At 71.6% G+C, this 111,341-nt stretch carries 108 protein-coding genes and 1 tRNA gene (2 of these 109 only partly in view); 53 read left to right on the top strand and 56 right to left on the bottom strand.

What is annotated here, in order from left to right; translation table 11 throughout:
- On the top strand, positions 1–288 hold the 3' portion of the coding sequence (locus ACWGUG_RS11050) for a lipase maturation factor family protein (protein ID WP_452324686.1). It extends 1,197 nt beyond the left edge of the window; only the last 288 of its 1,485 coding nucleotides appear in the window; its start codon lies off the left edge, out of view; the stop codon is at positions 286–288.
- Positions 289–307: 19 nt separating this feature from the next.
- Here ACWGUG_RS11050 and ACWGUG_RS11055 read toward each other — a convergent pair whose 3' ends face one another.
- Positions 308–1,900, bottom strand: coding sequence for an MFS transporter (locus ACWGUG_RS11055; RefSeq protein ID WP_452324687.1), 1,593 nt, complete (start codon positions 1,898–1,900; stop codon positions 308–310).
- Between the two features lie 92 nt (positions 1,901–1,992).
- Here ACWGUG_RS11055 and ACWGUG_RS11060 point away from each other — a divergent pair, with 92 nt between their 5' ends.
- A complete protein-coding gene (locus ACWGUG_RS11060; protein WP_336394741.1) occupies positions 1,993–2,550 on the top strand; it encodes a phosphorylase family protein in 558 nt (185 codons plus the stop codon).
- A 55-nt stretch (positions 2,551–2,605) separates the two neighbouring features.
- Here the strand turns inward: ACWGUG_RS11060 and ACWGUG_RS11065 are convergent, their stop codons facing one another.
- The 3 genes from ACWGUG_RS11065 to ACWGUG_RS11075 form a co-directional block, all read right to left on the bottom strand.
- On the bottom strand, positions 2,606–3,457 hold the full coding sequence (locus tag ACWGUG_RS11065; protein ID WP_452324688.1) for a GDSL-type esterase/lipase family protein: 852 nt from the start codon (positions 3,455–3,457) through the stop codon (positions 2,606–2,608).
- A gap of 179 nt (positions 3,458–3,636) precedes the next feature.
- Positions 3,637–6,663 carry an AAA family ATPase gene (locus ACWGUG_RS11070; protein WP_452324689.1) on the bottom strand — a complete coding sequence of 1,009 codons (3,027 nt, stop codon included), beginning with the start codon at positions 6,661–6,663 and terminating at the stop codon, positions 3,637–3,639.
- Complete coding sequence (locus ACWGUG_RS11075) at positions 6,660–7,808, bottom strand: exonuclease SbcCD subunit D (protein WP_336394738.1); 1,149 nt, start codon at positions 7,806–7,808, stop codon at positions 6,660–6,662. The genes ACWGUG_RS11070 and ACWGUG_RS11075 overlap by 4 nt, the downstream gene beginning before the upstream one ends.
- 109 nt (positions 7,809–7,917) lie before the next feature.
- Here ACWGUG_RS11075 and ACWGUG_RS11080 point away from each other — a divergent pair, with 109 nt between their 5' ends.
- From ACWGUG_RS11080 to ACWGUG_RS11095, 4 genes are all read left to right on the top strand, one after another.
- Positions 7,918–8,391, top strand: a complete 474-nt coding sequence (locus tag ACWGUG_RS11080) for an 8-oxo-dGTP diphosphatase (RefSeq protein ID WP_452324690.1) — start codon at positions 7,918–7,920, stop codon at positions 8,389–8,391.
- 52 nt (positions 8,392–8,443) lie between these two features.
- Positions 8,444–9,004 (top strand): hypothetical protein, encoded by a 561-nt coding sequence (locus ACWGUG_RS11085; RefSeq protein WP_336394736.1) that lies wholly within the window; start codon positions 8,444–8,446, stop codon positions 9,002–9,004.
- A gap of 3 nt (positions 9,005–9,007) precedes the next feature.
- Complete coding sequence (locus ACWGUG_RS11090) at positions 9,008–9,739, top strand: alpha/beta fold hydrolase (protein WP_336394735.1); 732 nt, start codon at positions 9,008–9,010, stop codon at positions 9,737–9,739.
- 111 nt (positions 9,740–9,850) lie between these two features.
- Positions 9,851–10,078 (top strand): hypothetical protein, encoded by a 228-nt coding sequence (locus tag ACWGUG_RS11095; RefSeq protein ID WP_336394734.1) that lies wholly within the window; start codon positions 9,851–9,853, stop codon positions 10,076–10,078.
- A 45-nt stretch (positions 10,079–10,123) separates the two neighbouring features.
- On the opposite strand, the gene ACWGUG_RS11100 is transcribed toward ACWGUG_RS11095, so the two are convergent.
- The 4 genes from ACWGUG_RS11100 to ACWGUG_RS11115 all read right to left on the bottom strand — a co-directional run bounded on the left by ACWGUG_RS11100 (position 10,124) and on the right by ACWGUG_RS11115 (position 11,981).
- Positions 10,124–10,558 (bottom strand): DUF1622 domain-containing protein, encoded by a 435-nt coding sequence (locus ACWGUG_RS11100; RefSeq protein WP_452324778.1) that lies wholly within the window; start codon positions 10,556–10,558, stop codon positions 10,124–10,126.
- A gap of 56 nt (positions 10,559–10,614) precedes the next feature.
- Positions 10,615–11,361 (bottom strand): hypothetical protein, encoded by a 747-nt coding sequence (locus ACWGUG_RS11105; RefSeq protein ID WP_452324691.1) that lies wholly within the window; start codon positions 11,359–11,361, stop codon positions 10,615–10,617.
- A gap of 1 nt (position 11,362) precedes the next feature.
- Complete coding sequence (locus tag ACWGUG_RS11110) at positions 11,363–11,599, bottom strand: hypothetical protein (protein ID WP_452324692.1); 237 nt, start codon at positions 11,597–11,599, stop codon at positions 11,363–11,365.
- A gap of 88 nt (positions 11,600–11,687) precedes the next feature.
- On the bottom strand, positions 11,688–11,981 hold the full coding sequence (locus tag ACWGUG_RS11115) for a GNAT family N-acetyltransferase (protein WP_336394731.1): 294 nt from the start codon (positions 11,979–11,981) through the stop codon (positions 11,688–11,690).
- Between the two features lie 550 nt (positions 11,982–12,531).
- Here ACWGUG_RS11115 and ACWGUG_RS11120 point away from each other — a divergent pair.
- The 3 genes from ACWGUG_RS11120 to ACWGUG_RS11130 all read left to right on the top strand — a co-directional run bounded on the left by ACWGUG_RS11120 (position 12,532) and on the right by ACWGUG_RS11130 (position 14,878).
- On the top strand, positions 12,532–13,269 hold the full coding sequence (locus ACWGUG_RS11120; protein ID WP_336394730.1) for a winged helix-turn-helix domain-containing protein: 738 nt from the start codon (positions 12,532–12,534) through the stop codon (positions 13,267–13,269).
- 47 nt (positions 13,270–13,316) lie between these two features.
- Positions 13,317–14,324 (top strand): DNA-3-methyladenine glycosylase family protein, encoded by a 1,008-nt coding sequence (locus tag ACWGUG_RS11125; protein WP_378883650.1) that lies wholly within the window; start codon positions 13,317–13,319, stop codon positions 14,322–14,324.
- Positions 14,325–14,461: 137 nt separating this feature from the next.
- The gene (locus ACWGUG_RS11130; protein ID WP_336395054.1) at positions 14,462–14,878 is read left to right on the top strand and encodes a VOC family protein; all 417 of its coding nucleotides are present in this window, start codon (positions 14,462–14,464) and stop codon (positions 14,876–14,878) included.
- Positions 14,879–14,896: 18 nt separating this feature from the next.
- On the opposite strand, the gene ACWGUG_RS11135 is transcribed toward ACWGUG_RS11130, so the two are convergent.
- Positions 14,897–15,814 (bottom strand): aldo/keto reductase, encoded by a 918-nt coding sequence (locus tag ACWGUG_RS11135; RefSeq protein WP_452324693.1) that lies wholly within the window; start codon positions 15,812–15,814, stop codon positions 14,897–14,899.
- Between the two features lie 90 nt (positions 15,815–15,904).
- Here ACWGUG_RS11135 and ACWGUG_RS11140 point away from each other — a divergent pair, with 90 nt between their 5' ends.
- The 3 genes from ACWGUG_RS11140 to ACWGUG_RS11150 all read left to right on the top strand — a co-directional run bounded on the left by ACWGUG_RS11140 (position 15,905) and on the right by ACWGUG_RS11150 (position 17,254).
- On the top strand, positions 15,905–16,129 hold the full coding sequence (locus ACWGUG_RS11140; protein ID WP_336394727.1) for a hypothetical protein: 225 nt from the start codon (positions 15,905–15,907) through the stop codon (positions 16,127–16,129).
- 69 nt (positions 16,130–16,198) lie between these two features.
- A complete protein-coding gene (locus tag ACWGUG_RS11145; protein WP_336394726.1) occupies positions 16,199–16,384 on the top strand; it encodes a DUF1918 domain-containing protein in 186 nt (61 codons plus the stop codon).
- A gap of 81 nt (positions 16,385–16,465) precedes the next feature.
- A complete protein-coding gene (locus ACWGUG_RS11150) occupies positions 16,466–17,254 on the top strand; it encodes a siderophore-interacting protein (RefSeq protein ID WP_452324694.1) in 789 nt (262 codons plus the stop codon).
- A gap of 9 nt (positions 17,255–17,263) precedes the next feature.
- Here ACWGUG_RS11150 and ACWGUG_RS11155 read toward each other — a convergent pair whose 3' ends face one another.
- Complete coding sequence (locus tag ACWGUG_RS11155; RefSeq protein WP_452324695.1) at positions 17,264–19,405, bottom strand: alpha/beta fold hydrolase; 2,142 nt, start codon at positions 19,403–19,405, stop codon at positions 17,264–17,266.
- A 33-nt stretch (positions 19,406–19,438) separates the two neighbouring features.
- A complete protein-coding gene (gene sigJ / locus ACWGUG_RS11160) occupies positions 19,439–20,317 on the bottom strand; it encodes an RNA polymerase sigma factor SigJ (RefSeq protein ID WP_452324696.1) in 879 nt (292 codons plus the stop codon).
- A 109-nt stretch (positions 20,318–20,426) separates the two neighbouring features.
- Between sigJ and ACWGUG_RS11165 the strand changes: the two genes are divergently transcribed.
- The gene (locus ACWGUG_RS11165) at positions 20,427–21,185 is read left to right on the top strand and encodes an SDR family oxidoreductase (protein WP_452324697.1); all 759 of its coding nucleotides are present in this window, start codon (positions 20,427–20,429) and stop codon (positions 21,183–21,185) included.
- A 134-nt stretch (positions 21,186–21,319) separates the two neighbouring features.
- Positions 21,320–22,066 (top strand): SDR family oxidoreductase, encoded by a 747-nt coding sequence (locus ACWGUG_RS11170; RefSeq protein ID WP_452324698.1) that lies wholly within the window; start codon positions 21,320–21,322, stop codon positions 22,064–22,066.
- Between the two features lie 14 nt (positions 22,067–22,080).
- Here the strand turns inward: ACWGUG_RS11170 and ACWGUG_RS11175 are convergent, their stop codons facing one another.
- Together ACWGUG_RS11175 and ACWGUG_RS11180 are read right to left on the bottom strand one after the other, a co-directional pair.
- Positions 22,081–22,914, bottom strand: a complete 834-nt coding sequence (locus ACWGUG_RS11175; RefSeq protein WP_452324699.1) for an aldo/keto reductase — start codon at positions 22,912–22,914, stop codon at positions 22,081–22,083.
- Between the two features lie 52 nt (positions 22,915–22,966).
- Complete coding sequence (locus ACWGUG_RS11180; protein ID WP_336394719.1) at positions 22,967–23,158, bottom strand: hypothetical protein; 192 nt, start codon at positions 23,156–23,158, stop codon at positions 22,967–22,969.
- A gap of 205 nt (positions 23,159–23,363) precedes the next feature.
- On the opposite strand from ACWGUG_RS11180, the gene ACWGUG_RS11185 reads away from it, so the two are divergent.
- Positions 23,364–24,401 (top strand): agmatine deiminase family protein, encoded by a 1,038-nt coding sequence (locus ACWGUG_RS11185; RefSeq protein ID WP_452324700.1) that lies wholly within the window; start codon positions 23,364–23,366, stop codon positions 24,399–24,401.
- Between the two features lie 19 nt (positions 24,402–24,420).
- On the top strand, positions 24,421–26,133 hold the full coding sequence (locus tag ACWGUG_RS11190; protein WP_452324701.1) for an amidase: 1,713 nt from the start codon (positions 24,421–24,423) through the stop codon (positions 26,131–26,133).
- Positions 26,134–26,159: 26 nt separating this feature from the next.
- Here the strand turns inward: ACWGUG_RS11190 and ACWGUG_RS11195 are convergent, their stop codons facing one another.
- Entirely contained in the window at positions 26,160–27,659 is a 1,500-nt protein-coding gene (locus ACWGUG_RS11195) for an MFS transporter (protein ID WP_452324702.1), read from the bottom strand.
- Between the two features lie 109 nt (positions 27,660–27,768).
- Between ACWGUG_RS11195 and ACWGUG_RS11200 the strand changes: the two genes are divergently transcribed.
- Together ACWGUG_RS11200 and ACWGUG_RS11205 are read left to right on the top strand one after the other, a co-directional pair.
- Entirely contained in the window at positions 27,769–28,440 is a 672-nt protein-coding gene (locus ACWGUG_RS11200) for a TetR/AcrR family transcriptional regulator (RefSeq protein WP_336394715.1), read from the top strand.
- A gap of 10 nt (positions 28,441–28,450) precedes the next feature.
- The gene (locus ACWGUG_RS11205; RefSeq protein ID WP_336394714.1) at positions 28,451–29,293 is read left to right on the top strand and encodes a lipase family protein; all 843 of its coding nucleotides are present in this window, start codon (positions 28,451–28,453) and stop codon (positions 29,291–29,293) included.
- 33 nt (positions 29,294–29,326) lie between these two features.
- On the opposite strand, the gene ACWGUG_RS11210 is transcribed toward ACWGUG_RS11205, so the two are convergent.
- Positions 29,327–29,908, bottom strand: coding sequence for a TetR/AcrR family transcriptional regulator (locus ACWGUG_RS11210; protein WP_336394713.1), 582 nt, complete (start codon positions 29,906–29,908; stop codon positions 29,327–29,329).
- A gap of 108 nt (positions 29,909–30,016) precedes the next feature.
- Between ACWGUG_RS11210 and ACWGUG_RS11215 the strand changes: the two genes are divergently transcribed.
- The gene (locus tag ACWGUG_RS11215) at positions 30,017–30,772 is read left to right on the top strand and encodes an SDR family NAD(P)-dependent oxidoreductase (protein WP_452324703.1); all 756 of its coding nucleotides are present in this window, start codon (positions 30,017–30,019) and stop codon (positions 30,770–30,772) included.
- A gap of 112 nt (positions 30,773–30,884) precedes the next feature.
- Here the strand turns inward: ACWGUG_RS11215 and ACWGUG_RS11220 are convergent, their stop codons facing one another.
- The gene (locus ACWGUG_RS11220) at positions 30,885–31,268 is read right to left on the bottom strand and encodes an HNH endonuclease (RefSeq protein WP_452324704.1); all 384 of its coding nucleotides are present in this window, start codon (positions 31,266–31,268) and stop codon (positions 30,885–30,887) included.
- 181 nt (positions 31,269–31,449) lie between these two features.
- Here ACWGUG_RS11220 and pgi point away from each other — a divergent pair, with 181 nt between their 5' ends.
- Both pgi and ACWGUG_RS11230 read left to right on the top strand, forming a co-directional pair.
- On the top strand, positions 31,450–33,132 hold the full coding sequence (gene pgi, locus ACWGUG_RS11225) for a glucose-6-phosphate isomerase (protein WP_452324705.1): 1,683 nt from the start codon (positions 31,450–31,452) through the stop codon (positions 33,130–33,132).
- A gap of 252 nt (positions 33,133–33,384) precedes the next feature.
- Entirely contained in the window at positions 33,385–34,299 is a 915-nt protein-coding gene (locus tag ACWGUG_RS11230) for an aggregation-promoting factor C-terminal-like domain-containing protein (protein ID WP_336394709.1), read from the top strand.
- Positions 34,300–34,383: 84 nt separating this feature from the next.
- Here ACWGUG_RS11230 and ACWGUG_RS11235 read toward each other — a convergent pair whose 3' ends face one another.
- Together ACWGUG_RS11235 and ACWGUG_RS11240 are read right to left on the bottom strand one after the other, a co-directional pair.
- A complete protein-coding gene (locus ACWGUG_RS11235; protein WP_452324706.1) occupies positions 34,384–35,091 on the bottom strand; it encodes a DUF899 domain-containing protein in 708 nt (235 codons plus the stop codon).
- Positions 35,092–35,624: 533 nt separating this feature from the next.
- Positions 35,625–37,424: a DUF2207 domain-containing protein gene (locus ACWGUG_RS11240; protein WP_452324707.1), complete on the bottom strand. Its 1,800-nt coding sequence runs from the start codon at positions 37,422–37,424 to the stop codon at positions 35,625–35,627.
- Positions 37,425–37,466: 42 nt separating this feature from the next.
- On the opposite strand from ACWGUG_RS11240, the gene ACWGUG_RS11245 reads away from it, so the two are divergent.
- Positions 37,467–37,907, top strand: coding sequence for a MarR family winged helix-turn-helix transcriptional regulator (locus ACWGUG_RS11245; RefSeq protein WP_336394706.1), 441 nt, complete (start codon positions 37,467–37,469; stop codon positions 37,905–37,907).
- 16 nt (positions 37,908–37,923) lie between these two features.
- Here the strand turns inward: ACWGUG_RS11245 and ACWGUG_RS11250 are convergent, their stop codons facing one another.
- The gene (locus tag ACWGUG_RS11250; RefSeq protein WP_336394705.1) at positions 37,924–38,658 is read right to left on the bottom strand and encodes an ABC transporter permease; all 735 of its coding nucleotides are present in this window, start codon (positions 38,656–38,658) and stop codon (positions 37,924–37,926) included.
- Positions 38,655–39,494, bottom strand: coding sequence for an ABC transporter ATP-binding protein (locus ACWGUG_RS11255; RefSeq protein ID WP_452324779.1), 840 nt, complete (start codon positions 39,492–39,494; stop codon positions 38,655–38,657). Before ACWGUG_RS11255 ends, ACWGUG_RS11250 begins: the two co-directional genes overlap by 4 nt.
- A 107-nt stretch (positions 39,495–39,601) precedes the next feature.
- Between ACWGUG_RS11255 and ACWGUG_RS11260 the strand changes: the two genes are divergently transcribed.
- Both ACWGUG_RS11260 and ACWGUG_RS11265 read left to right on the top strand, forming a co-directional pair.
- Positions 39,602–40,186, top strand: a complete 585-nt coding sequence (locus ACWGUG_RS11260; RefSeq protein ID WP_336394704.1) for a thymidine kinase — start codon at positions 39,602–39,604, stop codon at positions 40,184–40,186.
- A gap of 27 nt (positions 40,187–40,213) precedes the next feature.
- Positions 40,214–41,407 carry a low temperature requirement protein A gene (locus tag ACWGUG_RS11265; protein WP_336394703.1) on the top strand — a complete coding sequence of 398 codons (1,194 nt, stop codon included), beginning with the start codon at positions 40,214–40,216 and terminating at the stop codon, positions 41,405–41,407.
- A 111-nt stretch (positions 41,408–41,518) separates the two neighbouring features.
- On the opposite strand, the gene ACWGUG_RS11270 is transcribed toward ACWGUG_RS11265, so the two are convergent.
- The 3 genes from ACWGUG_RS11270 to ACWGUG_RS11280 form a co-directional block, all read right to left on the bottom strand.
- Entirely contained in the window at positions 41,519–41,977 is a 459-nt protein-coding gene (locus tag ACWGUG_RS11270) for an Hsp20/alpha crystallin family protein (RefSeq protein ID WP_378883698.1), read from the bottom strand.
- 108 nt (positions 41,978–42,085) lie between these two features.
- Positions 42,086–43,687: an L-serine ammonia-lyase, iron-sulfur-dependent, subunit alpha gene (locus tag ACWGUG_RS11275; protein ID WP_452324708.1), complete on the bottom strand. Its 1,602-nt coding sequence runs from the start codon at positions 43,685–43,687 to the stop codon at positions 42,086–42,088.
- Positions 43,688–43,790: 103 nt separating this feature from the next.
- Positions 43,791–44,159 (bottom strand): VOC family protein, encoded by a 369-nt coding sequence (locus ACWGUG_RS11280; protein ID WP_336394700.1) that lies wholly within the window; start codon positions 44,157–44,159, stop codon positions 43,791–43,793.
- Between the two features lie 110 nt (positions 44,160–44,269).
- On the opposite strand from ACWGUG_RS11280, the gene ACWGUG_RS11285 reads away from it, so the two are divergent.
- Positions 44,270–44,437 carry a hypothetical protein gene (locus ACWGUG_RS11285; RefSeq protein ID WP_336394699.1) on the top strand — a complete coding sequence of 56 codons (168 nt, stop codon included), beginning with the start codon at positions 44,270–44,272 and terminating at the stop codon, positions 44,435–44,437.
- A gap of 63 nt (positions 44,438–44,500) precedes the next feature.
- Positions 44,501–44,689: a hypothetical protein gene (locus tag ACWGUG_RS11290; protein ID WP_378883704.1), complete on the top strand. Its 189-nt coding sequence runs from the start codon at positions 44,501–44,503 to the stop codon at positions 44,687–44,689.
- Between the two features lie 28 nt (positions 44,690–44,717).
- Here the strand turns inward: ACWGUG_RS11290 and ACWGUG_RS11295 are convergent, their stop codons facing one another.
- Entirely contained in the window at positions 44,718–44,924 is a 207-nt protein-coding gene (locus ACWGUG_RS11295; protein WP_194396520.1) for a dodecin family protein, read from the bottom strand.
- 198 nt (positions 44,925–45,122) lie between these two features.
- Between ACWGUG_RS11295 and ACWGUG_RS11300 the strand changes: the two genes are divergently transcribed.
- The 5 genes from ACWGUG_RS11300 to ACWGUG_RS11320 all read left to right on the top strand — a co-directional run bounded on the left by ACWGUG_RS11300 (position 45,123) and on the right by ACWGUG_RS11320 (position 49,745).
- Positions 45,123–45,590, top strand: a complete 468-nt coding sequence (locus ACWGUG_RS11300) for a transglycosylase SLT domain-containing protein (protein ID WP_336394697.1) — start codon at positions 45,123–45,125, stop codon at positions 45,588–45,590.
- Positions 45,587–46,564, top strand: a complete 978-nt coding sequence (locus ACWGUG_RS11305) for a cation diffusion facilitator family transporter (protein WP_452324709.1) — start codon at positions 45,587–45,589, stop codon at positions 46,562–46,564. Before ACWGUG_RS11300 ends, ACWGUG_RS11305 begins: the two co-directional genes overlap by 4 nt.
- A 319-nt stretch (positions 46,565–46,883) precedes the next feature.
- A complete protein-coding gene (locus ACWGUG_RS11310) occupies positions 46,884–47,774 on the top strand; it encodes a class I SAM-dependent methyltransferase (protein ID WP_452324710.1) in 891 nt (296 codons plus the stop codon).
- A 35-nt stretch (positions 47,775–47,809) separates the two neighbouring features.
- Positions 47,810–48,673, top strand: a complete 864-nt coding sequence (locus tag ACWGUG_RS11315) for an SMP-30/gluconolactonase/LRE family protein (protein WP_452324711.1) — start codon at positions 47,810–47,812, stop codon at positions 48,671–48,673.
- A gap of 232 nt (positions 48,674–48,905) precedes the next feature.
- Positions 48,906–49,745 (top strand): hypothetical protein, encoded by an 840-nt coding sequence (locus tag ACWGUG_RS11320; protein WP_452324712.1) that lies wholly within the window; start codon positions 48,906–48,908, stop codon positions 49,743–49,745.
- A gap of 131 nt (positions 49,746–49,876) precedes the next feature.
- Here the strand turns inward: ACWGUG_RS11320 and ACWGUG_RS11325 are convergent.
- Positions 49,877–49,949, bottom strand: a tRNA-Arg gene (locus tag ACWGUG_RS11325).
- 121 nt (positions 49,950–50,070) lie between these two features.
- The gene (locus ACWGUG_RS11330; protein WP_336394692.1) at positions 50,071–50,697 is read right to left on the bottom strand and encodes an asparagine synthase; all 627 of its coding nucleotides are present in this window, start codon (positions 50,695–50,697) and stop codon (positions 50,071–50,073) included.
- 200 nt (positions 50,698–50,897) lie between these two features.
- Here ACWGUG_RS11330 and ACWGUG_RS11335 point away from each other — a divergent pair, with 200 nt between their 5' ends.
- A complete protein-coding gene (locus ACWGUG_RS11335; protein ID WP_452324713.1) occupies positions 50,898–51,086 on the top strand; it encodes a hypothetical protein in 189 nt (62 codons plus the stop codon).
- A gap of 66 nt (positions 51,087–51,152) precedes the next feature.
- Here ACWGUG_RS11335 and ACWGUG_RS11340 read toward each other — a convergent pair whose 3' ends face one another.
- The 5 genes from ACWGUG_RS11340 to ACWGUG_RS11360 form a co-directional block, all read right to left on the bottom strand.
- On the bottom strand, positions 51,153–52,097 hold the full coding sequence (locus tag ACWGUG_RS11340; RefSeq protein WP_452324714.1) for an aldose 1-epimerase family protein: 945 nt from the start codon (positions 52,095–52,097) through the stop codon (positions 51,153–51,155).
- A gap of 85 nt (positions 52,098–52,182) precedes the next feature.
- Positions 52,183–53,694: an L-arabinose isomerase gene (gene araA / locus ACWGUG_RS11345; RefSeq protein ID WP_452324715.1), complete on the bottom strand. Its 1,512-nt coding sequence runs from the start codon at positions 53,692–53,694 to the stop codon at positions 52,183–52,185.
- Positions 53,695–53,711: 17 nt separating this feature from the next.
- Positions 53,712–55,325 carry a xylulokinase gene (locus ACWGUG_RS11350; protein WP_452324716.1) on the bottom strand — a complete coding sequence of 538 codons (1,614 nt, stop codon included), beginning with the start codon at positions 55,323–55,325 and terminating at the stop codon, positions 53,712–53,714.
- Entirely contained in the window at positions 55,322–56,104 is a 783-nt protein-coding gene (locus tag ACWGUG_RS11355; protein ID WP_336394687.1) for an L-ribulose-5-phosphate 4-epimerase, read from the bottom strand. Before ACWGUG_RS11355 ends, ACWGUG_RS11350 begins: the two co-directional genes overlap by 4 nt.
- A gap of 94 nt (positions 56,105–56,198) precedes the next feature.
- A complete protein-coding gene (locus tag ACWGUG_RS11360) occupies positions 56,199–57,200 on the bottom strand; it encodes a LacI family DNA-binding transcriptional regulator (RefSeq protein ID WP_452324717.1) in 1,002 nt (333 codons plus the stop codon).
- Between the two features lie 283 nt (positions 57,201–57,483).
- On the opposite strand from ACWGUG_RS11360, the gene ACWGUG_RS11365 reads away from it, so the two are divergent.
- From ACWGUG_RS11365 to ACWGUG_RS11405, 9 genes are all read left to right on the top strand, one after another.
- Complete coding sequence (locus ACWGUG_RS11365) at positions 57,484–58,473, top strand: ABC transporter substrate-binding protein (protein WP_452324718.1); 990 nt, start codon at positions 57,484–57,486, stop codon at positions 58,471–58,473.
- Between the two features lie 110 nt (positions 58,474–58,583).
- Complete coding sequence (locus tag ACWGUG_RS11370; RefSeq protein ID WP_452324719.1) at positions 58,584–60,119, top strand: sugar ABC transporter ATP-binding protein; 1,536 nt, start codon at positions 58,584–58,586, stop codon at positions 60,117–60,119.
- Positions 60,116–61,165, top strand: a complete 1,050-nt coding sequence (locus tag ACWGUG_RS11375) for an ABC transporter permease (RefSeq protein ID WP_336394683.1) — start codon at positions 60,116–60,118, stop codon at positions 61,163–61,165. The genes ACWGUG_RS11370 and ACWGUG_RS11375 overlap by 4 nt, the downstream gene beginning before the upstream one ends.
- The gene (locus tag ACWGUG_RS11380) at positions 61,162–62,181 is read left to right on the top strand and encodes an ABC transporter permease subunit (protein WP_336394682.1); all 1,020 of its coding nucleotides are present in this window, start codon (positions 61,162–61,164) and stop codon (positions 62,179–62,181) included. Before ACWGUG_RS11375 ends, ACWGUG_RS11380 begins: the two co-directional genes overlap by 4 nt.
- Positions 62,182–62,240: 59 nt before the next feature.
- Entirely contained in the window at positions 62,241–63,758 is a 1,518-nt protein-coding gene (locus ACWGUG_RS11385) for a sugar ABC transporter ATP-binding protein (RefSeq protein WP_336394681.1), read from the top strand.
- Positions 63,751–64,785 (top strand): LacI family DNA-binding transcriptional regulator, encoded by a 1,035-nt coding sequence (locus tag ACWGUG_RS11390; RefSeq protein WP_378883744.1) that lies wholly within the window; start codon positions 63,751–63,753, stop codon positions 64,783–64,785. Before ACWGUG_RS11385 ends, ACWGUG_RS11390 begins: the two co-directional genes overlap by 8 nt.
- Before the next feature lie 35 nt (positions 64,786–64,820).
- Positions 64,821–65,762 carry an oxygenase MpaB family protein gene (locus ACWGUG_RS11395; RefSeq protein WP_452324720.1) on the top strand — a complete coding sequence of 314 codons (942 nt, stop codon included), beginning with the start codon at positions 64,821–64,823 and terminating at the stop codon, positions 65,760–65,762.
- 53 nt (positions 65,763–65,815) lie between these two features.
- Entirely contained in the window at positions 65,816–66,667 is an 852-nt protein-coding gene (locus tag ACWGUG_RS11400) for an NAD-dependent epimerase/dehydratase family protein (protein WP_336394678.1), read from the top strand.
- The gene (locus tag ACWGUG_RS11405; protein ID WP_452324721.1) at positions 66,664–67,260 is read left to right on the top strand and encodes a DnaJ family domain-containing protein; all 597 of its coding nucleotides are present in this window, start codon (positions 66,664–66,666) and stop codon (positions 67,258–67,260) included. Before ACWGUG_RS11400 ends, ACWGUG_RS11405 begins: the two co-directional genes overlap by 4 nt.
- A gap of 25 nt (positions 67,261–67,285) precedes the next feature.
- On the opposite strand, the gene ACWGUG_RS11410 is transcribed toward ACWGUG_RS11405, so the two are convergent.
- Positions 67,286–67,576, bottom strand: coding sequence for a DUF4287 domain-containing protein (locus tag ACWGUG_RS11410; protein WP_452324722.1), 291 nt, complete (start codon positions 67,574–67,576; stop codon positions 67,286–67,288).
- A 13-nt stretch (positions 67,577–67,589) separates the two neighbouring features.
- Positions 67,590–67,973 carry a cupin domain-containing protein gene (locus tag ACWGUG_RS11415; RefSeq protein WP_336394675.1) on the bottom strand — a complete coding sequence of 128 codons (384 nt, stop codon included), beginning with the start codon at positions 67,971–67,973 and terminating at the stop codon, positions 67,590–67,592.
- 71 nt (positions 67,974–68,044) lie between these two features.
- On the opposite strand from ACWGUG_RS11415, the gene ACWGUG_RS11420 reads away from it, so the two are divergent.
- Together ACWGUG_RS11420 and ACWGUG_RS11425 are read left to right on the top strand one after the other, a co-directional pair.
- Positions 68,045–69,034, top strand: a complete 990-nt coding sequence (locus tag ACWGUG_RS11420) for an ArsR/SmtB family transcription factor (protein WP_336394674.1) — start codon at positions 68,045–68,047, stop codon at positions 69,032–69,034.
- A 245-nt stretch (positions 69,035–69,279) separates the two neighbouring features.
- A complete protein-coding gene (locus ACWGUG_RS11425; protein ID WP_452324723.1) occupies positions 69,280–70,527 on the top strand; it encodes an MFS transporter in 1,248 nt (415 codons plus the stop codon).
- 4 nt (positions 70,528–70,531) lie between these two features.
- On the opposite strand, the gene ACWGUG_RS11430 is transcribed toward ACWGUG_RS11425, so the two are convergent.
- From ACWGUG_RS11430 to ACWGUG_RS11475, 10 genes are all read right to left on the bottom strand, one after another.
- Positions 70,532–71,560, bottom strand: a complete 1,029-nt coding sequence (locus tag ACWGUG_RS11430; protein ID WP_336394672.1) for a potassium channel family protein — start codon at positions 71,558–71,560, stop codon at positions 70,532–70,534.
- 131 nt (positions 71,561–71,691) lie between these two features.
- Positions 71,692–72,030 (bottom strand): sugar ABC transporter ATPase, encoded by a 339-nt coding sequence (locus ACWGUG_RS11435; protein WP_452324724.1) that lies wholly within the window; start codon positions 72,028–72,030, stop codon positions 71,692–71,694.
- Positions 72,031–72,132: 102 nt separating this feature from the next.
- A complete protein-coding gene (locus ACWGUG_RS11440; RefSeq protein WP_336394670.1) occupies positions 72,133–72,594 on the bottom strand; it encodes a DUF3237 domain-containing protein in 462 nt (153 codons plus the stop codon).
- Positions 72,591–74,024, bottom strand: a complete 1,434-nt coding sequence (locus ACWGUG_RS11445) for an amidase (protein ID WP_452324725.1) — start codon at positions 74,022–74,024, stop codon at positions 72,591–72,593. Before ACWGUG_RS11445 ends, ACWGUG_RS11440 begins: the two co-directional genes overlap by 4 nt.
- A complete protein-coding gene (gene nikE / locus ACWGUG_RS11450; RefSeq protein WP_336394668.1) occupies positions 74,021–75,733 on the bottom strand; it encodes an ABC transporter ATP-binding protein in 1,713 nt (570 codons plus the stop codon). Before nikE ends, ACWGUG_RS11445 begins: the two co-directional genes overlap by 4 nt.
- On the bottom strand, positions 75,730–76,593 hold the full coding sequence (locus tag ACWGUG_RS11455) for an ABC transporter permease (RefSeq protein ID WP_336394667.1): 864 nt from the start codon (positions 76,591–76,593) through the stop codon (positions 75,730–75,732). Before ACWGUG_RS11455 ends, nikE begins: the two co-directional genes overlap by 4 nt.
- Positions 76,590–77,552: an ABC transporter permease gene (locus ACWGUG_RS11460; RefSeq protein ID WP_452324726.1), complete on the bottom strand. Its 963-nt coding sequence runs from the start codon at positions 77,550–77,552 to the stop codon at positions 76,590–76,592. Before ACWGUG_RS11460 ends, ACWGUG_RS11455 begins: the two co-directional genes overlap by 4 nt.
- 31 nt (positions 77,553–77,583) lie before the next feature.
- Positions 77,584–79,236: an ABC transporter substrate-binding protein gene (locus ACWGUG_RS11465; RefSeq protein ID WP_336394665.1), complete on the bottom strand. Its 1,653-nt coding sequence runs from the start codon at positions 79,234–79,236 to the stop codon at positions 77,584–77,586.
- Positions 79,237–79,309: 73 nt separating this feature from the next.
- The gene (locus ACWGUG_RS11470) at positions 79,310–79,765 is read right to left on the bottom strand and encodes a DUF3237 domain-containing protein (protein WP_336394664.1); all 456 of its coding nucleotides are present in this window, start codon (positions 79,763–79,765) and stop codon (positions 79,310–79,312) included.
- Positions 79,762–81,444, bottom strand: coding sequence for a CocE/NonD family hydrolase (locus tag ACWGUG_RS11475; RefSeq protein ID WP_336394663.1), 1,683 nt, complete (start codon positions 81,442–81,444; stop codon positions 79,762–79,764). Before ACWGUG_RS11475 ends, ACWGUG_RS11470 begins: the two co-directional genes overlap by 4 nt.
- A 115-nt stretch (positions 81,445–81,559) precedes the next feature.
- On the opposite strand from ACWGUG_RS11475, the gene ACWGUG_RS11480 reads away from it, so the two are divergent.
- The 4 genes from ACWGUG_RS11480 to ACWGUG_RS11495 all read left to right on the top strand — a co-directional run bounded on the left by ACWGUG_RS11480 (position 81,560) and on the right by ACWGUG_RS11495 (position 86,027).
- Positions 81,560–82,132: a TetR/AcrR family transcriptional regulator gene (locus ACWGUG_RS11480; protein ID WP_336394662.1), complete on the top strand. Its 573-nt coding sequence runs from the start codon at positions 81,560–81,562 to the stop codon at positions 82,130–82,132.
- Positions 82,133–82,206: 74 nt separating this feature from the next.
- Positions 82,207–83,292 carry a DNA polymerase IV gene (locus ACWGUG_RS11485; RefSeq protein WP_452324727.1) on the top strand — a complete coding sequence of 362 codons (1,086 nt, stop codon included), beginning with the start codon at positions 82,207–82,209 and terminating at the stop codon, positions 83,290–83,292.
- 91 nt (positions 83,293–83,383) lie between these two features.
- Positions 83,384–85,060, top strand: a complete 1,677-nt coding sequence (locus tag ACWGUG_RS11490) for a CHAT domain-containing protein (RefSeq protein ID WP_452324728.1) — start codon at positions 83,384–83,386, stop codon at positions 85,058–85,060.
- A gap of 52 nt (positions 85,061–85,112) precedes the next feature.
- Positions 85,113–86,027 carry a helix-turn-helix transcriptional regulator gene (locus ACWGUG_RS11495; RefSeq protein ID WP_452324729.1) on the top strand — a complete coding sequence of 305 codons (915 nt, stop codon included), beginning with the start codon at positions 85,113–85,115 and terminating at the stop codon, positions 86,025–86,027.
- Here ACWGUG_RS11495 and ACWGUG_RS11500 read toward each other — a convergent pair.
- The 4 genes from ACWGUG_RS11500 to ACWGUG_RS11515 all read right to left on the bottom strand — a co-directional run bounded on the left by ACWGUG_RS11500 (position 86,014) and on the right by ACWGUG_RS11515 (position 89,561).
- Positions 86,014–86,388, bottom strand: coding sequence for a DUF2255 family protein (locus ACWGUG_RS11500; protein ID WP_452324730.1), 375 nt, complete (start codon positions 86,386–86,388; stop codon positions 86,014–86,016). The genes ACWGUG_RS11495 and ACWGUG_RS11500 overlap by 14 nt on opposite strands.
- Before the next feature lie 61 nt (positions 86,389–86,449).
- Positions 86,450–87,430, bottom strand: a complete 981-nt coding sequence (locus ACWGUG_RS11505) for an aldo/keto reductase (RefSeq protein WP_452324731.1) — start codon at positions 87,428–87,430, stop codon at positions 86,450–86,452.
- Between the two features lie 114 nt (positions 87,431–87,544).
- A complete protein-coding gene (locus tag ACWGUG_RS11510) occupies positions 87,545–89,182 on the bottom strand; it encodes an FAD-dependent oxidoreductase (protein WP_452324732.1) in 1,638 nt (545 codons plus the stop codon).
- A gap of 34 nt (positions 89,183–89,216) precedes the next feature.
- On the bottom strand, positions 89,217–89,561 hold the full coding sequence (locus tag ACWGUG_RS11515) for a UBP-type zinc finger domain-containing protein (protein ID WP_336394655.1): 345 nt from the start codon (positions 89,559–89,561) through the stop codon (positions 89,217–89,219).
- 125 nt (positions 89,562–89,686) lie between these two features.
- On the opposite strand from ACWGUG_RS11515, the gene ACWGUG_RS11520 reads away from it, so the two are divergent.
- On the top strand, positions 89,687–91,789 hold the full coding sequence (locus ACWGUG_RS11520; protein WP_452324733.1) for a penicillin acylase family protein: 2,103 nt from the start codon (positions 89,687–89,689) through the stop codon (positions 91,787–91,789).
- 25 nt (positions 91,790–91,814) lie between these two features.
- Here ACWGUG_RS11520 and ACWGUG_RS11525 read toward each other — a convergent pair whose 3' ends face one another.
- Entirely contained in the window at positions 91,815–93,035 is a 1,221-nt protein-coding gene (locus ACWGUG_RS11525; protein WP_452324734.1) for an ROK family protein, read from the bottom strand.
- Positions 93,036–93,149: 114 nt separating this feature from the next.
- Between ACWGUG_RS11525 and ACWGUG_RS11530 the strand changes: the two genes are divergently transcribed.
- The 4 genes from ACWGUG_RS11530 (at position 93,150) to ACWGUG_RS11545 (ending at position 98,041) form a co-directional block, all read left to right on the top strand.
- A complete protein-coding gene (locus ACWGUG_RS11530; protein WP_452324735.1) occupies positions 93,150–94,418 on the top strand; it encodes an ABC transporter substrate-binding protein in 1,269 nt (422 codons plus the stop codon).
- A 23-nt stretch (positions 94,419–94,441) separates the two neighbouring features.
- Positions 94,442–95,374 (top strand): carbohydrate ABC transporter permease, encoded by a 933-nt coding sequence (locus tag ACWGUG_RS11535; RefSeq protein WP_194396552.1) that lies wholly within the window; start codon positions 94,442–94,444, stop codon positions 95,372–95,374.
- Between the two features lie 95 nt (positions 95,375–95,469).
- Entirely contained in the window at positions 95,470–96,291 is an 822-nt protein-coding gene (locus tag ACWGUG_RS11540) for a carbohydrate ABC transporter permease (protein ID WP_336395051.1), read from the top strand.
- 58 nt (positions 96,292–96,349) lie between these two features.
- A complete protein-coding gene (locus ACWGUG_RS11545) occupies positions 96,350–98,041 on the top strand; it encodes a glycoside hydrolase family 13 protein (RefSeq protein WP_452324736.1) in 1,692 nt (563 codons plus the stop codon).
- On the opposite strand, the gene ACWGUG_RS11550 is transcribed toward ACWGUG_RS11545, so the two are convergent.
- From ACWGUG_RS11550 to ACWGUG_RS11585, 8 genes are all read right to left on the bottom strand, one after another.
- Complete coding sequence (locus tag ACWGUG_RS11550) at positions 97,984–99,150, bottom strand: O-antigen ligase family protein (RefSeq protein WP_452324737.1); 1,167 nt, start codon at positions 99,148–99,150, stop codon at positions 97,984–97,986. The genes ACWGUG_RS11545 and ACWGUG_RS11550 overlap by 58 nt on opposite strands.
- A complete protein-coding gene (locus ACWGUG_RS11555; RefSeq protein WP_452324738.1) occupies positions 99,147–100,283 on the bottom strand; it encodes a hypothetical protein in 1,137 nt (378 codons plus the stop codon). Before ACWGUG_RS11555 ends, ACWGUG_RS11550 begins: the two co-directional genes overlap by 4 nt.
- Positions 100,284–100,496: 213 nt before the next feature.
- Positions 100,497–101,486 carry an NADP-dependent oxidoreductase gene (locus tag ACWGUG_RS11560; RefSeq protein WP_378883812.1) on the bottom strand — a complete coding sequence of 330 codons (990 nt, stop codon included), beginning with the start codon at positions 101,484–101,486 and terminating at the stop codon, positions 100,497–100,499.
- Positions 101,487–101,583: 97 nt separating this feature from the next.
- Positions 101,584–103,431 (bottom strand): alpha-amylase family protein, encoded by a 1,848-nt coding sequence (locus ACWGUG_RS11565; protein ID WP_452324780.1) that lies wholly within the window; start codon positions 103,429–103,431, stop codon positions 101,584–101,586.
- A gap of 101 nt (positions 103,432–103,532) precedes the next feature.
- A complete protein-coding gene (locus tag ACWGUG_RS11570) occupies positions 103,533–106,256 on the bottom strand; it encodes a TIM barrel protein (protein WP_452324739.1) in 2,724 nt (907 codons plus the stop codon).
- Positions 106,257–106,300: 44 nt separating this feature from the next.
- Positions 106,301–108,064: a thiamine pyrophosphate-binding protein gene (locus ACWGUG_RS11575; protein ID WP_336394646.1), complete on the bottom strand. Its 1,764-nt coding sequence runs from the start codon at positions 108,062–108,064 to the stop codon at positions 106,301–106,303.
- Positions 108,061–108,921, bottom strand: coding sequence for a citryl-CoA lyase (locus tag ACWGUG_RS11580; protein ID WP_452324740.1), 861 nt, complete (start codon positions 108,919–108,921; stop codon positions 108,061–108,063). The genes ACWGUG_RS11575 and ACWGUG_RS11580 overlap by 4 nt, the downstream gene beginning before the upstream one ends.
- Before the next feature lie 61 nt (positions 108,922–108,982).
- Positions 108,983–110,437: an aldehyde dehydrogenase family protein gene (locus ACWGUG_RS11585; protein WP_336394644.1), complete on the bottom strand. Its 1,455-nt coding sequence runs from the start codon at positions 110,435–110,437 to the stop codon at positions 108,983–108,985.
- Positions 110,438–110,743: 306 nt separating this feature from the next.
- On the opposite strand from ACWGUG_RS11585, the gene ACWGUG_RS11590 reads away from it, so the two are divergent.
- Positions 110,744–111,341: the 5' portion of an outer membrane protein assembly factor BamB family protein gene (locus tag ACWGUG_RS11590; RefSeq protein ID WP_452324741.1), read on the top strand. 2,096 nt of this gene lie beyond the right edge of the window; only the first 598 of its 2,694 coding nucleotides appear in the window; it begins with the start codon at positions 110,744–110,746; its stop codon lies beyond the right edge, outside the window.

The following is a 111,341-nucleotide window of genomic DNA, read 5'->3' on the forward strand; positions in this document are numbered from 1 at the left end:
CAGTACGCGCCGTACCACCTGCGCCTGGACTGGCTGATGTGGTTCCTTCCGCTCGGACGGTCGCTTGATGACTGGTTCACGGCGTTCCTGGTGCGATTGCTGGAAGCGGATGCCCCGACCCTGCGCCTTCTCGCGCACGACCCGTTCGCGGGCGAGCGGCCGCGGTGGGTGCGGGCGGTCTCCTACCGCTATCGCTTCACCGGCCGGGAGGAGTTCCGGCGGACGCGAGCACGGTGGACGCGCGACCGTCGGCGGCCCGTCCTCGGGCCGGTCTCGCTGCGACGGTGACGCGGCGGGCGTGCGGTGGTCAGGGCACGGGGTCGCCGCCGCCGCCGCTGCGGTCGGCGGCCCGGCTGCGCCGCGCCGTCAGATCGACGATCGCGACGAGGAACGCGATCCCGAGGAAGACGCCCACCGACAGCATCCCGAATGCGTAGGCGTCGTGGTACACCACGAGCTCGTCGGCGGTGCCCGACTCGCGGTAGATCGCGGAGTAGAACAGCGACAGCCCCACCGCGGTGCCCACCGCGGCGCCGATGCGCTGCCCCAGCTGGCCGACCGAGCCTGCGAGCCCGCCCCGTTTGACCGGGATGTCCGCGAGGGTGAGCGCCTGGTTCGGCGCGATGACCAGACCCCCGCCTGCCCCGCCGACGGTCATCATGGCCGCCGCGAGGTAGGGCGTCCACGCCGGATCGCTGTACAGGGCGATGAGCACGAGGCCCCCGGCGCACAGCAGGACGCCGACCAGCCCCCACACCACGACGACGCGACCGTGGGCGCTGACGAGGTTGCCGCCGATCCACGAGGTGGCGGCGCTGGCCAGCGCGAAGCCGATCGACACCATCCCGGCGAACACCGGCTCGAGGCCGAGGCCGATCTGGAGGTAGAGCGTGGTGAGCAGGAACAGCGCGGGCAGCGCGGTGAAGTAGGCGGTCTGCAGAAGCGTGCCGTTGCGGTACGACGCGATGCGGAACAGACCGAGCGGGATGAGGGGGTTCCGACCGCGGGCGGCGTAGCGGCGCTCCCACGCGATGAACGCCGAGGCGAACAGCGCGAAGCCGACGAGCAGCCACCACCGCGCCGGGTCGTCGGTCGGCGCCCCCGTGGTGAACAGGAAGGGCCACATCAGCGACACGATGCTCGCGCCGAACAGCAGCACGCCGATGGGGTCGAGCTGTACGGGGCGCTGCGACGGGGTGCGCGTCTCGGGGAGCAGCCACAGGGCGAGACCGATCGCGGCCAGGCACAGCGGCACGTTCATCCAGAAGATCAGCCGCCAGCCGTCGGTCGGGCCGCCCAGCGCGATGAGCAGACCGCCCAGCGTCGGGCCGAACGCCGTCGCCAGCCCGATCGTGGCCCCGAAGAGGCCGAACGCGCGGGCGCGCTCCTTGCCCTGGAAGAGCTCCTGCGCCATGCCGAGCACCTGCGGCATCTGGATGCCGGCGGCCACGCCCTGCAGCAGCCGCGCGACGAGCAGCACCTCGGCCGTCGGCGCGAGCGCGCACAGCACGCTCGACGCGGTGTACAGCGAGAGGCCGACGACGAAGAGGGTGCGCCGCGAGCGCTGGTCGCCGAGGCGCCCCATCGGGACGAGCACCAGTCCGAACGTCAGCACGAAGCCCGACACGATGAGCTGCAGCTCGGTCGATCCGGCGTCGAGCACCTCCCCGATGGAGGGCAGCGCGACGTTGACCTTCGTCATGTCGAGGATCGTGATCGCCGCGACCGACACGCAGACCCAGAACGCCCGCCACCGTGCCCCGGCGGAGAGCGGGATCACCGCGGTGTGGGCCGGCGCGGGCCGGGCCGGCGCAGGACGGCCGGCACCGGGCGAGTCCGTGCTCGCCGTCTCCGAGACTGTGCTCGAGGACTTCAGCGGTCGCGACTCTTGCCCAGGCATCGTGCCCAGGCTAACCCCCTCCCGCCCCGGCTCGGGTCGATCGGGTCGGTCCCCGCGGGCGTGCAGGACGGGAAGCGGGAGATGATGGAGGGGTGAGACTCCTCGTCGCCGCCCTTTCCTCCGAACTCGTCGCGTTCCCCGACGACCTCCCCGGATTCCACCGGCTCGTCACCGGTCCCGGCAAGCTCCAGGCGACCTACGCCCTGACGCGCGCGCTCGATGCGACGGCCTATGACGAGGTCGTGGTGGTCGGCACCGCGGGCGCCATCGACGCGCGGCTCGAGGCATCCGTCTACGAGATCGCCGCGGCGCTGCAGCACGACGTCACCGACATCGACGGGATCGTCGGCCAGCACGTGTCGCTGCCTTCGCTGGTGGAGCTGGGCGCCGAGGGCGTCACCATCGCGACCGGCGATCACTTCGTGGACGACGCTGAGGCCGTCGAGGTGATCCGCCCGCTGGGCGCGGGCCTGGTGGACATGGAGACGTACGCGTACATCTGGGTGGCGCAGCGGTTCGAGGTGCCGATCCGCGTGCTGAAGGCGGTGTCCGACCGCGCCCAGGACGGCGCCATCACCGACTGGCACGCCGCGGTCGCCGCGTGCAGTCACCAGCTCCGTGAGCGCATCCGCGCCGACTACGGCGTCTGAGCCGCCCTGCACGCGGCATCAGACGCCGAGTCGGAGCCGTCGATCAACGACGGACTCAGGGGACCATCCACTGCGTCTTCGGCCAGGTGATCGCAGCGAGATTCGCCTGGCCCGACAGGGACGGGTGGAAGTAGTCGCGCGTGGAGAGGTCGGACCGGGCGAACGCGTAGTCCGCCACGGCGAATCCGTCGAACCGGCACTTCGCCGTCGCCGCGCACGCGTCCGAGAGCGCCTGGTTGTATTCGTTCACCCGCTGCTGCACCGCCGCTCGGCGCTGCACGTCGGCGGCCGCGGTGCTGGACGGGTTGGCCAGCATCGATCGGCACGTCTGCAGCAGGCCCCACGCGAGCCGTGCCGAGAGGCTCGATCTGTTGAGCTCGTACAGCCGCTGCAGGCTGGGAATGCTCGCGACGAAGATCTCCGGCGACCCAGGGCTCGCCGCCAAGGTGGTCAGCGCCGCGGTGACGTTCGCCGCGAAGGCGGCCGTGGGCGTCATCGCGCCGACCGTCCGGGTGCACGCGTCGTTCGCGCCGACGTCGATGGTCACGTACTGCACCGTCTGGGTGGCGGCCGCGTGGGCCTGGGCCGGGAGCGACGCGGAGGCGGCCCCGGAGGTCGAGAGGTTGTACGCGGCGAGCCCGGTCGCGCCGAGCGCGCGAAGCCGGAGGAAGTGGGAGTTCACCGTTGTGCTGGAGCCGGTCGACCAGCTGTTCGCGGGGCACGACGTGAGGCTCGAGCACGTCATCGCGGCCTGCGAGATCGAGTCGCCCAGCGCCGCCATGCGGACGATCGGGGCGGTGGCGGGCGCGGCGCCGGCGGCGGGGGCCGAGACGAGCGTGCCGGCGAGCAGGAGCGCGGATGCCGCGAACGCGGCGACGGCGCGGCGCGCCCGGGTGCTGGAACGCATGATTCCTCCGTACGTCGACGTGACGGATGGGTGCGGCACGGCGCCGCGGCGGGATGCCGGCGGGTCGAACCGGATCGCGGATTCCCCCAGGAATCCGACGGCGTCGGGTCACTGCCGCGAACGATACTCCTCGGCCCGGGTCTGCGACAGGGCGAAGCGGACGCCCCCTGCCCGAGCCGTCAGGCGGACGCGACCGCGTCCTGCGTGATGACGCTCGGCCCTTCCGGCGTCGCCTCGACCGCGAGCTGTGCGGGCAACTGCTCCTTCATCGCGGCGACGTGGCTGATGACGCCGACCGTGCGACCGCCCTGGCGCAGCTCATCGAGGGTGCGCATGGCGAGATCCAGGGTCTCCTCGTCGAGCGACCCGAACCCCTCGTCGACGAAGAGCGTGTCGAGACGGATGCCGCCGGCACGCGCCGTCACCACCTCGGCGAGCCCCAGCGCGAGAGCGAGGGAGGCCAGGAACGTCTCGCCGCCGGAGAGGGACTGGGCGGGACGCGCCTGCCCCGTGTAGGCGTCCATGACCTCCAGGCCGAGGCCCGACGCCGCACCTCTGGCCGCGCGGGCGTCGGTGTGCTGCAGGCGGTAGCGCCCGGAGGACATGTCGGCGAGGCGCACGTTGGCGGCGGTGACGATCTCTTCCAGCTCGGCGGCGAGGACGAACGTCTCGAGGTCCATCTTCATCGTGTTGGGTGCCCGACCGGCGACCGTGTCGGCCAGCCGCGTGACGGCCTCCGCATCGGCGGCCTTCGCGGCGATCCCCGCGTACGAGTCGTCGATCTGCAGCGCGAGGTCCCGCAGCGCCTCGACGAGCGCATGAGCATCGCGTTCGGCACGCAGCGCCGCCGTGCGCGCCGCGTCCGCGGCGTCCAGCGCGGCCTTCGAGCCGACGGTGTCGGCAGGCCCCTCGGGGGCGCCCGCGAGCTCCAGCTCGAGGTCGAGCAGCCGGGCGCGGGTCGCCGCGAGCTGCGCGTCGTGCGTCGCGATGCGCTCCGCCAGCGCTTCGGCCTCGCGCGGCTCCAGCAGTGCCCGCCTCGCCTCCTCGGCGTCGGCGAACGCGGAGGCGCCGATCCTGTCGTCGGCATCGGCGAGGCTCTCCGCCGCCGACGCGGCCGCGCGGGCGGCCTCGGCACGCGCGTCGTGCGCGCGCCGGGCGGCATCCCGGACTCTCTTCGCCTCGGCGACGCGGTCGGCCACGCTGACGTGGTCGCCGCGGGCGTCGTCGACGGCCCGCCGGGTGGCCTCGACCGTCGCGGCGAGCGCGGCCGCGCGCGTCCGGGCGGCCGCGAGCAGGTCGGCCAGCGCGGCACGGGATGCCTCGGCCTCGGCGTCCAGTGCCGCCAGCTGGGCGTGCTGCGTCATCACCTCGTCGCGGCGCTGCACCGCGCGCTCGGCCGCGGCCAGCTCATCGGCCGCCTTGTGGAGCGCATCGCGCAGCATCTGGACGCCCTCGCCGCCGGCGCGGGCCGCAGCGTCGCCGTGGCGCTCGCGCGCGGTGCGCGCGGCCTCCGACGCGGACCGCTCGCGTGCGAGCGCCGCGTCGCGCTCACGCTCGGCCTCGGCGACCATCTCGTCGGTGACGGGCTCGTCGGCGGGACCGGCCGGTGCCGGGTGGGAGGTCGCCCCGCACACGGCGCACGGCTCCCCGTCGACGAGGACCGCCGCGAGCTCGCCGGCGTAGCCGTCCAGGCGGCTCTGCAGCAGCGCGGCGACGCGCGCGGCAGCCGCCGCGGCCGCGGCGGCCTGGTCGCGGTGCGCCGCCTCGCTGTCGCGCCGGACGACGGCGAGGCGCTCGGCCTCCTCCGCGGCGGCCAGGCGCTGCACCAGCTCGTCGTGGCGGGTGCGGGCGGGATCACGGCGAGCGGCGCGCTCGCGCAGCGGCTCGAGCTCGCTCTCGAGCCGCGCGAGTTCCGCCGGCACCTGGGCCCGCTGCGCGTCGAGCGCGGCGACGTCGCCCTCGAGCCGCGACGTCTCGGCCTCGGCGGCCGCCAGCTGCGCCTGCTCGTCGGCGAGCGCGGTCTCGTGCGCCAGCGCCGCCGTCCATACGGCGAGCTCGCCGGTGACGCGCTCGACGACGGCCTCGAGGTCGGCCGCGGCGTCCTCGCCGACGCGCTCGGCGATGCGCAGCCACGCCGTGTCGGCCTCGGCCGCCGCCGCCGCGGTCGCCGCGGCGGTGCGCTCGGCCCGCTCTGCGGCCTCGAGCGGCGCGCGGAGCGACTCGGCCGACCGGGCACGATCGAGCCGGTCGCGGTCGGACGCGATCCGGCTGCCGTCGGCCTCCAGCGTCGCCAGCCGCTCGCGTGCACGCGCCAGCTCGGCCTGCGCCTTCGACAGCGCGACGAGCTCCGCGTGCGCGGCCTCGGCCGCCGAGCGCGCGGCGTCGGCGGCCGTCCGCTCGTGGGTGAGCGTGTCGAGGCGGTACGCCGCACGCTGCCGGCCGAGCTCGACGGCGTCGCGGCGGGCGCCGAGGTCCGGCGTCGCGGCGACGTCAGGGCCGGCATCGGCGCCCTCGGTGTGCTCGGGGTCGTCGGCCTGCGCCGCGATGAGCCGCTCGGCCTGGGCGAGCAGCGTCCGCGCCCGCTCGGCGAGCGCATCGACCTCGCGCTGCGCGGCCTTGCTGCGTTCCCCGAGCTCGCGGGCGTACTCCTCGTAGCGGCGCGAGCCGAAGAGCGCGCGCAGCAGCGACTGCCGCTCCGCGCCGGACGCGAGGAGGAAGCGCGAGAACCGGTTCTGGGCGAGCAGGATGACCTGCTGGAACTGCTGAGCGCTGAGCCCGAGCACCTCGTCCAGCAGCAGGCCGACGTCGCGCGGCCTGGCCGCCCGGCCGATCCAGGTGCCGTCCACGAGCTCCTCGAGCTCTGCCCGGGTCGGCTCCGCCGTGAGGCCGCCGCCCCGGCGCGACGGCCGCTGGTACTCGGGGGCGCGGGTGACGCGCCACCGCCGCTCTCCGACGGTGAACTCGAGCCGCACCTCGGTGGGGTCGTCGGGCTCGCAGTGGTCGCTGCGCAGCCGCTTGTCGCCGGACTCGTAGCGCGGCACGCTCCCGTACAGGGCGAAGCAGACGCCGTCGAGGATGCTCGACTTGCCGGCCCCCGTGCGCCCCGCGATGAGGAAGATGCCGTCACGATCGAACGCGTCGAAGTCGACGCTCTGACGCTCGCGGAACGGCCCGAACCCGGTGAGCTCGAGGCGATGCAGCCTCATGCGCCGGCCTCCACCCGCGTGCGCTCCTCGAGGAGGTCCCTCACGAGGTCGGCCTCGCGCGCGGACGCCCCCTCGCCCTCGCGCACGTGCGCGAGGAACGCGTCGACGAGTTCGGCGTCGTTGCGTGCGGCGCGCACCCGCTGCGCATACGTGCGGACCTCGCCGGGCCGGGGCGCCGCGGGGGCGTGCCGGACCTCGGCGCAGAAGGGGAAGCGCGCGAGCAGGCGGCGCATGGGGTCGCGCTGCGGGAGGGCGTCGGTGTACTCGGCACGGACCCAGTGGCCGGCGTGCGCTGCGAACCGCTCGTCGGCGAGGAGCTCGTCGAGTGTGGCGCTGACGGTCGCGAGGGCCCGCGGCACCGGGAGGGGGAGCCACTGGACGTCGGCGAGTCCGTCGGCGTCGAGCTCGACGAGCCAGCACCCGCGGGGCTTGTCGCCCTCGTCGAAGCTGTAGTGCAGCGGCGCGCCGGCGTAGCGCACGCCGCGCGCGAGCTGCTGGCGACCGTGGATGTGACCGAGCGCCATGTAGTCGACACCGTCGAAGGCCGACAGCGGGACCACGTCGAGACCGCCCTGCTGGATGTCGCGCTCCAGGTGGGGCGTCGGCGCGACCCCCGCCGCGAAGCAGTGTGCGACGGCGACCGACCGGCCGCCCCGGCCGCGGGCATCGGCGCGCACCAGGTCCATCGCGCGGGTGACCACGTCGGCCTGGGTGCGCACCCCCGGCCATACGGTGCGCAGGAGCACGGGCTCGAGGTAGGGGATGCCGTAGATGTGGACGGGGCCGTGCTCGTCGCTCACCGTCACCGGCGTGCCGACGGCGGCCGGATCGGTGACGACGTGGATGCCGTCGCGCAGCAGCGCCGACTGGAACCCCAGCCGAGCGGCGGAGTCGTGGTTGCCGCTGGTGACGACGACCGTCGCTCCCGCGTCCGCGATCGCGCGCAGCGTGTCGGTCAGAAGGGTGTAGGCCGGGGCGGCGGGTGCGGCCGAGTCGAACACGTCCCCCGCGACGATCACGGCGTCGACGGCATGCTCGCGCACCTGCCCGACCAGCGCTTCGAGCACGCCGCGCAGCGCGTCGAGCGTCGAGTGGCCGTGGAACGACCGCCCGATGTGCCAGTCCGAGGTGTGCAGGATGCGCATGCCCACACGGTACGTTCGCCTGCCGACATCGCCGGTGAGGCAGGCCGGGCATCCGGGGATCGCGCGGGCCTGCACGGTCCGCGGCGGGCGCCGGGCGTACCCTCGACGCATGTCCTTGCCCGAGGTCTGCGTCGTCTATCTGCTGCGGCGCGGGCCTGGGGGCACGGAGGTGCTGCTCGGCGACAAGCGGACCGGTCTCGGCCAGGGGAAGGTCGTCGGGATCGGCGGCAAGCTCGACCACGGAGAATCGGCCGAGGAGGCCGCGGTCCGCGAGGTCGAGGAGGAGATCGGCGTGCGGATCGAGGCATCCGCTCTGCATCTCGCGGGCACGATCGACTACCACTTCCCCACGCTGCCCGCCTGGTCGCAGCGGTCCACGGTCTTCGTGTGCCGCAGGTTCCAGGGCGTGCCCGTCGAGACGGCGGAGATCACGCCTCGCTGGTACGCGCTGGACGCGGTGCCGTACCCGCGGATGTGGGACGACGCCTCGCGATGGCTGCCCGGCGTGCTGCGCGGCGGCACCGTCGACGCCCGCTTCACGTTCGGGTCCGATCTGTCCACCGTCGTGCTCACCGCGGTGTGAACACGCGAGCGGCGCACTCCCGCTCCGGGGTCGCGACGTCTTATCGTTGAGCATGGCGCTGACCGCAGACACCGCTCCACGATCGACCGTCGTGGCACTCGTCGGCGCGGACAGCGACGAGCTGCTGACCGGCTTGGCCGACGTGCCGGCCCTGGTCGCGCTGTCGCTGCGCGAGGCCGAGCCGGCCGTCGCGGCGCACCTCGTCGCGTCGGTGTCGATGCCCTACGTCGTGCACGACGCGGATCCCCTCGAGCACGTGGCATCGGCGTGGGTCGAGCTCTACGAGGAGCGCTCGACGCTCGGGTCGCTCGAGACGGAGGTGGGGGCGCTGCTCGACCTCTTCGCCTCCGGCGAGGCGGTCATGCCGGACTACTACGTGGTCGCCGGCCCCGAGGCGATCGAGGGGACGTGGCGGCACTGGTGGCTGGGCGCGCTCGCGCATCGTGCCCCGTCGCGGGTGCTGCCGGTCGAGGCATCGGGGGCGGCCCTGCGGGCGCGGCTGCGCAGCCTGCCCGCGTCACGGCCGTGGCCCGATCCGTCGGCATGGCTCCCCCGCGTCCAGTTCGACATCCCCGATCGGGTGGGACTGCGGGACCAGAGCGGCGCCGCCTGATCGATGGCGACAGTGGAGGAGTTCGCCTACGCCGGCGCGTCGATCGTCGCCGAGCGGCGTGGCAGCGGCACGCCGCTGTACGTCCTGGTGCACGGGATCGGAATGGGGCGCAGCGTCTTCGACGATCTGGCACACCACCTCCGGGACGGCGAGGTGATCATGCTCGACCTGCCGGGGTACGGGGAGGCTCCCGAGCCCCGCCGCGTGCTCACCATCGAGCGCACCGCCGACCTGGTCGCGGCGTATCTGCGCGCGCGGGTGGGCCGGCCCGCGGTCGTCATCGGCCACTCGATGGGAGCCCAGATCGCGCTCGAGGTCGCAGTCCGGCACCCCCGCGTGGCCGAGCGCATCGTCCTGGTGGGACCGACCGTCGACCCCGCGGCCCGCAGCGCCCCGCGCCAGCTCTGGCGCCTGCTGCGCGACATCGCGATCGAGAGCCCGCGGGTGATCGCGCGTGGCGCGCGCGAGTACGTGCGCGCCGGACCGCACCTGCGCGCGAAGTTCCGCGCCATGCTCGTGCATCGCCCGGAGGACGTCCTCGCCCGCGCCGGCGTGCCGGCGCTGGTGCTGCGCGGCGAGCACGACCTCGTCGCTCCGCCGCAGTGGTGCCGGAGGATCGCCGACACCCTCCCCGACGGCCGGCTGCGCGAGGTGCCCGGGCACGGTCACGAGACGATGATCCGGGATGCCTCCTCCGCCGCCCGCCTCATCCGCGAGTTCGCCCGGGAGGGGTGATCCGCAGTGGCGGGACTGCCTGGTGGCGGTGGATTCCTGCCATGTGCGGCCGACCCGGCAATGTCCGACCCCCGGCGTAGGTTCACTCTGTCGGAACCAACGGAGGAAACCATGTTCGCTGTCTATGCCGCCGAGCACCAATACCGTCACGACACCTGGGCGCGGGAACGCGACCGCGCGCTGCTCGCCTCGATCCGTGAGCGGACCTCCGCGCGGGCGCCGCACCCCGCGACGCGGGCCGTCGTGCCCGCGCCGGCCCGCGCGCAGCGCGCGCCGTGGGCACGCCCGATCGGCCTGCACAACGGCGCCGAGTGCACCCCTGCGTGCGCACCCGCCTGATCATCCGCGGCCGGCCGCGCGTGTCAGCCGTGTGAGCGGCCGCGCTCAGCGCGGGCCTGGCTCGGGCGCGGCGGTGCCGGCGGCCTGGCTCGCAGCGCGGTCCCGCGCGACGGCGTCGCCGACGACCTGACCGCCGCTGCGGAGGATCGCGCGACGCCAGGGCAGGGTGCCCTCGATCTCGATCTGGATGGAGATCGACAGGATCGTCCGGATGAGGACGATGAGACCCAGGATCGCCGCCTCCTCGAGCGAGGGCTTGGACGTGATCGTGCGGATGAGATCCGCGGCGACCAGCACCTCGAGCCCGAGGAGGATGGCGCCGCCCAGGGTCGTCCGCAGCACGGTGAACGCGGTGCGCCCGCCCTCGTGCCGGCCGAGGGACCTCATGCTCAGCACGAGCGCGATGACGAAGCCGACGATCATCGCGCCGGCCCCGATCGCCTCGAAGCCGACGGCGACGACGGTGAACACGTCCTCCATGGGCACGCGCTCAGCCTAGGGCCGAGCGGTCCGTCGCCGCCGCCGGATCGCGGAACTCAGCGCGAGTCTTCGCGCCCCGATTGGGCGGGGGTGTCCGCATCGCCGGTGGACACCTGCCGCGCCAGCTCCTCGACGTCGTGCTCGGGCAGGTCGATGCCGGACTGCGTGAGCCGCTGCCGCAGCACCTCCGCGATGCGCTCGAGCGGCTCGGCACCGACGTCGGAGCGCGTCTGCGCGACGATCCCGGAGACCTTGTCGACGTCGGAGGCGTTGTTCTGCGCCATCGCGGGCAGCCGCTGCTCCTGCTCCGCACCGAGCGCTCCCGGCGTGCGCTGGGCCTCGCTGACCGTGAGCGTGTCACGGCCGCCGTCGTGGCCGTGATGATCCCCGCCGTCGATGACGCCGATGCCGACCGCCTCATGACTCGGCTCGCCGCTCAGCGCGCCATCCGACGGCACGGTCGCGGCTGCGCCCTGCGCCGGCTCGGCGGGCGCCGCGGTGGCCGCTGCCTGCTCGGCCGACCCCGCGTCGGCTGCATCCGCACGGCCGGTGTCGCCGCTCTGATCCGGCGCACTCGTCGGGGGCGGGGGCGCCGCGGCGCCCGCGCCGCCCTGCTCGGGCGCCTCGGTCCAGGTGCCGGCGGGCTTGGAGTCGGGGGCGGGCTCGCCCAGGGCGGGCGGCGCCTCCGGCTGCTCGTCACGCGTCGGCTCGTGGGGCGCCGGGGTCCCTTCCGCCCCCGCGGCGTCGCCGCGATCGGGCTGGTTCACACCGGGCTGCTCGTACTCATTGCCTGTCGTGCTCATCTCAGGGCTCCTCTCCACGCTGTGCATCGGATGCGAGATCGGGGTCGGCGCCCTGGCGGGCCGCCTCGCCCTCGACGGGATCGTCCGGCGCGAGGGCGGCGTCCGTCAGCAGGTCGCCCTCAGAAACTGCGGCGCTGCGCTCCCGCGACTCGACGTCGTCCACCTGATCCCAGCCGCCTTGCCGGTCCGCGTCGATGACGCCTTCGGGAAGGTCCTGATCCGACCGATCGCGCTCCATGTCGCGCTCCTCTCGTCCTTCCCCAGCATCCCCCGCCCGCCTCGGGGCGTCATGGGGTTGACAAGATGGGCGGGCGTCGGGACGCGCGTCAGGAGCGGGACTGCAGCATCCCGCGGTGCGCCGGGTTCTCCTCGAACCAGTCGGCGACGTACCAGCAGACGGGCACGATCTTCCGGTCGCCCGTCTGCTCGAGCTCCTGCACGGCCCGGCCGACGAGCTCGCCGGCATAGCCGTGGCCCCGGAACGTCGGCACGGTGTAGGCGCGTGTCATGGCCACCGTGCGTCCGTCGTCGCGGTAGTCCAGCACGCTGACCAGATCCTCGCCCCGGTGCAGCGTGTAGCGCGAGGAGTCGGTCTCTTTGGTGAAGCGGAGCTCGGTCACCCGCACAGGCTACGCCCGCGGGCTCGGGCGGGGCGGCTGACCGGGCGATATCGCGGCATTCCTTGAGCAGGCGTCCTGCCGGCCTTCAGGGACGGCGCCGCCCGGGAGCCTGCCCGGCGCTCGCGTCAGACTGAGCAATCTGTCACATTCCTTCATGATCGAGCCTCGACATCCGTGCGATTTGACGTTTTCCGACAAACTCCGTCATAATCGGCCACATGACTGACAACGCGCTGTATCTGTCCGCCCGGGAGGCGAACAGGACTGCCGGCATGATGATGGCCGGCCGCGTTGTCATGTGTTGTCGAATGTGCCACTAGCACGGTGACCCCCGTCGGACTCCTCCTCCGCTTCTGAAAACGGATCGCACGGAGTCCCCCGAAGCACCGGTTTCGTGCGTCGATCACGCGCACCCGGATCCGCTTCGCACATCGCCCAGCGTCGGGCAACAGGCCATCACCCGGCCGACGGCCCTCGCCTCCGACGACATGGGCCGCAGCACACACCAACCCGGCTCCGCCCCCGGGTTCCTCCCGCAAGGACCATCATCATGTCGAACACCGCTCTCCTCGACCGCCCCGCCACCGCTCCCGTCCGCCACCTCCGCGCCGTCGACCGCCCGGTCGGCGTCCAGCCGCCCGCGCCGGAGCCGGCCCAGCCAGCCGCGCGTGCCCTGCCCGCCGGCACCGCGCCCCGCGGCTTCGCCCTCTACGTCGGAATCGACGAAGCGAAGGCCGCTGCGTCGGGAGTGAGCCTCGGCGTGCTCGTCGACGCACTGCGACGCACCCTGGCCGACCTCGCGCCTTCCGCCGAGACGTACGCCACCGTGGCCCTCGCGCCCGTCGGCTCCGGCGGCCGCGACGTGGACGTCGTGCGGCTGGCCCTGCACGAGCCGTCCGCCGTGGCGCGCACGAAGCAGGACGAGCCCGAGGACGAGGAGATCGCCGCCGGCGGCGTCGTCGTCGACATCTCGCGCAAGCGCGTGCTCATCGACGGCGAGTCGGCCGCGTTCACCTTCAAGGAGTTCGAGCTGCTGCAGTACCTCGTGCTCCGCGAGGGCCGCACCATCGAGCGCACCGAGCTCGTCACCTCGCTCTGGCAGGGGACCTCCGACGACGACGCCCCGGGCGAGCGCACGATCGACGTGCACGTGCGCCGCCTCCGCGCGAAGCTCGGGCGCTACGAGGACATCGTGCGCACCGTCCGCGGGGTGGGCTACCGCTTCGACCGTCACGCAGACGTCGTCATCCGCTACGGTCACGGCACGCCTTCGCCCGACCGCTTCTGAATCGCGCTCCGACAGCGTGTCGGAGGCGGGGGCGTAGGGTGGGCGGCATGGCCACGTCGCTCTCGCGCACTCCCCGGACGAGGGATGCCGGGCGCTCCGCGACGCGCGCCGAGCCTCGCGATCCGCGCCCCGATCACGGGCGGCCGCTCGAGACGGAGTACCGCCCCCGTCAGCCTCTCGACTTGCGTCGCACAGTGCTCTTCCAGCGGCGCGGGGCTGCTGACCCGACGATGACGGTCTCCGGCGCCGTCATCTGGCGGGCGAGCCGGACTCCGGCCGGCGTCGCGACCCTCGCGATCCGCGAGACCCACCCCGGCGTCGTCCGAGGAGCGGCGTGGGGCCCCGGCCGGGAGTGGGCGCTTGCTCAGCTGCCGGCGCTGTGCGGCGCCGACGACGACCTCACCGGCTTCGACGCGGCGCGGCATCCGCTGATCGCCGGCGCCCACCACCGCAACCCGGGCCTGCGGCTCTCCCGCACGGGGCTCGTCTTCGACGCGCTGGCCGGCGCGATCTTCGAGCAGAAGGTGACCGGCATGCAGGCGTTCGGCGCGTGGCGCCGCATCGTGACGTGGTGCGGCGAGCGCGCGCCCGGGCCGACGCCTATGCCGATGTTCGCACCCCCCACCATCGACGGCTGGCAGCACGTCCCGTCCTGGGTCTGGCACCGCGCGGGGCTCGAGCCGCCGCAGTCGAAGACCGTGGTGCGCGCCGCCCGCCGCGGCGATGCGCTCGTGCGCGCCGTGCTGAGCGCAGAGGATGGCGAGGCCGTCGACCGTGTGCTCCTCAGCCAGGCCGGGATCGGCCCGTGGACCTCCGCCGAGACGCGCATCCGGGCGCTCGGCGACCCCGATGCCGTGAGCGTCGGCGACTTCCACGTCGCGCACGAGGTCGGCTACGCGCTGACCGGGCACCGCGTCGACGATGACGGGATGCTGCAGCTGCTGGCCGCCTGGCCTGGCCACCGCCAGCGCGTGATCCGCCTCATCGGCGCGAGCGGCGTGCGCGAACCGCGACGCGGTCCGCGGCTGCACCCGGAGGACCACCGCGACCGCTGACCGACGCAGGACGGCGTCGGCCCGGCACGCAGGCGCATCGCCCGGAGACCCTCTTGCCGATGTCGGAGGCCCGGACGACACTGGGACGCGCCACGCGGCCGGGCGCGGCATCCACCATCCGTCTTCAGGAGTTCGACATGCCCAGCCTCAACCCGTATCTCTCGTTCAAGAACCAGGCCCGCGAGGCGATGACGTTCTATCAGAGCGTCTTCGGGGGCGAGCTCGACATCTCGACCTTCGGTCAGTTCGAGGGCATGGTGCAGGACCCGGCAGAGGCCGACCTGGTCATGCATTCCCAGCTCACCACCCCGGACGGCTTCGTGCTCATGGCCGCCGACACCCCGACCGGCATGACGTGGCAGCAGCCGGCCGGCGTGTCGGTGTCGGTGAGCGGCGACGATGAGGCGCCGCTGCAGGGCTTCTGGGACAAGCTGGCCGACGGGGGCACCGTGACGATGCCGTTCGACACGCCGCCGTGGGGCGGGCGGTTCGGCATGCTCACCGACCGCTTCGGGATCGACTGGATGGTGGCGGTCAACGCTCCTCAGCAGTGAGCGCCCGCCGCCGTCGCGTCAGGCGTATTCGCTGTCGTCGACCGGTGACGGAGCCGGCCCGAGCGCGTCCAGCTCGGTCCACACCTCGTCGGGGATCGGCGTGGCGGCGAGCTCGTCGAGCTGCGCGAGCCGGCGAGCCGACGAGATGCCGACGATCGTCGAGTCGACCAGCGGCGAGCGCAGCGAGAAGTGCAGCGCGACCGCGGGAAGAGCCACGCCGTGCGCCGCGCACACCTGCTCGAGGCGGGCCACCCAGTCCTGCAGAGCAGGCGGTGCAGGGCGGTAGCCGTACATCGCCCCCTCCCGGGCGCCGGTCGCGAGGATCCCGGCGCCGAACGGCGCCGCGTTGAACACCGTCATGCCTCGCTCCCGCGCGTCGGCGAACACCGGTGCGGCCGACTGGTCCACGACCGTGAACCGGTTGTGGATCAGCACCGCGTCGAAGACCCCGGTGCCCACGTAGCGGGCCATCATGGGGGCGGGCCCCGCGGCGACGCCGATCGCGTCGACGCGACCGGACTCCCGCAGCTCGATGAGGCCCTCCACGGCCCCGCCGCGTGCCATCGCCTCGTCGAAGGTCACGGTGTACGGGTCGTGCAGGTGCAGGAGCGGCAGGCGGTCCACGCCCAGGCGCGCCGTCGTCTCGTCGAACGACCGCAGCACCCGCTCGCGATCGAAGGCTCCCGTCTCGAGATCGCAGTCGACCTTGGAGATGACCCGGGTGGCGGCATCCGGGCCGGTCCGCGCGATGGCGAGCCCGAGCACCGCCTCGCTCCGGCCTCCGGCGTAGTTGTTGGACGTGTCGACGAAGGCGTGCGTGCCTGCGAAGAGCTGCTCGGCGAACGCGACGGCGGCCTCCTCTTCGGGCGAGCCGGGCGCGGTGTCGCGTCCGAGGCCCGAGGTGCCGAGGGTGAGCGGGCTGACGTTGAGGGTCATGGCATCCGTTCCGTGTGGGGGCGTTCTGTCCAACCTACCGAGGCGCGATCGGCGTGGGCCGCAGGCCCGGCCGCGCTCTAGGCTTTCGGCATGGCGACGACGCGCAAGGGCTGGACCCGCGGACACTCCGGATGGGCGCTCGGCACCGCCCTCATGTTCACCCTCGGGATCATGTTCGGGCTGATCTGGGGGAACGTGCTGCTGGGCGTCCTGCTTGCCGCGGCCGTGTCGATCGGGTGGCTGATGGCCTACGAGTCGTGGCGGGGTCGCAGCGTCGGTCTGGAGGATCGCGACGACGACGGGGCGCGCCTCTGACCGGACGCAGCGTCGGCTCTACCCCTCGCTGCCCGCCCGTCGTATCGTGTGCGCCAGGAGGTGGTCCGCATGCAAGCGAGCGTCGGGGACCGCGTGGTCATCCATGGCCGCGTCGTCGGAGCGGTGGAGCGCGCCGGCGAGGTGATAGAGGTGCGAGGCAGCCAGGAGAACCCGCTGCTGGTGGTTCGCTACGACGACGGGCACGAGGCGATCCTGTCGCCCGGCAGCGACTGCGAAATCCGTCACGTGTCCTGATCGGGCGCGCGAGCACCGCCGGCCGCTGGGGCGCACCCTATCAACACCGAGCCTGAGCACAGTCAGGCTAGCCTCACCTGCATGGACAACCGAACTTCGTTCAGGCTCGAGCCCACCGGACTCGAGCTGCGCTTCCGCCGCGCCACGTTGGCTGCCCGCGAATGGCTCACGCCCTCGTACGTGCGCGTCCGGCTGCAGGGCCCGGAGCTGACGGGCTTCCGGTCGCTCGGCGCCGACGACCACCTCCGCCTCTTCTTCCCCGAGGGCGCCCCGGAGACCGTCGAGGATCTTCGCGCCGCGTCGAACCGGGAGTACACGCCGCTCGCGTGGGGCGAGGACTGGCTCGAGATCGAGTTCGCCATCCACGGCGACCCCGCCGACGGGACCGCGGGGGTCGCCGCGGCGTGGGCGGCGACCGCCCCCGTGGGTGCCGTCGCCGGTGTCGGCGGCCCGCGAGGCTCGAAGGTGCTGACCGGCCGTCCCGACGCGTGGCTCCTCGCCGGCGACGAGACCGCCGTGCCCGCGATGCGCCGCTTCGCTCAGGCGATGGACGCCGACGCCGTCGGCAGCATCCACGTGGAGGTGACGGATGCCGCGCACGCGCTGCCCATCGATGCTCCGGCCGGCGTCCGCGTCGAGCAGGTGCACCGCGGCACCGGTCCCGCCGGCGTCGCTCTCGCCGCCCGGCTCGACGCGCTGACGGCCGAGGACCGGCCGACGGGGTCGGTGTTCGGCTTCGTCGCGGCGGAGCAGTCGATCGTCAAGCCCGGGCGCGCGCTGCTGCTGGACCGGTGGAGCCTCGCGCCGGAGCAGATGATCGTGAAGGGCTACTGGAAGCGCGCCGAGATGGAGTACCACGCCCCGCACTGACCCGGCGGGCTACCCCAGGAGCTCGGGCCGCTGGAACTCCTCGCCCCGCAGCTGCTCGGCGAGGAACGCGAACACCGTCTCGTACCAGATCACGGCGTGCTGCGGCTTCAGGACCCAGTGGTTCTCGTCGGGGAAGTACAGGAAGCGGTGCGGCATGCGGCCGTCCTCGTCCGCGTGGTGCTCGGCCAGGTCGGACCACAGGCGCAGGCTCTCGCCGAGCGGCACGCGGTAGTCCTTGTCTCCGTGGACGACCAGGAGGGGTGTGCGGATGTCGCGCACGAACCGGTGCGGCGAGTTCTGCTCCATCGCCTCGCTCGTGAAGATCCGCTGCCAGTACTCGGAGTTGTCGGTCGTGCCGGCGAACTGGTCGAGCGCCCACAGGCTCGCGTGCGTGACGATCGCCCGGAAGCGGTCGGTGTGGCCGGCCACCCAGTTCGCCATGTAGCCCCCGAAGGAACCGCCCATCGCGGCGGTGCGGGTCTGGTCGATGTCGTCGCGGGACTCCACCGCCGCCGTGATCGACAGCAGGTCGGTGTAGGGCTTGCCGCCCCAGCTGTTCCAGCCGCGCGCGATGAAGTCCAGGCCGTAACCCGTCGACAGCGCCGGATCGGGCAGCAGCACGGCGTAGCCGCGGGCGACGGCGAGCAGCGGCGCCCAGCGCCAGCTCCACGCGTTCCAGCTGTTGAGCGGGCCGCCGTGGATCCACAGCAGCAGTGGCGCCGGGGCATCCGCGGACGCGCCGTCGGGCAGCAGCAGCCAGCCTCGCACGCGCGCGCCGTCCTCGGCCGTGGTCTCGACCTCGGTGATCGACCCGGGTGCGACGGGCGCCGCGGCCGGTGTCGCGAGGGGGGTCACGTCGCCGTCCCGCGCGATGCGCACGGGGTGGGGCGGCACCACCCACGACGAGCGAAGGGCGACGAGGTCGCCGGTGCGGCCGTCGACGGCGACGTTCGAGTACGCGAAGTCGTCGGCGGTGAGCTTCTGGGCCGAGCCGCCGTCGAGAGGGAGACGCCACACCGGTCCGCGGCCGTCGTCATCGGCGGTCGCGATGAGGGCGGCGTCGCCGGCGTCGAAGGCCAGCGACGAAGCCCAGCGATCCCAGTCGGCGACCACGCGACGGGCGCCGGCGCCGTCGATGCCTGCGGTCCAGACCTCGTAGTCGGTGGGGGCGTCGGGCGTCGACTTCACCGTGCGGAGGTACGCGATCCGGCTGCCGTCATGGCTCACCGCGGGCATCTCGTAGTCGACGCCGATCTCGTCGAACAGCGTGCGCCGCTCCCCCGTCGCCGTGTCGATCGCCACGATGACGCGGCGTCCCGCCCGCTGCTCGCGGTGCTCGAGCGAGACGATCAGCGTGGCGCCGTCCGGGGTGAGCGCGGCCTCCGCGTGGTCGGCGGAGCGGCCCGGCCGCGGCGTGAGATCGCGCGGGCGGGGCAGCGTGGCGGGGTAGGGCGTGCCGGCGGAGCTCGCCGGGGCAGCCCTGCCGTCGCCGGCCGCGGCATCCGCCTGCTCCTCCTCCTCGGCGGCGGACTCGGCCACCGCGGCGGCGATCGTGTCTTCGAGGGCGCCCGTGTCGACGGCGAGCAGGTGCGGTTCGGCGGGTCCGAGATCGTGGTCCCAGAAGCGCACCGGGTACGCGTCGTGCAGGATCGCCGAGACCTTCTTCTCCTTGCGCCGGGCGCGCAGCGCCGCCTCGCTCTCGAGCGTGTCCCCGCCCGGCAGGAGCGATGCCGAGAGGACGACCACGTCGGACGCCTCGGCCGTCGCCGCGATGCCGTCGACGCCGCCCGCGAGCCGCGTGACCGGCCGGCCTTCGCCACCCGCGGCCGGAAGCAGCCACAGCTGACCCGACTCGTCGTCGGCGTCGCCTTCGGAGTCGGGCCGCGCCGACACGAAGAGGATGTCGCCGCTCGCGGTGAACGCGGCGCCCGCCTCGCCCTTGGCAGATCTGGTCAGCCTGCGGGGCGTTCCTCCGCCCGTCGCGGGCACCGCCCACAGGGCCCGCTCGTAGCCGGTGCCGTCCTTCTTCAGCGCGGCCACCGTGAGCACGGCGGTCGCGCCGTCGGGCGAGAGAGCGATGCCCTCGACCCTCGGCAGTGCGATGTAGTCGGTCAGCGAAGCGAACGCAGTGGAGCCGGTGGGGGTCGCCATGCCCTCCACGCTAACCGAGGGCCGGCCGCCGCCTCACGACCACTGCGTGAGCTTGTCGGGGTTGCGCATGATGTAGACGTCCGTGATGCGGCCGGCGCGCACCCGGAGCGTGAAGTGTGCGCTCGGCTCGTCGCGGAGCGTCGCCAGGAATCCGAGGCCGTCGGGCGTCTGGACCGCGTGGAGGACGGCGTCCGGCTCGAGACGCGGCAGCCCGAGGAGGAACCGCGCCACGCGATCGGCGCTTGCGACGGGCCGCAGCGCCGCCGAGGCGCGCCCGCCGCCGTCGGAGCGCAGCACCACGCCGGGATCGAGCACCGAGACGAGCGCGTCGAGGTCGCCGGTGGTGGTCGCGGCGGCGAAGGCCCGCGCGACGGCATCGTGCTCCGCGCGCGAGGCGTCTCCGGCGCGCCGCTCCTGCACCCTCCGCCGTGCGTGCAGGGCCAGCCGGCGGACCGCGGCGCTGCTCCTGCCGAGCGTCGCGGCGATCTCGTCGAACGGCACGCCGAAGACGTCGTGCAGCACGAACGCCACCCGCTCGGCGGGCGTGAGGGACTCGAGGACGACCAGCAGCGCCAGTGAGACCGAGTCGTCGAGCGCGACGCGGTCGGCCGGATCGACGGGAACGGATGCCGCGACCGGCGAGTCCTCCGGCACCGGCTCGGGAAGCCACTCCCCCACGTAGCGCTCACGCCGGGCGCGCGCCGACCCCAGCATGTCGAGGCAGACGCGGCCCGCGACGCGCGTCAGCCACGCTCCGGGGTTGCGGATCGCGGCGCGCTCCTCCGCGGGCAGCCGCAGCCAGCGGACGTACGCCTCCTGCACCGCGTCCTCGGCGTCGGCGACCGTGCCCAGCATCCGGTAGCACACGGCGAGCAGGTTCCCCCGCTCGCCGTCGACGTCGATGGGCGGCATCCGTCCTCCTCACGCGGGTCTGCGGCGCGACATGTCACATTCTGTCGTGCTGCGTCGTCGAAGAGGCGAGAGGTTCCCGTCGACCGCGCGGGACGAGAGGAGACATGTCATGAGGATCGCAGTCGCCGGAGGCACCGGGACCGTGGGCGTCCACGTCGTCGACGCGCTGAGGAGCGACGGCCACGAGCCCGTCGTGCTCAGCCGCAGCAGGGGGACGGATCTCACCACCGGCTCGGGGCTCACCGCCGCGCTCGAGGGGGTCGAGGCGATCGTGGACGTCGCGAACGTGTCCGCGCTGTCGGCCGAGGCGGCGACCCGGTTCTTCCACGCCGCCACCGGCAGCCTTCTCGACGCGGCGCAGCGGCTGGGCATCGCACGGCTGGTCGTGCTGTCGATCGTCGGGATCGAGCGCATGCCGCACGACTACTACGCCGGCAAGCTGGCGCAGGAGCGGCTGGTCGAAGCGGGGGACGTGCCCTGGACGATCCTGCGCGCCACGCAGTTCCACGAGTTCGCCGCGCAGCTGTACGACCGCGCGACGCTGGGCCCGCTTCATGTGGCCCCGCGGGCGCGGGTGCAGCCGATCGCCGCCCGGGAGGTGGGAGCCCGCCTGGCGCAGCTCGCGACCGGCCCTGCGCGCGGCCGCGTGGCCGACTTCGCCGGGCCGCGGGAGGAGCGACTCGACCAGATGGTGAAGGCCTATGCCCGCCGGGCCGGACATCGAGGATGGGTCCCCTCGGTCTCCCTCCCCGGGGCGCAGATGAAGGCCATGCGGGCGGGCCTCGGCCTGCCGGGCCCAGGAGCGGACCGCGGCACCCTGAGCTTCGCCGACTGGCTCGAGGACTCGGCCGACCTCGCGCGCCGCTGACACGGCGTCGCGGCGTCACGACGTCGCCGCGGCTGCGGCGCGGCGGGCTCGGGGCGGCGGGCTCGGGGCCTCGCGGCATCGGCCGCCGTCGGTCACGATGGGGAGTCCAGACGACCCGCACCCGAGGGGGATCCGTGAGACTCGCGATTGCCGGCGGCACCGGCATGACCGGCGCGCACATCGCCTCGGTCGCGCGCGAGCGGGGTCACCGGGTCGTCGCGCTGTCACGCAGTGCCGGGATCGAGCTGCTGAGCGGCGCGGGGCTCGGTCCGGCCCTCGAAGGGGTGGACGCGGTGATCGACGTCACGAACGTGGTGACGGCGAGGCCGGACGTCTCGGTGATGTTCTTCGCGGGGGTGACGAAGACCCTGCTCTCGGCGGAGCGCGCGGCCGGCGTGCCGCATCACCTCGCGCTGACGATCGTGGGGGCCGAGGCGGCGCCGGACGGCTACTACGCCGGAAAGCTCGCGCAGGAACGGCTCGTCTCGCGCGGCGCGGTGCCGTGGACGATCCTGCGCACGACGCAGTTCCACGAGTACGCGGCGATGATGTTCCACCGCACGCACGCCGGCGCCCACGTCGCCCCGACCGGACGCGTGCAGCCGATCGCGGTGCGCGAGGTGGCGCGACACCTCGTCGACCTCGCCGAGCACGATCCCGCAGGTCGAGCCACCGACCTCGGCGGTCCTCGCGAGGAGAGCCTGGCCGACATGGTGCACCGGTACGCGCACGCGATCGGCTACCGCGGCCCGCTGCCCGAGCTGCACACCCCCGGCGCCCTGGGGCGCGCGCTCCGCTCCGGTGCGCTGCTCCCCGGCCCCGACGCGCTGCACGGCACACAGACGTACACCGAGTGGCTGGACGCCCTTCCTGACGCCTGAGAGGGTGAGCCGGCTTACATCTCCTCGTGCGTGAGGGGGTCGCCGTCCCACAGCCGACCGCGCTCCAGACCGCTGATCGCGGCGAGCTGGTCGTCGGTGAGGGCGAAGTCGAAGATGTCGGCGTTCTCCCGCTGCCGGTCGGGGTCGACCGACTTCGGGATGGGCGTGCTGCCGATCTGCGTGTGCCACCGCAGGACCACCTGCGTGGGCGTCACGTCGTGCACGGTGGCCAGCTCCTGCACCAGCTGCTCGGTGAGCAGCTCACTGCGACGCGCGAGCGGGCTCCAGCTCTCGGTGCGGATGCCGTGCGTGGCGTGGAAGGCGCGCAGCGCCTCCTGCGGGAAGTACGGATGCAGCTCCACCTGGTTCACGGCGGGGACGACCCCCGTCTCCTCGATGAGCTCGGTGAGCATCTCCTCCGTGAAGTTCGAGACGCCGATCGAGCGCACCAGCCCCTGCGTGCGGGCGTCGATCAGGCCCCGCCACGTGTCGACGTACCGGCCGACGCTCGGGTTCGGCCAGTGGATGAGATGCAGGTCGATGCGGTCCAGCCCCAGGGCGTCCAGCGACCCCTTGATGCTGTCGACGGCCTCCTGCCGCCCGTGGTGCCGGCCGGGGATCTTCGACGCGACGAGGATCTTGTCGCGCGCGACGCCGCTGCGGCGGACCGCCTCGCCGACCTCGCGCTCGTTCTCGTAGTTGACCGCGGTGTCCAGCAGCCGGTAGCCGGCTTCGATCGCGGCGACCATGGCCGTGATCCCCTCCTCGCCCCGCAGGTTGTAGGTGCCGAGGCCGAGTTCGGGGAACCAGGCTCCGTCGTTCAGGATCACGGTGGGGATCGCGCTCATGCTTCCATCCTGGCGTGGATCCCGCACGGCGGGGCGGCCGGGCCGGGTGTCGTCACGGGAGCTGATCCGTGCCGATCTCCCCCTCGCGCGCTGCGCGCTCGTCGGCTTCCGCGCTGTCGACCTGGTCGTCGTCGATGTCGGAGTCCAGCGGGCGATCGTCGTCGTCCGGGCGCAGCAGCGGATCGAGGATGGTGTCGTCGTCGCGGTCGTCGTCCATGGGACCGTCATAGGGCTGGCTGGTCATGGTGCCCTCCTTCCACTGCCCCGACCGTACGACCGGGTCGCCCTGCGGTTGGAGGGGCTTGCGCCGCGGCATCCGCTCGCGGTAGCGGGCCGGGCGACGACCCTCGTGGTGCCGGCGGCTCGCGCATGGATATCTTCTCTAGTGATCACTGGACGCTCACGGATGCCGCGCTGCGGCGATCGCCGACACGAAGGGACCCGCGACGATGGCGTGGAGGATGCCGCACGAGGGCGATCCGCACGAGCGCACCTGGATGGCCTTCCCGAACGAGGGCCCCACCCTGGGCGACGATCCCGCCGAGCAGGAGCGCTTCTACGCGGCATGGAGCGACGTGGCCAACGCCGTCGCCGGCTTCGAGCCGGTCACGATGCTCGCCGATCCCTCCAAGGCCGAGCGCGCGCGGCGCATGCTGGACTCCGCGATCGAGGTCGTCGAGACCCCGGTCGACGAGTTCTGGTTCCGCGACCACGGCCCCACCTTCGTCGTCGACGACGAGCGCCCGGGCGTGCTCGGAGCGGTGGACTGGGTGTTCAACGGGTGGGGAGCCCCGGCGTGGGCGTCGTGGGCGAGGGCCGCCGAGCACGCCCGCTTCACGGCCGAGCTGGTGGGGGCCGACCTCGTCAGTTCGCTGCTGGTGAACGAGGGCGGCGGCATCCACGTCGACGGCGAGGGCACCGTGCTCGTCACCGAGACCGTGCAGCTGGACCCTCGCCGCAACCCCTTCGCCGACAAGGCCCGCGTCGAGGCGGAGCTTCACCGCACCATCGGCGCCACGACGGTGGTGTGGCTCCCCCGCGGCCTCACCCGCGACTATGACGCGTTCGGCACGAACGGGCACGTCGACATCGTGGCCACGATCCCGACGCCCGGCCGCGTGCTCCTGCATGTGCAGCAGAACCCCGAGCACCCGGACTTCGGGGTGTCGCGCGAGCTGCACGCGTTCCTGTCGGAGCAGACGGATGCCGCCGGCCGCACATTCGAGATCATCGACCTGCCCGCCCCCGCGACCCTCCGCGACGACGAGGGCTTCGTCGACTACAGCTACGTCAACCACCTCGTCGTCAACGGGGGTGTGATCGCCTGCGGCTTCGGCGAGGAGCGCGCCGACGCCCAGGCGCGCGAGATCCTCGGGGCGGCGTATCCCGGTCGGCGCGTCGTGACGGTCGACGCCCGCCAGATCTTCGCCGGCGGTGGCGGCATCCACTGCATCACCCAGCAGCAGCCGAAGGTCGTGGCCCCATGAGTCCCAGGTGTGACACCTGATGTACCCCGTGGTCGAGAAGACGATCGCCGAGCTCCGCGAGGCCCTCGAGTCCGGCGCCGTGACGAGCGTGGAGCTCGTCGACGCCTACCTCGCCCGCATCGACGCGTACGACGCCACGGGCACCGAGACCGCCCTCAACGCCGTGGTCGTGCGCAACCCCGACGCGCGGGCCGAGGCGGCGGCATCCGATCTCCGTCGCGCCGAAGGCCGCACGCTGGGTCCGCTCGACGGCATCCCGTACACCGCCAAGGACTCGTTCATGGCGAAGGGTCTCACCGTGGCGGCGGGGTCGCCCGCGTTCCAGGATCTCGTCGCCCAGCGGGACGCCTTCTCGATCGAGCGCCTCCGCGGGGCCGGCTGCATCCTGCTCGGGCTCACCAACATGCCCCCGATGGCGAACGGAGGCATGCAGCGGGGCGTGTACGGGCGCGCCGAGAGCCCCTACAGCGCCGACTACCTCACCTCGGCGTTCGGCTCGGGGTCGTCCAACGGCTCGGGCACCGCGACGGCGGCCTCGTTCGCGGCCTTCGGCCTCGGCGAGGAGACCTGGTCGAGCGGCCGCGCGCCCGCCTCGTACAACGCGCTGTGCGCCTACACGCCATCGCGCGGCGTCATCTCGGTGCGCGGCAACTGGCCGCTCGTGCCCACCATGGACGTCGTCGTCCCGCACACCCGCACGATGCGCGACCTGCTCGAAGTCCTCGACGTCCTGGTCGCCGACGACCCAGAGACCCGGGGCGACTTCTGGCGGGCGCAGCCCTGGATCCAGATCCCGGATGCCTCGGCCGCACGCCCCGCGTCCTACCCCGCGTTGGCGGCGCCCGACGCGGATGCGGCGCGGGCCGCCCTGGCCGGGCGCCGGTTCGGCGTGCCGCGCATGTACATCGGCGCCGACCCCGAGGCGGGGACCGCCGGGGGCATCGGCGGCCCCACCGGAACCCCCATCGAGACGCGCCCGTCGGTGCTGTCGCTGTGGGAGCAGGCGCGCCGCGACCTCGAGGCCGCCGGCGCGGAGGTCGTGGAGGTCGACTTCCCCACGGTCACGAACTACGAGGGCGACCGCCCCGGCGCGCCGACCATCAGAACCCGCGGCCTCGTGCCCGAGGAGTTCCTCCGGCGCGAGATCGTCGACCTCTCGGCCTGGGCGTGGGACGACTTCCTCCGGGCGAACGGCGATCCCTCGCTGGACCGGCTCGATGACGTCGACGGCGCCGCCATCTTCCCCCACCCCGAGGGTGCGCTTCCCGACCGCTACACCGGTTTCGACGACGACATCGCCACGTACCCGGCACAGGTGCGAGAGCACCCGTTCGCGTCGTTCACCGACATCCCAGAGATCGAGCGCGGCATCCGCGGTCTCGAGGAGACCCGCCGCCTCGACCTCGAGGAGTGGATGTCGCAGCAGGGATTGGACGCCGTGCTCTTCCCGGCCGTTGCCGACGTCGGCCGCGCGGACATGGACGTGAACGTGGCATCCGCCGATCTCAGCTGGCGCAACGGGGTGTGGGTCGCCAACGGGAACCTCGCGATCCGCCACCTCGGCATCCCGACGGTGACCGTGCCGATGGGCACGATGGCGGACATCGGCATGCCCATCGGGCTGACGATCGCCGGGCGCGCGTACGACGACGCCGCGTTGCTGGCGTGGGCGTCCGCGTTCGAGGTTCTGCGCGTGCGCCGGACACTGCCGCCGCGCACGCCCGAGCTCTGAGCTGCCTCCGGGGAGCCGTCGCGCGATCAGCGCAGGCCCGAGCGCAGATCCTCTCCGGCCTCGCCGATCGCGTCGAGCGTGCGGTCCGGTCCCCCGGCCCCGTCGTCCTCGTCGCGCGGGCCGAGGGCCGACGTACCGTCGTCAGTGGCCAGCGACGGCGGGGCCGCGGCGTACGCGGCGGACAGGTCGCGGTACGGCTTGGAGAAGAAGGCGAGCAGCACGACCAGGAGCAGCAGCAGGCTCGCGCCGACGAACGCGAGCGCGATGCCGCGGGCCTCGCCGTCGCCGAGGAGCCAGCCGAACCTCTCCTGCCCCTGCGGCGACTCCATGTACGGGATGAGCCAGAACTGCGCGACCGGCCCGATGATGAATGCCGACACGGGCGCCGCGGCGGACTCCACGCTCGCCGCGAACCCGAACACGCGCCCCTGCTTGTCATACGGCACGACGCGCTGCACGATGGTCTGCTCCGAGGCCTCGGCGATCGGCATCAGGCTCATGAAGATGAGGATCCCGAGGGCGTACAGCCACCACCACTCGCGGATCGCGAAGGTCATGCCGAGCAGCGCGATGCCGATGTTCACGAGCAGCAGCGTGCGGACCGGGTTCCTGCCCAGACCGAACTTTGCCACCAGTGCACCGCCGATGATGAAGCCGAAGCTCGTCACGCCCAGCACGATCCCCCACAGCTCGACGGAGAACAGCGTCAGACCGTACGGGTCCATCAGAGCCATGAAGACGCCGCCCACGAGATTGTTGAAGGTGGCGAACAGGATCAGGGCCAGCAGACCCGGGACGGCCATCACCGCCGGGATGACGCCGCGGAAGCCGAAGCTCTTCGGCGCCTCGCCCTCGACGTGCGCCACGCCTCGCTCGGGGATCGGCACGAAGAGCAGGTGAACGAGCGCCACGCCGGTCGCCGCGATCGCGATCGCGATGGTCCACCCCATGCCGAGGAGTCCGATCGACAGGCCGGAGAACACGCTGGTCACCATGAACGCGATGCCCTGCACGGCGCCCACCAGGCCGTTGGCCCGGTCCCGTCGCTCCGCCGGCACGAGCAGCGTCACGGTCGTGGACAGCGCGATGTTGCGGAGGTTCTCCACCACGCCACCGAGGAGGATCACGCCCGAGAACACCCAGAACCACGGCCCCTGCCAGTCCAGCAGCGTGCTCTCGGGGAACGCGAGGAACAGGGCGCCGGCGACCAGGTAGGCGGCCGTCGTGACGACGCTCGACAGGAGCATCACGGCCTTCTTCTTCATGCGGTCGACGATCACGCCGAAGACCACGCCGAACACGGCGACCAGGAGCATGTACGAGCCGCCGATGATCGCGGTCGCCAGCACCGACCGGGTCTGGAGGTACACCCAGAACGTCAGGGCGAACCAGAGATAGCTCGTCGTGACGTTGGCCACCGCGGTGTTGACGAGCACCTGGTAGAACGCGCGCAGCGTGCGCTCACCCGGCGTGTGCTGCGCCATCTCGTCGGAGCGCGCGGCACGCCCCGGGGTCGGCTGGCTCATGGGTCCTCCGGCGTGTTCGCGGTGGGGGGCTGGGGGTGGGCGATACAGTGAATGTGGACACCGTTCACATGGAATGTTCACACCGTACACACCCGAGCGGGGCGGCGCAATGATCACACCGCGCACCTATCATCACGGCGACCTCCGACGTGCGCTCATCGCGGAGGGGCTGCAGCTCGCCCGCACCGGCGGCCCGGGCGCCGTGACGCTCCGGGAGGCGACGCGCGCGGCGGGCGTGTCGCCGAACGCCGCGTACCGGCATTTCCGCGACCGCGACGCCCTCGTGCGAGCCGTCGCCGCCGAAGCGCAGCTCGCCCTCGCCCGCGCCATCGCCGACCGCGTCGCGCTCGCGCCCGCCGACCTCGCGCCGGCCGACCGCGCGATCGAGCGCCTCCGCCGCGTCGGTCTCGCCTACATCGACTTCGCCCGCGCCGAGAACGGGTGGTTCGAGACCGCCTTCTTCACGCAGGACACGCACGCCAACGACGGCATCGTCACGCTGGACGACGAGATCGTGGCGCCGTTCCGGCTCTTGATGCAGACGCTCGACGAGATGGTCGACTCCGGCGCGCTGTCGGCCGATCGCCGCCCCTACGCCGAGTGGGCCTGCTGGTCGTCCGTGCACGGATTCGCCGAGATCGCCGTGCACGGTCCGGTCCGGTGGCAGCCGCCGGGCGTGATCGACGCCCTCGCCGCGAACGTCGTCGAGGCGGCGATCACCGGCGTCCGGGGCGCACCCGCGGGCACGGCACCGGCCCACCCCACCGCTTCACCCTCCTAGACTTTCGCGCATGGCGGCCACTCGCGAGGCGATCCCGACCGCGCGGCACTCGCTGGTGCGCCGAGGGCTGTGGTGGGCGGCGGACTACGCCTACGCGGCGCGACGCCAGCTCGCGGTGCTGTCGCTCCCGTGGGCCATCGGGCGTCCCCGCCCCGCTCCGGCCGCGTGGAGCCGGGACGACCCGGAGCTGCCGGAGGTGTATCTGCTGCCCGGCGTCTACGAACACTGGACGTTCCTGCGCCCCCTCGGCGACGCCCTCGCCCGCGCGGGGCACCGGGTGCGGGTGGTGCACGGCCTCGGCGTCAACCGACGCGGCGTCCCCCACACGGCCGAGATCCTGGGCCGGATCCTGAGCGACACGCCGCCTCCTCCCGCGGGCCGGGTGCTCGTGGCGCACAGCAAGGGCGGGCTCATCGGCAAGCACCTGCTCGTCTCGTCGGGCGCGGCGGCGCGTGCGGCGGTCGAGGCCGCCACCGGCGGCGACCCCGCGGCGGCGGCCGCCGCGACCACCGAGGACGGCCGCCCCCTCGGCGTGCTGGGTCTCGTGGCCGTGGCGACCCCCTTCGGCGGGTCGCGGCTGGCGGGTCTCTTCGTGATCCCGAGCATCCGCGCCTTCCGCCCCGACGACGAGACCATCGTGACCCTCGGGCGCGACGCGTCGGTGAACGGCCGTATCGTCTCGGTCTTCGGGCCCTGGGATCCGCACATCCCCGAGGGCAGCGCGCTGGACGGCGCGACGAACATCGTCGTGCCGACGGCCGGCCACTTCCGTGTCCTCGGCGCCGCCGCGACGACGCGCGCGGTGCTCGACGGCATCGCGCTCCTCAGCCGCGGAGGTGTCTCCGAGGAGTAGATCCGGGGTGCGATCGCCGGTGTCCTCCGCCGTTCACGCGACCGATCGGTGCGGCCACCACGCGGGAAGCAGCGCGGTGTACACGCGCAGGAAGTCCTCGACCCGCGGATCCGGATGCCGCAGCCAGCCGCCGATGACCCCGACCGTGCCGTCGGCGAGGAACCGGGCGGCCGCGTCCGACACCGTCGCGGCGGGCATGTCCTTCACCGGCAGGTCGAGCTCGATGCGACCGCGCGCGAGCAGCGTCTCGGTGGTGCCTCGGAAATGGCGGCTGAGCATGGCGTGCAGGGCTCCGCCGCCGTCGGCCAGCTCGCGGCGGTAGATGTCGGCGTGCCGCAGGATGTGGCGGAGCACACCCTCGGTCACCGTCGCGAGGGCGGTCGCGGCATCCGACCGGTCCTCCATCAGCTCACGCCGGAGAGCGTCGAGCTCGGCCATGAGTGCCTCCTCGACGAGCCTCTCCGGCGAGTCGGCGTGCTCGTAGAACGTCGAGCGGTGCACGCGCGCGGCTGCGGCGATGCGGGTGACCGTCAGCTGCGAGATTGGCTCTCCCGCGGCGAGGTCCAGCGCCGCGGCGAAGAGGCGATCGCGGCTGCGTCGCTTGCGGGGATCCATCAGGCCTCCGGGAATGTTTTCCGACAGGTGTAGGTTAGGGCATGTATAGCCGACACATGTCGGAAAGTCACAGGGCGCCACGCAATGACGCCACCAACGGAGGTAATCATGGCTACGTACGATGTCGCGGAGCGTTCCGCCATCGTCACGGGCGCCGGGTCCGGCATCGGCCGGGCGGTCGCCCTCACCCTCGCGGCGAACGGAGCGGCCGTACTCGTCGCCGACGTGCGACAAGAAGCCGCCGACGCCGTGGTCGCGGAGATCGCCCAGGCCGGCGGCACCGCCGCGGCGTTCGTGGGCGACGTCGCGGACCCGGCCGCCGGACAGGCAGCGGTGGACGCCGCCCAGGCGATGGCCCCGCTGCGGATCGCCGTGAACAACGCGGGAATCGGCGGCGCGGCAGCGCCGATGGGCGAGTACCCGATCGACTCGTGGCAGAAGGTCATCGATATCAACCTGAATGCGGTGTTCTACGGCACGCGGGCGCAGGCCCCCGCCATCGCCGCGAACGGCGGCGGGTCGATCGTGAACATCTCATCGGTGCTCGGCTCGGTGGGCATCCCGATGTCGTCGGCGTACGTCACCGCCAAGCACGGCGTCGTCGGACTCACCAAGAACGCCGCGCTGGAGTACGGCGCCCAGGGCGTGCGCGTCAACGCCGTCGGGCCCGGCTTCATCCACACGCCGCTCGTCGACGCCAACCTCGACGCCGACGCGCAGGCCGCCCTCGCGGCCAAGCACGCGCTCGGTCGCCTCGGGGACCCGCAGGAGGTCGCGCACCTCGTCGCGTTCCTGTCGTCGGATGCCGCGACCTTCGTCAGCGGGAGCTACCACCTCGTCGACGGCGGGTACGCCGCGCAGTAGCGGGCATCCCCGCGGAGCGACCCGCGCGACCCGGACGCGCGGGCCGCTTCGCACACCCCGGCGGGCCGGGGGTCGATGCTCAGGAGCGCTCCGGAGCCTCAGTGCCGGCGCGTCAGCCCCCCGGCGCGTCGGCCGGCGCCTCGACCACCGTCGCCGATGCCCGCCACGCGGCCAGCACCTCGATGTGACGGAGCAGGAAGGCCCGCTCGTCCAGACGCTTGCGACGCAGCCACCCCGTCACCTCGTCGTTGCACTTGCTCGCGTTGCACGAGCGGCACGCCGGCACGACGTTCTCGAACGTGTACCGGCCGCCGCGCGAGATCGGCAGCACGCAGTCCTTCTGGAACGGGCCCACTGCCGTGCCGCAGTAGGCGCACGCGCCCCACGCCTCCAGGAGCGCCCGCCACTCCTGGACGCTCAAGTCGTTGTCGGCCGCGGCGACGCGACGGGCACGTCGGCGCGCCGCTCGAGCCCTCCGGGACTGACTCACCGCCACGCCGCAACGCTACCGAGCCCGGACGGACGATCGCGTCGGCACACCGTCGAGCAGCGGGATGCGGCACGTCCGGGTGGTCCGGAAGCGCACCGACGGACGGGAGGCCGGACTCACAACGCACACGATCCGGCCGTGAGCAACACGAAACCGTGCCGCCGACCGGCGCGAGTACGGTAGTGGCGTGACTGCTCCCGTCGATGCCACCGCCACGTCCGCCTGGGCCGAGCTCAGCTCCCTCCGCGACTCGTTCGCCCCCGACCTGCGCGAGTGGTTCGCGATCGATCCCCGCCGCGCGGAGCGTCTCAGCTTCGAGCTGGCCGACCTCCACGTCGACCTGTCGAAGAACCTCGTCACCGACGGGATCCTCGCCGCCCTCGTGCGCCTGGCGGAGCAGACGGGGGTGGCCGAGCGCTACGCCGCGATGATCGCCGGTGAGCACATCAACACCACCGAGGACCGCGCGGTGCTCCACACGGCGCTGCGGCGCCCCGCGGGCGCGCAGCCGGCCCTCGTCGTGGACGGGCAGGACATCGACGCCGACGTCCAGTCCGTGCTGACGGCGATGACCGCCTTCGCCGACCGGGTGCGCTCCGGCCAGTGGAACGGCGTGACCGGCAAGAAGGTCACGCACATCGTCAACATCGGCATCGGCGGATCGGACCTCGGTCCCGTCATGATCTCGGCCGCGCTCGAGCCGTACGCGACGGCCGGGATCCAGGCCCGCTTCGTGTCGAACATCGACCCCTTCGACCTCGCGAGCAAGACGAAGGACCTCGACCCCGAGACGACGCTCTTCATCGTCGCGTCGAAGACGTTCACCACGCTCGAGACGCTGACGAACGCGCGCCTCGCCCGGGACTGGCTGTGGGCCGGGCTCGAGGGTTCCGGGGCGATCGACGGCACCGAGGAGCAGAAGACGGATGCCGTCGCCCACCACTTCGTCGCGGTCTCGACCGCGCTCGACAAGGTCGCCGCCTTCGGCATCGACCCGGTGAACGCGTTCGGCTTCTGGGACTGGGTGGGCGGCCGCTACTCGGTGGACTCCGCCATCGGGCTGTCGCTCATGATCGAGCTCGGACCCGACGTGTTCCGCGAGCTCCTGGCCGGCTTCCACGCCGTCGACGAGCACGTCCGCACGACCCCCCTCGAGCGCAACGTGCCCGTGCTGATGGGCCTCCTCAACGTCTGGTACTCGAACTTCCTGGGCGCGCAGTCGCACGCGGTCCTTCCCTATGCCCAGCAGCTCAGCCGCTTCGCCGCCTACCTGCAGCAGCTCACGATGGAGTCCAACGGCAAGTCGGTCCGCTGGGACGGCTCCCCCGTCACCACCGACACCGGCGAGGTGTTCTGGGGCGAGCCGGGCACGAACGGGCAGCACGCGTTCTACCAGCTCATCCACCAGGGCACGCGGCTGATCCCCGCCGACTTCATCGCCTTCGCGAACCCCGCGTACCCGCTCGAGGACGGCGGCCGGGACGTGCACGGGCTGTTCCTGTCGAACTTCCTGGCGCAGACGAAGGCGCTCGCGTTCGGCAAGACCGCAGCGGAGGTGGAGGCAGAGGGCACGACAGGCGCGCTCGTGGCGGCCCGCACCTTCGCCGGCAACAAGCCGACCACGTCGATCTTCGCGCCCGCGCTGACCCCCGCCGTGCTCGGTCAGCTCGTCGCGCTGTACGAGCACATCACCTTCACGCAGGGCGTCATCTGGGGCGTCAACTCGTTCGACCAGTGGGGCGTCGAGCTCGGCAAGCAGCTCGCTCTGCAGATCGCGCCCGCGATCGAGGGCGACGAGTCGGCGATCGCGGCTCAGGATGCCTCGACCCGCGCCCTGCTCGCATACTACGCCGCCCACCGAACGGTCTAGCGAAAAGCGTCGGAGGGGCGGATGCCGGGAGGATCGGCATCCGCCCCCTCTTGTCTGATCCCCTGGCGAGAGGTGGATTTCCGGCGTCCGGACCAGCACTTCTGCGGGAAACCGCTCTGAGGTTCCGTTCAGCAAACGGCCGGGAGTCGTCCAGACGGGATGAGGCAGACTCGGGGACTTGTGTGTCCGACCCGAGGGCGCACGGGCGCCGGTACCCGCGGCGCGATACCCGAGAGATTCGTTACGTTCCCCATGCATACAGACCAGTCGCCTGCTCCCTCCCGTCGCTCCCTCCGCCGCCGTCACCGACTCTTCGGCCCGGCCGTCGCCACCGGCACCGCCTTCGGCATCATCCTGACCGCGGGCCTCACGCTCGCCTCCCCCGCCCTCGCGGCCGCCGCCCCGCTGGCCGCCACCGCGATCGCCACCGCCGCCGCGCCGGATGCCGCCGCCGAGACCCTCCGCGACATCCGCGTCGAAGCCCAGGGCACGCTCCTGGCCGCTCGCGTCGCGCAGACCGAGGCCGATGCCCTCACGGCCGACATCGAGGCCTCGGGTCTCGACATCGGCGTCGAGGACACCACGATCGAGACGTCGGCGCTGCACGATGCCGCCGAGCGCCTCTCGAAGCTCGACGTCGTGCCCATGCTGCTCATCCCCGGTCTCGCCGCCGACGCCACGGCCGTCACCGCCGAGGTGCAGGAGCGCGTCGCCGACCTGCGCGGGCACCTCGACGCGGCCAAGGAGAAGAAGGCCGCCGAAGAGGCCGCCGCCGCAGCCGCCGCTGCTGCCGCCGCCGAGGCGCAGCGCCAGGCGGAGGCGGCCGCTGCCGCCGCGGCCGCGCTGGCCGCCGCCAACACCGTCGACGGCGCGAAGGCCACGGCCCGCCAGATGGCGGCGTCGCAGTACGGCTGGGGCGACGGCGAGTTCTCGTGCCTCGACTCGCTGTGGGACAAGGAGTCCGACTGGAACTATCAGGCCTACAACGGCTCGAGCGGCGCGACGGGCATCCCCCAGTCGCTCCCGGGCGACAAGATGGCCAGCTTCGGCTCCGACTGGCAGACCAACGCGACGACGCAGATCGCGTGGGGCCTGGATTACATCAAGCGCGCCTACGGCACACCGTGCGCCGCGTGGGGACACAGCCAGGCCACGGACTGGTACTGACCGGCGCGCGCTGATCGGCGCGCTCGGATGACGGATGCCGCACCCCGGCCGCAGTCGCGGGGTGCGGCATCCTCGTCTTGAGGCTCAGTCGCGACGGGCCGAGCCGGCTCCGTAGAGCTCTGCCACCTGCTGCGAGCTGAGCCAGCCGTCGAACGTGTCCGATCGCGGCCAGCCCTCCGGAGAGTCCTGCCAGGACTCCTGCCGTCCGAACGGGAGGAGATCGATGAGCGGGAAGGTATGGCTCAGCTGCTCGGTGCCGCGGCCGTCGGTGTGCCACGTGCGGTACACCGTGTCGCCGTCGCGGAGGAAGACGTTCACCGCGAACCCGCCGCCGGCCGGCGCATCCATGTCGGCGCCGAACGGGCTGTCCGCCGTCGAGAACCACTCCATCCGGTTCCCCGTCCTCTCCTTGTAGGCCAGCGCCTCGTCGATCGGCCCCGTCGTGACGATCACGAAGCGCGCATCGTACGGCTCGAGGAACTCCAGCCGGGTGAACTGCGAGGTGTACCCGGTGCAGCCGGGGCAGTGCCATTCCTTCCCCTCGAACCACATGTGGTGGTACGTGATCAGCTGCGTCCTGCCGTCGAAGACGTCGACGAGCCGCACCGGCCCGTCCTTCCCGACGAGCAAGTAGTCCGGCAGCTCCACCATCGGCAGGCGCCGCCGCTGCGCGGCGATGGCGTCGAGCTCACGAGTGGCTGCCTTCTCGCGGACACGGAGCTCGGCGAGTTCTCGGCGCCACGACTCGGCGTCGACGACGGGCGGAAGAGCGTGGTCGGTCGTGCTCGGCATCGGAACCTCCCAGTGTGCGGATGCGTATGTTCACACTGTACACATCCCGACGCCGTGGTCAAGGGCCGCGTCGCTCGGCTCGGCGCGGATGCGCGGCCCGCACTCTCAGCGAATTCATCACAAGAAGATAACGGCGAAAGCTTCCCTCTGTTACCTCGTCGTTATAGAGTGCTTGCACGGTAGTTGTTTTGCTGTGGCAGCTGCCGGCATGTGATTGCAGGACACTCTTGGTGCAAGGGACAAGGGCCGGTCGGTAGCCTCTCCGACCGGCCCTCACCCTGTGCGGACACATCCTCCCACCCCTGGCCGCGATCCATCACGAAAACATAACGACGAATGCTTGCCACCGTTACCTGGTCGTTATAGAGTGCTTGCACGGTAACTGTTTTGCTGTGGCAGCTGCCGACATGTGATTGCAGGACACTCTTGGTGCAAGGGACAAGGGCCGGTCGGTAGCCTCTCCGACCGGCCCTTACTCTTGCCGCGACCCGGATCAATGCGACGAAGGAGCGTTGATGCGGGTCACACTCCGCCTACACTCCGCCGCCACCGCCGCCGCCCCCGCCGCCGCCGGCGGACCCGCCGCCGGACGAGCCGCCGGAGGACGACGAAGACGCGGCCGAGGCGGAGAGGGTCGAGATGCCCGCCGAGAACGCCGCGGCGTTGAAGCCCGAGGTGCCCGCGTACCAGGTCGGCGAGTTGCCCTCGCCGTAGAGGACCGCGAGCTCCTTCGACCACTCCTTCTCCTGCCCGAACACGACCGCGTACGGCAGGAGGGTCTCGTAGAGCTTGAGCTTCACACGCGGATCGGAGATGTCGACCGCAACCCGCTCCGCGCCCTGCGGCGACTGCAGCATGCGGATGCGGTCGGCCTCTGCCCATTCGATGAACTGCTTCAGCCCCCCGAGGTGGTCGCGCGCCTCGGCCCCGGCGGCGGTGAGCGGCCTGCGCGCGACCATCGCCCCGACGATGATCGCGACGAACGCGGCGGCGATGATCAGCATGATCGGCCACAACGGATTCACGAAGGCGGCGAGTGCGCCGAGGCCGAACAGGAGCACCAGCACCGCCGAGCCGATCGCGATGACGATCGGCCACACCCGGGCCTTGAGCGGCACCGCACGTCGCAGGCCGCGCGTCCCGAGCTCCGAGGCGGCCGCCTTGAGCACCTTCTGTGCGGTGGTGGAGAACCGCGTGTCGGTGCGGCCGAACTCGAACTCCTCCCCCGGCACGCCACTGGGGAAGAGGCCGGGCAGCAGCATCCGTCCATCCCCGTCCGCGAGCGCGGGGTTCACCAGCACGGCCCTCAGCCGCGTGCCGCCGAACCACTTCGGGGGACCCTCCTCGATGCGGATGCTGCCGACCACCGCCTGCTCGAGCACCTCGGCCGGGATCGCCTTGGTCGTGCGGCCCAGCAGCACGGCGCTCTCGAGCGCGTCGATCCCGCGCGGCGGCGTGTACTCAGCGATGATCACGGGTCGCCCCGGATCGTCGCGCAGGTGACGGACGCGCGCGACCGCCGCGAGCGCGAGCGCGCTCCCGAGGCCCACCAGCGCGACGCCGGCCTGCAGCCAGCCCCACGGCGACGCGAAGTACGAGGAATCGAACTCGATGAACGTGTCGGGTTCGAACCCGATCGCGATCGTCATGGTCTGGTACGGCTGAAGACCCTCGACGGATGCCACGACCGCGCCTGCCTCGTCGCGGATGGGGCACGTCTGGTCGTCGCCCTGCTGCCCGAAGTAGCACGCCTGTGCGCCGGTGCGTGCGGCGGCGAGCTCGTCGGGCATCGTCACGCGCGCCGTCACGCGACCGAACGGCTGCGGCCACGCGGTGCCGTTGACGTCCCAGTAGAACTCGTCCGCGCCGGTGTCGGCGAAGTACCGCGTGACGTTCTCGAGCGTGTAGGTGAAGACGTACGTCTGGACGCCGTGCACGTAGCCGTCGGCTCGGGACGTCATGATGTAGAACCCGTCCTCGGACTCCGCCTCCGCCGCCCGCTCGGCGCCGCTCTCGTCGGTGATCGACACGAGCTGCGGGTTCAGTGGCGCCCCTTGATACGAGTCCGGGATGATGCGGCGCATCCCCCTGTTCTGGTCGATGTCCGGGAACCGGGCGACGAAGGTCTCGACGACGGTGAGCGTGCTGGTGCCGTCGCCTGTGCGGTCGAGCTGGTACTCGACGTCGAGGCTGTCGAACGAGAAGTCGTCGACGCCGGCGTGCACCGGTACCGGCACGGCGAGCGCGAGCAGCAGGCCGGCGAACACGGCGAGCGCGAGGCCGGCGATCCCGAGTCGCCGTGCGCGCGAAGGCACGGCAGCAGAAGTCCCCATGGGGCCAGCCTAGGGTCGACCCGAGGCTCTAATCTGGACGCTATGACCGATCGCCGCCTCGCCATCGACGCCTGGGAGAGTCTCTTCCGCGCGCAGCACGAGGTGTTCGGCGACATCAACGACGACTTCCACGACGACAGCCTGAGCCAGGCCGAGTACGACGTCCTGCTCACGGTCACCCGAGCCGCCGACATGACCGCGCGCCTGCGCGACGTGACGGCGAACATGCTCATCAGCCAGCCCAGCGTCTCGCGACTGGTCGACCGCATGGTGACGCGCGGGCTGCTCACGAAGTGCGCGGATCCCGACGACGGCCGCGGAGCGCTCGTCACCGCGACGGATGCCGGTGCGTCGCTGTTCCGCCGGATCGCGAGCGCGCACGGACGTGCGATCGCCGAGCGGATGTCGCTGCTCTCGGACGACGAGCTCGCTCAGCTGCGCGACCTCACGGCCAAGCTGCGCAAGAAGCAGCCCAGCTGCTGAGCCGCGGGCCGGTCCGTCACGGTGTGCGACGGCGGAGCGTGAGGGACGCCAGGATGAGCGAGCCGACGGCGAACGCGACCACGACGAGCAGTGGCCCGAACACGTCCCATCCCTCGTCTCCGGCCGTCACCGCGTTGATCGTGTCGATCGCATAGCTCAGCGGCAGCACCTTCGAGATCTGGTACAGCGCGTCGGGCATGTCCTCGCGCGGCATGAACAGGCCGCCGAGGATGATCTGCGGGAACACGATCAGCGGCATGAACTGCACCGCCTGGAACTCCGTCCGCGCGAACGCGCTCGCGAACAGTCCGAGCGCGCTGCCCAGGATCGCGTCGACGACGGCCACGAGGCCGAGCTGCCAGAGCGGTCCGTCGACGTCGAGCCCGCACACCCACACCGCGAAGGTGACGGTGACGATCGCCTGCAGGGTCGCCATCAGCCCGAAGGCGAGGCCGTACCCCAGGATGAAGTCGGTCTTGCGGATCGGGGTCGTCATCAGGCGCTCGAGCGTGCCCGACCTGCGCTCGCGGAGGGTCGTGATCGAGGTGATGAGGAACATGACGATGAACGGGAAGAGCGCCAGGATGGGCCCCCCGAACTGGTCGAAGACGCCGTCCAGATCGCTGAACAGCCACGCGAACAGCCCGACCAGCAGGCTCGGGGCGACGAGCATCAGGGCGATCGAGCGCGGGTCGTGGCTCAGCTGCCGCAGCACGCGGCCGGCGGTCGCGACTGTCAGGGTGCCGTTCACGGCGCACCCCCGTCCTTCGCGCGTCGCGCGGGCGCGTCCGCGTTCCGGCGTGCCTCACGGCGGGTCAGGGCGTGGCCTTCGTGGGCGTCGGCCGGGGCGTCCTGCGCCCGCCGCAGCGCGTCCTGCTGGACGAGCGCGAGGAACGCGGCATCCGGATCCGTCTCTCCGGTGTCGGCGAGCAGACCGCCGGGGGTCGTGTCGGCGATGATGCGCCCTGCCCTCATCAGCACCAGCCGGTCGCACCGCAGCGCCTCGTCCATGACGTGACTCGACACGATGAGCGTCGCCCCTGCGTCGGCGAGTGCGCGGAAGACGTCCCAGAGCTCGGCGCGCAGCAGCGGGTCCAGGCCCACCGTCGGCTCGTCCAGCACGAGGACCTCCGGCGCGCCGAGCATCGCCACACCGAGCGAGACCCGCGTCTCCTGGCCGCCGCTGAGGGAGTCGATGGTCTGATCGCGCTGGTCGGCGAGCCCGACCTGCTCGATGACGCGGTCGACGTCCGAGCGGTGGGCGCCGACGAGCCGGGCGAAGTACCGCATGTTCTGCCGGATGGTGAGGTCGCCGTAGACCGAGGCCGCCTGCGTGTCGTACGACACCCGCCGGCGCAGCGCCGCCGATCCGGCCGGCTCCCCCAGCACGGTGACGGTGCCGCCCTCGACCTTCTGCACGCCCACGATCGCGCGCATCAGTGTGGTCTTGCCGCAGCCGGACGGTCCCAGAAGGCCCGTGATCTCTCCGCGCGGAACTTCGAGATGAAGGTCCCTGAAGACCTCGGTGGTGCCGCGCCTCACGTGCAGCCCGCGCACCGTGACGGCATCCGCTGCAGGCATATTCATCACGTGTGAACAGTGACCCCGCGGCGGCACGCCGTCAAGAGGTCCGGAGACGCAGGCCCGGAGTCCGGGCACCGCGTCCGGGCATGGGCAGCCGTAGGGTGGGCGCCATGCACACACGCAACCAGGCCAGGCTGCAGGTGGTGGCCGGTCCGATGTTCGCCGGCAAGTCCGAGGAGCTGCTGCGGCGGGTCCGCCGCGCGCGCATCGCCGGGCTGTCGGTCGAGGTGCTCAGCCATGCGCTCGACGATCGGCGCGGCGAGGGTCAGGTCAGCTCCCATTCGGGACTCAGCGTGGCGTCGAGGCCGGTCGCCGACGTCGCCGGGCTCGTGTCCGCCGTGCGCGGCAGGGACCTGGATCTCGTCGCCGTCGACGAGGCGCAGTTCTTCGGTCCCGAGCTCGTCGGCGCCGTGGACGGGCTGGTCGCCGACGGCGTGGACGTCGTGGTGTCGGGCCTGTGCGTCACGTTCGACGGGGAGCCCTTCGAGCCCCTCCCGTCGCTGATGGCGATCGCCGAGGACGTGATCAAGCTGACCGCGGTGTGCGCCGTGTGCGGGGAGGACGCCGCATTCCATCAGCGGATCTCGGCAGCGGATGCCGGTGACGCCAGGATCCCGACGCGCGCGCAGATCGGCGGCATCGAGTCCTACCAGGCCCGCTGCCGCCGGCATTTCACCGGCCGCGGGAGCCGGTGAACGAGGGCCGCAGTGCCAGGATGAGGCATGACCTTTGGGCTGGCGCGCGATGTGATGCGCCCGACCGACTCGCCGCGCGCCGACCGCGTCACCTATGTCGAGCTCTTCTTCGACCTCGTCTTCGTGTTCGCCCTGACGCAGCTGTCGAGCTATCTCGCCGAGCACCAGAATCCGGCGGGCCTGCTCGAGGGCGTGATCATGGTGTGCGCCCTGTGGTGGGCGTGGGTCTCGACCACGTGGGTCACGAACTGGCTCGACCCCGTCGCGCTGCCCGTGCGTGGCGTGGTGATCGGCCTCGCCTTCGTGGCCCTGGTGATGAGCGTGGCGATCGCGGAGGCGTTCGGCGAGCGGGCGTGGGCATTCGCCCTCGCCTACGTCGTGCTGCAGATCGGCCGCACGGCGTTCATCGTGTGGGCGACGCGTCGCCATGACCGCCAGGTGTCGCACGACTTCACGCTGGTGCTGGTCTGGACGGCTGTGGCCGCGGGCCTGTGGATCGCCGGGGCACTGCTGCCGCTGTGGTGGCAGCTGCCGCTCTGGGCGGCCGCCCTCGCCGTGGAGCTCCTCGGCACCATCCTCGGCTTCCCCGTCCCCGGACGCGGCCGCGTGCTCATCGGCGCCTGGGACCTCTCCGGGCCCCATATCGCCGAGCGCACGGCCCTGTTCGTCCTCATCGCCCTGGGCGAGGGGCTCCTGGTCACCGGGTTCGCCTTCGTGGCGAAGGAGTCATCGGCCGAGTCCATCATCGCCATGGCGGCGGCGTTCGCCGCCGCGGCCGCCATCTGGTGGATCTACTTCGATCACGGCGAGCGCTTGGGCTCGGAGGCGATCGAGGCGGCCGACGAGCCCGGCCGCCTCGCGCGGACGGCGTATACCTGGATCCACCTCGCCATCATCGGCGGGATCGTCGCGCTGAGCGTGGGCGACAAGGAGGCCCTCGCCCATCCGCGGGCAGCCGGCTTCGCGCCCACGGTCGCCGTGCTGCTGGGCCCGCTGCTGTTCCTGATCGGCTGCGTCCTCTTCCGGCGCGTGCTCGAGCAGCGGTGGGCGCGTGCCCAGCTCGCGGGCATCGCGGCGCTGCTGGTCGTCGGCGCGGTGGCGCTGGCCTCGGGCGGGATCGGTGCGCTGTGGCTCACCGTCGCCGCCTCCGTCGTGCTCGCCGGAGTCGCCGCGGGCGAGACGCTCGATCGCGTCCGCCGCGGCCGCCGCAGCGGAGGCTGAGCGGGCCCGGACCGGCTGCTGCGGCCTCGCTCCCGGGCCGTGCGGAAAGACGGGATGCCCCGTCCCCGACGTGGGGACGAGGCATCCGTCGATCGTGTGCGGCTCAGCCGGTCACTGCTCGATGGGCTGCGGCGCGTCCGAGGTGGACTCGTGCGCCTGGATGGTGGGCGACGACCCCTCGGTCGTCACCTCGACCTTGCGCGGCTTCGCCTTCTCGCTGACGGGGATCGTGACGCTCAGCACGCCGTTGTTATAGCTGGCGGAGATGCTGTCGGTGTCGATCCCCTGGCCGAGGTTGAGCTGCCGCAGGAAGCTCGCGGCCTCGCGCTCACGGGTGATCCACTTGACGTCTTCGCCGCTGTGGAGGGTGCGCTCGGCGCGGATGGTCAGCAGCTGGCCGTCCACGTCGATGTCGACGGATCCCGGGTCGATGCCCGGCAGATCGGCGGTCAGGACATAGTGGTCGCCATCGCGGTACAGGTCCATCGGCATGCGGCGCGGGCCGCGTCGCGTGTCGAAGAGACTCGACGCCAGACGATCGAGATCACGGAACGGGTCATACGTAGCCATGGTTGTCTCCTCTCGTTCTTGGAGTTGAGTCGAGTCGACTCAACTAATCACAGATTAGCACTCGAGGGGTGCGAGTGCTAGATCCGCCGTTCGCCGTGAACGAACGCGTCAGCACTCGATGACGTTGACCGCGAGCCCGCCCTCGCTGGTCTCCTTGTACTTGTGCGACATGTCGATCCCCGTCTGCCGCATCGTCTCGACCACCGCATCGAGCGAGACGTAGTGCGAGCCGTCGCCGCGCAGCGCGAGCCGCGCCGCAGTGACGGCGGTGGACGCCGCGATCGCGTTGCGCTCGATGCACGGAATCTGCACCAGCCCGCCGACCGGGTCGCAGGTGAGGCCGAGATGGTGCTCCATCGCGATCTCGGCCGCGTTCTCGATCTGGCGGTTGGTGCCGCCCATCACGGCGGTGAGCCCGCCGGCGGCCATCGCGCACGCCGACCCGACCTCGGCCTGGCAGCCGCCCTCGGCCCCCGAGATCGACGCGTTCGCCTTGAAGAGAGAGCCGAGCGCCGTCGCGGTGAGGAGATACCGACGGATGCCGCGGCGACGGTTCGCCTCGGCGACCTCGCGCTCGTCCCACCCGGCGATCGCCTCGGGCGCGGCGGCATGCCCGTGGTAGCCGAGGAGGGCGCTGCCGACGAGCTCGCCGTACGGGGTGACCGCGTTGCCGGCGCCGAGCCCCGAATCGGCGAGGAAGCGCCACCAGTACATCGCCACGGCGGGCACGATCCCCGCGGCGCCGTTCGTGGGCGCGGTCACCACGCGGCCACCGGCGGCGTTCTCCTCGTTGACCGCGAGCGCGAAGGCACCGAGCCACTCCCCCGGGAGTTCGCGGCGACCGTCCGCTTCCGCCGTCTCGAGCTGTGCGCGGATGGCAGCGGCACGCCGCTTCACGCCCAGCATGCCCGGCAGCACGCCGTCGGCGCGCAGACCGGCCTCGACGCAGGCGGCCATCGCATCCCAGATGGCGTCCAGCCCCTCGGCGACCTGCTCCTCGCTGCGAAGCGCCGTCTCGTTGAGGCGGGCGGCCTCGGCGATCGTGAGGCCCCGCTCATCGCACAGCGCCAGCAGCTGCTCGGCGCTGTCGAAATCCATCGGGTACACAGACGCTGACGCAGTGGCGCCCGCGCCGGTCGACGGGTCACCCTCGCGGCGGATGAATCCGCCTCCGACCGAGTAGTACGTCTCGCGGGCGATGAGGCCGGCACCGGACACCGGCTCGATCTCGACCGTCGCGGCGGACGCGCCGGTCTCGCGGATGCCGGGACCGCTCAGCGCGCGTGCCGGGCCGTCGTCAGCGGATGCCCACGCCTCCAGCGTCATCGCGTTCGGGTGCGCGGGCAGCCTGGTCCGCGGCGCGAAGACGACGTCGTCGCGCCGGAACGGTACGGCGTGGACGCCCGCGACGGCGAGCGTCTCGCCGTCGGGCCATCCGCTCCACGCCGCACGGACGGCATCCGGATCCACCGTCTCGGGTTCGTGTCCCTGCAGGCCTGCGACCACCGCGTCCGGCGTGCCGTGGCCGATGCCGGTCGCGCCGAGCGAGCCGTAGAGCGTGCAGGTGACCCGCCGCACGCGGGGCAGCGCACCGCAGGCGCGCAGCCGCACGGCGAAGTCGTGGGCCGCCCGCATGGGGCCGACCGTGTGGGAGCTCGAGGGTCCTACGCCGATGGAGAACAGCTCGAACGCCGAGACGTAGGCGCTCATCGCCACCAGGCTAAAGCACGCCCCGTGCGATCTGCAGGGCGTTACCGAGTCGATAGGAGCACGATGCGCGCATCACGGCGATTCCGCGAGGCAGTCTGTCGACTCACGCCGAAGGCCGGAACGAGACGAGCCCTACCGTGTTGCCCTCGGAGTCCTTCACGAAGGCCTGCCACTCGTCGTGCCCGGCGGGCCCGAGCGTGTCGTCGGTGTGCGTGAAGATGACGTGCGGGGGCGAGACCACGTCCGCGCGACCCCCGAGCCGCTCGAGTGCCCTGTCGACGTCGTCGACGCGGAGGTAGAGGAGAGACGGTGGGGCCGCGCGATCGAGCAGGAGTCGCACCCCGTCGAGGTCGAAGAAGAGGAGCCCGGGCGGATCGAAGACAGCGGTTGCAGGCGCTTCGAGCAGTGCGGAGTAGAAGGCCGCAGCACGCTCGAGATCCTCGGCGTGCTGCGCGACCTGCACGAGTCTCATGGCGTCATTGTGGCCCGCCCGTACGCGACGTGCCAGGCCGCACGCAACCCCCCTCGCGCCGGAGCGAATCGGGGAGTATTCAGGAGGGAATCGACCTCTGGAGGTGGACGATGCTGTTCGTCATCTATCTGATCCTGCTCATCGGCGGGATGGTGCTGTTGGGGATCTCGTTCTCGCTGCCGATCCTCTCGGCACCGGCGTTCGTGCTCGGCGTGCTGATCGTCTGCGGCGCGGTCGCGGTGCCGATCACGGCAGGGATCTTCGAGCAGCGGAGGTAGCGCGCGCCGTCTCCGCCAGGGCGCGTCGACGTACGCTGGGTTTCTTCCGCGAAGGGGGCTGCGATGTCCGTCCACGATGAGCACGTACCCGCACACCGGGTGCCCGGGCCCGGCGAGCCGGACATCCCGGAGATCGAACTCGACGAGACCATCGCTCCTCGGCCCGAGGAGGAGGCCGCCGACCTGCTGCGGGCGGAGCCGGACGTCGCGGATCACCGCGACAGCGCGCACGATGACCGAACACAGTCGTGACCGTGGGGTCTTGATGGTGACGCCCGGCTTACTCCGGCACGTACTTGAACGACAGCTGGATCCGGGTGCGGAACAGCAGCGCGCCGTCGTCGCCGACCACGACGTCCTGTTTCGTGACCTCCGCCACGCGCAGGTCGTGGAGCGACCCGGACGCTGTAGTGATCGCTTCTCGGGCCGCCTCCTCCCACGAGGACGCACTCGTGCCGACGACATCGATCACTCGATACACGCTCATCTCGACCTCCATCGCTCGATGCGGACAGGTCCATGATGATGGCGCACACGCCCAGAGGGAAGGGGCCTCAGGATCAGCGCGACGTCGTCTCCGGCTGCGGTCCGGGATCGTCCGCATCATGAGGTCGATGGGGAGATGTTCGGGCTGCCTTCGTTGCGCCTCGCCGGGCCTTCGTAGAAGCGCGCCTATCGTGATGTCATGCGGAGAGTCCTGGCGCTGACGACATCGCTGCTCCTGCTGACCGGATGCGCCGCCGTTCCCGCGGATCCCCAAGGCACACTGGATCGCGTGTCGGGCGGCACCCTGAACGTCGGCGTGTCCCCCAACGGCGACTTCACCTCCGTCACCGGAGACGCGGTGGCCGGCTCAGAGGCTGCGCTTGTCGAGTCGTTCGCCGAGACGGTCGACGCGGAGATCGAGTGGACGGTCGGCTCCGAAGAGGCACTGGTGCGGGCGCTGGAGCGGGAGGATGTCGATCTCGTGATCGGCGGGCTGACTGATGCCACGCCGTGGGCGGACAAGGCGGGCGTGACGAGGCCGTACGGCGAGTTCACCGACGAGGACGGGAAGAGGCACAAGCTCGTGATGCTGGTCCCGATGGGCGAGAACGCGTTCCTCACCAGCCTCGAGACCTTCCTCACGCACGAGGCTGCGAGGTTGCGATGAGCATCAGCTTCGGCAGGACCAAGCTGCCTGAGAAGCAGGTCCAGGTCCTGCATCGGGCCATCCGGCTCGAGTGGATCACGATCGGCTTTCTCGCCGTCAGTGTCATCCTCGTGTTCCTCGTGCTCGGCAACTCGCAGGCGATGAAGGCCGCCTGGCTCGAAGACCTGCTGTCATTCATCCCTCCGATCGCTTTCCTCATCGCGGTACGGATCAACCGGAGGCCACCCACTCCCGACCATCCCTACGGCTTTCACCGGTCGGTGGGGGTCGGGCACCTCGTGGCCGCGGTGGCGCTCACAGGGATGGGAACCTTCCTCATCATCGATTCGGGTACGGGGCTCCTCCGCGGCGAGCACCCGACGATCGGAACCGTCGTGCTGTTCGGCCAGGTGATCTGGCTCGGGTGGCTGATGATCGGCGTCATGGCCGTCATCGCCGTGCCACCCGTCATCATCGGGCGGGCAAAGCTGAGGCTCGCACGCGAGCTGCACAACAAGGTGCTCTACGCCGACGCCGACATGAACAAGGCCGACTGGATGACAGCGGCCGGTTCCATCGTGGGCGTCGCCGGCGTCGGCATCGGGCTCTGGTGGCTCGACTACGTCGCCGCACTCTTCATCTCCGGGAGCATCCTCTACGACGGCTTCCGCAATCTGCGCGCCGCGACCCTCGACCTGATGGATGAGCGCGCGACCACCTTCGACGACAAGAAGCCGCACCCCGTCGGCCGAGAGGTGGAGAAGTACCTTCGCGGACTGCCGTGGGTCGCCGAAGCGGGGTGCCGTACGCGCGACGAGGGGCACGTGTTCCACATCGAGGCGTTCGTCGTCCCGCGCGAGGGTCAGCCGCCTTCGATGGATCACCTCGAGAGCGCCCGGCTCGCGTGCATCGAGATCGACTGGAAAGTCCAGGACATCGTGCTCGTGCTCGTCCCCGAACTCCCGGATGTCGTGCAGCCGGAACCGGCCGTCTGACCCGGTCGCGCCACTCGCCCGCATGGCTGCAGCCGGACGGCATGAGGAACAAGAAGGGAGGCGAACTGCAGCAGAAACGAGAAGAGGGGCCCTGGCGCCGATCGTGTCAGTCGCAATGCTCAACGGCCTCGCACCTGGGCGCTCCGCACTGGGGAGGCTGCCTGGATTCGCCGGCTCGGCCCTCGACCGGCGATCGCCACGTATGCGCGCTACCCGGCGGACATGCGTGCGCTGCGGCCGTTGATCTCCCTGAACGGGTGCCCGAAGGAAGTAGCCGTGCCTTGGTCTGCGCGCGTGGCGCTGGCTACGCTCCTTGATCGTGATCTATCAGGACCCTCTTGCATATCTGCTCGGCATCGAAGGGTCCGCTCTGCTCGACGCATGGGCCGGTGACCACGATCAAGCCTTCGTCGAAGACCGGGTCGCCGAGATCCGCCGATTGCTCGCCGACGGGAAACTCCAGAATCGCGGGGTGCTCGCGGAGCGCGTGGCCGCTGACGTCGCCTATCAGCAGCAGGCATCTGATTACGACGCGAATGCGGGCGGTGGCCTCTTCGCGATCGACGAGCCGGTCATCACCGAATGGCTGGCGCACCGCGAGGGTGGCGTCGCCCTGGATGCCGCGTGCGGCACAGGCCGATTCGCGCGGATCCTCGCCGACCTCGGCCACACCATGATCGGCGTCGACGGGTCACAGGACATGCTCGAACTGGCCCGCGAGCGTGTCCCGGAGGGCGACTTCCACCTGGGATCAGTCGATCGACTGCCTCTCGCCGACCGATCGGTCGATGTGGTCGTGTGCGCGCTCGCGCTCGTCCACATCAGCGATCTCGGCCCGGTGTTCGCCGAGTTCGCCCGCGTGCTGCGCCCGGGTGGCGCGCTCCTCATCTCAGACGTGCATCGCGAGCTCACCACGATCGGCTCGGGCATCAAGGGTCTGGGACCCGACGGCGAGCGCCGCCTAGCCCCGGCATTCCGGCATCCCCTCGGCGACTATCTTCGGGCCGCGCTCGCCGCGGGACTCGAGCTGCGCGCCGTCGAGGAGCCCGCCCTCCACTGGGACGACTCGCCGCTGCCGAGGCCGAGCGCCGAGATCGGCGACTGGCCGGCGTGGCCATGGTCCCTGTTGGCATACGTACCTGACGCGGCGCGCGCGGTCTCCGGCCGTCCGCAGCTGCTCCTTCTGCACTTCGCTCAGCCTGCGTCTTGAGCCTGCGCCCTGCCCCCGGGAGAGTTGACCCTGGAATGACCGAGACCACGCCTCTGATTCAGCCGGGTGCACAGCTGGAGCGCCTGTACACCGGTATGGCGTGGGCCGAGGGACCGGTCTGGCTCCCGGATGCTGGAGCCGTGCGCTGGAGCGATATCCCGAACGACAGGATCCTGCAGTTCGACGCCGCGACCGGGGGCGTAGACGTGTATCGAGCCGGAGTCGAGTTCACGAACGGTCGGACCCTCGATCTCGAGGGTCGGGTCGTGCAGTGCTCGCACGGACTGCGCCGGATCGAGCGCGACGTCGACGGGGTCGTGACGCCGATCGTCGATCGGTGGGACGGTGTGCGCTTCAATTCGCCGAACGACGTGGTGGTCGCTTCGGACGGCGCGATCTGGTTCACCGATCCGCCCTACGGCATCCTTTCCGATCACGAAGGACACGCCGCGGCGCCCGAGTACGAAGGATGCTTCGTGTTCCGCTTCGACGAGCGGATGGGAGAGCTGCGGCCGGTGATCACCGATATGGTGCATCCGAACGGACTCGCGTTCTCACCGGACGAGACGGTCCTCTACGTGTCGGACACGGCAGGGGCCACGCAGCCGGGCGTCCCCCACCACATCCGCCGCTACCGCGTGCACGACGGCGCATGCGATCAGGGAGACACCTTCGCGCTGATCGAGGACGGAGTGTGCGACGGCCTGCGCGTCGACGCCCGCGGGCGCGTCTGGGCATCCAGCGCCACCGGCGTCGTCGTCTTCGATGCGGAGGGTGCCCGTGTCGGCGCGATCCCCGTTCCCGAGATCGTGTCCAACGTCTGCTTCGGCGGCGAGGACGGTACGACGCTTTACATCACCGCATCCACCAGCCTCTACCGCATCCACATCCACCTGTAACGCCGAGGACCGCGAGGTCCACTATGCGGATCGTCGTGGTGGGGGGCGACCTGGCACGTCGGGGATATCTGATCCCTGGGCTGGTCACAGACGGCGGTCGCCGGCCATGTCCAAGGACGAAGGGGACCGCAGCCTACGATCGCCGGGGTCGGCGATGGACCCTCGTGAGCGACCGCAGTCGGTGGCACGATGCATCGTGAACCGTCTCGGCCCGATCCGGACACTACTTGGTATGAGCGCAGACAACGAGATCATCAAGCGGTCGACCGACATCCCTTCCGCCGCTGCCGAACCATTCGAGGGAAACGGGAAGGTCGTCGGGGCGTTCCCCGCCTGGCGGGTCGGCGCGGACGCGGCGCAATCGAATGCCTTCGAGGCCTACGCGGACTTCCCTCGAGCTTCGGGAGACGCCGTGGCAACCATCGACCGGCACGCGGTACGCACCGTGTCCGCCCTCGCAGGCGTGGCGCTCCTCGTCGTGGCGCTCGCCGCCTGCGCGAAGCCACCCGAGGCTTCCGTCAGCACCCCGCCGACCGCATCCAGCCCACCTCCGCCGAGGGGGACTCCTTCTTCGTCTGCCGCCCCTTCTGACGATGGGGCGACCGCCCTGGTGCTTCCGGGAGCGTGCGCAGACATCTACTCCGACGCGATGTTCGCCCACCTGACAGCCACGGCGCCGCCGCTCAACGATCCCCTGCATACCACGCCGTCCACGGAGCTGGCGGCCGGCCGGGAGGTACTCGAAGAGGCCCCGACTCTCCGGTGCACCTGGGGCGGGGCATCCGAGTACGGACTCTCGACCAACGTCACCATGGTGGATTCGGGGCAATCGACATCAGTCGCGCAGGCCGCCGTCGAGTCCGGGATGACGTGCAAGCAGCACGCCGAGGGCACGATCTGCCGGACCCGGGAGGACGTCTTCGTCGACGGGGAACTCTACGCCACCGTGGGAGAGACGCACTACTTCCGGGATACCGGCTGGGTCGCCACGCACTGGACCAACTTCGCGCCGGACGGTTACACGGAAGACATCGTCGCCACGTTGTGGCCGTCACTCGCGCCGACCGAGTAATCAACCGCGCGGCGCCGACGCTCGATCGTCGGATCCTGACTCCGTCGCCGCCAACCCGGCGATGGACCGCAGGAACAAGAAGAGCGCCGGCGAACCGGCGCTCTTCTCGAGGTCACTGTCTCAACACAGTGCGCGCCCGAAGGGACTCGAACCCCTAACCTTCTGATCCGTAGTCAGATGCTCTATCCATTGAGCTACGGGCGCATGTCGTTCGCAGCAGCGCACAACGTCGTCAAGAATACCTCACGGCCACCCACGGCGCGAATCGGCGGGAGGATGCCGGATTCCCGGGCGTGTCCGCCCCTCGCCGGCCGTCGCGCTGGCGTCAGGAGTCGAGCTCGCTGGCGTCGATGCCGGAGATGCGCGGAGAGGGAGTCGGGGTCGGGCCGGAGGGCGCGGCATCCGTCTTCGCATCCTGATGGCGCTTGTGGGACGCCAGACGCGGGAGGTCGACCAGGCGGATCGACTGCATGCGCGCGGCCCGCATGCGGTCGTAGTCGGGGTCGAGCTCTGGTCGCATGCCCTCGACGCGCAGCCTTCGCTGGAGGTTGGCCTCGACGTCGCCCCAGGCGGCGTCGCGGGACTGCTCGATGAGCGTGCGCACCACGTGCGGGTCGTCGGCCATGCGACGCAGCGCGTGGGCGACGCCGGCGTACTGACGGCCCCTCCGGCGCAGGTTGCGGGTGTCGCGGTCGCGGTAGTCGTGCGTGCCGTCGGGGTCGGTGAACTTGCCCCAGGCCTTCTTGCGCTGGCTCCTCACGAGCGCGGCCGCCTGGTCCTGCTCGTCGGCCAGCGCGATCAGCGTCTCGTGGGCGAACGGCGTGAACGTCGCCACGTCGAACGGCGCGTCGTGTGCGATCGTCTCGACGAGGATCCGGTTGCGGATGGCCAGCCGAGCGGCGGCGGACGCGATGGACACCCCTTCGGCGATCGCCTCTGCGGTCTTGCCCATCGCACCTCCCTCGAAAAGGCTAGCGTCCGCCGGGCGTTCGCGAGTCCGGAAGAACGAGAGGCCGCGGGCGACGACGTCGACTCCCCTGCGCTGCCGCTCTAGCGGACCCGGGCCGGGGAATCAAGGCCCCCCTCTGAAAGCGGGGGTCCCACGTAGCGTCGGAGTCACATCCCTCTCGAGAGGAGTGACCGATGGGATTCATGGATGACGCCAAAGAGACGGCCGAGGCCGTCGGCGAAAAGGTCAAGCGTGGATTCGAAGACACGACAGATCGCATCGGCGACAAGGTCGACGAGATGAAGGCGGATGCCGAGGTTCGCAAAGCCGAGCGCGAGCGAGACTCGGTGAAGACGCGCAACGACATCAAGGAAGACCTGCGGGACAACTGACCCGCACCTGAAGAAGGCGGAGCCGCCCGGGGGGCCGGCTCCGCCTTCGTCATGTCACGGCAGAGATCAGTCGATCGCGGCGATGCGCCAGGACGCGGTGACGGATGCCGCCGGCTCGATCTCGATGAGACCGGCGTCGTAGTCGTACGACGAGGCGTTGAAGGCATCCGGTGCGCACGTCATCGGCTCGACGGCGAGCCCGAGACGGCTCTGCGCCGGGTCGGGCTTGTCGGCGGTGTGCACCTGCACCCAGGGGCACGTGGCATCCCACGTCATCTGCACGCCGGAGCCGGCGGCATCCGTCACGCGAACCGTGGCGTAGCCGTCGGCATCGCGGATCAGTCCGGAGTACGCGTGGTCGATCTCGGCGGAGCCGATGACCCGCGGCGAGCGGAAGTCGAACCGCTCGGGGTCGTCGGCGTCCACCGCGACCAGGCCGGTGGGGATGAGGCGGTCGGGGGTGACTGCGAGCACCTGAGCGGCGGGCAGCTCGAGAGTCCAGCCGTCGACGCGACCGTCCCCGGCAACGAGGTACGGGTGCGGCCCGGTCCCCCAGGGCGCCGGCTGCTCGCTCTCGTTGAGGGCGGTGACCGACTGCGTGAGGCCGTCAGGACCCAGCGAGAACGTCGTCGTGATGACCAGGCGCCACGGGTAGAACGTCTGCGGCTGGATGACGGCGGCGAGCGTCACGTGGTCGCGCCCCTTGTCGACGGCCTCGAAGTCGAGCCACGTCGCCAGGCCGTGCAGCGCGTGCGAGCGCGCCGGCTCAGTGAGGGGCAGCTGGAAGTCGCGGCCGCCGAACGAGTAGGTGCCGTCGACCACGCGGTTGGGCCACGGTGCGAGGGTCGCACCTCGATGCGCCGGACGCACCTCGTCGGCCTCGAACGGCACGACGAGGTCGCGGCCCCGGTAGGTGAGCGAGCGCAGCGTCGCACCGACGCTCGCGACGACGGCCTCGTAGTCACCCGCACGCAGCGCGTGCTGGGTTCCGGAAGCGGGGGGACGTGCCATGTGGGCTCCTTGCGGAAGGGGGGCGGATGCCGCCAACCAGAGTAGCGGCGAGGTTCGGGGCGCTCGAAACCGGGGATTACGAAGGTCAGAGCCCCTGGGCGAGGCGGTAGTACGCCTGGTTCCAGCGCAGCTCGCGCTGGAAGCCGCGCACGGTGGTGTCCTCGTCGATGACGACGAGCTCGGTGGCGGCGATGTCGGCGAAGTCGCGGAACACCTCGATGCCGACCGCGGTGGTCATCACGGTGTGGTGTGCGGCGCCGGCGGCGAGCCAGCAGGCGGCGCTGGTGGCGAAGTCCGGTGCCGGCTTCCACACCGCCCGGCCCACGGGGAGCTTGGGCAGGTCGGGGGCGTCGACGTTCTCGACGACGTTGGCGACGAGGCGGAACCGGTCGCGCATGTCGCTCATCGCGACGACGAGCGCGGGGCCGGGGTCGGCGGTGAAGACCAGGCGCACCGGGTCGTCCTTGCCGCCGATGCCGAGCGCGTGCACCTCCAGACGCGGCTTCGCGGTGGTCAGCGACGGCGAGACCTCGAGCATGTGCGCGCCGAGGATCTTCTCGTCTCCGGCGACGAGGTCGTAGGTGTAGTCCTCCATCAGACTCGCCCCGCCGGGGAGGCCCGCGCCCATGACGTTGGCGATCCGGACGAGGATCGCGGTCTTCCAGTCGCCCTCGGCCCCGAACCCGTACCCCTCGGCCATGAGCCGTTGCACCGCCAGGCCCGGCAGCTGCTTCAGCGCGCCGAGGTCCTCGAACGACGTGGTGAACGCGCCGAAGCCGCCCTCCTCGAGGAACGACCGCAGGCCGAGCTCGATGGCGGCGCCGTCGCGCAGCGACTGGTGGCGGTCGCCGTCGGGCCGCAGCTCGGCCGCGACGTCGTACTCATCGAGGTAGACCTGCACCAGCGCGTCGACGTCCGCGTCGGTCTGGGCCTCCACGGCGGCGACGAGCTCGTTCACGCCCCACGTGTTCACCTGCACCCCGAACCGCAGCTCCGCCTCGGTCTTGTCGCCCTCGGTCACCGCGACGTAGCGCATGTTGTCGCCGAAGCGGGCGAGCTTGAGCGACCGCGACGCCGCCCAGCCCGCGGCGGCGCGCTGCCAGTCCTCCACCTGCTGCCGCACCGCCGGGTTGGAGACGTGACCCACGACCGTCTTGCGCGCCACACCCAGACGGGTCTGGATGTACCCGAACTCGCGGTCGCCGTGCGCGGCCTGGTTCAGATTCATGAAGTCGAAGTCGATGTCGGCCCACGGCAGCTCCACGTTCGCCTGCGTGTGCAGGTGCAGCAGCGGCTTGCGGAGTGCGTCGAGTCCCGCGATCCACATCTTCGCCGGGCTGAACGTGTGCATCCACGCCACGACGCCGATGACGTCGTCGCGGGCGTTGACGTCGAGGGCGAGGCGGCGGATCGAGTCCGAGTCCTTCAGAACCGGCTTCCACACGACCTTGACCGGGAGGCCGGCCAGACCCTCGGCCACGGCCTGGGACTGCTCCGCGACCTGGCGCAGGGTCTCTTCGCCGTAGAGGTTCTGGCTGCCGGTGACGAACCAGACCTCGTAGGTGTCGAGCGAGGTGGACAGGGGCGTGCGGGTCATCGTTGTTCCTTCGGGTTTCAGAGAGCGGTGACCGCGGCGGCTTCGACGGCGAGGCCGGCTCGGTAGCGGTCGAGGTAGGCGGCGAACCCGGCGACGTCGGCGGGTTCCGGGTCGGCGGTCTCGACGGCGGCGTCGGCGAAGACCCGCGCGTCGAGATAGGACGACAGCGAGATGACGGATGCCTCGGCCGAGGCATCCGCGCTCGCCACCGCCCGCGCGTACGCGGCCAGCACGGCGATCCCCCACGCGCCGCCTTCGGAGGCGGTGTCGCCGACCGAGACGGGAGCGCCGAGCGCGCCCGCGAGGAAGCGCTGCGCGACGCCCGCGGTGCGGAACATGCCGCCGTGCGCGAACATGCGGTCGAGGCCGACCCCTTCGTCCTCGAGCACGCGCATGCCCAACGCCAGCGTGCCGAAGACGCCGTAGAGGTGCGCGCGCATCGCATTCGCCAGCGTGAGTCGACTGTCGGGCGTGCGCACGAACAGCGGACGCCCCTCGGCGAGCCCGGCGATCGGCTCGCCGGCGAGGTGGTTGTAGGCCAGCAGCCCGCCGGCATCGGCTTCGCCTTCGAGCGCCTCGCGGAAGAGCGTCTCGTACACGGCGTCGTCGGCGAGCGGGCGACCGGACGCCTCGGCGAACCGCGCGAACATCCCCGCCCAGGCGGCGAGCTCGCTGGCGCCGTTGTTGCAGTGGACCATGGCCACCGCATCGCCGGAGGGGGTCGTCACGAGGTCGAGCTCGTGGTGCACGCGCTCGAGCGGCCGCTCGAGCACGACCATCGCGAAGATGCTCGTGCCCGCACTGACGTTGCCGGTCCGCGGGGCGACGGCGTTGGTCGCGACCATGCCGGTCCCGGCGTCGCCTTCGGGGGCGCAGAACGGGATGCCGGGGCGCAGCGCTCCGGACGGGTCGAGCAGCGCCGCCCCTTCGGCCGTCAGCGCGCCGGCGGCTTCTCCGGCGACGCGGATCTCGGGCAGGAGCTCCGCGACGCCGGCCACCGGCAGACGACCGGCGGCGAGGTCGTCGTAGCGTGCGAGCAGCGCGGTGTCGTAGCCGGATGTCCCGGCGCCGATCGGGAACATCCCCGAGGCGTCTCCGACGCCGAGCACCTTCTCGCCCGTCAGCTTCCAGTGGACGTAGCCGGCGAGTGTGGTGGCGAACCGGAGGGCGGGGACATGCGCCTCGCCGTCGATGACCGCCTGGTGCAGGTGTGCGATCGACCACCTCAGCGGGATGTTCACGCCGAACGCCTCGGTGAGCTCCGCCGCCGCGGCGCCGGTGTTCGTGTTGCGCCACGTGCGGAACGGCACGAGAAGCGCCCCCGCCTCGTCGAAGGCGAGGTAGCCGTGCATCATCGCCGAGACGCCGATAGCCCCGAACGTCCCGGGCGCCACGCCGTGGCGCTGCCGGGCGTCGGAGACGAGCTCGGCGTACGCGTCCTGCAGCCCCGACCAGACCTCGTCGAGCGAATAGGTCCACAGGCCCGACTCGTAGCGGTTCTCCCACGCGTGCGAGCCCACGGCGAGCACGTTCGCCGGGTCGTCGGCATCCACGAGGCACGCCTTGATGCGGGTCGAGCCCAGTTCGATGCCGAGCGCCGTGCGCCCGGCCCGGATCGCGTCCGCGCTCACCGGCCGGCCTCTTCCGCACCGTCGTCGGCACCGCTGCGACGCTCGTCCGAGCTCTGGCCGTAGACGTTCTGGTACCGGTCGTAGAGGCGGTCGATGGCCTCCTGCGGGATGGGGATGAGCGGGCCGGCCTCGCGGGCGTAGTGCACCGTGCGGGCGACGTCCTCGACCATGACGGCGGCCTTGACGGCGTCCTTCGCCGACACCCCGATCGTGAACGGTCCGTGGTTCTGCATCAGCACGGCGCGCGAGCGGTGTCCGGTGAGGGTCTCGACGATGCCGCGGCCGATGGAGTCGTCGCCGATGATGGCGAACGGCCCGACCGGGACGGGCCCACCGAACTCGTCGGCCATCGCGGTGATGACGCAGGGGATCTCCTCGCCGCGCGCGGCCCACGCCACCGCGAACGTCGAGTGGGTGTGCACGACTCCCCCGACCTCGGGCATGTGCCGGTAGACGTACGCGTGCGCGGCGGTGTCGCTCGACGGGCTGCGGTCGCTCCCCGGCGTTCCGGGGATGACGTCACCGTCGAGGTCGCAGAGGATCATGTTCTCCGGCGCGAGGTCGTCGTACGAGACGCCGGACGGCTTGATGACGAACAGGTCGGCTCCGGGCACGCGTCCCGACACGTTCCCGCCCGTCCACACGATCAGGCCGTATCGCACGAGCTCGGCGTGGAGCGCCGCCACCTCGGCACGGACGGCGGCGATGGATGCCTCCACCTCGGCGGAGAACGAGGGCGGCGGCGTCGCCGGGTCGGGGCTGGTCACGGGGTCCTCCATCGGGTCTCGTGTCGAGAAGTGGGGCAGAGCATCGCCCGGGACGCCATGTTACCGGTAACACCGACGATTCGCACCGGTGGTTCGACGCCCGCGTTCAGCGGGGCGGCGCCGTGGACGCCCGGACGACCAGCCGCGGGGGCGCGACCGCCGGCGCCGGTGCGCCGAGCACCTCGGCGACGGCACGGCGGGCCTCGCCGGCGAGGTCGAGCCCGACCGTGGTGAGCGCGGGGCGATAGAACGCGGCATCCGGGTTGTCGTCGAATCCGGCGACGCTCACGTCGCCCGGGACGTCCAGCTGTGCGTGGCGCAGGCCCGCGATGAGCCCCAGGGCCATCTGGTCGTTGGCCACCGCGATGGCCGTCGGCCCCTCGGATGCGCTGACCGCTGCGGCCACCTCGCCCGCGATCGCCGCGCCGGCCGCGGCGGTCCAGTCACCGCTCCATCGCCGGCCGGGCTCGATCCCCGCCTCGGCCAGCGCCCGCAGCGCGCCGGCCTCGCGAGAACGGGCCTCGAGCCAGTCGTCGGGACCGGCGACGCGTGCGATGCGCCGGTGGCCGAGGGCGAGCAGGTGCGTCACGGCGAGCGCCGCCCCCGCCTCCTGCGGGGAGGCGCCCTGCCCGGAGTGCAGTGCCGCGACGGCGATCCCGGCGTGCGCGTCCACCAGCGCGGGCAGCGTCGCGGCGTGCGGGGCCAGGACGATGAGCCCGTCGACCCCCTGCCCGAGCAGGCGATCGGCCGCGTCGCGGACGGATGCCTCGTCCGAGGCATCCGCGTATGCCGTCGCGATCCACCGCCCGGACTCGCGTGCGGCCGCCTCCAGCGCGGCGATGCCGACGGCCGGCCCGTACAGCGTCGCATCGGACGCGATCACCCCGAGGGTGCGCGTGGTGCGCGTGCCGAGCGCCCGGGCGGCGTTGTTGACGCGGTACCCGAGATCGGCGATGGCGCGCAGGACGCGGTCCCGGGTCTCGGGCCGGATGTTCGGCTGCTCGTTGATGACGCGCGACACCGTCTGCGTCGAGACCCCCGCCGCGCGGGCGACGTCGCGCACGCCCACACGGCTGGACGACGGGGCACTCGCTCGCGGCTCGCTCATCGCGCTCACCCTATCCGCCTCGCCGCGCGGGCAGCCGCTGCCGCCGGTCGCGCGCCCAGCACCCTTTGCGACAGATGTTATCCCTCACTTCAACCGTTGCGCGAGGCTGTCCGGCCGGAGACGCATCTCATGCGCGGCTCTCGCGTTATGGAACTGTTACCGCTAACATCTTGCCAGCGACCGGAATGTGAGGGCTAACATCTCCAGCGTCGGAGTCGCACAGCAGCGACCCGCATCACAACGAGCCGGCAGCGATGCCGGACCAGAACGAGGAGGTTTTGGAATGAGCAGGAACAAGCTTCTCGCCGGGTTCGCGCTACTGGGGGCCCTGGCCCTCACCGCGACCGGCTGCGCGAGCGGAGACGCTGACGGGGGCGACGCCGGGAGCGGCGGCGACGAGGTCATCACCGTCGGCTTCGCCCAGACCGGTTCGGAGTCGGGCTGGCGCTCGGCGAACACCGAGTCGATGAAGGAGGCCTTCTCGGCCGACAACGGCTTCGAGCTGGTCTTCAACGCGGCAGACAACGACACCGCTGCCCAGATCGCCGCCGTGCGCGATTTCATCAACCAGGGCGTCGACGCCATCGTCATCGCGCCGATCGTGGAGGACGGCTGGGACGACGTGCTGCAGGAGGCGGCGGATGCCGGCATCCCGGTTGTCCTCGAGGACCGCACCGTCTCGGCGCCCGACGACCTCTACGCGAGCTGGGTCGGCCTGGACTTCAAGAAGGAAGGCGTCATGGCCGGGGAGTGGGCGGCCGAGACGTTCGGCGACACCCCGACGAAGATGGTCGTGCTCGAGGGCACGACGGGATCGGCCCCCGCCAACGACCGCGCGGCGGGCTTCGACGAGGCCGTCGAAGGAACGGCGATCGAGAAGATCGACTCGCAGACGGGCGACTTCACCCGCGACGGCGGGAAGACCGTCATGGAGGGCTTCCTCCAGAAGTACGGCGCCGACGGCATCGACCTGGTCTATGCGCACAACGACGACATGGCGCTCGGCGCGATCGAGGCCATCGAGGCGGCGGGGGCAGAACCCGGCGTCGACATCCAGATCGTGTCGATCGATGCCGTCAAGGACGGCATGCAGGCGCTCGTCGACGGGAAGATCAACTTCATCGTCGAATGCAACCCCCTGCTCGGCGACCTGGCGGCGGGACTCGTCAAGGACGTGCTCGCCGGCGAGGAGGTCGAGAAGGAGGTCTACGTCGAAGACCAGACCTTCACCCAGGAGCAGGCCGCCGAGGTCATCGACAGCCGTCCCTACTGATCGCCGGCGCATCGATCCTGTACCAAGGTAGGTCGAGAGCACCCCGCCGGGCGGCCCACGGGCCCCCGGCGGCGTGCCGACGATGAAGCCCGGAAAGGCAGCTGAGTCACATGTCCGCGGACACCGCAGTCCCGCCGGTCGTCGAGATGACCGGGATCACCATCCGATTCCCCGGTGTGCTCGCACTGGACGGCGTCGATTTCTCGCTGCGCCCCGGCGAGGTCCACTCGCTCATGGGCGAGAACGGCGCAGGGAAGTCGACTCTCATCAAGGCCCTCACGGGGGTGTACCCGGTGGATGCCGGCGAGATCGTCGTCGGCGGGCGGCCGCGCCGATTCACCAGCACGGCCGACGCGCAGGACGCCGGGATCTCCACGGTGTATCAGGAGGTCAACCTCTGCGCGAACCTCTCCGTGGGAGAGAACGTGATGCTCGGCCACGAGCCGCGCACGGCCACCGGCATCGACTGGAAGGCCGCACATCGGCGGGCAGCCGACCAGCTGGAGAGCCTGGGGCTGAACCTCGACACCCGCTCCGCGCTGTCGAGCCATTCCATCGCCATCCAGCAGCTGATCGCGATCGCGCGCGCCATGGTGCTCGACGCGAAGGTCCTCATCCTGGATGAGCCGACGTCGAGCCTGGACCGCGGCGAGGTGGAGCAGCTGTTCGACGTGGTGCGGGAGCTGCGCGCCAAGGGTGTCGCGATCCTCTTCGTCAGCCACTTCCTCGACCAGATCTACGAGATCTCCGACCGCATCACCGTCCTGCGCAACGGGCGCCTCGTCGGCGAGTACGCGGTCGACGAGCTTCCGCGGGGCGAACTGGTCAGCAGGATGATCGGCCGCGAGCTCGACGAGCTCGCCGCGCTCTCCTCGGTGGCCGATCGCTCCATCGATCGCTCGGCGACCCCGGTGCTGCGCGCGACCGGTGTCGGCAGACGCGGGTCGCTCGAACCGGTCGACATCGAGGTGTACGAGGGAGAGGTCGTCGGCGTCGCGGGCCTGCTCGGATCCGGGCGGACGGAGCTGGTCCGACTCCTCTACGGAGCCGACCGCGCCGAGAGCGGCCGGATCGAGGTGAACGGCCGCCCGGCGAAGCACGCCACCCCGCGGCACGCCATCGAGAATCGGATCGCGTTCTCGTCGGAGAACCGCCGCGCCGAAGGCATCATCTCCGACCTGACGGTGGCGGAGAACATCGTGCTCGGCATCCAGGCCCGCCGCGGCGCGATGCGACGGATCCCCCAGAGCGAGGCGGATGCCATCGTCGCGGAGTACATCGCGGCCCTCGGCGTGCGCCCGGCCGATCCCGACATGCCCGCGGGGAACCTCTCCGGCGGCAACCAGCAGAAGGTCCTGCTCGCCCGGTGGCTCGCCACGGCGCCGGAGCTGATCGTCCTGGACGAGCCCACGCGGGGCATCGACGTCGGCGCCAAGGCCGACATCCAGCGCAAGGTCGCCGAGCTGAGCGCCCGAGGACTCTCCGTCATCTTCATCTCGTCGGAGCTCGAAGAGGTGCTGCGGATCGCGCAGCGCATCGTCGTGATGCGCGACCGGCGCAAGATCGGGGAGCTCGACAGCCGCGAGGTGGATCTCGACGGACTCATCGACTACATCGCCCACCAGACCGAGGAGAGCGCCGCATGAGAGCGATCATGAAGCACCGGCTGTTCTGGCCGGCGGCCGCGCTGGTGATCCTGATCGCGATCAACGCGATCGCGCGGCCGCAGTTCATCCTGGTGACCGTCCGGGACGGCGAGCTGTACGGGGCGCTCATCGACATCCTGCGCAACAGTGCGCCGCTGATGCTCGTGGCCCTGGGCATGACGATCGTGATCGCCACGCGCGGCATCGACCTCTCCGTCGGCGCCATCATGGCGGTCTCCGGCGCGGTCGCGCTGACCATCATCGACGCCTCGCCGGACCCGGGCGATCTCGGCACGGTGCTCGTCGCCCTGCTGGTGTCCCTCGCGGTCGCGCTGGTGCTCGGCGTGTGGAACGGGTTCCTCGTCGCGGTCGTCGGCATCCAGCCGATCATCGCCACCCTCGTGCTGATGCTCGCCGGACGCGGGGTTGCCCTGCTGATCACGGAGGGATTCATCACGACGGTGAACAGCGAGCCGTATGAGTTCATCGCCACCGGCTACCTGCTCGCCCTGCCCTTCGCGTTCCTGATCTGGGTCGCGGCCGTCGCCGTGACAGGCCTCATGGAGCGGCGCACCGCGCTCGGCGTCTTGACGGAGGCCGTGGGCATCAATCCCGAGGCGAGCCGGCTGGCCGGCGTCCGCGCGCGCGGCATCGTGTTCGGCGCGTACGTGGTCAGCGGCCTGCTCGCCGGCATCGCCGGTGTCATCTACAGCTCCAACATCCGCGCAGCGGATGCGAACGCGGCAGGCCTCTTCATCGAGCTCTACGCGATCCTCGCGGTGGTGCTCGGCGGCACCTCTCTCATGGGAGGCAAGTTCACGATCGCCGGGACGGTCATCGGCGTGCTCACGATCCAGACCCTGGAGGCGACCATCCTGTTCCTCGGCGTGCCCTCCGCGCAGAGCCCCGTGTTCTTCGCCATCGTCGTCATCGTCGTCGTCCTCGTGCAGTCCCCGCGCCTTCATCGCTGGGCACGGGGGGCGCTGCGCGCGGCGCGCGCCCGCAACAGATCCGCGGCCGACGACCGGACGGGGGTCACGTCATGACCCGGAGCCTCGAGATGACGGCGCGTCGCACGGCGACCCCGTCGCGCTACGCCACCTTCATGAGCCGGCACGCCTCGCTGATGCCGACCTTCGCCGCCGTCGCGATCCTCCTCGTGCTGCTCGTCGGCGCGCAGTCCCGCTTCCCGCGCTTCCTCAGCCCCGGGAACATCTCCGCGCTGCTCCTGGACAACGCCTATCTCGTGGTGCTGGCCGTCGGCCTGACCTTCGTGATCCTCACCGGCGGCATCGACCTGTCGGTGGGATCGGTCATGGCCTTCACCGGCATCCTGGGAGCCAGCCTGCTCTCGCAGGGGGTGCCGGCGGCGATCGCGGTGCCGATCATGCTCGTCGCGGGAGCCGCCATCGGCCTGCTGATCGGCGTCCTCGTGCAGTACTTCGACGTCCAGCCCTTCATCGCGTCGCTCGCGGGCCTGTTCCTCGCCCGCGGCCTGGCCTTCGTGGTGAGCCTCTCGTCCATCCGCGTGGAGGATCCGGCGGTCCTGTGGCTGCAGCGCACGCGCTTCAGCCTCGGCGGGTGGTACATCACGCCGACCGGGATCATCGCGCTGGCCACGGTCGCGGTCGCATTCGTGGTGCTGCTCTGGACGCGCTTCGGCCGCACCGTCTACGCGATCGGCGGGAACGAACAGTCCGCGCGACTCATGGGCCTGAGCGTCGCCCGCACGAAGATCGTGGTCTACGTGGTCAGCGGCGTCTGCGGCGGACTGGCCGGCCTGCTGCTCACGGCCTACTCCGGCGCCGGATACCCCCGCAACGGCATCGGCACCGAGCTCGACGCGATCGCGGCCGTGGTCATCGGAGGCACGCTGCTCACCGGCGGCACCGGCTATGTGCTCGGCTCGCTGATCGGCGTCTTGGTCTACGGCACGATCAAGAAGCTGATCTCGTTCATGGGCGCCGAGCAGGCGTGGACGCAGATCATCATCGGGGCGCTGCTGCTGGTGTTCATCGTGGTGCAGCGGGTGATCGTCGCACGCTCGCAGCGCCGAAGATAGGCGGTGACACCACGTCCGCGCACAGCGGTCGCGCCCCTCTCCGCCGGGATAATGGCCTGATGGAGATGGCGCGGCCGCTGCTGCAGCTCTCCGGGGCGACGGTGCGCTTCGGAGCGGATGCCGCGATCGACGGCGTCGACTTCCGGCTGTTCCCCGGCGAGGTCCATTCACTGATGGGCGAGAACGGCGCCGGGAAGTCGACCCTCATCAAGGCGATCACGGGCGCCCTTCCGCTCGACGCCGGCGTGCTGACGCTGGGCGGCGAGGTGATGCGCTTCTCCTCGCCGCACGACGCCCAGCGCGCCGGGATCAGCACGGTCTACCAGGAGATCGACCTTCTCCCCAACGTGTCGGTGGCCGAGAACATCGCGCTCGGCCGGGAGCCGCGCAGAGCCGGGGCGATCGACTGGCGCCGCATGCGCCGCGAGGCCCACGATGCGCTGGCCGACCTCGGCCTCGACATCGACCCGGCGTCGCGGCTCGGCACGCACTCGCTCGCGGTGCAGCAGCTGGTCGCGATCGCGCGGGCGATCTCCGCCGACGTGCGCGTGCTCGTGCTGGACGAGCCGACGTCGAGCCTCGACCTGGACGAGGTCGCCGAGCTGTTCCGCGTCGTGCGCGATCTGAAGCAGCGCGGTGTCGCGATCCTGTTCGTGTCGCACTTCCTCGATCAGGTCTACGAGCTCTGCGATCGCGTCACGGTGCTGCGTGACGGCCGGTTCATCGGCGAGTACCTCACCCGGGAACTGCTGCGCATCGACCTCGTGCAGGCCATGCTGGGCCGGAGCGCCGCCGCCCTCACCGCCGCGCCCCGCGCGGAGGGCGCGCTCGAGGAGCGGCATCCGTCCCTCACCGCGCGAGGCGTCTCGGCCGGCGCGGGCATCCGCGACGCGGACGTCGAGCTGCACGAGGGCGACGTCCTCGGCGTGGCCGGGCTCCTCGGCTCGGGACGGACCGAGCTGGCGCGCGCGATCACGGGCATCGACCGGATCGACAGCGGCGTCATCCGCATCGAGGGGTCCGGCAAGGCTCCGACCGGCCCCCGCTCGGCGATGTCGCTCGGCGTGGTCTACTCCTCCGAGAACCGCCGGACGGAGGGCATCATCAGCGAACTGAGCGTGCTCGAGAACATCACGCTGGCCCTGCAGGCCGACCGCGGGATGATGCGTCGCATCCCGCCGGCGCGGCAGCGCGAGCTGGCGGCGAGCTGGGTCGAGGCGCTCGACATCCGGCCGCCGGATCTCGATCGCCCCGCCGGCACGCTGTCCGGGGGCAACCAGCAGAAGGTGCTGCTCGCGCGCCTGCTCGCCCTCTCGCCCCGCGTGCTCGTGCTCGACGAGCCGACACGCGGGATCGACGTCGGAGCGAAGGTCGAGATCCAGAACCTGGTCGGGGAGATGGCGGCCAACGGGCTCTCGGTGATGTTCATCTCGGCGGAGCTCGAAGAGGTGCTGCGCGTCGGGCACCGGGTCGCCATCCTGCGCGACGGGCGCATCGTCGACACGCTGCCGTCCGACTCGCTGACCGTCGACTCCCTGCTCGCGCTCGTGGCCCGACCGGAAGAGCTCGATGACTGACCCGCGGGTGACGGCCGACGACGGATCCACGCGGGCCGCGAACATCTTCGACGTCGCCCGCCTCGCCGGCGTGTCGCACCAGACGGTGTCGCGCGTGATCAACGACCTGCCCAACGTGCGCCCGGCGACCCGAGCGCGCGTGGAGCAGGCCATCGCGCAGCTGCGCTACAGCCCCTCCCCTGCCGCCCGCGCCCTGGTCACCCGCCGGACGCGCACCATCGGCCTGGTCACGCCGGGCGTGCCGGACTACGGCCCCACGTCGATCGCGACCCACTTCAACTTCGCCGCCCGCGCCGCGCGGTACAGCGTCGACACGGTCAGCGCCGTGGATCCGGACCCCGCCGCGATCAAGGGCGTGGTGGAGGGGCTGCTGCGGCAGCGGGTCGACGCGATCGTGCTCATCGTCGTCGACATCGGGGTTCTCGAGGTGGTGCGCGGCCTGGATCTGAGCATTCCGCTCGTCGCGGCGACGGCCACCGCCCGGCGCAGCCCCCACATCGTCTCGATCGACCAGTACCGCGGGGCGAGGTCGGCCGTGCGCCATCTCGCGGAGCTGGGCCACACCCGCATCCTCCACCTCGCCGGCCCCACCCGCGCACCCGATGCGCTGGAGCGCATCCGCGGGTGGCGCGACGAGCTGGCCGAGCGTCGGCTTCAGATCGTCGAGCCCCGGCACGGCGACTGGTCGGCAGCCAGCGGGCATCGGGTGGGCCTGGACCTCGACATCACGGCGGGATCGGCCGTTTTCGTGGGGAACGACCACATGGCGATCGGGCTCATGTCGGCGCTGCGGGAGCGAGGGCTGCGCGTGCCCGAGGACGTGAGCGTCGTGGGCTTCGACGACGTGCCCGAAGCGGGCTATCTCTACCCGCCGCTGACCACCGTCCGGCAGGACTTCGGCACGCTCGGCGAGCTGATCATGCAGAAGGTGCTGATCGCGGTGGAGGAGCCCGACAGCGTCACCGAGGACACCCCGATTCCGACGCACCTCATCATCCGGGAGTCCACCCGGGCGCCGTCCGCGTGAGCCCTCACCGCCGCGGGCCGTGGCACGCTGGAGCCATGCGCGCACGATCTCGGACCGCCGGCCGGCAGACGCTCCGCGCCCGGCTGCTGACGGCGCTCTCGGGCGATCCCGACGGCACGCCGGCGTGGGTGCGCGCCCTCGCCGACGGCGACGATGCGGGCTGGTTCGCGGACGGCGGCGCGGTGTGGACCGTGCACGCGGGAACGGGGACGTTCGTCGCCGGCATCCGTGCCCTGCTCCTCCAGGCGCTGCATCCGGGAGCGATGGCGGGCGTCCACGACTTCTCGCGCTACCGGGACGACCCCATCGGGCGCCTGACCGGCACAGTGCGGTGGATCATCTGCGTCACCTACGGATCGACCGCGCAGGCCGCCCGCGAGACGGGCCGCGTCGCGCGGCTGCACGAGCGCGTGCAGGGCTCGTACGAGTCGGCGTCGGGCACGCGATCGTACTCGGCGGCGGACGCCGATCTCGTCGACTGGGTGCACCTCGCCTTCACCGAGGCGTTCCTCGGCGCGCACGAGCGCTGGGGCGGCCCGATCCCGGGCGGGCCGGACGCGTACGTCCGCGAGTGGGCGCAGGCCGGTCGGCTCATGGGGCTCGACGACCCGCCGCTCACCGAGGCCGATCTGCACGCCCGCATGGGGGGCTACCTCGCGCGCGGCGAGCTGCGCCGGGACGAACGCGTGGACGACGTCGTGCGGTTCCTCAGACGCGCGCCCTTCACCGGCATGATGCGCATCGCGTACCGGGTGCTGTTCGCCGCAGCGGTGGCGAGCCTTCCCGTCCGGTACCGGCGCCTGCTCGGCCTGCGACGCACACCGCTGCCGGTCGTGACGGCGACGCGCCTCGTGCTGGCGGTCTCGGCGCGGGCGCTCGCCCGCGGTCCCCGCGCACAGGACTTCGCCCGCGACCGCCTGCGGCGTCTCGCCGGCGAGGAGTCGACGACTGCCGCCGCCCGGACCCCCGCTCCCTGACCGACTCGCTCCCATCCGCCCCGGTGGCACGCGGCGCATGGCACTCTGGGTGCATGCGTATCGCCCTCACCGGATCATCCGGAAAGCTCGGCTCGGTCGTCGCCCGCGAACTCCGCGCGGCGGGCTACGACGTCATCGGGATCGACGTCGTCGGCTCGCGCGGGCCCGACTTCGTGCAGGTCGATCTGACCGACTACGGCCAGGTCGTCGACGCCCTCGCCGGGGTGAACGACCGCCACGACGGATTCGACGCCGTGGTGCACCTGGGTGCGATCCCCGCCCCCGGCATCCGCTCGGATGTGGCGACGTTCCACAACAACATGAATGCGACGTTCAACGTGTTCTGGGCAGCCGTGCGGCTCGGCATCCGTCGCATCGTGTACGCGTCGAGCGAGACGGTGCTGGGTCTGCCCTTCGACGTGCCGCCGCCCTACATCCCGGTCGACGAGGAGTATCCGCCGCGCCCGGAGTCGGTGTACTCGCTCGTGAAGACCCTCGAAGAGCGCATGGCCGTCGAGCTCGTGCGCTGGCACCCGGACCTGTCGATCACCGGCCTGCGGTTCTCGAACGTGATGGTCCCCGAGGACTACGCGGAGTTCCCGTCGTACGACGACGACGCCCGCAAGCGCAAGTGGAACCTCTGGGGCTACATCGACGCGCGCGACGGGGCGCAGGCCGTGCAGCGCGCGCTCGAGGTGGCCCCGCCCGGGTTCGAGACGTACATCATCGCGGCCGCCGACACCGTGATGTCCCGCCCGAACGCCGAGCTCGTCGCCGAAGTGTTCCCCGGCGTGCAGACGCGCGAGTTCGCGGAGCACGACACGCTGCTCTCCATCGACAAGGCCCGCCGGCTGCTCGGCTACGAGCCCCGGCACTCCTGGCGGGACCACATCCCGGGATCATGACCGAGGGGCCCCGCGAAGCCGCAGAGCGCTACCGCTTCGAGAAGTGGCAGCGCGAGCACGGCCTCCTGCCCGACGAGGCCGAGGCGACGGATGCCACAGGTCAGCGGTCCGCGGCGACGCGGGCGTATTCGGCCGCCGACCGGGCGGCGGTCGTCGAGACCGCGATCCAGCAGGCGATCCGCCGGGGCGAGTTCGATGACCTGCCGGGCGCCGGCAAGCCGATCCCCGGGCTCGGCGAGAGCCATGACCCGGACTGGTGGATCCGCCGCAAGATCGAGACCGAGAAGCTCACGGGTCTCGGGCCCCCGGCTCTCACCCTGCGCGTGGAGAACGTCGAGCTGGACGACCGGCTCGACGAGCTGGCACGCGAGCAGGACGTGCGCGAGGCGGTCGAGGACTTCAACCGCCGCGTGATCGAAGCGCGCCGTCAGCTGCTCGGCGGTCCGCCTGTCGTCACCCCCACGCGCGACGTCGAGGCCGAGGTGGCCGCGTGGCGCGAGCGTCGCGACGCCCGCCTGGCGCGCTCCGAGGGGGTAGCGGATGCCGCGCCCGTGCGCCGTCATCCGTGGTGGCGTCGGCGGGGTCGCGAGTAGCGCTCCCCCGCCGGGCGCGGCGCGGTCAGCCGTTCGGGTTCGTGGCCATGCCGTCGAGCCAGAGGGTGTTCGACGGGTCCGAGTGCGTCGTGTCGGTGCCGACGTGCTTGTCGCTGATCTGCGGTCCCTTGGTGATCACGTGCACCAGGGCCATGGCGTGACCGCGACCCAGACCGTAGTCGGCCGCGAGCCACTCGACGATGGGCGTGGCCTTTGTCGTCTCGTCGAAGCCCTTCTCGCGGGCCTTCTCGATGAGCTGCCGCGGGGTGAGGCCCGTCTTCTTCTCGATGTTGTCGAGGTATGCCTGGAACGACATGCGTGCTGTCCTTTCAGCGTCCGGTCGGGATGTCGAGCACTCCGGGAGCATCCTGCCACTCCTGGATGATGCGGTCGGAGGCGTGGATGCAGAGGATCCGCAGCCGTGTCTCACCGCAGTTCTTGAACCCGTGCCACTCCCCCGCGGGTGCGGTCGCGGTGTCGCCGGCCACGGCGTGGCTGACCTTGCCGGCGATCATGAGACGCGCCTCGCCCTCGAGCACGACCCACGTCTCGGCATAGGGATGGCGGTGGATGTCGGGACCCTGGCCGGGCTCGTTGTCGACGAAGAAGTACGACACCGCCGCGCCGTGCTCGGCGCCGACGAACATGCGGTTGCGGCCGGCTCCGACGCGCAGGTCGGCGGCGCCGACCACGGCGGGAATCGTGGTGCTCATGGGGTGCTCCGTTCTGGTCAGCAGGTGCTTTCAGCATCGTCATCCGCAGCCGCGCCCCCTAGAGTTTCGATGTGGATCGAAAGTTCGTCGACTTCGTGCTCGCGCCGGACGATCTCACCGCCATCCGATTCGGCGTCTCGCCGGGCCACGAGCTGTGCCATGCCGTGCGAGCGCTGCTGCGTCCCGACGAGCACCCTTTGCAGTGGGGCTGGCTGCGCACGACCCGCGGCGCGGTGCCGCGCGAGCACTTCGAGGTGCTCGCGCTCCTGATCAGGGAGGACGGGTACTTCCCCGACTTCCTCACGACGACGCCCTCCTGGGAGCTGACGCCCGATGCCGAGGCCGAGCGGCTCCGCGCCATCGACGACGAGCGGTTCCGCGTGGACATGACGAAGGTGCTGGTGCGCACGGACGGCGCGCGCAGGGTGGCGGTGCAGCACATGCTCGATCAGCCGGATCGCGCACGGGAGATGATCGCGCAGGCCTGGCTGGAGGTGTGGAATTCCGCCGTCGCGCCGGTGTGGCCCCAGCTGGAGCGCCTGCTGCGCGCCGATATCGCCGTGCGCTCGCGCCGGATCGCGGAGAGCGGCATCGGCGCGATGATCCAGACGCTCCACGATCGAGTCCAGTGGAGCGACGGCATGGTCCGCGTCACGATGCGCATCTGGAGCGAGGTGGTCGACTGCCGCGGCAGCGGACTCGTGCTCGTGCCGTCGGTGATGGGATCCACGGGCTGCAACGTGCTCACCGAGCCGCCCGCGCAGCCGACGCTCTTCTACCCCGCGCACGGGGTCACCGCGACCTGGGCGCGGGACGCGTCCGACGCGACGGCGGCCCTCGGCGCGCTGCTGGGACCTGCCCGCGCGCGGATCCTGCTCGAGGCGCACGAACCCCGGACGACCTCGCAGATCGCGCGGGACACCGCCGTGGCCCTCTCCACCGCTTCCCACCACCTCACCGTGCTGCGCGACGCGGGTCTCGTCGCGAGCTCGCGGGACGGCGCACGGGTGCTGCACCGACGCACCCCGCTCGGCGAGGCGATGGTCGGCGCGGCGCTCTGACCCGGTCGGTCTCGGTGGTTTGGGGCGCGTGCCGGGCGTTCGGGGCGCACGGCGTGCGCCCCGAACGTCCGCAGCGCGCCCCAAACCCGGAGAAGTGAGGCAGCGAGCCCGGTCAGGGGCCGCCCAGGTAGCCGACGGTAGGATGGCCGTGCCATTTCGATGTGCATCTACCTGCCCGCGCGACCTCCGCGCCGGGCAAGGCGGCACGATGCGCCGCCGCAGGCGGCTTCCGAGCCTGGAGAAAGATGCACACGACCCTCGTCGAGACCGATACGTCCGCCCGCGCGGCCGTGCGCCGTCCGAGCCTCATCCGCGAGGCCGGCTACGCCTATTTCCCGGTGGCCCTGGTCGCGCGCCTCCCCTTCGCCATGATGGTGGTCGGCATCCTCACCCTCGTCGTGTCCGCGCGCGGGTCGCTGGCCCTCGGCGGCGTGACCAGCGCCATGACCGGTCTCGGCACCGCACTCGTCGGGCCGCTCCTCGGGGCCGCCGCCGACCGGTTCGGCCAGCGCCGGGTGCTGCTGGTCGCCGGGACGGTGAACAGCGTCCTGCTCGTCACGATGGCGGGGCTCGCCTTCACGCCGGTTCCGGATGCCGCGCTCCTCGCGGTCGCGTTCTTCATCGGCGCGTCGATGCCCCAGGTCGCACCGCTGTCGCGGAGCCGCCTCGTGGCGATCATCGGGAGGGTCTATCCGCGCGACCGGCGCACGACCGTCGTCAACGGCGCCATGGCGTACGAATCCGCGGCCGACGAGATCGTGTTCGTGTTCGGCCCGGTGATCGTGGGCCTGCTCGCGACGACCATGACGCCGGCCGCCCCGGTCATCGGCGCCGCGGTGCTCGCACTGGTGTTCGTGACCGCGTTCGCGCTGCACCCGACCGCGGCGGCGGGCCCGGCGCGCGGCGCCGCCGATCGCCCGGCGCAGGCTCCGGTCCGGGATCTCGTCCGCGTCCGGGTGCTCGCGCCCGTGGGGGGCGCCCTGGGGATGGGCCTCTTCTTCGGGGCGATGCTGACGTCCCTCACCGCCTTCATGGCCGAGCGCGGCGTGCCCGAGCAGGCCGGGCTCGTGTACGGCGCGATGGGGATCGGATCCGCGGCGCTCGCTCTGGGCGTCGCGCTCTTCCCCGCGCGGTTCTCGCTCTCCGCCCGCTGGCTGACGTTCGCGGCGGTCCTCGTCGCCGGCGCGCTCGCGCTGCCCCTCGTCGACTCGGTCACGGGGATGGCGCTGTGCCTCCTCGTCATCGGCGTGGGGATCGGGCCCACCCTCGTCACGCAGTACAGCCTCGCCGCCGCGTTCAGCCCGCTCGGCCGGTCGGCGACCGTCATGACGATGCTCGGCTCGGGTGTCGTGGTCGGCCAGTCCGCGGCATCCGCCGTCACCGGAATCGTCGCCGACGCCCTCGGAGCCTCCGTCGCCCTCCTCGCGCCGGCCGTCGCCGCCGCCGTCGTGCTCGGCGCCGGCGTCGTGAACGCGGCCGCCGCGCGCCGGTGACGTCTTAGCGCGGCGACTCGGCGAGGATGCGCCGGATCTCGGCCATCGCCTGCTCGGACTGCGCCAGCAGCGCGCGGACTCGTTCGGCCGCATCGCCGGCCACCGCACCACCGCCGGCCGTGGCCGACTCCGCGAGCGCCGGGTGGGTCGTCGTCGCAGGCATCCCCGCGCTCGCCTCCGCACCGGCGTCGACCGCACCGGCCACCGCACCGGCGGCGACCCCCTTCGCCGCGTGCGTCGCCAGCGCAGGCTCCGCCGTGTCCGGCCCTGCGTACGCCTCGACGAGCGCCTCGGCCTCCGCATCCGCGTCTGCGTTCCCGTCCGCCGCCTTGCGGGGCCCGAGGAAGAGGTTCGCGAGATAGCCCGTGAACGTGCCGAAGATCCCCACCCCGACGACGATGACCAGGGTCCCGATCAGGCGGCCGGCGTTGGTCACCGGGAACTGGTCGCCGTAGCCGACCGTGGAGATGGTCACGAGGGTGTACCAGAGCGCGTCCGAGGCGGATGTGATGTTGGCGCCCTCTGCGTTCTCCTCCACGGCGAGCACCGAGATGCTCCCGAACTGGAGCACCAGGACACCCATGAGGAGCAGGGTCATCAGCGCGCTGTTCGCGCGATCCTTGATGAGGGTGCTCCACACCGTCCGCGGCCCGAGTTCGCGCAGGAGGCGGAAGACGCGCAGCAGCCGGAACAGCCGCAGGATCTTGAACTGCGGGAACGGAAGGCTCGCGAGCAGGTCGGCCCAGCCGAATCCGCGGAAGAAGTAGCGGCCGGCGGACGGCGCCGTGGCGATCCGGTAGATGAAGTCGCCGAGGAAGATCGCGCTGAACACCGCGTTCATCACCGACAGCACCAGCTCGAGCGCCGAGTCGCCGGCCACGAGATACACCAGCAGCAGGTTCACGATCGACAGGATCGACAGCGCGCCGATGAAGATCTCGTACGCGGTGTTCTTCAGCTCGGCGCGTGCCGCCGCGCGTGCCTGCGCGCGGGCACGGGACCGCTCGCGGATCTGTGAGAGAGGCCGGGCCATGACGACTCCTCGAATCGGGTCATGCCGGACGCGTTCCGGCTGAGCCTCATTGTCCTCTCTCCCGCCCGCGGGGAGCGACGATCACGCCCGGGCCCGCGCGGACAGCGTGGCAGGATCCGCACCTCGGCGGCCTAGTACTCCTCGGGAGCCAGGTCGCCCTGTCCGCTCTCGCCGAGCTCGGCGATCTCGGGCGACAGGTCCTGCGTCTCGGGCTGGAGGTCCTCCACGGGCATGTCGAAGCGCGGCACCTGGTCCTCGGCCGACGGCAGGTGGGCGGGGTCGTCCCCCGTGGCGGTCACCGGATCCTCGGAGACGTCGTCGGGCGCCTGCCCGCTCGTGCGCTCCCACTCCGCCTGAGCCGGGTCCAAGGTCGGATCCGGCGCGATCGACGTGTCCTGGTCGCGCAACGGCTGCGCTCCGGCGCCCCCGTCGGCGGCGCGGGGGATGTCGTCGGGAAGGTTGTCGGACATGACGGCTCCTCTCGTCTGGCGAAGAGCCACCGTACGAAGCTCCGCCCGCATCCGGCACGGGGTTGACTCCCGCGCCGGAGGGGAGGTACGCAGACGGATGCCTCAGCGGAGCCGGTAGACGCGGATGCAGACGTGGCCGGGGTCGGGGCGGGCGTATCCGACGAACTGCCCCTCCGTCAGCCACCGGTGCGCTTCGGCGCCCGTCTGGAAGACGAAGGCGGTCCGGTAGTAGAGATCGTCCTCGCCGACAGGCTCTCCCGCTCGCAGCCGGCGCTCGACGACTTCGCCGGCGTGCCAGTAGCCGCGGTTGACGACATCGATCGCGGCGCCGTCCTCGGCCTCGATGACATAGCGTGCGTCGAGCTGCGTGGTCGCTCCCCGTGTGACCCACCAGTCGGCGCCCACGGGGAGCACGCGCCCGGTCAGGCGCGGTCCGGTGATCTCGCCGCCGACGATCGGCGTGACGTTGAGATCCTCGGAGGCCGTGCGCCCGACCCTGATCGGGTCGGCGACCGCGACGCGGAGCTCGAAGACGAACTCGAGTCCCGGCTCGAACGCGGTCACGCGACGGCCGTCCGGGCGCGCGCGTCCACGGGTGTGACGGTACCGAGTGCAGCCTCGACCGCGCGAGCCGCGGCGAGCGCGACATGATCGCCGTTGCGCGGCCCGATGAGCTGCACGCCCGTCGGCAGGCCATCGTCATCGAGCCCCGTCGGCACCGCCACCGACGGCAGTCCGAGGAAGTTCACGGCCACCAGCAGCCGGTGGTCGCGCCACAGCTCGGTGGTCGCGGCGGGGCCGGAGAGGTCGAAGCCGACCTCGGGCATGCGCCGTGCCGAGACCGGACCGAGCACGATCGGGTGCTGCGACTGGAACTTCTCCCAGGCCGCCGCGATCACGGCCCGCCGGGCCCAGGCACCGCCATACTCCTCGGCGGAGCCCAGAACCTCGGTCTCTTGCGCGTTGTCGAGGAAGTACCGGGTCGAGCCGTCCGACAGCGGCATCGGGAGCGCGCCCGGCAGGAAGGCGCCGACCATCTCGTTCACCGAGATGCGGCGCCAGAGTCCGGCCGCCTCCTCGATGAGCGGCGGCTCGATCTCCTCGACCTCCCAGCCGGCCGCAGCGAGCGCGTCGGCCGCCCGGCCGACGGCGGCGGCGACCCGCGGATCGACGCCCCAGCCCAGCGGATCCCGCGCGACGGCGACGCGTCGCGGGCCGTCGTAGGAGGTGGGGTGCTCGACGGTCAGCGCCATCGGATCGCGGCCATCGGCGCCGTGCATGAGTGAGAACGCGATGTCGAGGTCGTCCACGCGGCGCGCGATCGGACCGTTCACGGCGAACAGCTGCAGCGAGAGCGACACCGGCTCGGTGATCTCAGCCATCGGCGCCGGAATCCGTCCGGCCGACGGCCGCAGCGCGCACACTCCTGCGGCATAGGCGGGGAGCCGGAGGGAGCCACCGTAGTCGTTGCCGAGGCCGAGCGGCGTCATGCCGGTCGCCACGGCCACTGCATCGCCGCCACTGGATCCACCGGGCACGCGGAAGGGGTCCCAGGGGTTCAGGGTGCGGCCGAAGAGGTCGTTGTCGGTGTCCCAGCGCAGTCCCCAGTCAGGCATGTTGCCGCGCCCGATCGGGATGGCGCCCGCCTCGAGCAGACGCCGGACCATGGTGGCGTCCTCTCCGGGAACGGCATCGGCCATGAAGGACCAGCCGCTCGTCGACGCCGACCATGTGAGGTCGATGTTCTCCTTCACCGTGAACGGCACGCCCGCGAGCGGGCCCACCGGGTCACCCGCGTCCAAGGCGGCGTCGACCTGGTCGGCGAGTGCGCGAGCCCGATCGTGGAACACGACGGTCAGCGCGTTCACGGTCGGGTTGACCCCCTCGATGCGCTCGAGGTGCGCGTCGATCACCGCACTCGCGGTCGTGGCGCGCGAACGGACCGCCTCGGCGAGTTCGCCAAGGCCGAGCTGCCACAGCGGTCGATCTGTCATTTCTCTCCTCCGGGGGTGATGATGCGGGTGGTCCTGGTCGCCACCGTCGGCAGGGCGGACGTGCGCGCGGGCAGCCGTCGGCGCGGCACCCATCCGCTCCGCGGGATCGAGTCCAACAGCGTACGCGTGTACTCGGCGCTCGGGCGGTCGAGCACGTCGGCGATCGGGCCCTGCTCGATGACCGCACCCGACTTCATGACGACGACGTGATCGCATACGCGCCGCACGGTGGTGAGGTCGTGCGAGATCATCAGCAGCGCGACGCCGGTCTGGCGGCGGATCCCGTCGAGCAGCGTCAGGATCTCGACCCGGGTGGTGACATCCAGCGCCGACACGGCCTCGTCGAGCACGAGGATCTCGGGCTCAGCCGCGAGCGCACGGGCTATGGCCACCCGCTGCCGCTGTCCGCCCGACAGGGAACGGGGCCGCTGCCCGGCGAGGTCGGGTGCGAGCTTCACCGAGGCCAGCAGGCGGTCCACCTCGGCGTCGATGTCCGAACGCCGGTCGCGGCGTCGATGGACGGCGATCGCCTCGGCCAGGCACTGCCCCACCGTCTGGCGGGGATCGAGCGACTGGTAAGGGTCCTGGAACACCATCTGCGCGACACGCGCCCGCGCTCGGCGGTCGCCGGCCCGCCGCGCCGGTCGCGTCCAGTCCTCGCCCTTGACGACGACCTCGCCGGCATCGGCCGTCTCGAGGCCGCAGATGATGCGAGCCGTGGTGGACTTGCCGGACCCCGATTCCCCGACGATGCCGAGGGATCCGCCACGCGCGAGGGTGAAGCCGACCCCGTCGACGGCGACGAACTCCTCCCGACCGCCACGGGGCGAGCGGACCTGGAACGTCTTGCGCAGTCCGGCGACCGTCAGCACCTGATCCTCGGCCGACCCGCCGGCGGCGACCAGGGCGCCCGGCAGCGTCGCCGACAGCAGCCGCTTCGTGTACGGGTCGGCAGCATCCGTCCGCATCGTCGCCGCGCGCAGCGTCTCGATGGTGCGGCCGTGCTGCATCACCGCGACCCGGTCGCACACCGCACCCGCGAGTGCCAGATCGTGGGTGATGAACAGCAGCGCGAGGTCGCGGTGCCTGCGGAGGTCGGCGATCACGGCCATCACCTCCTCCTGCGTGGTTACGTCGAGCGCCGTCGTGATCTCGTCGGCGAGGAGGATCGGCGGGTCCATAGCGAGGGTGGCGGCGATCATGACACGCTGCAGCAGCCCGCCCGAGAGATCTCCCGGGCGCTGCCTCATGCGGCGGGCGGGGTCGGGGATGCCGACCTCGGCGAGCAGGTCCTGCGCCCGGCGGTCCGCGGCATCCGCCTTCTCCCCCGCCACCGCGACGAGCGCCTCCGTCATGAAGTCGCCGATGGTGCGCAGCGGGTTGAGGTGGGCGCGAGGCGTCTGGAAGACCATGCCGAGGCGGCGGGCGCGGATGTCGCGAAGCCGCCTGGCCGGCAGGGTCGAGATGTCCTCCCCGTCGATGCGGATGGCGCCGCCGACGGTGAAGCCCTCCGGGAGGAGACCCGCGGCGGCCCGGACCGACAGTGTCTTGCCCGAGCCGGACTCGCCGACGAGGCCCAGCGCCTCGCCCGCGCGAACGCCCAGCGTGCAGTCGTGCACGAGGGTGCGCGGCTGATCGCCGTCTCGGCCTGCGCCGGCGGCCGGTGCCGTCACCGAGACGTGGTCGAACTCCAGGACGTACGCGGTCATCGGCCGCTCCCTTCGGCCCAGGCCGTCACTCGGCCACCGACGATGTTGACCGCGAGCACCGTCACGACGACGAGCGCGGCGGGGAACATCGACTGTTCCGGGGCGCCGACGAGCAGCGACGGCTGCCCGGCGGCGATCATCACTCCCCAGTCCGACGACGGCGGCTGCGCGCCGAGCCCCAGGAACGAGATCGCGGCGAGGTCGAGCATCGCGTAGCCGAAGCCGACGGTCGACTGGGCGAGCACCGCGGGCAGGAGCGCCGGCACGAGGTGCCGGAAGCAGATCGCGAGGGAGCCGACGCCCTGGATGCGCAGCGCCGCCATGTAGGGCTTGGCGAGCTCCTGCCGCGCGGAGGCGCGTACGAGCCGCGCCACGATCGGGATATAGGCGATCGACAGCGCCACGATCGGCGCGATGAGACCCTTGCCGAACATCGACACGGCCAGGACGGCGAGAACCAGGCCGGGGATCGCGAAGATCACCTCGATGAGCCGCGAGCTGACGCCGTCTACCCACCCTCCGAACCACGCCGACGCGATGGCGATCGCGGTGCCGAGGGCCGTGGCGGCGACCACCACGGCGATCGGTGCGAACACGCTGGGCCCGGCGCCCACGAGTACGCGCGACAGGATGTCGCGCCCGAGGTCGTCGGTTCCCATCCAGTGGGCCGACGACGGCGGACCGGATACGGGGCCTACGTAGAGCTGATTCGGGTCGTACGGCGCGAGCCACGCGCCGAACAGCGCCATGACGAGGATGCCGATCATCACGACCCCGGCCGCGATGGCCAGGGGATCACGCACGGCGAGGCGACGCGCGAACGTCGGGACGCGGCCTCCGGCAAGCTGGGCGACGCTCATGCGGTCCTCCTAGGCTTGACGGAGTCGGGGTCGATCAGCGCGATCGCGACATCGGCCACGGCGTTGAGCACGACGAACAGGATGACCAGCAGCAGCGAGACGACCTGCACGACCGGCAGGTCCTTGCGTGCCGCGGCCTCGGTGAACAGGGACCCCAGACCGCCCAGCCCGAACGCCTGCTCGGCGATCGCCGATGCGGCGAACAGGCCCGCGACCGTCGCGCCCGAGATCGCGAGGATCTGTGGCGAGGCGTTGAGGAACACGTGGCGCCGGAAGATCTGCGCACGCGGGATGCCGCGCACCCTTGCCGTGTCGACGTGCTCGGAGTGCAGCTGACCCACGACGGCGCCGCGGGTGATGCGGCTGAGGTACGCGATGTAGAGCACAGCGAGCGAGATCGCCGGGAGCGTGAGGTGGTGCAGCGTGTCGATCACGCCGCCGTCACCGGCGCCGTACACCGGGAACCAGCCGAGCACGCGGCCGAACACCCAGATCAGCAGGATCGCGACGACGAACGTCGGCAGCGCGACCCCGAACGACGTTGCGACGAGCACGGCGCGATCGGCTCCCTTTCCGCGCGTGCCGGCCAGGATGCCGGAGCCGACGCCGAACACCGCGATGAGCACGAGCGTGTACAGCACGAGCATCAGCGTGATGCCGAAGCGCGGAGCGATCAGCTCGACCACGGGCGTCTTGTAGACGAAGGAGGTGCCGAGGTCTCCGGTGAGCACGCCGCCGACCCAGTACAGGTACTGGATCCAGATCGGCTGGTCGAGATGGTGCTCGGCCTTGATGGCGGCGATCATCTCGGGTGTGGGCCGCAGGCCGCCGGCGAGCGCGACGACCGGGTCGCCGGGCGTGAGCAGCACCGCCGAGAAGATGACGATGCTCGACAGGAACAGCGTCAGCAGGAGCCCGCCGAGCCTGCCGGCGAGCTGTCTGACCGTGCTGGCGTTCATCGTCATCCCCTCCCGTTCCCGTTGACGGCGGTCACTCGCCGCCGAGGCGCAGCGCCCAGGGGCTCGCGTAGGCGGCCACCGACGTCACGATCCCGGTGAGCTCGTTGCTCAGGAACGCCGTGTGGTACGAGCCTGCCAGGGTCACCTGCAGCTGATCAGGAGCGAAAACCTCCTGCGCCGCGATGTAGGCTTCCGCAGCCGCGACGGGGTCGGGTGTGGTGCGGGCGGCCTGGACCCCCGCGACCACCTCGGGCACGGCGTAGCCGCTCCAGTTGAAGATGCCCCCCTGGTCGGGCGGCAGCACGAACAGCTGCGGGTAGGTGAGCACTCCCGGAGTCTCGGTGTAGCCGCTCGTCGCCACGAAGTCGATGTTCTCGCGCGGCCCCGGATCGGGCAGGAAGATCGCGCCGAAGTCGGCCGCCTGCCGCTCGTCGATCTCGACGGTCAGGCCGATCTGCTCGGCGGCGCTCTGGACGATGGCGGCAGTCTGGGACAGCTCCTTGTTGCCTGCGGGGATCGCGATCCGCAGCGGCACGGAGGTGTCTTCGCCGGATTCCTCGACGAGCTTCTTCGCGCTATCGAGGTCCACGCGCGGCGCCTCGAGATCGTCGTACCCGTCCTGATAGTCCGCCGCCGCGGGCGAGCCCGACCACGAGAACGGTGCGACGAACGTGCTCTGGGGCTGGCCGAGCCCGTGCAGCACGGTGGCGATGTACTGCTCGCGGTCGATCGCGAGGCTGAGTGCCTGACGGATCATCGGGTTCGCTCCGGCACCGGACTCGCGGGTCGGGCCGAACGAGAACGACGCGGTGGACGGACCGATGACCAGGCGCCCGGTGTCGGAGGACGCGAACGCCTCACGGCTGCCCGGGGCGACGTTGAACGCGCCGTCGACCTCGCCTTCCAGGAGCGCGTTGGTGAGGGTGGTGCCGTCGGGGATGAACCGGAAGGTCAGCTGCTTCACGAGCGGGGCGCCGTCCCAGTACTCCTCGTTGGCGGTGAGCACGATCTCACGTCCCGGTGTCCAGCTCTCCAGCTCGAACGGGCCGGCGCACATCAGCTCGCCTCCCGAGGTGCCCAGCGCCGAGCCCTGGGCCTCGCTCACGGCCTTGCTGAGCACGGCCCCCGCGCCGCCCGAGAGGGCGTCCCGGAACGTGGAGTCGGGAGCGACGAAGCGGACCGTCACCTGGTTCTCGCCCGTGATCTCGATGCCGTCGGGCGCGACGAGGACGAAGGCCCCGTAGAACGCCGACGTGACGTCGGAGTGATGCCGTTCGAGGCTGTAGACGACGTCTTCGGGCGTCACGGGGGTGCCGTCCCAGAAGGTCACCCCAGGCCGGATGTCGATGACGAACGTGACAGGGTCGACCCAGTCCGCACTCTCGGCGATTCCGGCCTCGACCGTGAAGTCGGGCTGCACGCGCAACAGGCTGTCGCAGAGGTTGGGCTGCACGAAGTTGTAGTCGGCGCCCGGTACGAGCGAGCGCGGCTCGCCCTCGACGAGCGCCCAGGTGACCTCGTCGACCGCCGTCGTGGCCGCGGGAAGCGCGTCGACCAGCTCGATCGGGCCGGAGGTCGCGTCGCCGGTCGGCGACGCCTCGGTGTCGCGGGGGGTGCATCCCGCCAGCAGCACGAGCGCTGCGCCTGCTGCGGCGACCGCGGCGGCCTTGCCTCGGATTCTCATCTCGTTTCCTTTCGGGTCGGTCCCGCAGGACCACAGATCGCGACGTCGTCGGCGCGATCAAGGCGGTGGGGCATCAGCGCACCACGAAGACCCGGACGCACACCTGGCCGTCCTCGTCGCGCGCGAGCCCGATGAACTGGTGCTCGGCCAGCCAGCGGTGGGGTGCGGCATCCGTCTGGAACACCGGCGCAGTGCGGAAGTAGTACTCCTCCTCCGGCACGTTCTCGCCGGACTCGACCCGGGCCATCACGTCGGCCGACGCACGGTAGTAGCCGCGGTTGAGGATGTCGATCACGGCGCCGTCGTCCGCTCGCAGCAGATAGCGGGCTTCCAGCTGCGCCGTGCCGGAGCGCTCGACTGCCCAGTCGCCCCCGCCCGGCAGAACCTCACCGCGCAGCAGCGGACCTGCCACCGTGCCGCCCGAGATCGGAGTGAACGTCAGCTCTTCGTCGGCGCTGCGCCCGATCCGCAGGTGCGGCTCGATGTCGACGCGGATCTCGAAGGCGAATTCCAGGACGGGGTCATTCATGAGCGGGCCTCCTCGGCATGCGCGTCGGGCAGAACGGACAGGATGATGCGCAACGGCTCCGCGCCGCCGAGCGTGATGCGCTGCCGGTTGACCGCGGTGCCGACCGCGCCCCACGGCTCCTCTCCCGTCCCCGGCTGCGGGATGAACTCGGGGAAGTCGCTCGAGTGCACGAGCAGGCGCAGTCGGTGCCCCGCCCGCACGCGATACCCGAGCTGGCCGAGATCGATGTCGACGGGCGCCGGGTCACCGGCATCCGTCACATGCACCTGACCACGGGCGATGCGCAGGGCACTGCCGGACGGTGCCACGTCAAGCAGCCGGGCGAAGACGTCCATGACGGGGCCGTCGGACGACACGGATGCCGCGACCCGCACCGGCCCCGCGAGGTCGACGTCGCGTTGGAAGACCTCTGTGGTGAACGACAGCACGTCGGCCCGCGCGCCGAGCGCGGACTCGTCGGGCGCATACAGCAGGAAGGCGAAGGCGTTCGGCACACTCGACGGCACGAGGTCGTCGGGGTCGTGGAGCCACTCGAGGTCGGCGGAGCCATCCGGCATGTCGGGCGACAGACCGCCTTCCGGCGTGGCGTACAGCGTGCGTGCCGATGCGCCCGAGGGCGGCCAGGTGTCGCTTCGACGCATCCCCGGCGTACCCGCGAGATTCCAGCTCACCCGCGGGATGTCGGATGCCTGGCCGTGGCCCCGCACGAACACCTCGAAGAAGTCGACCGCGGGCTGCAGCATCCGTTCCAGCTCCGAACGGATCTGCTCGTCACTGCGCTCCTCCGTGCGCGCGGAGGCGGGGTCGTCGAGGTAGTAGGACTCGTGGTCCATCGACTCGATCCGCAGGAAGTGGTTGAGCGCCCACGCCGGTCGCTGCTCGATCTCGGCGACGTCGGCCCAAGAGAGCGGCGCGCAGTTGTCCCACCAACCGATCGTGTGGAGGGTCGGCACCGGGCGGGCGTCGAACGGGCTCTGCAGGGGGAAGCGCGGCAGATGCACCGCACGTGGGTACCACTGGTCGTACGAGAGCGAGCGGGCGCCAAGCTGCGCGACGACCTCCTCGGCCTGCGCACTGAACGGCCGGCGCGAGGGGTCGAGGTCCCAGAAGTAGGCATCCTGCGAGTGGAAGTAGGTGAGGGGGTACAGGTAGGTGATCGCCCACTCGACGCGGCGGGTGCGCTCCCCCGGCACGACGCGCACGGGCTCACCGAGCATCGTGCCGGTCACGCGCGGCGCGATGGCCTTGAGCGCGGGATGCTGCGACACGACCGCCGCCCACTGCGTATAGCCGTAGTAGCTGTCGCCCCACATCGCGACGCGGCCGTTCGACCAGGGCTGCTGCACGATCCAGTCGATGGTGTCGTAGCCGTCGTCGACCTCGTTCACGAACAGGAGCGCGTCGCCCTCGGAGCGGAACTTTCCGCGCACGTCCTGCGCGACGACGCGGTAGCCGCGCGCCGTGAAGTACTCGGCGATCAGCGGGATGAACGTGTACTCGCCGCTCTTGTCATAGGGCAGCCGGATCAGAACGGTGTCACCGGGATTGTGGTCGGGGACGGCGGGTGCGCCCGGGAGGTACACGTCGGTCGCGAGCCGCACGCCGTCGCGCATGCGCACGCAGCTCTCGCGGGCGGCGGGGCTGACGGGCGCTGGTCCGACATGCACGATCTCCGGCACGGGTGACTCCTCTTCGAGCTGATGGAAGCAACGGTAGGGATTCAGGTGTTCTTAGTCAAGTCTGACTAGACAATAAATCGACTAGGATCGTGTCCGAGGCGAAATGGAGGTTCCGATGGCCCGACCGTCCGTCGCAGAGGAGCGCACGCGGCAGATCGTCGACGCGACGATCCGCACCATCGCCGCGCACGGCATCACCGGCGCGAGCCTCGAGCGCATCGCCGAGGAGGCGGGGATGTCTCGCGGTCACGTCCGCCACTTCGTCGGCAACCGCGAGGAGCTCCTGCGCGAGAGCGCCCGCCGGTTCTACTACGACGACACCGAGGGCGAGTCGATCCTCCCTGTCGGGACGCGCGACGTCGCCGGCGCCCTCGACTTCCTGTTCAGCGCCGAGTTCGCCGCGCCGGGCAACGAGAACGCCGTCGTGCTCGGATTCGTGGAAGCCGCACGCTCGGACCCCGTGCTCGCGGGACTCCTCGTATCTGCCTACCAGGGCACGCATCAGGCCCTGGAAGTGCTGTTGACGGCGGAGTATCCCGGCGCCGAGGCGGGCGCCTGCGCATCTGTCGCTTACGGCGTCGTCGGCATCGCCCTGCACAACGTCTTCCTGAGCGACATCGCCTCGGCGGCCACGGGCACCGCGACCGCCCGCGCCGCCGCCGAACGGCTCATCGCGACACTGGGCTGACTCTGCGAGACCGCAGACGCTGTCGGCCGCGCCGCCTAGTCTCGTCTCATGCGCGGGTCTGCGGAGGCGGAGTCATGAGCGACGGCGCGAGGGGCGGTCGTTGGGTGCTGCACGTCGACCTCGATCAGTTCATCGCCGCCGTCGAAGTGCTGCGCAACCCCGCCCTGGCGGGCAAGCCCGTGATCGTCGGCGGTCGCGGAGACCCCGCCGAGCGGGCGGTGGTGTCGACGGCGTCGTACGAGGCGCGGAAGTACGGGGTCGGATCCGGGATGCCGCTGCGCATCGCCGCCCGCAAGGTGCCGGACGCGGTCATCCTGCCCGTCGATGCCCCGGCCTACCTGGCCGCGTCCGACGAGGTGATGGCGACGCTCCGCGAACAGCCCGGCGCGGTGGTGCAGGTGCTCGGCTGGGATGAGGCGTTCATGGGGGTCACGACGACCGACCCCGAGGCCTATGCACGACGGGTGCAGGCGGCGGTGCTCGATCGCACCCGACTGCACTGCAGCGTCGGCATCGGCGACACCCTGGTGCGGGCCAAGAACGCGACCGACTTCGGCAAGCCGCGGGGCGTCTTCCGGCTCACGGCGGAGAACTGGCTCGAGGTCATGGGCGACAAGCCGACGGCCGCACTGTGGGGCGTCGGCTCGAAGGTGTCGAAGCGGCTCGCGCTCCTGGGCGTGACGACGGTCCGCCAGCTCGCCGGCGCGGACCCCGGCGCGCTGGCGGGCGAGTTCGGGCCGAAGATGGGCCCGTGGTACCGGCAGCTGGGTCGCGGTGACGGCTCAGCGGTGGTGGACGACACCCCCTGGGTGGCGCGCGGACACAGCAAGGAGACGACCTTCCAGGTCGATATCGTCGACCCGCAGGAGATCGAGGATGCCGCACGCCGGCTGCTGGATCAGGTGCTCGACGAGGTGGCCGGCGACGACCGACCCGTCGTCGGCCTCGGGCTCAAGGTGCGCTATGCGCCCTTCCTGACGAAGACGTTCACGAAGAAGATCCCCACCACGTCCGACCGGGCGGTCGTCGTGGAGCGGGCGCTCGAGCTCGTGGCGAAGATCGAGCCCGGGCGCCCTATCCGCCTGCTGGGTCTGCGGGCCGAGATGGCGATGCCCGACGACGCCCGCGAAGGCCACACCCCGACGCGCAGCGGGTGGTGACGACGCCCGCGGCCGCGGCGTGAGGCCCTCTGGTGCCGACCCCGCCGAGGGTGCATCATTCGGGTATCCGCCCCACGGACGGGGAGAGACGATGACCGCGTCGCGCCTGACGTTCGACGACCTCGAGCTGCGCTTCGACCGCGAGCAGGAGGGGACCTACCGCGTCGTCGTGACCTCGAGCGACGGCCCCGCCACCACGGGCACCTTCTCGCGTCCCTTCACCGACGAGGAGCTTCACGCCTTCGTGCAGCGCGTCGGCCTCGTCCGCAGCCGAAGCGCGAACCCCGACCGGGACGAAGAGATGCGGGCGTTCGGGGCACGGCTCTTCGACGCCGTGATGACCGACCGCGTCGGCGCGCTCTACGAGGCGGCCCAGTCGCGGGCGGATGCGAAGGATGACAGAGGGATGCGGCTGACCCTGCGCCTCTCGGGCGCCCCCGAGCTCATGCGGCTTCCGTGGGAGCTGATGTACCGGCATCCGCGTTTCATCGCGCAGTCGGAGCGGACCCCTCTCGTGCGCACCCTCGATCTGCCGTCGGCGCACAAGCCTCCGCCGCTCACCGGACCGCTGCGGATCCTCGGGATCATCAGCCACCCGTCCGGCTACGCGCAGCTCGACTCCGAACGCGAGCGCCGCAACCTCGAGGAGGCGCTCGGGCCGCTGCTGCGGAGCGGCCGCGCAGAGCTGACCTGGCTGGAACGGGCGACGATCGCCGAGCTGGAGCAGCGGATCGCCCAGCCCGACGAGGTCCACGTGCTGCACTACATCGGGCACGGGGCGTACGACGAGAAGACCGACGCCGGCATCCTCGTGCTCGAGACGCCGCAGGGACGTGCGGACGACGTCAGCGGCCAGCGACTCGGAACGATGCTCCAGGATGAGCGGAGCCTTCGACTCGTCGTCCTCAATTCCTGCGAGGGCGCCCGCACCTCGATCGTCGACCCGTTCTCGGGAGTCGCGACGCGCCTGCTGGAGTTCGACATCCCCGCTGTCGTCGGCATGCAGTTCGAGATCACGGACGCGGCTGCCATCGCGTTCAGCCGGAGCCTTTACACGGGAATCGCCAACGGCGCATCGATCGACGCCGCGATCGGCCCGGCGCGCCGGGCGATCGACGCCGCCGCCAGCAGCTCCGAGATCGGCACACCCGTGCTGTTCCTCCGAAGCAAGGAGACGCGCCTGTTCGACGGCGCCGCCCCTGTCGGGAAGGAGACCGGACACGACGTCCCGCCTGCACCCTCCCCGCCGGACCCACGCCCGGACGGCGGCGGCGCCGGCTCCGGCGGCTCCGGCGGCGGCTCGCCTCCGCACGACGTCACTCCCCCGGCGCCGTCGCCGCCGGTCGTCCGCCCTTCCCCTGACGGCGGCGGCACGAGCCAACCCGTACCGGGCGCGGTCCGTGCGCTCTGGGCCCTCATCGCCGTGCTGGCGGTGGCCGTGTTCGCGTTCTTCGCCTCGCTCGTCGCGCAGAACGTCTTCGGGGTGGACGTCCCGTGGATCCCGGGCACCGGCAGTTCGCAGGTCACGCCGTCGGACGACGCGCCGCCCGATCAGGCTCCCACGGAGGGCACGGTCCCCGACGTCGCCGGGTCGGCGGTCGACTTCGCCATGTCCGCGCTGCGTGACGCCGGGTTCGACAACGTGGCCGTCGAATATGTCGACTCGGCCCAGACCGGCAACACCGTGGTCGCGACCGACCCGCCGGCCGGCACGACCCTCGGCTTCGACCAGCTGATCACGGTGCAGATCTCGAACGGCTTCGGCTGACGGGCACTGCCAGAGCCTGTCACCGCCGTGCGCCGCCCCGTAGCGTGGAGGCATGGCTGACATCCGTGCGGAGGTGAAGGAGTTCCTGAGCTCGCGCCGCGCGCGGCTGACGCCCGAGCAGGCGGGCCTGCCTGCCTACGGCGGCAACCGGCGGGTCGCGGGCCTTCGCCGCGAAGAGGTGGCGATGCTCGCCGGCGTCTCGGTCGACTACTACGTGCGCCTCGAGCGCGGCAACCTCGCGGGTGCCTCGGAAGGCGTGCTGGACGCCGTGGCGCGCACCCTCCAGCTCGACGAGGCGGAGCGGCAGCACCTGTTCGATCTCGCGCGCGCCGCCGGGCCCGCCCGCAGGTCGGCCCGCCGCGCGCCGTCGGTCGTACGGCCCGCCGTGGGACAGGTGCTCGACGCGTTCACCGAGGCACCGGCGTGGGTGCGCAACGGCCGGCACGACATCCTCGCCGCCAATCTCCTGGCCCGCGCGCTGTACTCACCCGTCTTCGAAGATCCACGCCGGCCGGTGAACACCACGCGCTTCGCGTACCTCAATCCGGCGGCCCGTGACTTCTGGCGCGACTACGACCAGATCACGCACGACTCCGCGGCGATGCTCCGCATGGAGGCCGGTCGCAGCCCGCACGACCCCGAACTCATCCGGCTGGTCGGGGAGCTCTCGACGCAGAGCGAGCTCTTCCGCGAGCGGTGGGCGTCCCGCGACGTGAAGTTCCACCGCAGCGGCCTCAAGCGGCTGCACCATCCGGTGGTCGGGGATCTCGATCTGAACTACGAATCCATGGAGCTCCCCAGCGAGCCCGGGCTGGTGCTGAACGTGTACACCGCCCCGGCCGACTCGCCCTCCGCGGACGCCCTGAAGCTCCTCGCGTCCTGGGCCGCCACGCAGGCCGCCGAATTCGCCGCAGCCGATGCGACCGCCGCCGGAGCGGATGCCCCCGGGAGCGTCAGAGGGGCATGACCACCAGCGTCGTGGCCGCGGCATCCGGTCCGGTGATCGGCCGGACGTACGCGACGCCGTAGCGGTCGTACTTCGCGTGGAGCGCGGCATCCAGCTCGGCGCTCACCGCGGGGTCGGCGAGCGAGAACGTCACGTCCTTCTCCACGCCGCCCGCCGCCACCCGCCCGACGCCCGCGCGCAGCGCGCGTCGGAACCAGCCGTTCTCGGGGCCGTGGGCGGACCGAACGTAGAGCGCGTCGCCGACGGCTGCGTGCCAGATCGTCACCGGCGGCCGCAGCGACCCGTCCGGCCGGCGCGACGAGATGCGCAGCTCGGTGGCGCCGCCGATGCGGCGGAGATCCGCGGCATCCCACGCCGTCACGATGCGTCCTCGGCTGTCGGTGTCTGTGTGCTCGCGCTCATGTGTCTCGCTTCCGTTCCCCTCAGAGTCCGACCATGGCCATGCCGGCGTCGTCGTAGCGGTTGCCCGCGACGGCTGCGGCGAGCGCGTCGAGGGTCGAGATGTCGTCCGCCGACAGCGCGACGGCGGTCGCCCCGGCGTTCTCGTCGACGCGCTCGCGCCGGCGTGTGCCGGGGATCGGGACGATGGACGGATGCCGCGACAGCAGCCAGGCGAGAGCCACCTGGCCGGGCGTCGCCCCGCGCGCCGCGGCGACCCCGCGCACCCCGTCGACGACGGCCTGGTTGGCGCGGAGGTTGTCGGGCTGGAAGCGCGGCACCCGGCCGCGGATCTCGTCGGCGCCGAACGTCGCGTCCGTCCCGACGTCGCCGGTGAGGAAGCCCTTGCCGAGCGGGCTGAAGGGCACGAAGCCGATGCCGAGCTCGACGCACGCCGGCAGCACCTCGGCCTCGGGGTCGCGGGTCCACAGCGAGTACTCGCTCTGGACGGCGGTGACCGGGAACGCCGCGTGCGCACGCCGGATGGTCGCAGCGCCGGCTTCGGAGAGGCCGAAGTGCTTCACCTTGCCCGCTGCGACCAGCTCGCCGACCGCGCCGGCGACGTCCTCGATGGGCACGTCGGGGTCGACGCGGTGCTGATAGAAGAGATCGATCGCCTCGACGCCGAGCCGCTGCAGCGATGCGTCGGCGACGCGGCGGATCTGCTCGGGCCGCGAGTCGGTGCCGACCATCCTGCCGTCGACGATGTCCCACCCGAACTTCGTCGCGACGACGACCTGCTCGCGGATGGGCGCGATCGCTTCACCGACCAGCACCTCGTTGTCGTAGGGTCCGTAGACCTCGGCGGTGTCGATGAAGGTGACGCCGTGATCCACTGCGTGGCGGAGGACCCCGATCATGTCGTCGCGGTCGCCGGGGTTCGGGCCGTAGCTCATCGACATGCCCATGGCGCCGATGCCGACCGCCGAGACCTCCAGGCCCTGGCCGAGCTTCCTGGTGTGCATGAATCCTCCTTGTGCCGCGGAGCGCTCGCCGGCGGCATCCTCCATCCCACTCCGTTCAGCCTGCCCCGGGGAGTCCCTCGCGTGACAGGTACCGCGAGAACCCCTCGCGCGGGCTCAGCGCAGGTCCGCGAGCGCCCGGTGCACGGACGCGACGGCGCTGGATCCCTCGCCGACCGCGGCGGCCACGCGCTTCATCGATCCGCGGCGGACGTCGCCGGCGGCGAACACGCGCGGAACGGACGTCTCGAACGGCAGCGGTTCGCGGCCGAGGCCCTGCCAGCGTTCGAGGGACTGCACCGACACGTCGGTGCCGGTGCGGAGGAATCCGTCGGCGTCGCGGTCGAGGTCCGCGAGCCACGACGTCGCCGGCTCGGCGCCGATGAAGCAGAACAGTCCCCTCGCCTCGACGTCGCCGATGGAGTCGATGCGCACGCGCTCGAGAGACGACGAGCCGTCGAGCCCGACGACCCGCGACCGGGTGTGCACGTCGACCCGTGGCTCCTCGAGGAGCCGGTCCACCAGGTACGACGACATGCGCGTGCCGAGGTCCGACCCCCGCACCACGAGATGCACCGGGCAGCCGTTGGCGGCGAGGTAGAGCGACGCCTGGCCGGCGGAGTTCGCGCCGCCGACCACCACGACGGGCGACTCGAACACCTGGCGCAGCTCGAGCGGAGTCGCGGCGTAGTAGATGCCCGCGCCCTCGAACTCGCTCCAGCGGTCGAGGTCGAGCGTGCGATACGCCGCGCCCGAGGTGACGATCGCAGTACGGGCGCGGATGACCCGGCCGTCGGTGAGGGTGATGTCGAGGTCGTCGCCCGCGGGGCGGAGGTCGACGGCCTCGCAGGGCGCGTACACGCGGACGCCGAACTTCAGCGCCTGGAGGGACGCCTGACCGATGAGGTCGCCGCCGCTCACACCGAACGGGAACCCGAGGAAGTTCTCGATACGCGAGGTCGCCGCCGCCTGGCCGCCGGGGGCGACGGCGTCCAGCAGCACGGTGCTGAGGCCCTCGGATGCCCCGTAGATGGCCGCGGCCAGGCCCGCCGGCCCGCCGCCGATCACCACCAGGTCGACGACCTCGTCGGCGCGGGCCTGATAGCTGAGCCCGAGGCGCTCGGCGACGGCGCCCGGAGTGGCCCGCGCCATCGGCTCGCCCTGGATGAAGGCCACCGGGAGGTCGTCGAGCGTGATGCCGTGCTCGCCGAGCGGTCCGAGGTCGCCGGGCGGCAGCTCGATCGCGGTATGGACGAGGTCCACGCGCTCGGCGAACCGGCGAAGCGTCATGAACTCTCGCGACGAGCGGGGGCCGACGAGCTTCAGCGTGAGGGCCGCCGGCCCGCGACGCAGCATCTCGCGCCGCGCCCACAGCGCGTGCAGCACGATGTCGCACAGCTCGTCGTCCTCGGCCATCAGCAGGCGCAGCCGGGCGCGGCTGACCCGCAGCATCCGTCCCGCGACCGACGCCCGCGCCGACAGGAACGCGCCCTGGCCGTTGAGCAGGCCCAGCTCGCCGACGAAGCTGCGCGGCCCCATCCGGCCGATCGGCGTCTCGCCGACCCACCCGAAGGAGACGCGCACGAGCTCGATCTCGCCGGAGTCGACGAGGATCAGGTCGTAGTCGAGGTCGCCCGCCTCGAACAGGTACTCGCCCTCGGCGACCTCCTGCGGCTCGCCGAACGCGAGCAGGCGGCTCCACTGCGCATCGGTGAGGGGCGGCTTCATCATCCGCTCGAGATCGGCCTGCGTCATGCTCGAACCACCCATGTAATGAACCCCTCGATCGTCAGTGGATCAGCGTGCGCCAGTCGGCCGGCACCCTGCCCGCCGGTCCGGGCGTCGGCTGGGTCAGCGGGCGAGCCTCGGGCGGGGCGAGCGGGGGCCCGTCGACGTAGTCCCCGGCGACATAGTCCCAGAACCAGCTCTCCCCCGGCTCGAAGCTGCGGACGTAGCGATGCCCGGTGGAACGGAAGTGCGCCGTCGCGTGCTGCGCCGGCGAGGTGTCGCAGCATCGGATCCCGCCGCACACCGCGCACCGCCGCAGGTGCACCCACCAGCCGCCGACGGCGTCGCAGTCGGCGCAGCCCTCGCCCGAGGGCGCACGGGTGGGGTCGATCTCGTCCAGGCTCATACGCCTTGCTCTCCTCACGCACGTTCCGTCGGTGCCGATGCTAACGCGCCCCAGCGGCGCCGCGCCCCTGGGAGAGATCGGCCCGCGAGCGCCGAGGACCTCCGCGGCTGTGCGAGTCTGACGTGATGGCAGAGGTCTTCCGCGACGCCCTCGGCATCCCCCACATCCGCGCGCGCGACGTCGGCGACCTGGCCGAGGCCCAGGGCGAGGTGACCGCGCGCGACCGCGGTTGGCAGATCGAGGTGGCGCGTCTGCGCGCGTCCGGCAGGCTGTCCGAACTGATCGGGGAGGCGGGGATCGCGTGGGACGTGTTCGCGCGGCGTGCGCGCCTGGACGACACCGCCCGCCGCGCGTACGCGCGGCTCGATCCCGACAGCGCCGAGTTCGTCCGCCGGTACGCCTCCGGCGTCCGGCGCGGGATGGCGACGACGGGCGGTGCGGCGGCCGAGTTCCGCAGCCTCGACGAGGCGTTCACCGACGCCCGCCCCCTCGAGCCGTGGGAGGACCACGATCCGCTCGGCGTGCTGCACGCCGCTCATGCGCTGTTCTCGCCGCTGCCGGTGCTGCTGTCGCGCGAGCACGTCGCGGCGACCCTCGGAGAGGAGTGGGTCGATGTCTTCGCCGGCTACGGAGACCTCGGCGAGGAGGCGGTGTCCACCTCGGGAAGCAATGCGTGGGCGCTCCACGGCGCGAGGACCGGCAGCGGGATGCCGCTCCTCGCCGGCGACCCGCACCGCACGTTCGAGCTGCCCGGCGTGTACCAGCAGGTGCGGCTCGCCTGCGACGAGTTCGACGTCGTCGGCCTGACCTTCCCCGGAGTGCCGGGCGTGCAGCACTTCGGCCACACCGGCGACGCCGCCTGGGGCGTGACCAACGCGATGGCCCACAGCGTGGACGTGTTCCGCGAACATCTGCGCCGGACGGCGGACGGCTGGGAGTCGCTCGGCCCGGACGGCTGGCGCACGGCGGACGTGCAGCGTTCGCTCGTGCGGGTGCGCGGCGGCGCCGACGTCGAGGTCGAGGCGATCGAGACGGAGCGCGGCACGATCGTGTCGGACGTGTGCGAGCGCGACGGCGAGCTCGTCGGATGGAGTGTGCACATGCCCGCGCGGGCGGGTGCAGACGTCGGCGCCTCGGCGCTGCTCGGCCTCCTGCGCTCCCGCAGCGCGGACGACGTGATGGCCGCCTTCTCGTCGTGGGTCGACCCGGTGAACCGGGTCCTCGCTGCCGACCGGACGGGGACGGTGCTGTCCGCCACGGTCGGCGTGACCCCCGACCGGGCGCGCGGCGAGCGGCGCCGCGCGCTCGACGGCGCCACCGCCCGTCCGGCGCCGAACCGGCCGCCGGCCCCGGTGGTGCGCGTGACCGACAGCGCGGTCGACGCCAACGAACGCCCCGCCCGCTCCGACGTCGACCTGGGGTGGGCGTACCCGCCGCCGCATCGGGCGTCGCGCATCCGGCGACTCCTGGAGGAGCGGCGGCCGCGCACGGCGGACGAGTTCGCAGCGGTCTGGGGCGACACCGCGGGCGGCTCGCTGGCGGCCGCGCTCCTGGCCGCGTTCCGTCCGCCCGACCTCTCGCCCCGCGCGTCGGCGGCGCTCGAGATGTTGCGGGCATGGGACGGGCGGATGGATGCCTCCTCCGTCCCCGCCGGCCGGTACGCGGCCTGGCGCGCCGGCGTCGCACGCCGCGTCGCGGCGCATTCCGCGCTGGCGGCGCTCCGCGCGCCGCACCCGTTCGGCCGCGTGTTCGACGCGTGGATCGGTCGGGACGTCCAGGTCGCCGCCGCGCTGCCGCGACTGCTCGACCACCCCGCCCTCGCCGGTGAGATGCCGGCGATCGTGACCGAGGCGTGGGAGGAGGCATCCGTCGCCCCGGCATGGGGCGAGCCGCACCGACTTCTCCCGGCGCACGTGCTCTCCGCCGTTCCCGGCGTCGACGCCCCGGATGCCGGGCTCGCAGTGGAGCTTTCGGGGGACGCGGAGACGGTGCGGTGCACGGGGTCGACGCCGGGCGTGACCCATCGCGGCTGGCGCGGCTCGGTGGCGCGATGGGCCTGGGACCTCGCGGACCGGGAGCGGAGCCTGTGGAGCGTGCCGTTCGGCGCGTCGGGAGACCCGCAGTCCCCGCACTACGCCGACCAGCTGCCGGGCTGGGCCGCCGTGCAGCCTGCGCGCGTCGTCACCGACTGGTCGCGCCTGACGCCCGACTCGGCGACCGGAGCGTGAAGCGCCGCGGCGGGCGGCTGACCGGTCAGGCCGCCGCCACCGCGAACGCGGGAAGGTCGAGGGCTCGCTCGCGCGCCGATTCGACGGCGGCGCGGACCGCTCCCAGCGACACGATGTCCGCGCCCAGCGTCGACGCGACGATCTCGGGGACCGGCAGGTCGAGCTCTCGGGGCAGCGCGGCGCGGGCGGCCTCGATCACCGGCGCCGCCCCCGGCGCGACGGCCCCGGAGACGATGATGCGACGCGAGTCGAAGAAGCTGCCGAGCACGCCGGCCACGACGGCGAGCGTCTCGCCCACCTGACGGGCGACGGCGAGCGCCGCGTCGTCACCCTCCGCGGCGAGCGCGAGCACCGTCTTGCCGTCGATCCTGTCGTCCGGCAGCTTCCGCAGCCCGCTCGTGGCGGTCACCGAGCCGTCGGCCAGCGCACGCCGGGCCAGGTCGGCCGCGCGATAGCCGAGACCCCACGCGCCCTCGACGCCGGCGACATGATCGAACGCCACCATCTCGGCCGCCCCGCCGTGCGCACCGCGGAGCGGCCGGCCGTCCACCCAGACACCGGCACCGAGACGCTCGCCGGCAAGGAGCGTGACGAAGTCGTCGTACCCGACGGCCGCACCCACCGCGCGCTCGGCCACCGCGGCGAGGGACGCGTCGTTCTCCACGCGCACGAGCGGAGCCCACGCACCGAAGAGGCCGGCGAAGTCGGGGTTCATGCGCCGCCAGAAGTCGTCCCGATGCGGCGGTGAGGCGCCGTCGCGATCCACCGGCGCCGGCACGCCTACGCACAGGGCTGCGACGGCGGATCGCCCCATCCCCGCCGCCGCCAGCGCCTCGTCCACGACGCGCGCGGCATCGCGCCGCCGGCCGTCGGGCGAGTCCTCGTCCGGACCCACCTCGAGACGGCGCACCGTATGCGCTTCCCCGCGCAGGTCGGCCACGGTCGCCGTGAGATGGGCGCGTCCCGCGTCCACGCCGATGACGCACCCAGCGTCGCTGCGGAACGCGAACCGCCGGGCTGGCCGCCCCTTGCGGTAGTCCCCCGCCGCGCGCGCATTGGGGAGCTCGGCCAGCAGCCCGCGCTCCACGAGCTCGCCGATGACGTCGATGGCGGTCGACCGGGTCAGGCCGACGCTCTCGATCACGTCGGATGCGGTGAACGCCTCGGCATCCCAGGCGAACCCGAGCACCGCGTCGAGGCTCGCGCGGCGGAGCGTCGTGGCAGTCAGCAGCGGTTGTGACGTCAAGGGGTTGACCTTTCGCGGGTTCCTTCTGCATTATGGTCCACAACAACTTGATTCGATGCCTAAATCTACTCATCGAAGCAAAGTGGCTCCGACCTCACGGAAAAGGACAACGTCGTGCCTGCAGCATCCGTCACCGTCCGCCGCGCCTGCGCGGCCGTCGCCGCCCTCGCGCTCCTCGGCACGTCGCTGGCCGCGTGCGCCGGCGCGTCGTCCGGCCCCGCCGAGGTGCGCTTCCACCTCAGCAAGCCCGAGGCCATCCCGTACTTCCGGGACCTCATCAAGGAGTACAACGCCGGCCAGGACGAGGTCGAAGTCGTCTTCGACACCTCCTCGAACCTGCAGGCGGGGTTCCTCCGCGGAAACCCGCCCGACCTCGGGCTGCTCAACTACAACATGGAGATGGCGCGCTTCATGGAGCGCGGCGCCCTCAGCGACCTCGGCGACATGCCGGAGGCCGACCGCATCCTGCCCGAGGTGCAGGATCTCGTCGACCAGTACGCCACCTACCCCGGCCGCACGAGCGTGCTGCCGTACTCGGTGATGGCGGCGTCCGTCATCTACAACAAGCGCATCTTCGAGGAGCAGGGGCTCGAAGTGCCCACCACGTGGGATGAGCTCATCGCCGTCTGCGACGCGCTCCAGGCCGCCGGGATCACGCCGTTCTACGCCACCTTCAAGGATCCGTGGACCGTCGGGCAGGGGTGGTTCGACTACACGGTGGGCGGCGAGATCGACGTGGACGAGTTCTACGAGCAGATGAACGAGCTGGGCACCGAGGTCGGTCCGAACTCTCCCGTGTCGTTCCAGAAGACGATGCTGGACCCGGTCGAGCGGATGGTGCAGCTCACCGAGAACTACGTCAACGAGGATGCCGCCAGCCGCGGCTACGGCGACGGCAACCTCGCCTTCGCCAAGGAGGAGGCGGCGATGTACCTGCAGGGGCCGTGGGCCTTCGGCGAGATCGACAAGACCAACCCCGACCTGGACCTCGGCACCTTCCCGCTGCCGATGACCGACGACCCCGCCGACAACAGGGTGCGCGTGAACATCGACCTCGCCGCGTGGATCCCCGAGGCGTCCGACCAGAAGGAGGGCGCGCGGGACTTCCTGAGCTACCTCTTCCAGAAGGAGGTCATGGACGAGTACAACGCGGCCTTCCTCGGCTACGGCACCACGACCGACTCCGCCCCCGTCACCGACGAGCGCATCCTCGGGATGAAGGAGTACTACGACGCCGCGCAGTTCTACCAGGGCGCCTCGAAGGCGATCCCGCTGACCATCCCCACCGACAACTACATGCAGGGCATCGTGACCGGCGCCGACCCCGAGCGCACGCTCGCGAGGCTCGACGCCGACTGGGCCCGCCTGGCGCTGCGCCAATAGCGCGACACGAGAGGAACGCACTCATGGCAACCACCACGGCCGCCGTCACGGCGCCGAAGACGGACCGGCGCTCCGGCGCGGCGACGATGCCGCGCACGCGCCGCAAGGTGGACGGGGTCTACTACCTCTTCCTCCTGCCCGCGCTGATCCTGTTCACGCTGGCGATCACGATCCCCGCGGTCATCGGCATCTTCTTCAGCTTCACCAACTCGATCGGATTCGGGGACTGGGAGTTCGTCGGCATCATCAACTACATCGCCGTCTTCACCGACCCGGCGATCCTGCAGAGCTACCTGTTCACGTTCGGCTTCGCCGCCGTGACCGTCGTCGTCGTCAACGTCCTCGCCTTCCTCCTCGCGGTCGGGCTGGTGTCGCGGGTGCGGCTGAAGACGGGGCTGCGGACCATCTTCGTGATCCCGATGGTGATCTCGGGCATCATCATCGCCTACGTCTTCAACTTCCTGTTCTCCAACTCCGTGCCCACGCTCGGCCAGCTGTGGGGCATCGGGTGGCTGAGCGAGAGCATCCTCGCCAACCCCGACCTGGCCTGGATCGCGATCGTCATCGTCACCGCGTGGCAGGCGATCCCCGGCACGCTCCTCATCTACATCGCCGGGCTCCTGTCGATCCCCGGCGACGTGTACGAGGCGGCCGACATCGACGGCGCCGGCAAGTTCCAGCAGCTGACGCGCATCACGCTGCCGCTCGTCGCCGGTTACGTCGTGATCAACCTGATCATCGGCTTCAAGGACTTCCTCAACGCCTACGACATCATCGTCGGCCTCACCAACGGCGGCCCGGGCACCGCGACGCGCAGCATCGCGATGACGATCTTCACCGGCTTCTCCGGCGGCGACTACGCCTATCAGATGGCCAACGCGACGATCTTCTTCCTCATCGCGCTCAGCCTGGCCCTCCTCCAACTCCGTCTCACTCGCGGAAGGAACGTGTTCTGATGACCACGCAGCCCGCCCTCGCTGTCGAGGACATGACCGCCGAGCGCGTGCTCGCCGGCGACGAAGCCCGGAAGCCGGCCCGCTCCCGTTTCGCGATGGAGCGCGTCAACTGGCCGGGGACCATCGTGCTCGCCCTGTGCGCCATCACGGTGCTCGTCCCGCTGTACGTGACGGTGATGATGGCGTTCAAGACGCAGTCGCAAGCCGTCGACGGCAACGCGTTCACGTGGCCGTCGCCGTGGAGCATCGAGGGATTCGTCACGGCGTGGGAGCTGACGAACTTCCCGCGCGCGTTCCTCATCTCGCTGCTGATCACCGTCTTCACGGTGGGCGGCACGATCATCCTCGCGGCGCTCGCCTCGTTCGCCATCTCGCGCAACTGGGACCGGAAGCTCTTCCGCTACTCGTTCTACTACCTGCTCGCGGCGATGTTCCTGCCGTTCCCGGTCGTGGCGCTTCCGCAGATCCAGCTGACGGGCCTCACCGGGCTCGACAATCCCGCCGGCGTGATCATCCTGAAGATCATGTTCCAGCTGAGCTTCAGCATCCTGCTCTTCACGGCGTTCCTGCGCTCGATCCCCGCCGAGCTGGAGGAGAGCGCGCGCATCGACGGCGCCAGCACCAACCAGACGTTCTGGCGGCTGATCTTCCCGCTGCTCGCCCCCATGAGCGCCACCGTGGGCATCTTCGCCTTCCTGGCCTCGTGGAACGACTTCATGATGCCGTCGCTCATCATCTCCGACCCGGCGCTGCAGACGCTGCCGGTGGTGCAGAACATCTTCCAGACGCAGTTCAGCAACAACTACAACGTCTCGTTCGCCTCGTACCTGATGGCGATGGCGCCGGCCATCATCGTCTACCTCTTCACCCAGCGATGGGTCGTGGAGGGCGTCACCCAGGGTGCCGTGAAGGGCTGAGCCCGCGGCATCCCGTCATCCCACCCGACAAAGAACACCCGAAAGGAAACGCGTCCCCGTGACGACTGTGCACTCCGCACCCCTGACCAACAAGCTCAACGACCTCGAGCTGCCGGCCTGGTGGCGGCAGGCGGTGGTCTACCAGGTGTATCCGCGAAGCTTCGCGGATGCGAACGGCGACGGCATCGGCGACATCAAGGGCGTCACCTCGCGCGTGCCGTACCTCAAGGAGCTCGGCGTCGACGCGGTCTGGCTGAGCCCGTTCTACCCGTCGGCGCTCGCGGACGGCGGCTACGACGTCGCCGACTACCGCGACGTCGACCCGCGGCTGGGCACGCTCGACGACTTCGACGAGATGCTGGCGGCGCTGCACGCGGCGGGCATCAAGGTGGTCGTCGACATCGTCCCGAATCACACCTCCGACCAGCATGCATGGTTCCAGGAGGCTCTCGCGGCGGGGCGCGGCTCGGCCGCCCGGGCGCGGTACATCTTCCGCGACGGCACGGGCCCCGACGGGTCCGAGCCGCCCGCCGACTGGGTGTCGGTGTTCGGCGGATCGGCGTGGGAGCGCGTGGCCGACGGGCAGTGGTACTTCCACAACTTCGCCAAGGAGCAGCCCGACCTCGACTGGTCCAACCCCGAGGTGCGCGCCGACTTCGTGAAGACGTTGCGCTTCTGGTCGGATCGCGGCGTCGACGGCTTCCGCATCGATGTCGCCCACATGCTCACGAAGGATTTCGTCGACCCGCTCCCGTCGCAGGCCGAGCTGGACGCCATGCCCCGTGACGGCAACCACCCGATGATCGACCGCGACGACGTGCATGAGGTGTACGCCGAGTGGCGCGAGGTGTTCGACTCGTATGACCCGCCGCGCACCGCCGTGGCCGAGGCCTGGGTCGAGCCGTCGCGCATCCCGCTGTACGCACGCGCCGAGAGCCTGGGCCAGGCGTTCAACTTCGACCTGCTCGAGGCCGACTTCGACGCCGCCCAGTTCCGTCGGATCGTCGGCGACAACCTCGCTCTCGCCGCGAAGTCGGGGTCGTCGACGACGTGGGTGCTGTCGAACCACGACGTGGTTCGTCACGCCACGCGGTACGGCCTTCCGGACGCCGAGCGTGACGAGAAGGGTCGTCCGACGCGCAAGCACGGCAACGAGTGGCTGCTGTCGGGTGGGACGACGCCGGTGCTCGACCGCGAGCGGGGTCTGCGCCGCGCCCGCGCCGCGTCGCTGTTCGTGCTGGGGCTGCCGGGTTCGGCGTACGTCTATCAGGGCGAGGAGCTGGGCCTGCACGAGGTCGCGTCGATCCCCGAGTCCGAGCGCCAGGATCCCACGTTCTTCCGCAGCCCCGGCGAGGACATCGGGCGTGACGGATGCCGCGTCCCGCTGCCGTGGTCCGCCGAGGGCTCGTCGTTCGGCTTCGGCTCGGGCGGTGCGCACCTGCCGCAGCCCGCGTGGTTCGCCGAGTACGCCGTCTCGACGCAGGACGGCGACCCCACCTCGACGCTCGCGCTGTACCGCCAGGCGCTCGCGTTGCGCCGCCTGCTGCAGACCGAGGAGTCGCTGCAGTGGATCGAGACCGGCCGTGACGACGTCCTGGCCTTCCGCCGCCCCAACGGCTGGACCGTGGTGACCAACTTCGGGCAGACGCCGTATGCGCTTCCCGCCGACGGCGCGCGGTCGCTGTCGAGCCGTCACTTCGAGGGTGACGAGCTTCCGCCCGAGACCACCGTCTGGCTCACGGGCGCCTGATCAGGGGCCTGCTCCGCGCGGGCCGCGCTCAGGCCGATGAACACCGCCGCGGCGAGAGCCACCGCCGAGATGCGGGGTGAGAACCCGGTCAGCCCGGACGCGAGAAGGGCGAGCGCAGCCACCTGCAGCCAGCGGTCGCCGAGTCGCCACGGCCGGCTGCTGCGCAACGCGAGGACGATGACGGCGACGGCGAGTCCGAGACCGACGAGACCGTACTCCAGCGTCCACTGCAGGATCTCGTTGTGGGCGGACGTCGTGACTCGCGAAGCGGGCGACGCGATCCGGAACGCTGCGGCGGGTGCACCCTCGCCGGTGATCGGAGCCGCGGCGATGCGCTGCAGCGCCTCGAGCCAGAGGTGGGGGCGGTCCTCATTCGGCTCCACCGCCGTGCGCCAGAGCACGACGGCCGTCCCGACCCCGAGGGTGGACACGACGAGGACGTGGCGGGCGCGGGCACTGCCTACGGCCGACCGACCCGCGCCCGCCCGCCACCGCGCGGTGCGGAGAGCCAGCCACGCGCAAACGACGATGGCCCCGATCAGGATGGCGGTCCGGCTGCCGGTGGCGAGGATGGCCGCGACCTGCAGCAGGAGGGCCGCCGGCAGGAGGCGTCCGCCACGCCGCCGCTCGATCTCGCGGAGGGCGACGATCGACGTCGCCACGAGCAGGATGCCCAATCCGTTGGGGAAGCCGAGAAGCCCCTCGGCTCTGGCGGGGCCGGATGCGGACCCGGCGGCGAGCACCGCCCACGAGACGAGCGCGATCGCTGCCTGCAGCGATCCGACGACGACCAGGCCGGCCAGGAGCATCTCGCGCTCCGAGCTGCGCATCCTGCCGACGACGATGACCGTGAGAGTCACGAGGACGACGAGGATCGGGACTCGAACGCTCTCCAGCGACCAGCCCGTGCGCAGCGGTCCGTTCGCGATCAGCCACACGATCACCGCGCCGATCGCGGTCCACAGTGCCGGGTCCCGCCGGGGCCAGGCCCGCGCGACGACGACGGCAGCGACGAGCAGCGCGAGCAGCACGGCCAGGTCGCGGAGGTCGGTGGCGCCCCGCGTCGCGACGGCCCACGCGATCGCCGTCAGCACGAGGCAGGCCGTCATGACTCACCGTCCCTCGCGCGTCCCGCCGGCCGGACGTCAGCGGCGTCGTCTTCGACCGCGTCATCCCCCTCGTCGTGCTCGTCGGCCGCAGCCTTCTTGTTCGAGCGGTTGCGCAGCATCGCCCACAGCCCGATCGCACCCGTGATGACTGCGATGATCGCGCCCAGCACCGTCACCGGGCCACGGATCACCTCCCACACGGGCTCCGGCGGATCCTCGGCCCGCGCGGCGATGGTGCGGGGCACGTCCCGACTCAGCTCCTGACTTCCCGCCGTGCCGCCGACGTGAACCGTGAAGACGAGGGAGACCGGACCCGCTTCCTCTGGGATCACGGTCCAGTGGCGCTCCACGACATCGTCGTCGGCGGTTCCGGCGGCCGCTCTCGCTACTGCCTCCGCCGGCAGGATCGTCACCCTCACGGAGTCCTCCGCGGCCGTCAGGCCGATGTCCGCGCGCACCGTGTCACCGTTGCCCGCCATCGACAGCGTCGCGGAGACGTCGTGCTCCCGTCCCACCGTCATGTCGTCCGGGACGTCCGTCTCCATCGCAGCGACCGAAGACACCACCTCCTCGAAGTCCACCTGCGCCGGATGGACCTGCACCGTGACGGCGACGGGGGCGTTGACGTCGCTCAGCTCCTGCCGGACGCCGTTGACGAACGCCTGCGGGATGATCTGCACGTTCAGCTTCTGCTCGCCGGCGATCAGCGGTGTCACGTCCCACGTCCAGGTGAGGGCGAAGCCGCCCTCGGGTCGCGCCGTCCCCGCGTTGAGGAACATCACCGACGGCGAGGTGGGCGTGATCGCGAAGGCGTCGGGCGACTCCGCCGTGAGCGCGGCGGCGTTGCTCTGCGCGACCTGGATGGTGAAGAGCTCGGGGTCATCGACCGGTGCGTCGTAGATCAAGGTCGCATGGAACGGCAGCGTCTCGAACTGCGTGACCTCGGCCGCGCCGAACCCTGCGTCGATGTCGGCGGGGATGAGAGCCTCGGCGAACGTGTCGACGTCCAGATCGGGGTACGCCGCCAGGTAGAGCGGCATCGCCGCCGTCGGCAACGCGATCGCGAGCGCGGTGGCTCCCGCGACGATCAGCCCTGTGCGCCACCAGCGCGCGTGCGTGGATTCGCCATTCATCAGCCCCTCCCTCGAGCGCAGTCGCCCAGGGGTGATGGCCGCCATGTTAGCCCCGGCCTGCCACAGCCGCCAGGGGGCGCCCTCGCCCGCAGTTCTGCTGCCCGACTCCTACGGGGTGCGCCCCGGCGGGGGTGATACGGGTGGGACCGTCGACGACGGTGCGGATGCCGCGGCCGCGAGTCCGCGGCATCCGTTCCCGTCTGGATGCGCCGGTCAGGGCATGCGCTCGAAGATCTCTCGTGCGCGCAAGGAGCGGACCCTCGTCACCGGACGGGTGGCCAGCACGATCTTCCCCCTCGCGTGGAGCTTCGCCAGGTCCTCGAAGGCGTCGACGATGTCGTCGATCGGGTACAGCCCCGACACGAGCAGGCGGAACGCCCCGGCCGCGGCGAGATCGACGACGCGCTGCAGCACCTGGGTCGCATGCGCCGTCGACTCCGGATCGTCGCGCAGCAGGCGGAGCTCGACCTCGCGCCTGTCCGCGCTCGAGCGATACCGCTCGTCGGGCACGCCGAGCGCGTCGGCGACCGCGCGGCCGTCCTTGCCGTAGTTGTCGATGTACGCCGTGACCGGTCCCCCGGCGACGCGCTGGATCCGTTCGGCCATGCCGTCGTCGTAGCTCACGGGCGTGATGCCGAGCTGGCGCAGATAGTCGAAGTTGCGCGCACCGCAGGTGCCGATGACGCGAGCGCCACGGTGCTTCGCCAGCTGCGCCTGGATACTGCCCACACCGCCTGCGGCGGCGGAGATCACGACGGTGTCGGAGCTGTCGATCCGAAGATCGTCGAGGGTGTCGAGCGCCGTCGCCCCGGCGAGGAAGAGGCCCCCGGCCACTTCCCACTCGAGGTTCCTGGGTTTCCGCACGAGCTGGGCGGCGGGAACGACGATGTGGCTGCCGTGCGCCCCCGTGCGGGTGTGCCCGACGACCTCGGCCGCCGCGCGGAACGCGGTCACCCCGGGACCTGCTCCGCGGACGATCCCCGCGAAGTCGCATCCGGACGCACGCGGCCACGGATCGTCGTGCCACGTGTCCTCCTTGCCGTTGCGCAGGAACGCGTCCATGTGGTTGATCGACGTGGAGATCACCTCGACGAGCACCTCGCCGGGGCCCGGGGAAGGCAGCGGATACCGGTGGCGCTTGAGCACCTCGGCGTCGCCGTAGTGGGTGTAGCGGTAGGTGAATGCCTCCGTGGGTGCTCTCATCGCGATCCCCTCCAGCCGTCCGGGCCCGAGGCCTGCGCCGGCCTCGAAGAAGTATTCCGGCCGAAGCGCCCGGATGGATGCACCCGGGGGTTCCGCGTCAGCGCAGCCGGACGCGGTGCCAGACCACCTGGTGAGCGGCGAGCACGAGCCCGTCCCGCAATGACACCGGTCGTCCGAGCACGAGGTCCTCGGCGTCAGGCTCCATCCCCGACAGCGTGAGCGCGGCGACCTCCACCGGGTGATCGCCGACGTTGGCCAGCACCAGGATCGCGGAGCTCGGGCCGGGGCGGAGGAAGCCGACCACGTGGTCGTCGTGAGCGTCGAACGGCCAGAGGTCGTTGCCGGCGAGTTCGGGGGCGTCGCGCCGTGACGCGATCAGCGTCGTCAGACGCGAGAAGACGCGGCCGGCGGCGGTGGTGGGGTCGGTTCTGTGCGCGTAGGCATGCTCGGGCCGATGCGGGCGATGCACCCACCGACTGTCCCCGGCTTGCGCGGGGTCGTTCTCGTAGGAGTAGTCGTTCAGCTGCGCCACCTCGTCGCCGAGGTACAGGAGCGGGATGCCGCCGGTGGAGAGCGCGAGCGCGTGGGCGAGGATCACCCGGTCCTCGCCGCCGTCGTCGCCCGCCTCGATCCCCGCCAGCGAAGCAGTGGTTCCGGTGACGCGCGCGTCTCCGGAGCGCGGGTTCTCCTGGAACGGCACGCCGCGGGCGAACGACCCGGCGACCCGTCCTACGTAGAAGTCGTTCAGGAACCTGCGGTGCGGGTAGCCGTAGATGCCGAGTTCCGCGGCATCCTCGTCGGCGAACGTCCAGCCGATGTCGTCGTGACTGCGCACGTAGTTCACCCACGCCGTGCCCTCGGGCAGCGCATGGCGACGTTCGAGCGCCTGTTGCAGCATCCGCCCGTCCCGTGTCGCGAGCGCCTCCCAGGTGAGGGCCATCTGGAGCGGGTTGTACGAGAGCTGACACTCGTCGGGCGAGATGTACTCCGCCACCTCGTCGGGATGCACGATGGCCTCGGACTTGAACAGCAGGCTCGGCGCGGCCATGCGCAGCACGGCGTTGAACGCCTGCAGCAGCAGGTGGGCCTCGGGCAGCGACTCGCACGCGGTGCCGAGCCGCTTCCAGATGAAGGCGACGGCGTCCATGCGCAGCACCTCCACACCCTGGTTCGCGAGGAACAGCATCTCCCCGGCCATCGCCTCGAAGACGGCGGGATTCGCGTAGTTCAGGTCCCACTGGAACGAGTAGAAGGTGGCCCAGATCCAGCGCCCGTCCGGCAGCTGCACGAACGAGCCGTGATGATCGTCGGGGAAGATCTCGCGGGTGGTCCGCTCGTACGCGTCCGGCATGGTGCGGTCGGGATAGATCAGGTAGAAGTCCTCGTAGCCGGCCACTCCCGCGACCGCCTTGCGGGCCCACTCGTGCTCGTTGCTGGTGTGGTTGAAGATGAAGTCGACGACGAGCGAGATGCCGGCCTGCCGCAGCTCGGCTGCGAGGTCGGACAGCTCGGCCATCGTGCCGAGCCTGGGGTTCACCCGCCGGTAGCTGGAGACCGCATAGCCGCCGTCGCTGTTGCCCTCCGGACTCTCGAAGAGCGGCATCAGGTGCAGATAGGTCAGGCCCAGTTCACGGAAGTACGGGATGCGGTCGCGGATGCCGGCGAGTCCGCCGGCGTACCGGTCGACGTAGCAGACGCCGCCCAGCATGCGCTGCGACTGGAACCAGTCCGGATGCCTCTCCCGCTCTCGATCCAGCTGCTTGAGCGACTCCGGCCGGGCATGCCACGACTCCGCGGCGAGCGCCACCACCGACCGCAGCCTGTCGAACGCGTCCGGGCGGTCGCCGTAGAGACGCCCGAAAAGTCCGTGGAGGCGCGGCAGGTGCCGGCGGACACGGGCCAGGAGCTCCGCATCGGCACCGGCCACCACCAGGTCGTCGAGGATGCCGGCGACGTCGGCGGCCTCGTCAGCGAAGGCGAACACGATGCCCACTCTTGCGCACCGGATGCCTGCGGTCCATCCCCGTCCGGCGCCGGCTGCGCTGCTCACCGTGACGCGATGTCCGCGGTGTCGAGGTGGCGGCGGGCTGCGGCCATGGCGAGCCGGGCGTGCTCCTTCCCGCCCACCTGGGCCACGAGCATGGCCCGTGGGATCTCGAGCGCGAACGGAAGACCCGACGGCAGGGCGGCGAGGATGCCCAGCATGTCGATCCCGCCCTCGCCGGGGAAGAGCCGCTCGAAGCGCGCGGTGTGGATCAGCTCCGCCGTCGCGTCGGGGATCTCACCCGGCGCATCGCACACGTGCACGTAGTGGAACCATTCGCGCGGCAGCCCGCGCAGCTCCTCCACGCTGGATCGCGACCGGGCGAAGTGCAGCAGGTCGACGAGAAGTCCCGCATTGGGCTGATCCGCCGCGCGGAGCACGCGCGTGGCCTCGCTCAGGTCGGGCGTCTCGGTCCAGGACGGGAACTCCAGGTCGATCGTCAGCCCCAGCGGTCTGGCCAGCTCGCACAGCTCCGCGAACCGGTCGGTCTTGCGGGCGAAGTCCGAGTCCGGCAGCTGCGCGATGACGTGGCGGGCGCCGAGCTCGGCCCCGGCCTCGAGGAACCGCAGGTAGTCGCGCGGACTGTCGCCGGACGTGATGCGCGCGAGCTCGATGTCGAGTACCTCGACGCCGGTCGCGGCCAGGTGCGTCTTCGTCGCGCGCATCAGCGCCGGGTCGTACGCCAGCGGGTAGTGCGGCTCCTGCGGGGTGACCCGCGTCATGCGCAGGCCGACGTAGCGGTAGCCGCCTGCGGCCGCGGCATCCACCAATTCCGGCGGAGACAGGCTCAGCGCCGTGAGATGAGCGAGCGAGTAGTCGTGCCGGTGCGCCACGGGTGCCTCGGCCGGGTCGCTCGCTAGCGTGCGCATGCGCTGCCGGCGGTGTGCGGCCATGCGCAGGGGGACGCTGCGGGCGTCGCCGAAGCCGTCATACCCGTCGATCCGCTGCACGACTTCGAAGAACACCCGCGAGCCGAGCATCTCGGTGAAGAAGTGGAGGAACTCTCCGCGCTCGTCGCGGTCGTAGAGGATCGAGTTCTCACGGAGCGCGGCGAGGATGTCGCCGGGGAGAGCGACACGCGCCTCGAGATCGTCGTAGTAGTTGGCGGGGATCTCGAGGACGGGCGCTCCCCGCTCACGGAGCGCTCGCGCACAAGCGATGGCATCGTCGGTGGCGAACGCCACCAGCTGCGGGCTCGACACCCCCGGCGACCAGTCCCCGCGCCGCAGCGGGTTGGTGCTGAGCGCGATCCGCACGCAGCCGTCGGAGCCGCTGGCCGACCACGTGCGGATCAGGCCGAAGGGCGCGGTCACCTCCGTCGGTTCGCGCGGGACGAGGCCGAGCACCGAGTGGAAGAAGAGCGCGGACTGGTCGAAGTCGTCGATCGACTCGGTGACCGCGACATGGTCGATCCGGGTCAGCAGCGCCGACGAGCCGGCCTCGGCGCCGGTGGCGGCGAAGTCGTCCATCCAGCCGGGGCGTCCGTCGGCGTCGCAGAAGAACAGGGCGGTGCCGTCCGGCGTCGCCACGGCGGCGAGGTCGGTCTCGCCCGGTGTCCGCCGGCGGGCGAGCTTCGGAGCCAGCAGGCTCTGGGCGCGCCGCATCGATGCCGAGGCGTCGGCGGTCTGCACGCCCAGCGCGCAGATCGCCGAGGTCGCGGGATCGATAGATCGCTCCGGGGCCGAGTTGAGGAGCACGCGGGCGTCGCCCTGCTGCCACAGCTGCACCGGCTCGGAGCGATGCTGCCCGACGTGGGCGAAGCCGAGACGGGCGAGGGCCCGCGAGAGGAGCGGCCCCGAGACCTCGTCGACCGCCAGCTCGGCGAACGCGAAGCCCTCGAGCCGCGGCGCCGGCGGGAGCTGCTCGCCGCTCAGCGGCGCCGGCGCATCGCCGGATCCGCGCGCCGTCACGGTCTCGGCGAGCGCGCGCAGCGAGCGCATGGCGTCGACGGCGGCGTGCCGGGGATCCTCCTGCTGATAGACGTCGTTGAAGACCTCGAGCGCGATGGGGCCGCGGTAGCCCGTCGCGAGCACGCGTGCGAGGAAGCCGGCGACGTCGAGCGCACCCTGGCCTGGGAACATCCGGTAGTGAAGGCTCCACTCCCGCACGTCCATGTCCACACGCGGGGCGTCGGCGAGCTGCACGTGGAAGATCTTCTCGGCGGCCACCCGCGAGACGGCGCTCGCATCGTTCTCGGCCGACAGCACGTGGAAGCTGTCGAGGCAGAGGCCGAGAGCCGGGTGATCGATCTGCTCGATCAGACGCCACGCCTCCGCGTGTGTGCGCACGCGCCCCCAGGGCACGGCCTCGTACGCGAGCCGGATGCCGCTGCGCGCGGCCCGCTCGGCCAGGGCGTGCAGCTGCGCCGCCGTCAGGCCGTCGTCGTCGACACCGTTCTCGGTCCGCGACGAGCAGCACACGAGGACGCGCGCACCGAGGTCGGACAACAGGTCGAACTTGCGCTCGGCACGGCGCAGGGCGCCGCCGAAGAGGTCCGGCGACACGGTCTCGACGTGGAAAGGCTGGTAGACGTCGATCGACAGGCCGAGGCCGGCGGCCTCCCGGGCGAGACGCCCGGGAGACCACGGCGACATGATGAGGTCGTACTCGAGCATCTCCACGCCCGAGAACCCGGCCGCGGCGGCGGCGCGAAGCTTGTCCTCGAGCGTGCCCGACAGGCACACGCTCGAGATCGAGACGTCCAGCACACCCTGCGCCGTCTCCATCTCGGGGTCCGCCTCGCATTCTGTGCGCCCGCGGGGGCGACGGGTCAGTGGGTCGCGACGTGCTCGATCGCCCGGTCGGGCGAGTAGATGTCGAGGATGTTCCAGTGCCCCGTCGTCGGAGTCGGGACGTTCACCATCGACACGTCGATGACGACCGGGCGCCCGAGCGCGACCGCACGTTCGAGCGCGGGCTTGAACTCCGCTGCGGCGTCGACCTTGATGCCGGTGACGCCGTACGCCTCCGCGATCGCGGCGAAGTCGGTGTACATCGGGTCGTCCGCGCTTCCGAACACCGTGCCGTACGTGGTGTCGAACGCGGCCTTCTCCAGCCCGGCGATCGTGCCGAACGCGTTGTTGTTCATCACGACCCACACCACGGGCACGTTCTCCTCGCGCGCCGTGGCCAGGACCGCCGGGTTCTGTCCGAACCCGCCGTCGCCCACGAGCGATACGACCACGCGGTCGGGGTGGGCGATCTTCGCACCGACGGCAGCCGGCGCACCGAAGCCCATCGTCGCGAATCCGCCGGGGGTGAGGAACGTGCCGGGCGTCAGGATGTCGAACTGCTGGCCGACGCCGTTCTTGTTCCACCCGACATCCGTCGTGATGATCGCGTCAGCAGGGAGCACCTCCCGGGTCTCGGCGAGGATCCGCTCGGGCCGCATCGGCCACGCGTCGGAGACCTGGGCGTCCGCGTTCTGCAGCTTCACGGTCGCCCGGTTCGCGGCGATCTGCGCGCGGAGCTCGCCACGGTCGACTCCGTCCGGCGCCATTCGGCGCGCGACCCGGATCAGCACGGTGAGCGCGGCTTTCAGGTCGGCGAGCGCGCCGACCTCGAGAGGGTAGTTGCGGCCGAGCTCGGCCGGGTCGATGTCGACCTGCATGAGCTTGGTCCCGGGGATGTCGAACGTGTACTCCGCGTACCACGAGCTCGAGTCGGCCTCCGCGAACCGGGTGCCCAGGGCGAGGATCCAGTCGGCCGTGCGCGTCGCCTCGTTGGTGAACGCGGTGCCCCAGAAGCCCGTCATGCCGAGCACGAGCGGGTTGTCGTCCGGCACGGCGCCCTTGCCCATCAGGCTGTGCGCGACTGGCAGTGAGAGCAGTTCGGCGAACTCGGCGAGTTCGGCCGCAGCGTCGGCGGCCACGACGCCGCCGCCGACGTAGAGCACCGGGTGCGAGGCATCCAGCAGATTCCGGACGATCTGCTCGGCGACCCTCTCGTCCAGGGACGGCCGCGCGAGCGAGCGGGTGTTTCCCATCACCCTGTCGAACAGGGCGACGTCGACCTCCGCGGAGAAGACGTCCATCGGCACATCGACGAGGACCGGCCCCGGGCGCCCGCTCTCGGCGAGGGTGAAGGCCTTGTCGAGCACCTCGGCGACGAGGTGGGGCTGGTCCACACGCCAGGCGCGCTTGACGAACGGGCGGTAGATCTCGTACTGGGCGGCATCGGCGTGGAGGTTGATCTCCTGGTGGGGATGCTTGCCGAAGTAGTGCGTCGGCACGTCCCCCGCGATCACGACCAGCGGGATCGAGTCCAGCGCGGCGTTGGCGACGCCGGTCGCCGCGTTGGTCAGTCCCGGCCCGAGGTGCGTCAGCACGACACCGGCCCGCTTGGTCACCCGGGCGTACCCGTCCGCGGCGTGCGAGGCGATCTGCTCGTGGCGCACATTCACGAACGAGATGCTCTCGCTCTTCTCCAGCGCCGCCAGCAGGGCGATGTTGGTGTGGCCGCAGAGCCCGAAGACGTGCGCGACGTCGCGGGCCTCCAGGTAGCGGACGATCTGGTTGGACACCAGGTCCTTCATCGGGATGTTCCTCTCTCATCGAGGTCGAGCGGGACGGACCTGTGAGCCGGTCCCGTGTACGTGTAGCCGATCGACTTGGGCAGCGGTCCCTTGATCCGCCCGCCCTGCGTCATCTGCTCGGCGGCGTGCGCCAGGATCCCCACCGAGCGCGCCAGGATGAACACCCCGCGCCCGAGCTCGGGAGTGAATCTCAGCTCGCAGTAGATGACGGCTGTCACGCCGTCGACGTTCATGGGGATGCGCCGGGGCCGGCCGGCGCTGATGGCGTCCTCCACGGAACGGCCGATGGCGGCGAAGCGCCCGTCGATGACCCCGTCGGCCGCCGCGGCGTCGACGAGGGACAGCAAACGCGGCGTGCGCGGGTCGAGCGGATGGAAGCGGTGGCCGAAGCCGGGGACGTAGGTCACGCCGGCCTCGCGCTGCCGCTGCAGCACGAGCCGCGTGGCCTGCTCGACATCACCCGTCCGCTGCAGCTCCTCGTCGATCGCGAGGTACACCTCCATGCACTGCTGGCCCGGACCGCCGTGCACGTCGCCGAGCACGTTGATCGCCGAGGCCATCGCGGCGTTGACCGGCACGCCGCACGTGGTGGCCATGCGGGCGATCGCGATCGACGGCGCTTGCGGGCCGTGGTCGACGGAGGCGACGAGGGCGGCCTCGAAGAGGGCCGCCTCCGCGGGGGACGGCAGCTCGCCCCGCAGCATGAGCCAGATCGTCTCGACGAAGCCGACCCGTCCCAGGAGCTCCTGGATCGGGTAGCCGCGCAGGGCGATCTCACCGGGCTGGACGTCGATGATGTCGGTGCTCCACCACTGTCGCGCCTGCGCGACGAGGTCTTCGGCCGACTCGCCGCTCATCGCTGCGCCCTCTCCGTCGCGGCCGTCGCTGGTCTCGCACGTGCCGCGGCCGCCGCGGCCGTCACCGGGTCACCGCCGTCGCCGCCGCCGCTGCCGACTCGAGCGCGGCGTCGTAGAAGTCGCCGAACAGCTCCTCGTCCGAGGGGCGGTCCTCGGCGATGGCGCGCGAGACCCATGTCGTGTTCAGGTAGTGCCGCAGCGAGACGTTCTCGGAGGTGATGTTCCCGCCCCAGGTGCCGCAGCCCATCGACGAGGTCATCGGCATCCCGTTCGTGAAGGCCCCCGCGTTCGCCTTCGAGTTGGGCTGTCGCACCATGATCCGCGAGACCGGCATGTGCTGCGCGAAGTAGTCGATGTGCGCGTCGTCGGTCGACGCGATGCCGCACGAGTGCCCCTTGCCGCCGATGTCGTACAGCCGCTTGGCGACCTCGACGCCGTCCTCGAAGGTGCCGTCGTACGGGTGCACCGCCATCAGCGTCGTGAGCTTCTCCTTGCAGAACTGCCGATCCTCGGCGATGCCGTCGCCCTCGACGAGGATGAACCGCGACTCCGCGGGGATCTCGAAGCCCGCCGCCTTCGCGAGCGCCTGGGGCGAGATGGCCACCGTGTCGGGCAGCCGATGCCCTTCGTCGTCCCACATCACGCGCTGCAGCGCCGACCGCTCGTCGGTGGACGCCAGATACCCCCCTTCGGCCTGCAGGGCCTCGAGCATCTCGCGGTAGCGCGACGCCGGCACCAGCACGTTGCCGTCCGCCGAGCACCCCGAGCCGAAGTCCGAGGTCTTGGAGATCATGCAGTTGCGGGCGGTCTCGCCGATGTCGGCCGTCTCGTCGACGAACTCCGTGGCGTTTCCCGCGCCGACCCCGTACGCCGGGGTCCCGGAACTGTACGCGGCGCGCACGAGCCCCTGACCACCGGTGGCGATCACGAGGTCGGAGCGCGCCATGATCTCCTGGGATGCGGCGAGGCTCGGCAGGGTGATGCACTGCAGGATGTCGGCGGGGGCGCCCTCCGCCTCGAGGGCCTCCCGCATGAGCCGCACGGTCTCGAACGTCGTGTGCTTCGAACGGGGGTGCGGCGAGAACACGACGACGTCGCGCGCCTTGATCGCGTAGATCGCGTTGCCCGCCGGGGTCAGGTCGGGATTCGTGGTCGGCACGATGCAGCCGATGATGCCGACCGGCTTGCCGTACTTGACGAGGCCCTTCTCGGCGTCCTCCTCGATCACGCCGACCGAGGGGCTGCGCAGCGCGTCGCGGAGCACGCCGCGGATCTTCATGCGCTTGTTCATCCGGCTGTCGAAATCGCCGAGTCCCGACTCCTCGATGCCCATCCCGACGAGCCGGTGAAAGGTGGAGCGGTTGGCCACCGCCCACGCGACGGCCTGGATCAGGCGGTCGACGCGCGCCTGGTCATAGGTCTCGATGACGGCGAGAGCCGCACGCGCGCGGGCGAAGACCTCGTCGAGTTCCTGCTCCTGTTCCGGCGACAGGGATTTGGGTGCTGAAGCAGCCATGACAACTCCGTCCATGGGCGTGGGGTGCCGACTGCCGCATGCTATGCACGCCCGGTCACCGCCGACAAAGGGCGTCCCACTGGGCAGTAAGCCCACGGCACTCCGGTCACCGGGCCACCCCGCCACGAGAGGTTGTGCCACTCGATGGGCCGCAGGGTTGTCCCGCCGTGTGCCCGGGGTTAGCGTCCGAGCGCCGACCGTTCGACCGATCCCTCGGATCGGGAGTCCGGACGGCATTCCCCACGATGGCTCCGGGCGGGCGCGAGCCCGCCCGGGGCCGGATCGAAGACGATCAAGGAGCAAGGGATGCGCAAACGACTGACCACGAGGTTGGGAGCTGCGGGGATCGGGGCGCTGGCGCTGGCGCTCGCCGTCGCCGCCTCACCCGCCTACGGACTGGTGAGGCCCGCCGAGCCGGTCCCCCCTGCGGGACTGACCGGCGTCGACCCGACCGGCGCCGACATGCCGACGGTGGGAGGGAACCTCGGCAATCAGCACTACTCCGGCCTGACGCAGATCACGAAGCAGAACCTGAAGGATCTGGCGCCGGCGTGGCGCACGCACGTGTCGGCGGTCGCGCCCGCGAGCGACGACACGGGCCAGCAGACGACCCCCATCGTCGTGGACGGCGTCCTCTACCTCGACACCCCGAGCGGCGGCGTCATCGCGGTCGACGGCGTGACGGGCGATCCCGTCTGGAAGTGGGAGAACACCGTCTACGGGCTGTCGGGCACCCGCCGCGGCGTGTCGGCCGGCGACGGCCTGATCTTCACGCTCGCGGGCGGCAATCGCGTCGTGGCCCTGGACCAGGAGACCGGCGCCGAAGTCTGGGCTGTGCAGCCCACCGGCGCGAACGGCGAGGACCTCGGGCGCGTCGGCAAGGTCGCGACCGTGTACTACGACG

The sequence above is a fragment of the Microbacterium sp. NPDC055455 genome, from assembly GCF_053619935.1.

Coding starts and splice junctions, on each gene's coding strand:
- ACWGUG_RS11055 (WP_452324687.1), bottom strand. CDS start 1,900: ATGCCTGGGCAAGAGTCGCGACCGCTGAAGTCCTCGAGCACAGTCTCG.
- ACWGUG_RS11065 (WP_452324688.1), bottom strand. CDS start 3,457: ATGCGTTCCAGCACCCGGGCGCGCCGCGCCGTCGCCGCGTTCGCGGCA.
- ACWGUG_RS11070 (WP_452324689.1), bottom strand. CDS start 6,663: ATGAGGCTGCATCGCCTCGAGCTCACCGGGTTCGGGCCGTTCCGCGAG.
- ACWGUG_RS11075 (WP_336394738.1), bottom strand. CDS start 7,808: ATGCGCATCCTGCACACCTCGGACTGGCACATCGGGCGGTCGTTCCAC.
- ACWGUG_RS11080 (WP_452324690.1), top strand. CDS start 7,918: ATGTCCTTGCCCGAGGTCTGCGTCGTCTATCTGCTGCGGCGCGGGCCT.
- ACWGUG_RS11085 (WP_336394736.1), top strand. CDS start 8,444: ATGGCGCTGACCGCAGACACCGCTCCACGATCGACCGTCGTGGCACTC.
- ACWGUG_RS11090 (WP_336394735.1), top strand. CDS start 9,008: ATGGCGACAGTGGAGGAGTTCGCCTACGCCGGCGCGTCGATCGTCGCC.
- ACWGUG_RS11095 (WP_336394734.1), top strand. CDS start 9,851: ATGTTCGCTGTCTATGCCGCCGAGCACCAATACCGTCACGACACCTGG.
- ACWGUG_RS11100 (WP_452324778.1), bottom strand. CDS start 10,558: ATGGAGGACGTGTTCACCGTCGTCGCCGTCGGCTTCGAGGCGATCGGG.
- ACWGUG_RS11105 (WP_452324691.1), bottom strand. CDS start 11,361: ATGAGCACGACAGGCAATGAGTACGAGCAGCCCGGTGTGAACCAGCCC.
- ACWGUG_RS11110 (WP_452324692.1), bottom strand. CDS start 11,599: ATGGAGCGCGATCGGTCGGATCAGGACCTTCCCGAAGGCGTCATCGAC.
- ACWGUG_RS11120 (WP_336394730.1), top strand. CDS start 12,532: ATGTCGAACACCGCTCTCCTCGACCGCCCCGCCACCGCTCCCGTCCGC.
- ACWGUG_RS11125 (WP_378883650.1), top strand. CDS start 13,317: ATGGCCACGTCGCTCTCGCGCACTCCCCGGACGAGGGATGCCGGGCGC.
- ACWGUG_RS11130 (WP_336395054.1), top strand. CDS start 14,462: ATGCCCAGCCTCAACCCGTATCTCTCGTTCAAGAACCAGGCCCGCGAG.
- ACWGUG_RS11135 (WP_452324693.1), bottom strand. CDS start 15,814: ATGACCCTCAACGTCAGCCCGCTCACCCTCGGCACCTCGGGCCTCGGA.
- ACWGUG_RS11140 (WP_336394727.1), top strand. CDS start 15,905: ATGGCGACGACGCGCAAGGGCTGGACCCGCGGACACTCCGGATGGGCG.
- ACWGUG_RS11145 (WP_336394726.1), top strand. CDS start 16,199: ATGCAAGCGAGCGTCGGGGACCGCGTGGTCATCCATGGCCGCGTCGTC.
- ACWGUG_RS11150 (WP_452324694.1), top strand. CDS start 16,466: ATGGACAACCGAACTTCGTTCAGGCTCGAGCCCACCGGACTCGAGCTG.
- ACWGUG_RS11155 (WP_452324695.1), bottom strand. CDS start 19,405: ATGGCGACCCCCACCGGCTCCACTGCGTTCGCTTCGCTGACCGACTAC.
- sigJ (WP_452324696.1), bottom strand. CDS start 20,317: ATGCCGCCCATCGACGTCGACGGCGAGCGGGGGAACCTGCTCGCCGTG.
- ACWGUG_RS11165 (WP_452324697.1), top strand. CDS start 20,427: ATGAGGATCGCAGTCGCCGGAGGCACCGGGACCGTGGGCGTCCACGTC.
- ACWGUG_RS11175 (WP_452324699.1), bottom strand. CDS start 22,914: ATGAGCGCGATCCCCACCGTGATCCTGAACGACGGAGCCTGGTTCCCC.
- ACWGUG_RS11180 (WP_336394719.1), bottom strand. CDS start 23,158: ATGACCAGCCAGCCCTATGACGGTCCCATGGACGACGACCGCGACGAC.
- ACWGUG_RS11185 (WP_452324700.1), top strand. CDS start 23,364: ATGGCGTGGAGGATGCCGCACGAGGGCGATCCGCACGAGCGCACCTGG.
- ACWGUG_RS11190 (WP_452324701.1), top strand. CDS start 24,421: ATGTACCCCGTGGTCGAGAAGACGATCGCCGAGCTCCGCGAGGCCCTC.
- ACWGUG_RS11195 (WP_452324702.1), bottom strand. CDS start 27,659: ATGAGCCAGCCGACCCCGGGGCGTGCCGCGCGCTCCGACGAGATGGCG.
- ACWGUG_RS11200 (WP_336394715.1), top strand. CDS start 27,769: ATGATCACACCGCGCACCTATCATCACGGCGACCTCCGACGTGCGCTC.
- ACWGUG_RS11205 (WP_336394714.1), top strand. CDS start 28,451: ATGGCGGCCACTCGCGAGGCGATCCCGACCGCGCGGCACTCGCTGGTG.
- ACWGUG_RS11210 (WP_336394713.1), bottom strand. CDS start 29,908: ATGGATCCCCGCAAGCGACGCAGCCGCGATCGCCTCTTCGCCGCGGCG.
- ACWGUG_RS11215 (WP_452324703.1), top strand. CDS start 30,017: ATGGCTACGTACGATGTCGCGGAGCGTTCCGCCATCGTCACGGGCGCC.
- ACWGUG_RS11230 (WP_336394709.1), top strand. CDS start 33,385: ATGCATACAGACCAGTCGCCTGCTCCCTCCCGTCGCTCCCTCCGCCGC.
- ACWGUG_RS11235 (WP_452324706.1), bottom strand. CDS start 35,091: ATGCCGAGCACGACCGACCACGCTCTTCCGCCCGTCGTCGACGCCGAG.
- ACWGUG_RS11240 (WP_452324707.1), bottom strand. CDS start 37,424: ATGGGGACTTCTGCTGCCGTGCCTTCGCGCGCACGGCGACTCGGGATC.
- ACWGUG_RS11245 (WP_336394706.1), top strand. CDS start 37,467: ATGACCGATCGCCGCCTCGCCATCGACGCCTGGGAGAGTCTCTTCCGC.
- ACWGUG_RS11255 (WP_452324779.1), bottom strand. CDS start 39,494: ATGAATATGCCTGCAGCGGATGCCGTCACGGTGCGCGGGCTGCACGTG.
- ACWGUG_RS11260 (WP_336394704.1), top strand. CDS start 39,602: ATGCACACACGCAACCAGGCCAGGCTGCAGGTGGTGGCCGGTCCGATG.
- ACWGUG_RS11265 (WP_336394703.1), top strand. CDS start 40,214: ATGACCTTTGGGCTGGCGCGCGATGTGATGCGCCCGACCGACTCGCCG.
- ACWGUG_RS11270 (WP_378883698.1), bottom strand. CDS start 41,977: ATGGCTACGTATGACCCGTTCCGTGATCTCGATCGTCTGGCGTCGAGT.
- ACWGUG_RS11275 (WP_452324708.1), bottom strand. CDS start 43,687: ATGAGCGCCTACGTCTCGGCGTTCGAGCTGTTCTCCATCGGCGTAGGA.
- ACWGUG_RS11280 (WP_336394700.1), bottom strand. CDS start 44,159: ATGAGACTCGTGCAGGTCGCGCAGCACGCCGAGGATCTCGAGCGTGCT.
- ACWGUG_RS11285 (WP_336394699.1), top strand. CDS start 44,270: ATGCTGTTCGTCATCTATCTGATCCTGCTCATCGGCGGGATGGTGCTG.
- ACWGUG_RS11290 (WP_378883704.1), top strand. CDS start 44,501: ATGTCCGTCCACGATGAGCACGTACCCGCACACCGGGTGCCCGGGCCC.
- ACWGUG_RS11295 (WP_194396520.1), bottom strand. CDS start 44,924: ATGAGCGTGTATCGAGTGATCGATGTCGTCGGCACGAGTGCGTCCTCG.
- ACWGUG_RS11300 (WP_336394697.1), top strand. CDS start 45,123: ATGCGGAGAGTCCTGGCGCTGACGACATCGCTGCTCCTGCTGACCGGA.
- ACWGUG_RS11305 (WP_452324709.1), top strand. CDS start 45,587: ATGAGCATCAGCTTCGGCAGGACCAAGCTGCCTGAGAAGCAGGTCCAG.
- ACWGUG_RS11315 (WP_452324711.1), top strand. CDS start 47,810: ATGACCGAGACCACGCCTCTGATTCAGCCGGGTGCACAGCTGGAGCGC.
- ACWGUG_RS11320 (WP_452324712.1), top strand. CDS start 48,906: ATGAGCGCAGACAACGAGATCATCAAGCGGTCGACCGACATCCCTTCC.
- ACWGUG_RS11330 (WP_336394692.1), bottom strand. CDS start 50,697: ATGGGCAAGACCGCAGAGGCGATCGCCGAAGGGGTGTCCATCGCGTCC.
- ACWGUG_RS11335 (WP_452324713.1), top strand. CDS start 50,898: ATGGATGACGCCAAAGAGACGGCCGAGGCCGTCGGCGAAAAGGTCAAG.
- ACWGUG_RS11340 (WP_452324714.1), bottom strand. CDS start 52,097: ATGGCACGTCCCCCCGCTTCCGGAACCCAGCACGCGCTGCGTGCGGGT.
- araA (WP_452324715.1), bottom strand. CDS start 53,694: ATGACCCGCACGCCCCTGTCCACCTCGCTCGACACCTACGAGGTCTGG.
- ACWGUG_RS11355 (WP_336394687.1), bottom strand. CDS start 56,104: ATGGAGGACCCCGTGACCAGCCCCGACCCGGCGACGCCGCCGCCCTCG.
- ACWGUG_RS11360 (WP_452324717.1), bottom strand. CDS start 57,200: ATGAGCGAGCCGCGAGCGAGTGCCCCGTCGTCCAGCCGTGTGGGCGTG.
- ACWGUG_RS11365 (WP_452324718.1), top strand. CDS start 57,484: ATGAGCAGGAACAAGCTTCTCGCCGGGTTCGCGCTACTGGGGGCCCTG.
- ACWGUG_RS11370 (WP_452324719.1), top strand. CDS start 58,584: ATGTCCGCGGACACCGCAGTCCCGCCGGTCGTCGAGATGACCGGGATC.
- ACWGUG_RS11375 (WP_336394683.1), top strand. CDS start 60,116: ATGAGAGCGATCATGAAGCACCGGCTGTTCTGGCCGGCGGCCGCGCTG.
- ACWGUG_RS11380 (WP_336394682.1), top strand. CDS start 61,162: ATGACCCGGAGCCTCGAGATGACGGCGCGTCGCACGGCGACCCCGTCG.
- ACWGUG_RS11385 (WP_336394681.1), top strand. CDS start 62,241: ATGGAGATGGCGCGGCCGCTGCTGCAGCTCTCCGGGGCGACGGTGCGC.
- ACWGUG_RS11390 (WP_378883744.1), top strand. CDS start 63,751: ATGACTGACCCGCGGGTGACGGCCGACGACGGATCCACGCGGGCCGCG.
- ACWGUG_RS11395 (WP_452324720.1), top strand. CDS start 64,821: ATGCGCGCACGATCTCGGACCGCCGGCCGGCAGACGCTCCGCGCCCGG.
- ACWGUG_RS11400 (WP_336394678.1), top strand. CDS start 65,816: ATGCGTATCGCCCTCACCGGATCATCCGGAAAGCTCGGCTCGGTCGTC.
- ACWGUG_RS11405 (WP_452324721.1), top strand. CDS start 66,664: ATGACCGAGGGGCCCCGCGAAGCCGCAGAGCGCTACCGCTTCGAGAAG.
- ACWGUG_RS11410 (WP_452324722.1), bottom strand. CDS start 67,576: ATGTCGTTCCAGGCATACCTCGACAACATCGAGAAGAAGACGGGCCTC.
- ACWGUG_RS11415 (WP_336394675.1), bottom strand. CDS start 67,973: ATGAGCACCACGATTCCCGCCGTGGTCGGCGCCGCCGACCTGCGCGTC.
- ACWGUG_RS11425 (WP_452324723.1), top strand. CDS start 69,280: ATGCACACGACCCTCGTCGAGACCGATACGTCCGCCCGCGCGGCCGTG.
- ACWGUG_RS11430 (WP_336394672.1), bottom strand. CDS start 71,560: ATGGCCCGGCCTCTCTCACAGATCCGCGAGCGGTCCCGTGCCCGCGCG.
- ACWGUG_RS11435 (WP_452324724.1), bottom strand. CDS start 72,030: ATGTCCGACAACCTTCCCGACGACATCCCCCGCGCCGCCGACGGGGGC.
- ACWGUG_RS11445 (WP_452324725.1), bottom strand. CDS start 74,024: ATGACAGATCGACCGCTGTGGCAGCTCGGCCTTGGCGAACTCGCCGAG.
- nikE (WP_336394668.1), bottom strand. CDS start 75,733: ATGACCGCGTACGTCCTGGAGTTCGACCACGTCTCGGTGACGGCACCG.
- ACWGUG_RS11455 (WP_336394667.1), bottom strand. CDS start 76,593: ATGAGCGTCGCCCAGCTTGCCGGAGGCCGCGTCCCGACGTTCGCGCGT.
- ACWGUG_RS11460 (WP_452324726.1), bottom strand. CDS start 77,552: ATGAACGCCAGCACGGTCAGACAGCTCGCCGGCAGGCTCGGCGGGCTC.
- ACWGUG_RS11465 (WP_336394665.1), bottom strand. CDS start 79,236: ATGAGAATCCGAGGCAAGGCCGCCGCGGTCGCCGCAGCAGGCGCAGCG.
- ACWGUG_RS11470 (WP_336394664.1), bottom strand. CDS start 79,765: ATGAATGACCCCGTCCTGGAATTCGCCTTCGAGATCCGCGTCGACATC.
- ACWGUG_RS11480 (WP_336394662.1), top strand. CDS start 81,560: ATGGCCCGACCGTCCGTCGCAGAGGAGCGCACGCGGCAGATCGTCGAC.
- ACWGUG_RS11485 (WP_452324727.1), top strand. CDS start 82,207: ATGAGCGACGGCGCGAGGGGCGGTCGTTGGGTGCTGCACGTCGACCTC.
- ACWGUG_RS11490 (WP_452324728.1), top strand. CDS start 83,384: ATGACCGCGTCGCGCCTGACGTTCGACGACCTCGAGCTGCGCTTCGAC.
- ACWGUG_RS11495 (WP_452324729.1), top strand. CDS start 85,113: ATGGCTGACATCCGTGCGGAGGTGAAGGAGTTCCTGAGCTCGCGCCGC.
- ACWGUG_RS11505 (WP_452324731.1), bottom strand. CDS start 87,430: ATGCACACCAGGAAGCTCGGCCAGGGCCTGGAGGTCTCGGCGGTCGGC.
- ACWGUG_RS11510 (WP_452324732.1), bottom strand. CDS start 89,182: ATGACGCAGGCCGATCTCGAGCGGATGATGAAGCCGCCCCTCACCGAT.
- ACWGUG_RS11515 (WP_336394655.1), bottom strand. CDS start 89,561: ATGAGCCTGGACGAGATCGACCCCACCCGTGCGCCCTCGGGCGAGGGC.
- ACWGUG_RS11520 (WP_452324733.1), top strand. CDS start 89,687: ATGGCAGAGGTCTTCCGCGACGCCCTCGGCATCCCCCACATCCGCGCG.
- ACWGUG_RS11535 (WP_194396552.1), top strand. CDS start 94,442: ATGGCAACCACCACGGCCGCCGTCACGGCGCCGAAGACGGACCGGCGC.
- ACWGUG_RS11540 (WP_336395051.1), top strand. CDS start 95,470: ATGGAGCGCGTCAACTGGCCGGGGACCATCGTGCTCGCCCTGTGCGCC.
- ACWGUG_RS11550 (WP_452324737.1), bottom strand. CDS start 99,150: ATGACGGCCTGCCTCGTGCTGACGGCGATCGCGTGGGCCGTCGCGACG.
- ACWGUG_RS11555 (WP_452324738.1), bottom strand. CDS start 100,283: ATGAATGGCGAATCCACGCACGCGCGCTGGTGGCGCACAGGGCTGATC.
- ACWGUG_RS11560 (WP_378883812.1), bottom strand. CDS start 101,486: ATGAGAGCACCCACGGAGGCATTCACCTACCGCTACACCCACTACGGC.
- ACWGUG_RS11570 (WP_452324739.1), bottom strand. CDS start 106,256: ATGGAGACGGCGCAGGGTGTGCTGGACGTCTCGATCTCGAGCGTGTGC.
- ACWGUG_RS11575 (WP_336394646.1), bottom strand. CDS start 108,064: ATGAAGGACCTGGTGTCCAACCAGATCGTCCGCTACCTGGAGGCCCGC.
- ACWGUG_RS11580 (WP_452324740.1), bottom strand. CDS start 108,921: ATGAGCGGCGAGTCGGCCGAAGACCTCGTCGCGCAGGCGCGACAGTGG.
- ACWGUG_RS11585 (WP_336394644.1), bottom strand. CDS start 110,437: ATGGCTGCTTCAGCACCCAAATCCCTGTCGCCGGAACAGGAGCAGGAA.